The following is a 115,343-nucleotide window of genomic DNA, read 5'->3' as shown; positions in this document are numbered from 1 at the left end:
TACCCCAATTTTATAAATTGTATCGTCAATCATTAAATGATGTTCATCTTTTTGAGGGCATGAAAGAAGTTTTGATAGAAATTGATAAAAGAGGCTATAAAATCCTGATTATTTCCTCTAATTCTAAGGAAAATATTTTAGAATTCCTTAAAATGAACGGTATTCATTGTGTAGCTGATGTTCTTTGCTCCAACCACATTTTTGGTAAGGACAAAGTAATGAAAAAGTTTTTAAAGGAAGCAAATGTTGAGTCATCTGACGTGATATACATTGGAGATGAGCAAAGGGATATTGTTGCGTGTAAGAAAGCGGGTGTACCCATTATTTGGGTGGAATGGGGCTATGATGCCAAAGAGGTCGTACAAAACGAGGAACCTGAATACAGTGTCACTACACCACAGGAAATTTTAGAGATTATTTAATTATGAAGAAGGATAATAGCACTTGTCTATTATCCTTTTTATATGGTTATCCTTTGATGTCACTAATCTGCATGAGCTTTTCTGCTGTACTATTAACCCCTTTATAGGCATCTGTTAATTCGTACATACTCGCAGCAAATTGCTGTGTAAACGCAGCAATTTGATTGGCTGATGCATTGACTTGATCGATGGATTGTTTAATGTTTTCTAGTTGCACAGTTATGCTATCGGCACTTTCTGTACTACTCTGGGACATTTTTTGTATTTCAGAAGCGACCACAGCAAAGCCACGCCCATGCTCACCTGAACGTGCCGCTTCTATCGATGCATTTAGACCAAGAATTCTCGATTTCATAGCTAAATCTTTTACTAAATGGACAATCACATTAATTTGTTGAATATCGCCTGTCATCGATTCTGAGAAATTAGATAGCTCTTCCAATCGATTGGATACATCCTTACTGGCAGTGGCTAACCCTTCATTTGTGGCCGTCATTTCTTCAACAGCACTTGAAAGCTCAGTTGCCAATAGGCGCATACTATCCATTTTTTCATTCGAAATAATGGCACTTAATACGCCAATAACACGTCCTCCTTCAAAAATAGGCTGGGCAGAGGCGATATAGGCCATACCAAATCCTTCAGCGCTACGTTCTTCTTTTATAAATCTTCCCGAGCTTAACGCTATTTCTGTTGCTGTTCCACGATATTTATGTACTGGATCACCAACCCCAACTTTTAAGTCAACCTTTTTCCCTGGTTTGTAGGCAAGCACTCTTTCCGTATCTGCCACGATGACACAAGCATCCTCTGGGTAAGTTACTTGGTATAAATCAATCGAATCGATAGTTGCTTGTAGTTTAGGATGCATTGTTTTTCCTCCCCTAAAAGTTTTCTAATCTGTATCAATTTAACTATATCATGCCATCCAAAAAAAGACACCAACGTCCAGAGGTGTCTTATCACGACATTATGAGTTCTTCAATAATTCTACATATTTTTCTGCCGTTCGAATTTCAATTGTTAGAGAATTCTCTCCATAGCTTGCCTTAATTAAAAATGGTACGTCATTTGCGTTTTGAAACCTAAAATCTAACGTATCATAAGAAACCGTAGCATCTCTACCTTTTGGAACATACCCTACATCTAAGGAATGATGATGTCGCTCCACATATTTGATTGGAATTTGATCTACTGCGTTAAAGAGAGTTGAAGATGTTTGACAGATTCCACCGCCAATACCCATGACTACCTTCTTATTAATAATTTCAGGTGCAGGCTGATAGCCATTTGCTTCGTCTCTCGGTCCCACAATTGTATTAAAAGAAAAATAATCGCCACTGCCTACGATCACATTATTAATGGCTCTTGCAGAAAGCTCTATATTTTTATTTCTTCCTAAATCAGCACGATTGAAATACGTCGTATAGGATGCAACAACTACTTCCTCTAATAAAGGAAGATCCTCAAAATAATAGCCACTTTCTGTTATATAGAGTGGCATTTCTACCTGACCACCAGTCGCTGAAGTTTTTATAATTCGCTCCACTAGTTTACTTTCTTTTAAAATGATTTGCGGCTTCCCCTTGATGACTTGCCCATTTTCATCCAGTCGATCAAGTAGCATACGCTGATCAAAGCCATCTGAAGTATCTGTTCCTCTCGCCCATTCCCTTGCTAATTGTTCTATGTGCTTTTGATAGGCTTGTGGGTCTGTATCGAAGCCAAATTCCTTTGGAAATATTGTTGTAATTACCTTATTCGTAGTTGGATCAACAACCTTTACAATAGGCTCAATCAATTGCTCTTGTTCATATGTAACAGGTTGCTGCACTTCTTCGCGTTGTTGAATTTCTTGTTCTAGCTTGTTATCATTGACCGCTTCTTTATCACATCCTACTAGACCTAGCATCCAGATTATGCCGCTTGTAGCTAACCACTTCTTTTTCAACCATCAACACCACCTCTATCTTCATACTACAGAGACATCTTATTCGTCTATTGCTCATAGTGTGTTGTTTTTTGGTTATTTTTATTTGTTAAGACAGCAAAAACACGCTACGGTGTCAATTGCAAGACATTGTAGCGTGTTTATTTCTTAAAGATGGTGAGGCAACTAACGCTACCATCCTCTATCAGCCCCGCCGCCACCTCCAGAATCATTGTCATTATTATGCCAATAGCTTGTAGAATCCTCAGAACGAGATTTAGCACCTTTTGATTGGTCACCCTTCATAAACAATCCCATAATAAACAGTAAAAGGAAGAATGCTGTAGTAAGTCCAATAGCAGCAAACAGTAAAAATGCCAGCCAGTCAGTCAAGCCCCATTCTGCAAAATTCCAACTTTTTGACTGTGATAGATGCCCTTCTTTCACAGTTTGAATTAATACCTCAAACGTATTGAATATAGCTTGATTAGGCTCTTCTTCTTGTAACGCTGGAATAGTGTAGTCATCAAGAATCTGCCCTGCTAGTTCATCGTAAATAATGCCTGCTAAATCATCACCAACTTCAATACGTGTCTTTCGATCCTCCATTGCTAATACGAATAAAACACCTTCGCCCCCTACACCATATTGTCGGAAAGCCTCTTTCGCAAATTCTGCAATGGTTTGCTCACCTGTTGTTTGTATCGTTAATAGAACAATTTTTGCAGATGTTTCCTCCTCCAATTCCTTAGCCATCTGTATTAATTGCACTTTCTCCTCTATTGTGAGTAATTCCATAAAATCTTGCACATATATATCACCGACAGGAGCTGGAACAGTTGTTGCATAAATACCTTTTTGACTAAACAAGAACATCGTCATGCAAAAGAAGAATATATATATTATCTTTTTATTCATCATGATCACTCCCTCCTATAATGTTCATTTTCTATGTATAGCTACGTCATATTTCTAAAATACACTAGGAGAAACTTATTGACTACTAGTAAAAAGCAATGATAGGTCTATTAACATACGAAAAAAAGGCGATAGTTTAGTAAAATAAAAATTATATTGTAAAATTTTTCTTAAATTAAGGAGAGGGATATGATGCCTTACACATTATTATCTTCTAAAATCACGATACCACATCATTCAGCTACGCTAATAGAACGAACGCAATTACTCGATTTGTTCGATCAACATAAACATGTTAAGGTAACCCTTTTACGTGCACCAGCAGGGTATGGGAAGACAAGTATACTTAGCAGTTGGCTTCAATATAAAGGAAAGGCAATCGCATGGGTTTCACTGGATACAGCCGATAATGACCCTATTCGCTACTGGACATATGTTTTACATGCTATTGCCAAGGCTTATCAAAATCAAATAGATCAAGTGCTAGCACCTCTTTTAAATACACAGGACTTTGCAACACTTGAGTTTTTCATCCATTCTTTAATCGAAGAAATCAACACAACCGAACAGCCTATTTATATTGTACTAGATGATTATCATCTGATTAACAACCCTAGCATTCATCAACTGATGACTCAATTCATAGAGTATCTGCCACATCATGCTCATATTTATGTATTGACTCGTTCAGTTCCTCCCCTTCCCATAGCTAAATGGCGTGTTAAACAATGGGCACACGAATTTCATTCTGAACATTTACGGTTTACGCTTCAGGAGACGAGGCGATTTTTTTCTGCCAAACATTCAGTCTCTTTAACGCATCAGCAATTACAAAATATAGTAGACAAAACTGAGGGTTGGGTTGCTGGCATATTGTTAATGAGCTTGGTCAATGAACAGGAAGTAGAGTCATTGCAACCTACTGCACAACCCTTTATTTCTGAGTTTCTATGGGAGGAAATTATTCATAGCCTTCCATCTCAAACTCAAGAGTTTCTCCTGCGCACCTCCCTATTACGAGAGCTAACTCCAGCTATTTGTAATCAATTGACCAAGCAGACAAATAGTCGTGAGTTATTGGAAAATTTTGAAGCTAAAGGGCTATTTACACTTCGTCTACAAGCTGACAAGCCCATTTTTCGTTACCACCATTTATTAGCTGAAGCTTTACAAATGGAATTAAGTAGACAATTTACCACACAAGAAATCCATGACCTTGTGTTTGACACAGCTCAATTCCTACATGACCAAGGTGACTATGTCTCGGCGATAGAACTAGTCCTACAACATGAACATTATGAGCAGGCAGCATCATGGATCACTGAGCATCTTGTTCAACTCTATTTAACAGGACAAACCGCTACGTTTATGCGTTGGTTACAGCAGCTTCGTCTTGCACAGTACAATGCTACCTATGAAATGCTTGTCATAGGATTCCTGACAGCAGTCTCAGCAATGGAAGTGGAAACAGCCACCTCACTTATGCAAGAACTAGAGATGCGTCAATTAGCAGAACAGTGGATGGAGCAGGAAGAACATGCCGCGATGATTTATATATACGAAAGTGCGAAAGCATTTGCACTTGTGGCTTCAGGTGGAGATTTACAGGTAGTAGCGGACATTATGCGCAAGCAGCTTGCAAAGGGGCCTATTTCTTCGCGTTGGGATCATGTCCCTATTCCTTATAACAGTTTTGAATATAAACTTTTACGCACTAGTATTGGATCAAAAGGACAACTTCAACTATTAGAAGATGGCGCTTTAATCAGTGAGCTTTTTAGAGAAACATCTTTACAAACAGCGAATGTCACAGCATTTAGCTATGGGGTTGCTGCTGAATCCTTATATGAGCGCAACTTACTAGAATGGGCTCAAAGGGAACTAGAAGTTGCTATCAAGCTAGGCCATCAATTGAAAGATCCTGGATTATTTATTCCGATGTATCTATTAAAGGCAAAAATTTATGTCGAGCAAAATCAAATAAGTTCCGCTCTAGCCATGCTAGGACAGCTATATGAGGATATAACGGAAAAACATTGGCGAACACCTATCCAAATTATGCAAGCCTATTGTTATCTTCGCAATGGTGATAGCCAGCAGGCGGATGTCATCTTACAGGCTACTAAAACCAAACAACCATTTTGGCAATTGGTACATGCCCGCCTCTCCTTAGCAAAAGCACTACCAAATGACGCCCTTACAACGGTCATTCAGGTGAAAACAAAAGCACAGCAGGAAGGACAAATTGCTACAATAATTGAAGCAACTGTGCTTGAAGCTATTTGTCATCACAAGCTAGGTAACCAAGCCATTGCCTTAGACATATTACACGAAGCGTTCGAGCTTGCAGTTAAATTCTATTATGTTCGAACATTTTTAGATGAAAAAGACTTATTACCATTGATAGATAGTTATTTGGAACAACTTGATCAAAAATGGGATACCATTCCCACTAAATACTTTAGCTATCTACGGGAAGGCGCCATTGTCAACACAACGCCACTGGCAATACTGACACAACGGGAACAGGAAATGTATGATTTATTAGCAGAGGGTATTACCAATCGTGAAATAGCTAATGAGCTGCATTTATCAGAAGGTACTATTCGTGTTTATTTATCCACGATTTATAGTAAGCTAGGCGTGAACTCCCGTGCTAAAGCCATTGCACTTAAAAATCAGCAGTAGTTCTACGCTTAAACTTTAGACAAAAGGCATCGAGTTTATCGCATCGATGCCTTTTGCCGTTCATGAAATTAACCTTAGGCAATTAAATCAGATTTCTTTAATAATTGCTGGAGCATGATAATCACTTCTGCACGTGTCACGTTTGCCTTCGCTGCAATAGTCGCATGACCTTGGCCCGTGACAATACTTGCTATGATACATGGTGCTACATCATCTCGTGTCCATCTAGCTACACTTCTATCATCCGTAAATTGTTGAAGTGTTACATTGGTATTTTGAATTGGTAACAGTTCCTTCAATCCTGTTAACGTCATCTCCTTGGAAATAATAGCCATCGCCTGTTCGCGTGTCAGCAGCTCCATCGGTTGGAAGCAACCATCTTCAAATCAAGTAATTAATTGGTATTGCTGTGCCGTTCTAACTGCGTCACTATACCAATCCGAAGTTTTCACATCTACGAAATCTACTGCTCCCTGTTGTGGCTTTAAGCCCAATCCACTCTTTACTTGAACATTGCCATAGATGGCTCTCACAGTAAAATCAGTTGGCGGAACAATCAGCACGCTCCATTTCATTGTACCTGGCAAAAAAACATGACAATACTGACGAATGTTAATGACTGAACTATTAACATTTAAAAATCGTTATCGTCTTTAAGCAAGGGGAATACTCACGAAGCTACTGCAAATACCCGCGGTGCTACACCCAATACCCGCGAAGCTACACCCGATACTCGCGAAGCTACACCCGATACTCGCGAAGCTACACCCGATACTCGCGAAGCTACACCCAATACTCGCGAAGCTACACCCGATACCCGCGAAGCTACACCCAATACTCGCGAAGCTACACCCAATACTCGCGAAGCTACACCCAATACTCGCGAAGCTACACCCAATACTCGCGAAGCTACACCCGATACTCGCGAAGCTACACCCGATACTCGCGAAGCTACAACCAATACCCGCAGCATTTACTAAAAAAAGAGCATCAACTAGCTATCTAATTAGCCAGTAGATGCTCTATCATTTTCAACTCTTGTAAGAAAGCTTCAGTACAAAATAATGCGATTCTTTATTTTTGAATAAACATTTGTGTCCAGTAGTTACCGTCCTGTACATACCCTACACCAATATGTGTATAGCTTTTATTGAGGATGTTGGCGCGGTGTCCTTCACTGTTCATCCAGGCCGTTACAACTTCCTGTGCGGAGCGTTGACCTTTCGCAATATTTTCACCAGCAGATTTATACGTAATACCGAAGTTTTTCATCATTGTAAAAGGTGTACCATACGTTGGACTTGTGTGGTCAAAGTAATTTTTATCGTGCATATCTTGCGACTTATATTTAGCTACTCTAGCTAGCTCCCAATCTTCTTGTAATGCTGAAAGACCTGCTTTTGCGCGTTCTGCATTGACAAGTTTAACTACCTCTTGTTCAACCGTTGCCTGTTCTTTTACAGGGATGTTAATTTTTTGCCCTGGGGAAATTTGATTTGGATTGGCAAGTTGTGGGTTGGCATCAATTAATTCTTGTACACCCGTTTCTGTTTTTAATGCTATTTTCCATAGTGTGTCTCCAGATGCCACTGTATAGGATTCGGCTGCCATTGCCGCAACGGGTACTAATAATGAAGTTGCTATTACTGAAGCGAGTGCTGCTTTTTTTATTTTTTTAAACATGTTAATCATCCTTCCTATTTGCTCTACCATTATCGTAAATAGTTTCAGAGCCATAATCATCACAAAATATTTGGAAGGATTTTTACATTTGTATGACAAGCACGCAATATGAATGGTCGAAGCCCTTTATCACGCTATTCTTTGTCATTCGGCTTGTCATCAAGTTGCAATCTATTTGTAATTGGCATACATTACTAATAGATTTGGTGTTCAAAATTTGCACAATATATCCTATTTTGCTAATTGTTTACACTGCAATCGATAAATTAAAAGAATATAGAGCCAATCATAAAAGAGTGTTGCAACAGAAATAATGGTAATCAATGGCGTGCGGAAGTAGAGATAAAAGCCAACTGCAGCAAATAATGTACCTACCATCTTACACACTGCAATCCCCATTGATTGGCCAGCTAAATTCCCTCTTTTCAATAATAAAGCAATAAATAACCCTGACATCATAAGATTTTGGAAGAATGCTACGTACTTTCCTTCGAAATCTTGAAACTCATAGACTATGCCTAAAATGATCAGCATGCTGAAAATTAACGAGATCAAAAAGGAGAAATACAATAGCTTTTTTGATAGCATCTTTCGATATTCATTTGGAGCATAGCGTAAAAATTGCATTAAAATAAAGACATCCAATACGAACCAAATCAGCGTAATATAGCGTTGGAGGTCATTTTGTGGGTAGAAAAAGGCAAAAATAAATTCCCATGAAATATTGGCACAAATAGCTGCCATAGGCATACCATAGGTTTTATCTTGCCATCCTTTATAAATAATAAGTATATATGTAAATATCCAAAAAAGTCCCATGCCTACTTGGCAAATTAATAATATGTCTTGTTCACTCAACATTCACTCTCTCCCCCTCTCTAGCATTCCTTCTACTATATGTGAGGAAATCGATTCGATATGTCTAAAAGTTTGATAGACGGGTAAAAGAGTAGCTACGGCAACCTATACATTCCATAAGCAATCCTATATAGTAAAACGAGGTGATTAAATGAAAATAAAAATGTATGTAGATAATGAGCAATTGATTGCTGGGACTACCTTAAAAGATGTGATGGAAGTAGAGCACAATAATATGGCTTTGCATAGTTGCCAAGATGTTCAAGCTATAATTGACAATCGTCAGCATTTAGCCGCGACTTTGAACTGTGACTTACAAAATTTTATTTGTACAGAGCAAACACATAGTGCAAACTTCCATAAAGTCACATTAGCCGATCAAGGACGTGGGGCAGCGCAAATGGATACAGCGGTGAAGAATACCGATGCGCTTTATACAGTAGAGCCTAACTTACTATTATGTAGCTTTACGGCAGATTGCGTTCCAGTTATTTTTTATAATGCTGTGAATGGACTCGTCGGTGTTATTCATTCAGGATGGCAAGGAACCGTCAAAGAAATAACACCCAAACTGTTTCAGCATCTGATGAAGGAAGAACAATGTCGACCAGAGGATTTTCATGTTCAAATTGGTATGGCGCTGAGTCAGCAAAAATTTGAGGTAGATGCAGATGTTTATGAAAAGTTTCACAGCCTCGGCTATGCCGAAGAATTTATGTATTACAATGCAGAAACGAAAAAATATCATATTGATAATCAACAAACGGTCAAAAAACAATGTGAGCTTGCGGGTATTCCTCCTGAACAAATTCAAATTGATGAAACCTGTACATTCCTTAGCCCAGATGGCTTTTCTTACCGTCAAGACAAACAAGCAGGGAGACATTTAAGCTTTATTATGCGAAAAGCACATTAACAAAACAGGCCAATTCTTGACGAGTTGGCCTGTGCTATTATTTTAATGTACCTGTACTAATAATGGACGTTTCTACACGGACGTTTACGTCTAATTTTCCAATGAGCTCTCTTGTTTTTTTCGTCGTCCATTTTCCATGATGGTACATTCTGAATTCTTCACTTAAGCCAGCGGGGTCTACCTCTGTTTTATTTAATCGCTCTAAAAAACCACCAATATCCTGTTCAAGCTGTTTATTCACATCTTTTTCTAAATCACTAATACTTTCAACCGTGAATAATTGATACTCTCTTTCTCCCTTATATTCGCTTAATGTACCCTTAATTTTTAAGAAAATCGTTAATTCGGGTGATTCCATATTTTTATTACTCTCTTTTTTCACACTGCTCTCGATTAAATCGATCATTACCTTTTCTTCTCCGTGTCCCGCGTTTAAATCCAGATGCAGAGGCGCAAGGTTCTTCCGTCCACTTAATGCTTGGATAACAAGTGCTTCCTCAGGTTTAATTAATTCATGCATATGATTCCCTTTAAATATGGCAACGCCTTTAATTTCTAATTTTTCCCCTCGTTTTTCAACATAAGGTAATACTGTATCAATTACTGGATTGGTAATCGAATACATAAAATCATGAATATTAGTATTTGGATTAAAAGCAGTATTAATACTAGGCTCTAATAGATTATTCAAATAGAAATTAATACTTGGCTTATCAGGATAATCCCCTTTTAAAATCGCTTCCGCATTATCCTTCACCACGGCTATCAATACTTTATTACCTACTTCTGCATTACGATATAAGTGCTGAATGATTTTTCGAACATTCCCTTTCCGTGCAAAATCTTCGTTTACTAAGACCACTCGCAATTGATTGAAGACTATTTTCTTATCGGATTGCTTTTCGATTTCCACGATGCCGCTTGACACTAAGTCTGTTGTAATAGAAAACGTTTGTGTGTCTTTTTCTGCGTCTGGAGAATATTGAGGAATTGCTACTGTGAGCCTCATCTGGTTTTCATCGATATAATCAAAGGCCATCGAATCTACCATCCCAACATCCTCTAGAGGAACTTTTATTTCTTTTTTAGAACAACCTGCCAGTAAAACTAAAATCAAAAAAGAAATGATGCATAGCTGTTTATGTTTCATACTTGCACCTGCTTTTTTCGAATTATATATATCAGAATTAAAAACACGGGCCAAATCACCAGCAAATAGCCCATATAGTTACTTGCCATAAATAATTTTTCTTGAAATTCACGCGAAAAAGGCATTTTTATAATAATAAAAATGATGAAGGCGATGATATATAGCTGATAATTTTGTTTTTTCTTTTTAAGTAAGGTATCCACACCCCTTTTTGCACACCAAACATAGGCTGTGACCGAGGATAGTATAAGAAGAACCCAAAGTGTAATGCCAATGATATCGATTCGCTCAATAAAGGTAAATTCTCCAGCTTTAAACAAGTTTAATACTGAAAACTCTACATTTTTCAATTGCCACTCTGAATAATACATGACGCTAATAGCTGTTGTAATAAAGCATAAAAAAATACTAATCCAAATGCCTATTAAGGAATGACGGAAGGCCTTTTTTTGATCGATGATATAAGGAAAATAAAATAAGATCAATTCGTAACCAAGTATAGAAAAATAACCTTGCTTTAACGCTTCATAAAATTCATTCGGTGTGAAATTAAATAGAGGCAAAAAATGACTAGGATCACCTTTTTCAATCGCCCAGCGCGTAAAATAGATGACGCCAATCGTGATAAAAAAGGTCATCATACAAAATCGTGCAATTGATTTTATGCCCCCACTTACGATGTAAATAAGCAACAGTAAAAAGCAAAGTACAGGCAAGGTAATTGTTTGTTCCTGTAAAGCTGTGCTTTGAATTAAGTGCATATAATTACTAATAATTCCTGCACTAAAGACAATAAATTGAATAATGATGAGTATATTTATAAACTTTCCGAGCCATTTTCCCAATAGTATTTCATTCATCCGAAATAAATCATCATTGGGAAATTTAGAGCAAAGCCATACCATGGCAAATAGCGTCAGGCTGGCAATCACGCCAAAGAGAAGCGGCATAAATGTTTGTGTATAGCCCATAGAACTTAGTTTTTGAGGTAGTGAAAGGATACCGGTACCAATCATAATACTTTGTGCTAAGAAAATGACATGATAGCGATTTAACACCTTTCCATTTGTTGTATTCAAAGTTGACCACCTCATTCTGGTTCTATTTTTTCTGTGCCTTGGAAATCCCTGATTTGTTCCTTAAATATTTTGTTGGAAATCTGATGACACTATCCAATAAATCGGTTGGCTTTCTTGGAATAGCAGGTGTCATATAATGTGTGCCTAAAGATTTTAGACTTAATAAATGATGAATTAACCATGCAAAGGCGAGCATCTGTCCAAACAAGCCAAATAACCCTGCCGATAAAATAAAAATATAACGGATAAATCGGCTAGTATTACTCATTAAAAAAATCGGCGGTAAGAAGGACAGTAGAGCTGAGGTTGCGACTAATACAATGAGTATATTACTGAGTAAACCAGCTTCTACAGCGGCCGTCCCTATTACAATACCTCCTACGATACCAATTGTTTGTCCGACTTTGGCAGGCATTCGGGAGCCCGCTTCTCGCAAGACTTCAATAATCAGCTCGATAAATAACACTTCAATCAGCGGTGGAAATGGCACCTTACTTCTGGATTCCTGAAGATTTAATAATAATTCATATGGCAAAATTTCTGGATGGAAGGTTAAGGCTGATATATACATAGGTGTAATCATGATCGTTAAGAAAAAACCAAAAAAGCGCAACATCCTTAATAAAGATGCCGTTGTCCAACGGTTGTAATAATCTTCAATCGACACGAACATTTCAAAAAAAGAAGTGGGACAGACAATCGCTAATTGACTATTATCCATAAAAACGACAATTCTACCATCTAGAAGATAACGGCAAATACTATCTGGTCGGACTGTCATATAATATTGAGGAAACGGCGATAATGGATTATCCTCAATTAATTGCTTCAACACGGATATATCTGTAAATAACGGATATTCTACCTGGTCGATACGGTTTCTTAGATCATCTAAATTTTCATGACTCACTATATTATCCATATACATAATCGATATTTTAATATTAGCTTCGGACCCAACAATTCGGTTTTCATTTTTTAGCATGGAGCTTTGAATACGTCTTCTCACTAACGAAATATTCGTTTCGAGTGATTCAGTAAATGCATCCTGTGGACCAATTACAGTTGACTCTGTTTCCGTATCCGTAATAGCCCTTGTAGGTGCGCTATATGTATCGACGCTTAAAAGTGCATTGGTTTCGTGAAAGAAAAGAAGGGTTTGCCCAGCATTCAATTTTTTAACGACACCCTGTACATCCTTTGGGTCCACATATTGAGCCATTTGATGAATTTGTTTCAAATTATTGGCCAGTGGAATCGTCACCATGGTTTGTAAGGTCATTTTTTCGATGAGTGAGGAGAAATAAATGACCGTCACATCCCCTTCTTCTGTAGCAATCATTTTCAGTTTTACATCATCGACTTCGTTAATTTCCTGCTTTAATTTAGCGACAATTTGTTCAGGTATCTCGTTCATTTTCGCTCCACCCCTTTCATTCCGATGAATACCAATCCATATCATTCATTTTTAGTAGTTTGGCTTTTTTTCGTTTATTTATGTAAAAATTGTGCTAGCAAAAATAGCCATACAAAAAGGATGCATCCCAGTTAGAGATACATCCTTTTATGCTATTCTATAGAATCTTTGCTGTATCGGTTTTTACCAATACCAAATACGTAGTAGCTCATTGTTACGAGAGCTAAGAAAATAATGCCAACAATTAATGATACGCGTGTATCATCATTGAACCACATGCCAACTAGCACCATGATTAAAAAGATAATCGTTACATAGTTTGTAATGGGTGCAAAAGGCATTTTGAAAGGATGCTTCGCCAGTTGCGCTCCCTTTTCTTTTCTAAAACGAATTTGACTAATTAAAATGATAAACCATGGAATCATCCCTGGTAAAACACTTGCACTATACACATAAACAAATAAATTTTCAGGGGCAATATAGCTTAGGATAACACCAATGACTAACCCAACTAACACGCCCGCTGTTCCAAATAACGGTACGCCATTACTAGAAAGCTTGGCGAAAAATTTTGGTGCTTGACCATTCATAGCAAGTGTATATAACATACGTCCAGCACTATAAATCCCACTGTTACAGCCTGACATTGCTGCTGTGATGACAACAAAATTAATAATACCTGCGGCCGCTGTAATACCTACCTTCGCAAATGTCGCCACGAAAGGACTACCAATTGTCCCAAGCTCATCCCAAGGATACACTGTAACAATGACAAAGATTGCACCGATATAGAAAATTAAAATACGCCAAATAATGCTTTGAATGGCATTGGTAATCGTTTGTTGAGGATTTTTTGCTTCCCCTGCTGTAATCCCAATGAGCTCTACCCCTTGATAAGCAGCAACGACTAAGGATAGGGCAAAGAAGAAGCCTGTCCAGCCACCCGTAAAGAAGCCACCGTGACTCCACAGATTAGATAAGCCAATTGCTATACCATCGTTGCCAAAGCCAAAGAAGATCAATCCAATTCCTGCAATAATCATTAAAATAATCGTCACGATTTTAATCATCGCAAACCAAAATTCAAATTCACCAAATGATTTGACAGAGATGAAGTTCGCCACACCTAAAATCACCATCGCAATAAGACCAGGTATCCATGCTGGTAATTCTGGATACCAATACTGCATATACGTTCCCACTGCTATAATTTCAGACATCCCAACAATGACCCATTGGAACCAGTTACTCCACGCTGTTAAATAACCCGCTAAAGGGTGAATATATTTATAGCCAAACGTGGCAAAAGAGCCTGTACTTGGCTCTGTATAAAGCATCTCACCCATTGCCCTCATAATGAAGAAAATAAAAATACCTGCTATCCCATAGGCAAGGAGTACAGAAGGTCCCGTCCATTGAATAGCACTTGCTGAGCCCATAAATAGCCCTACACCAATCGTACCTCCAAGTGCAATCATTTGAATATGACGTGCTTCTAATCCTCGTTGTAATTCCTTATTGGCCACTCCATAACGCCTCTTTTCCTGATGTAATTTCTACGTTGAACATCCTTTAAAAATCATAAACAATTATTCTAAAAAAGACAAATGTATTTTTAGGAAAAACAAAAAATAATGATAATTTGATAGTTTCAACAAATACCACTCTTTTATTTCAAAAAATTCTTAAAATTCGATAAATTAAACTTTATCTCACAAAAGTAATTGACCTAATTATCAAAAAAGTATAATATCTTTATATATTTTTAAGAAAATGAGGAATTTTTGTGCGTAAAACAGTATTTAGAAGAAAGAAAATAGAGGATTTATTGCAAAATAAAGGGACTATTCAACTAAAGAAAACATTAGGAGCTTTCGATCTTATCCTATTAGGCATCGAATTCAGATATTGGGCTATTTTGATCGCTACCGCTAGTATGAAAAATAAGGAAAAGACACTTTTGCAGGATGGTTGATTGGAGTGGAGCCAGCGTCACTCCTAGGGGAATTAGCGGCTCATCGGACGCCCCCGGGAAAGGTCGCTGGCGGAACGGAAATCAACTCCTCGCCTTGCCAAAAAGTCTTTTTCTGCTATAGACATGATCTTTTACATCCAATCCCTCCATTTAATACAAGGAAAAGAAAAAAACTCTATTCCCATTTTAACGAAAGGAATAGAGTTTACGTCTTTATTGTAGTAATGTTTGTTCTTGTAATTTGGCAGAGAAGTATTTACGTGCATCTGCTGTTAGAATTTGTAGCAATGTCACTTCTTCCTGACGAGCAAATTCAACAAACATTCCACTTAAATTTTCGTAGACATATTTGATTTTAAAGCCACTATCTAAATAATGATCTACTTTTTGGATTTCCTCTGTGCTTTGTTGGAATTCAGACATGCCATCACCTCACCTTCTTTTGAAAATGTCTTGATGTTGTCTCTCTTACTCGGCACCCTTCATTTCGAACAGAGGATCTTGTTGCTCCACCAGTTCATCTTCATCTGGAGCCGCCGTTGGAGCTGCTGGTTGCCCAAATAGTTCATCTAAATTATGTCCAACCGTAATGCCTAAATATTTGGCATCACTTGGATCATCTAGCTCAGCTTGTGGATACTTTTTAAACCACCAATACTTCGCTAATACATAATATACAAACGCTCCTACAGCGAACCCTACTAAAGAGGAATAAGTTGAAAATATATTCGCAACTACTCCGCCAATTACCCAGGCGATTAACCCTGCCATATTAAAGCCCTTATAATATTTAAATTGCCCGTCTAATTCGTAAAGCTCTTTTACATGTACTCGCCGCTTACGAATGAGGTAATAATCAGCAAATAAAATTCCTACAATCGCCGTTAAAATACCCCCAATGATTAATAGGACATTGACCATCACATCAAATAGGCTCCAAGGCTGAGCAAGAATACCGATAATTCCTGCAATGACAACCCCTACCCAGAATGGAACTTTTGGTCCTCCAATATTAGAGAAAATAGTAGCTGCTGGCACGACATTAGCAGAGGTATTTGTCGACCATTGTGCTAACACAATCATCAACAATAAAATTCCTAGAATAAAGCCACTTGCACTTTGCTGTAAGGCATTGATTGGATCAGCCGATGCCACAGCCATATAACACACTGCTCCAATTGTAACAATGAACGTATTCGTAATGGGCATGACAATTAATGAGCCCACAAGCTGTGTTTTATTGCGCTTGAACCAATTACGCTCATATTTAGGTGCTTTAAAGAATCGAGACAGGGACGGCATATCAGCTGCTAGTGTTGACCAAAAGCCCATATTTGCCATGACCACTACCATAAAGGCTGTAAAAGCAGCAAAGCCTGTTGTTGGAGTTTCCACCCACGTCCAAATATTTTTTCCCTGAGATGTTGCATTATCTGCCAATGTGTAATACATCCAACAAGAAATTAAAATAATGACAGGGGCTGCTAAATCAGCAAAGCGCTCAATGGATTTAATGCCCAGTGAAGTATTAAAGAGTTGAAGTGCTGCAAACACAAGGAAACAAATAAACCAATTATCAAAGCCAAACAATAAATTTAAAATACCGTTTATCGCTAATGCACCAAAATACGTATTCAGACCAAACCAACAGGCAGCTGTAACGCCTCTTACAAGAGAAGGTATATGCGTACCGAATGTGCCAAATGGTGCTCGCATGTAAACAGGGAAAGATAGCCCATGCTCTATCCCGATATCACCAATTAACGTCATAAAAACACCGATTAAACAAGAACCTACCAATGTTGCCACTATGACCATTGGTAAGGATAAGTTCATGATGGCTGAACCACCAATGGCAAAAGCCGCTAATACAATCGCCATTCCTATCCAAATCACTGCAAAACCAAATGTTCCAATATTTCTTTGTTGATGTGTCACTGGAAGTAAATCTGGGGATTTTAAATAATTCCCTTCACGTTCCATAATGTTTCTCTCCTTTTTTTCTAATTTCCGTGACAACCTACTTGAAGTGCCTTCCTTCACCAAAAATGCTGAAGGAAGGTGGAATTTCGATTTTAATCTTTATTCAAAATTGAACAACGGTACTTTATTTTGCTAGACTGCTAAGAAGTGATTGGCGTTCATTCCATGTCATTGGCGGAATTGTGGATGTACGTTCTACCATTGAAATGGCCCCATCGACAGGGCAAACAATCGAGCATAAATTACAGCCTACACAGTCTTCCTCACGAACCTTTAACATTGGGCGACCATCCTCCGTATAAAGATCAATACATTGATGGGATGTATCCTCACAAGCGATATGGCATTTATTGCAATTAATACAAACGTCATTATTAATTTCTGCGACAATTTTATAATTTAAATCTAAATCGCCCCAGTTTGAATACCTTTGCACAGAGCGACCGACTAAATCCATGACTGAAGCTAAGCCTTTATCATCTAAGTAGTTATTCAGCCCATCAATCATATCCTCCACAATACTAAAGCCATGATGCATCGCTGCTGTACATACCTGTACACCTGTTGCACCCATTAAAATAAATTCCGCAGCATCTTGCCAATTGGAGATGCCTCCAATGCCCGAAATCGGTACATTGACTAATGGATTACGGGCACACTCTGCGACCATATTCAGTGCAATTGGTTTAACTGCTGGACCACAATAGCCTCCATGAGCTCCTTTGCCTGCCACATGTGGTACTGTATTCCAAGAATCTAAATCAACACCCGCTAAACTGTTAATCGTATTGATCATACTTACCGCATCTGCTCCACCTCGTGTTGCTGCTTCTGCCGTCACGGTAATATCCGTAATATTTGGCGTCAGTTTAACAATGACAGGTGTACGCGCCGCTTCCTTTACCCAGTACGTTTGCTTTTCCACCAATTCAGGGACTTGACCAGAGGCAGAACCCATGCCTCGTTCTGCCATCCCATGTGGACAACCAAAGTTAAGCTCAAGACCATCAACCCCCACATCTTCTACACGTTTCACAATTTCATGCCATTTTTCTTGTTTTGGTTCCACCATTAACGAGGCAATAATTGCGTGATTAGGAAATTTCTTTTTCGTCTCATAAATTTCTTGTAAATTGACTTCTAGTGGTCGGTCCGTAATTAATTCAATATTATTAAAGCCCGCCACACGTTGACCATTATAGCTAACAGCTGCAAAACGGGAAGACACATTTAAAATCGGTTCCCCTAACGTTTTCCATACTGCGCCACCCCAGCCTGCTTCAAATGCACGCTGTACTTGATAGCCTGAATTCGTTGGTGGAGCAGATGCTAGCCAAAATGGATTCGGCGATTTGATGCCCGCTAAATTAATGCGTAAGTCTGCCATGTAAGTTCCCCCTCTATCCCTTACTAACAATCTTTTTTGTACTGAAAGCATAGCGTCAGGTATAGGCTGTAAGACCTCCAAGTTCAGCAGCCTGTAAAAACCCGATTGGTGAAACTAACAATCAGTGGAGGATGAAGAGCCTCCACTGATTGAAGGTTCACTTTATGCAATCTCACTTGGTTTTCTTAAACGTTCATGAATCTTGTATGCTGCATCTTTGCCTTGTTGTACAGCGGTCACTACCATCGCTTCACCCTGTCCATTGCCAAAGACAACATCTCCACATGCAAATACCTTGTCATTGGACGTTTGCATTGTTGTCTCATCAATATCGACGACACCATTTGTATGAGCTAAATCAAAGGCTTCAATTAACGATACGAAACGAGTTTGCCCGATGGCTTTAATAACAGCATCCACTTCAATGATAAAATTGGAGCCCTTTACTTCTTCTGGGCGTTGTCGACCATCAGGACCCGCCTCACCAAGCTTCATTTTCACACATTCAATGCCTGTCACCTTTCCTGCTTCATTGCCGATAATTTTCTTTGGTGCCGTTAACCACTTAAATTCCACGCCATCCTGCTTGGCAAATTCATACTCAAATTTGTATGCCGTCATTTCTTTTTGTGTTCTGCGATAAAGAATTTGTACATTGTCTGCTCCTAAGCGTACCGCACTTGTAGCACCGTCAATAGCCGTATTTCCAGCACCGATTACAGCTACTCGTTTCCCTACAATATCATTTGTAAGCGGTCCCATTTTTGTTTTTCGAATAAACTCAATGGCATCATGTACCCCTTCTAAATCTTCCCCATCAATGCCCAGATTTGGGACAGCACCCATGCCGACAGCTAAAATAACACTGTCATAGTGCGCCAAAATTTCAGCAGCAGAAATATCCACACCTACAGCTGTGTTCGTTTGTATGTCCACACCAAGCTGTTCAATCTGCTCTACTTCCCAATCTACGACATCATTTGGCAATCGGAACGCTACAATTCCATAGCTTCCTAAGCCCCCAGCCTTCGCTTCAGCCTCATAGATCGTTACTTGGTAGCCTAAGCGACTGAGTTCACGCGCTGCCGACAAACCAGCAGGACCTGCCCCAACAATGGCTACTTTCTGACCATTATATGACCCTGGTTTAAATAGCTGAGCATTGGTTTCCATTGCCCAATCCGTTGCATAGCGCTGTAACTCACCAATTTTAATTGGCTTTGTTGAAGAATTTAAGACACACGCCCCTTCACACAGTTCTTCCGTTGGACAAACTCTTGCACAGCTTGCACCAATTGGGTTTGCTTCTAATATAGTCGTAGCTGAACCCTTCATATTACTTGATGCAATTTTTTTTATAAAATTTGGGATTTGAATACTTGTTGGACATGCTTTAATACATGGTGCGTCATAGCAATATAGACAACGATTGGCTTCCTCAATAGCCTCATTCTTTGTCATCTTGCCTTTTAGTTCCACAAAATTACGTCTAAGCTGCATGGTCATCGCATTCTCTTGAATCGGAACCATTTCCACATCCCCCTCATGTGTTCATTTTTTCCGTACTCTAATTACTAGACCGATTGCTTTGCTCTCCAGTCAAAACAATCGGTCCTATCCCTGTAGGAAGCTAAATATTAAGTGCTTCCGCAGCTACTGTTTTTAATGGACGTTTAATGTATCGCCCACTGCCAAGTACGCCTACAAATTCTTTATTTTTAATGACATATTCCCCACGTACGAGTACACTAACAGGCTCACCTGTTACCTCCCAGCCCTCATATGGGTTATAGTCCACATTCATATGATGTGTTTTAGCCGAAATTTGGCGCTGTGCCTCTGGGTCAAAAATGACGATATCCGCATCTGAACCAATTGCAATTGTTCCTTTTTGCGGGAATAAGCCAAATATTTTTGCGGCACTAGTAGAGATCATATCAACAAATTCATTGATGGAAATTCTACCTTTTGCCACGCCCTCTGAATATAAAATACTGAAACGGTCTTCAATAAATGGCCCGCCATTTGGAATTTTCGAGAAGTCATTTAAGCCTAGCTGCTTTTTCCCCTTAAAGCTAAAGGAGCATTGGTCTGAGCCAATCGTCTGTAGTTGTTTTGCCTTTAAGGCATGCCATAAATGTTCTTGATGATATTTAGGACGAAGTGGAGGTGACCAAACATATTTCGCTCCCTCAAATTCTGGCTGTGCTAATGCTGATTGATCGAGTGTTAAATATGGTGGACAAGTTTCACCATAGACATCATAGCCCTTTTCACGGGCAGCAATAATTTCATCTACCGCTTCTTTACATGTCACATGCACCACATAGAGCTTCGCACCAGCTATATGGGCTAATTCGATGGCACGTTTTGTTGCCTCACCTTCCAATTCTGCAGGACGAGTCAGTGCATGATAGATTGGTTCCTTATGTCCTGCACGTCTTGCTTCCTCTACTAGCTCATCAATAACAGAGCCATTTTCACAATGGACCATCACTATCGCACCAAGATCCTTGGCGATTTTAAAGGCTTTAAATAGTGTACGATCTGTCGCTTGGAATTCTTTTGCATAAGCCATGAAGACCTTGACAGAAGTAATACCCTCTTGCTCCAATAGTTGTGGTAATTCGGCTTCGGTTTCAGGTGTTAATTCACCAATCATTAAGTGGAAGCCATAGTCAATAGCTGACTTTCCTTTTGCCTTGTCATGCCATTTTTCTACCGCTGTCGATAATTTTTCTTCCCCTGCTGTTAAACAAAAATCTAAAATAGTCGTTGTCCCACCAAAAGCCGCTGCAATAGTGCCTGATTTCCAATCATCATCTGTCACCGTATTATTGAATGGCATGTCTAAATGCGTATGGGGATCAATGCCACCAGGTAATACGTACTTGCCTGTAGCATCAATAATTTCAGCGCCAGCATCCGTTAAATTTCGGCCAATTTGAACAATTTTACCGTTATCAATTAAAATATCTGCCTCATATACATCAGCAGCCGTTGCTACTCGTCCACCTTTAATGATTTTTTTCATTATGCCTCTCACCCTTCATCGCAAAATTAGAGAATGCTTGCTAGTTAATGCAGTGTATATGTTTCGCCCATACTAAACTTCGTTTGTAGCGTTAACACCGTTTCTAGTAAAATATCTGCGCCCTTTGCACAATCCTCAAAGGCTGTTTGCTCTTCCTCACAATGACTCTTGCCTTGAATACTTGGAACAAAAATCATTGCGGAAGGAACCATACTTGCCATATACTGCGCATCATGTCCAGCGCCGCTAAACATTCGATGCGCTGAATAGCCAAAGCTTTGACAAGCTCTTTCTATTTCATTGCAAATCGCACTTTCAAAATACACGGTATCCCTGCCCCACAACTTGACAGGCTGGATATGGCATCCACCTGCTGTTTCTGGAAGCGCGTTGAGAATATCCTCAACCTGTTGCATGACCTCTGGTTTTTGGTGACGAGAATCAATTGTAAATGTCACCTTATTTGGGATGACGGTATGAATATTCGGGGAAACATTCATACGACCAAAGGTAAAAACAAGTTGTTCATCAATTTTCCCTAATTGTTCATGTAGCTCTGTAATGATGGTCGATGCCACAATCATCGGGTCTTTACGCATTGACATTGGTGTTGTACCTGCATGATTTGATTGTCCTGTAATGGTAATTTCGTAGCAAACCATACCGAGTACACCCTCTACCACACCAATTTCCAGTTGTTTTGCCTCTAGTACTGGCCCTTGTTCAATATGCAATTCAATATAAGCAAGTGCTTCCTTCAGACGATTGGCTTGCTCTCCCTCATAGCCACTTGCTTGTAAAGCTTCTTGAAAACGAATGCCATGTTTATCTGTGGATTGCAGCATTTTTTCTTTGTCGAATTTCGAGGTGATGACCCCAGAACTCATCATGGCTGGATCAAAACGCGCCCCCTCTTCATTCGTGAAATTGACAATCATGAGTGGGATGTCCACTTCAATATCATTTTCCTTTATTGTTCGAATGGCCTCAATCGCTGTTAGTACACCTAACACGCCATCAAATCTTCCACCTTTTTCAACTGAATCTAGATGGGAACCCATGACAATGGGTGGCACATTCTTCTTACCAGGAAGAGTGGCGTACATATTGCCCATATCATCCACCTGAATATCCATTCCTAACGCTTTGCAACATTCACAAAAATAGTTTCTTGCTAGAACATCCTCATTCGAAAGAGACAAACGTGTGACGCCACCATTTTCAGTGGCCCCAAATTGACTAAATTGTTCAATTAACTCTTGCAATCGTCTACTATTACATTTATACATATGCAAGTCCTCTCTTTCACAGTAGTTAATAAACATTCTAAAATAGATAAAATTTGTGAGATATGGATATAACACTAAAAAAATATGTGCAACTGCACATCATATATGGTAAGTTATGTTCATAATTAAGGGGGGAAAGTATGGGGACGATTCGTAAAATTGTAGAGGGAGTTCAATTCCCAATGCTCACATTAGTCGCTGGACATAGTGGTACGTATCACAGAGTTACTGGTATTAATGTTGTGGAAAGCAGTGATTTAATCATGTTTTGTAGACCCAATGAATTGGTCGTCACAACAGGCATTAATTTAGATGCACAGCAAGATTCCTTGGAACAGCTTGTCAAACAGGCATACACAAAAAAAGTAGCTGGCTTTATCATTAATACAGGACCATTCATTCCTAATATTCCAGAAGCCGTCATCTCTTTTGCCAATCAACATGATTTCCCTATTTTTCAAATGCCATGGAATTATCGCATTGCCGATCTATTAAAAACTACCTTTCAATTTATTGCCAACCATCATCAAGAGCTTTCTATCGAAGAAAAGATTCTTTTCAATCTACTATTTCAGTACAAACAAAACGCTAACACAATGAAAGATCAACTAGCACAGCTAGGATTTCCTCAAGGAAGAGAATTAGCGATCATAACATGTACAACCATTGGCACCCAAGCAGCTATTGACCGTTACGAAGTCATGATCCAATTCGCTTTTCAAAATCGCTATCAACGCTTCTTAAAATTAAAGCATAAAAATCACCTCATCTTTTTAATTGATAAAGCACAAATCAATACACCAAATATACCCTTCTCAAAAGTCGTGGAAGAAATCTATGAAAAAATCATCTTAAAAAATGGTTACTTGGATATTATTATCGGTAAAGGCAACTATCATAAAGAGCTAGAAAAAGTTCGCCAAAGCTATGATGAATCCTTAACTGTCATTCATTTAGCACAGCTTCATAACAATCGTTATTTGTATAAATACAAAGAAATCGGTGCCTATAAAATATTGATGGCTGTGCAAAACCAGCCCCTGATGAAGTCCTTCAGTCAGGATATTTTAGGACAGCTCTATCGCTATGATGAATTACACGGCACAGACTATGTACCTTTTTTACGCATATTTGTAGAGGAAAATGGCAGTACAAGCAGGATTAGTGAACGTCAATTTATCCATCGTAACACGGTCCTTTATAAAATTAAGAAAATTGAAATGCTATTGGATATGGACTTAAGCAATCCCTTTACGAAGACTAATTTGTATATTGCTTTTTTAATAGAGGATGTCTTAATGCATCAATAGCATGTCACGCCTTTAAATTAACTGAATTTTCTTTCTCATTAAATACTCCTTCTAAAATACTTGAAGCATACATATAAAGTACAAATGGGGTCGACTGTGCATTTTTGTTGTCCACATCTGACGAAAACATATGCATGCTAATCAACTACCTGTTTAGAAGGAGTGAAGCTTCGTGACAAATGTTACAAGTCCCAATTGGCAAGTAAAAGATGAACAATTTGTATGGCACTCAATGAAGCCATATAATCCAAATGCAACGATGATTGTGCAATCCTCTAAAGGCGCGTGGATTACTGACATTGAAGGCAAACGCTATTTAGATGCGATGGCTGGTTTATGGTGTGTGAATGTTGGCTATGGACGAGAGGATATTGCTAAAGCTGCCTATGAGCAATTACTGGAAAATACGTATACACCATTATCTGTTGGGCATATCCCTGCCATTCAATTAAGTGAAAAAATTAGTGAGCTATTAGGTGATGATTATGTCGTCTTCTTCTCCAATAGTGGCTCTGAGGCAAATGAGGCTGCCTTCAAAATTGCTAGACAATATCATCAACAAAAAGGTCACGTTAATCGCACGAAAATTATTTCGCGTTACCGTGCCTATCATGGTAGTTCCATGGGTGCTCTAGCTGCAACTGGACAAGCCCAACGAAAGTATAAATATGAGCCACTGGCACCAGGATTTTTACATGTCACGCCACCTGACTCGTATCGTGCTAATGAAGACCATATTCAAAGTAAGGATCCTTGTGCATTACCATCCGTCCAAGCAATCGATCATGTCATGACTTGGGAAATGTCTGATTCCATAGCAGCTGTCATTATGGAGCCTATCATTACTGGCGGTGGTGTAATTATGCCCCACGACAACTACCTACAAGGAGTCAAAGCTGTTTGTGAGAAGCATGGCGCACTGCTTATTGTTGATGAAGTCATTTGTGGTTTTGGACGGACAGGCAAAGCTTTTGGATTCCAAAACTACGGCATCCAGCCTGATATTGTGACAATGGCAAAAGGCTTAACCAGTGCTTATATGCCACTGTCTGCCACAGCTGTTCGACGTGAAATTTATGAGGCGTTTGCAGGAACAGAGGAATACGACTTTTTCCGCCATGTCAACACGTTCGGTGGATCGCCAGCAGCATGTGCCGTCGCATTAAAAAATATTGAAATAATGGAGCAGGAAAATTTATTTGCCCACTCTGCTGCACTAGGTGCTACATTACTTACTACCCTACAGGAGCAATTAAAGGAGCACCCGCATGTTGGAGATATTCGTGGGAAAGGCTTATTAATTGGCATAGAACTTGTTCAAGATAAAAACAGCAAAACACCACTCAATATCACGCTTGTAAACAAAGTAATGACACAATGTAAGGAACAAGGGTTAATCATTGGGAAAAATGGTGTAACCGTTGCAGGCTTCAATAATGTGTTAACCTTATCTCCTCCACTGATTATTTCCTCAGATGAGAAGGATTTCATTGTTGAAAAATTTGTGCAAGCCTTACAATCTATTAAACTGTAGGAGGAATAGCTAGATGGTAACGAATACAGACATACAGGAGTTAGGTCATTTTATCAATGGACAAACAGTTCTAGGGAAAAGCGGACAGTTTTCAGATGTTTACAATCCAAGCACTGGCACTGTCATTGCTCGTGTTCCTTTGGCAACAAAACAAGAGGTACAGGAAGCGATCGCTGCTGCCCAAGCGGCTTTTCCTGCTTGGCGCGCCTTATCTGTTGGGAAACGAGCTGAAATTATCCTTAAATTCCGCCAACTCATAACAGAAAATATCGATGAGCTAATTGATTTGATCTGTACAGAGAGTGGCAAAACGATTGAGGATGCCAAGGGCGAAATTACACGGGGTTTAGAATCTGTTGATTTAGCCATCAATGCCCCACATTTACTTAAAGGAGAGTATTCTGTGAATGTTGGTGGTCATATCAATGCCTATTCTGTGAAAGAACCATTAGGCGTCGTAGCAGCTATTTCGCCGTTTAATTTCCCTGTCATGGTACCGCTAGCGATTACAAGTATGGCGGTGGCAGTAGGAAACTGTGTTATGTTGAAGCCGTCAGAGCGAGTTCCTTGCTCCGCTTTATTTTTATCAGAGCTGTGGAAAGAGGCAGGCTTACCAGATGGGGTTTGGACGGTTATTAATGGCGATAAAGACGCCGTTCATGAGCTGTTATGTCACCCAGCCATTGAAGCAATTTCCTTTGTAGGCTCCACGCCAGTGGCAGAAGCCATTTATGCTACAGCCTCTCAACATGGGAAACGTGTCACAGCATTAGGTGGCGGTAAAAATAACATGGTGGTGATGCCAGATGCTGACTTAGAGCATGTCGCTAATGCTTTTTTAGGGGCTGCCTCTCAGCGTTGTATGGCACTTTCAACCATTATTCCTGTTGGTGAGGATACGGCCAATAAATTAGTCGGTATTCTTGCCGGTAAAATTGCCAAATTAAAAGTGGGTCCCTATACAGATGCCGAAGTTGATTTTGGACCAGTCATCACTCAGCAATCAAAGGACGCCATTATTGGCTATATTGATCGTAGCCTAGAGGAAGGCGCAACACTAGTCTGTGATGGGCGAAATCCGGAAATTGCCAAACAATCGAACGGCTTCTATCTCGGTCCTACTTTACTCGATCATGTAAAGCCTGGGATGGAAATTTACGAGCAAGAGGTTTTTGGGCCTGCACGGAATGTCGTGCGCGTGGCAACACTAGAGGAAGCTATCGCCCTCATTAATGCCCATGAATTAGGAAATGGCGTAACCATCTTTACGAACAATGGTGCAGCTGCTCGAAAGTTTACCACTGAAATTGAAGTAGGTATGGTAGGTGTCAATGTACCGATTCCTATTCCAGTAGGCTATCATAACTTTGGTGGCTGGAAACGATCAAGATTTGGTGAAGGGCATATGTTTGGACCTGACCAAGTACGTTTTTTCACCAAAGCGAAAACCATCTCAGAAAAATGGATAGAACAAGGGAATGACGTTACCTCATCCTTTGCCTTTCCAAGTAATCAAGACTAATCATGAAATACAAATATTCGCGTAGTCAGTAGCTACGCGAATATTTAAGCTTGCTATTGAAAAAACTGACGAGCTAACATGGTCACCAGTTTTTACAGTGTAACTACTTGTTCTCTTTTTTCTCTTCCGTCTCTCTTACTTCAGAGAAATCTGCTTCTTCCCCAGCCTCCATACCATAGCTAGGATTTCTATCCATACGAGTGAATGTATCCACATCATCCTCGTCTTCAAATCGCTTTACAAGAATTGGTATCGTAATCAGCCCAGCAAGCCCAACGAGTGCATAAATCCATCGAGATAAGACCGCCGTTTGTCCACCAAATAAATAAGCCACTAAATCAAATCTAAAGAATCCAATGAGTCCCCAGTTGATTGCACCTATAATGACTAATACTAAAGCGATTCTATAAAGCACGCTCATGTGTACACCTCCTTTATCGTCAATACTCCAAGCTATATTTCTTAGCAGGGAGGTGTCATAAGAAGCGATAAAATGACAAAGACTAGTCATTACAACCGCCATTTTGACGGTCTTATTTTTTGCAATAACGTCTTTTTTATACTGTGTACAAATGGCGTAAGGATATACGCCGATGAACGGCATTACTTGGATGGATTTTTATGTGTTTGCTCGTGCTGAAGCAGCCATTCTTTGCGCCACATCCCGCCACCATAACCTGTCAACGTTCCATTGGAGCCGATAATTCGATGACATGGCACAACAATGCTGATATTATTTTTACCATTTGCACTACCGACAGCCCTTACAGCTTTTTCATTGTTAATAGCAATGGCAATATCCTTATATGAAGCCGTTTCACCAAAGCCTACACTCGGTAAGGCATGCCAAACAGCTTGTTGAAAATCTGTACCTTGAAATACATAAGGAAATGAGAACTCCTGACGTTCACCTAGAAAATACTCGTGCAATTGCTTAACACATTCTAATAGAACTTGAGGTGTGTCTTGCTGAGGAATGTTGATCATCTGCTCTCGTTCTGCAAAGTTAATGGCATCAATTGCAGTAGCACTTCCCTCTACTTCAATAATTCCAATGGGTGATTGATAATCTAATTTATATCGTTTCATACAGTGACCTCCATAAATAAAAAGTGGCATAAGCTTGCCAGCCTTGCCAATGTTTCGCATAGTTCTTCATTTCTTCAATCGTTGGTTTTCGTTCTAATGCTAGTTGGATTTTCAAAGCATTATGCAGACCAACATCAGCTATTGGAAATGCAGTCGGTTGTTGTAAACATTTCATAAGCACATAATCTGCTGTCCATGCACCAATTCCTCGAATGTCCATTAAACTTTTTTTCATGGCTTCGTAGTCTTCTTTTTGACGCAACAAATCTTTTGTCAATTGACCATTTGCTATACTCTTGGCAATATCAATAATATATTCTGATTTCCTTAGTGTAAATTGGAGTCTTTGCAAATCATCCGTCTGAATAGCAGCTATTTTTTCTGGGGTTGGAAATAGCCAGTAGCTTTGTCCTTCAAAGTGAACATGCTCTCCAAAATGCTCGACAAATCGCTTTTTTAACGTATAGGCGAATGTTAAATTAATTTGTTGTCCGATAATGGCCCAAACCAAGGCCTCAAATAAATCAGGAATTCCGATTAATCGTAATCCTGCATATTTTTTCGTAAGTGGCTGCAAGATTGGATCTTTTCAGCCATCTGATAATAGCCCTGCAAATCCTTTGTTAAATCAAACCACTCTGTGACATATTGTACGATTGTTGCGTGTTCATGGCTAGACGGCTGATTCATCGGAAATATCACTTTTATATTATTTGCTTGCTCCGTTATTTTACATAAAATTAGCTGCTCATTAATCTTTAGTAATTTATAGAGCACATCATCTTTCATATGATGAAGAACTTCTTGATTTGAACGCTTTAAGAACTGCAAACACTCCGGATAATTGAATTGTTCTGGTGGCTCGATGACTATACAACAATCTTCATTCTTCCATTTCATCTCATGGTTCCTTCCTATAATAGGTTTCGATATTCTGTAGGGGAGCAATTTTTCAGCCGTCGAAAAACTTTATAAAAGTTAGATGGACTTTGAAAGCCTGCTTCATAACAAATTTCTAAATTTGTATAGTCTGTATGTTTTAATAGATATGCAGCCTTATCAATTCGTATTTTCTCTAAATACGTTCGGGGTGTTTCAGCAGTTTCTTGCTTAAATAGACGTTCAAGATGAAATGGACTGATGCCTACATGCTCCGCCATATCCTGCAATGTCACGCTTTGCTTATATTCGTTAATGATAAAAGCTGTCACATTTTTAATCAATTGCGTATGTGGTGAATATTCGATTTCAGGTTGACATCGTTTACATGCCCGATAGCCAGCCGCCTCTACCTCTCGGATATCCTCATAAAATTCAACGTTTATCTTTTTTGGTTTTCTGGATTTACAAGAAGGACGGCAATAAATTTTAGTAGTCTTAACCGCAGTATAAAATAGCCCATCATAGGTTTGATCACAAGCGATGATTTTTTCCCACTTCTCCTCAAAGGATAAATTGATTGCATTGTCCACGAATATATCACCTCATTTTCATCGATTATACATATAAAGAAGAAGTATCTTGTTCTTTTAATAATTGTGCGGCATGCTGAGTTAAATGCGCAATGATTTTATCTGAAAGTGCATTGCCAAAACTAAAACGCTTTACCCCTAATTCTTTTAATAACTTGACATCCGATAAACCAGGTAAAGAAAGGAGATTAATAGGTGCATTTACAGTACGAGTCATCGCCCTGATTTCATTGACATCTGTTAAGCCAGGGATAAATATACCACTTGCTCCACTCTCAATATAAGCTTTTGCTCTTGTTATTGTTTCCTCAAATGGTTGCTCCAACTGAAAATACGTATCTGTTCGGGCATTAATAAAGAAATCTTTATAGCCATGGTTATCTAATTCTTTCCTCATGTTTGTTAACAAATGACCATGTTCAGTTATGCTTCTTAAGCCTGTTTGCTGTTTAAGGGAATCTTCAATGTTAATCCCTGCTACCCCAACATCCGCCGTTCTTAAAACATTGTCGATAATACTCTGTTCATCATGACCATACCCCGCTTCAATATCTGCCGACACGGGTATGTTCACTTGCTCTGTAATCGATTGAATAATGGTTAGATGTCGTTGAAAATCGATCTGTTCACCGTCCGCATAGCCAAGCGAGTTAGCTATACCCCAGCTTGTTGTGCCAATTGCTTGAAAGCCTGCTTTTTCTAATGTTAATGCCGATAACACATCCCAGGCATTCCCTATAAATAATAGCTCTTGTGAAAAATGTAAGTCATTGAATTCCAGAATTTTTGACATAATGAAAGCCTCCATACTGTTTGTTAGACCTCATATTATCAGGAACTATCCGTTTATTTCGTCCTCAATCTTGCTATTATGGTCTATAATAATGTTGTGATAATTTTCTTATAATAGACTATCCATTTGTTTGCATATAATCTAGTAACTGTAGAATAGGAGCAATTGCCCTTTCATGGAAAACAAAATAATCAGAAAAATAAATTTCTTTATTCTTTTTATCCTATTTATGTTAGCCCTGATCCCCCCTGTCAGCGCAATGAGCCCAACGGATGAACTGCTCGATCCTATTATTTTAGGACAACATTATGATATTTTTCGAGACACTTCCAAAAAGGTCTCCATCGAAGATTTATTAAGTGGTGTCCATGACCATTCTTTTGTGGCTAGTAATCATCCATATCCATTCTTCTGGCATACAAAGGATACCATTTGGTTACGGTTATCCATGGATAACATTTTAATAAATAAAGAGGAATCCTATTGGCTAGAGGTAACAGATAAATTAGATCGCATTGATATGTATGTAGTGAAAGCAGATGGCACCTACGATGTGCAAAAAAGAGGAATCGCCAATCTTGGGGAGCAATCGATTCCCTCACGATCTAATTTATTTCAAATCAATGATCCTGCTGTTCGTGAAATTTATATGAAGTTAGACGGGGCTTTACCATTAAGTTTAACATCCTATCTTTATACTGAAATCAGTTTTACCAACAAGATTAGTGAATATAAATTTTTAACAGGGATCTTTTATGGTTTTTTATCCGCCCTCTTAATTTATAATTTATTTTTATATTTTTCATTAAAAGATAAGGCGTATTTCTTCTATGTTTTATATATGCTGAGCTTTATTTTCTATCAAGCTACGTTAAATTCATTAGACATCGAATTATTGGGATCATGGTTGCCTCAAGTGTTCTTTATCAAATCTTTAACAGTCAGTGGAAATCTTTTGCTTGTATTTATGCTTCTATTTTGCATTCAGTTTCTAGAGTTAAAAAAATATTTACCGTTGTTCCATAAAATAGGAAAATTGCTTTTATGGATCACACTCTGCTCTTTAATGGCCTCCTTTATCATTCCTGATGTGTCCATCACCAATAATTTTACAACTAGCTTTGCTGTTGTTGTCTTTATCTTTTTATGGTTGTCAGGCATTTTCGTTTTAATAAAGGGCCAAAAAATGGCTCGTTTTTATTTAATTGGTTGGACGGTTTTACTAGGCTCCATTATCGTTCAAGCATTAGCCTTTTTAAGTGTGATCCCGTTCCATCCACGTATATTTGAGGAGGTTCCGGCCATTGGAGCTATTTTTGAATCGATCTTTTTATCTTTAGCTTTAGGAGATAAAATCAACATTATTAAGAAAGAACATCAAATCATGCAAGAAACGTTAAATGAGCAACTTGAAGAGAAAGTTCAAGAACGCACTCAAGAGCTTGAATTAGCAAAGCTTAAGTTGGAAGCATTAGCTAACACGGATCGTCTGACACAAATTCCAAATCGTGTACGTCTAGATGATGTATTAGAAAAAGAATTGGAACAAGCTAAAAGAAGAAATGGAACACCACTCTCTATTATTCTGTTAGATATTGATTACTTTAAAGCCGTTAATGATGAATATGGGCATCAGGTAGGCGATATCGTATTACAAAATGTAGCAGAGCTATTGAAAAATAATGTACGAGCTGGAGATATCGTTGGTAGATGGGGTGGAAGGCTACTTGACTCCCGTGGGATAGCGAGACAGGCGAAGCCCTGCACGGAGCGGTAGCGGAGGAAGCGATTCGGCGCTCGCCCACAGGAAAGCAAGTAGCCTGCAACGGAAATCCGTTTTCACCTTTCATAAAAATTCTATTGTTAGTTTTGTTTTTCAACACTATGCAGAGGCGTCATTATCGTGACGCCTCTTTGTTTACTTATCGATTTAAGATGCCTATTGTTTACTGTGTAAAGGTTTTATTTCTTTAGGAATTGGATTTTGATATACCTCATTCCCTAAACGCTCTTTTAGCTCTTGCTTAGCTTGCTCCATTAATTGTGGTTGAGCAAGCATGGCAGCAGCAGTAGCAGCCATTACTTTTCCTGCGTGGAGCATCCCTTTATGAGCAATGGACGTTGTGCCCGTAGCAACGGCCTGCCAAGAATGAAGCTGCGTTCCCTGTGCATGACAGGTCGTTGTACACTGTACAGTAGGAACAACCCAGCTTACATCCCCAACATCCGTTGAACCCGGCATCGTAATATTGGTAAATGCCTGATAATAAGGGAATAAAACGGTCGATAATGGTGAATCTATTTCTTTCGCCATTAATTCTTTATAAGCTGGAATAGCAGCTAGTCCTCCCCCCTGTTTCTCTTGTTCTGAAAGTGTCTCCCTAATGGTAGAAGCAAATTCGTAGTCCTCTTCGCTAAACGTCGGGGTACCTAACTGTGTAAACTGTTTAAACATCACCTGTTGCATGGTATGATTCGGAACGAGATTTGAACAGGCTTTATCAAAGATTACTTCCACCTTTGTTCCCGTCATTAATGCCGCTCCTTCGGCAATTTGACAGACACGCTCATAAATTTCATTTACTTGACTTGTTTTTGGTGCACGTACTAAATAGAGAACACTGGCATCAGCCTGCACAATATTTGGCGAAAGTCCACCAGTATTGGTGATAGCATAATGCACTCGTGCTTCAGGAATAATATGCTCTCGAAGATAGTTAACCCCAACGTTCATTAATTCAACGGCATCTAGTGCACTACGTCCTAAATGAGGCGCTTGAGCAGCATGTGCTGAACGTCCTGTAAATTTGAAAGATGCTTGTATATTAGCTAAGGAGCTTGTACACATCATTAAGTTTCGATCGGCTGGATGCCAGCATAAGGCGAAATCTACATCATCGAAAAGCCCTGCACGCACCATCAATGTTTTACCTGAGCCTCCTTCTTCTGCTGGACAACCATAATAACGGATGGTACCTGGAATATTGTGCTTTTTCATATGCTCACGTAAAGCTATTGCTGCCGCAAGTGATCCTGTCCCAAGTAGATTGTGCCCACAACCATGTCCATTTCCACCTTCTTGAATAGCTTTCTTAGTGGCAGTACCTGCTTGTTGACTTAAACCTGACAATGCATCATATTCTCCAAGGAAGGCTATGACGGGCTTTCCGCTCCCATAGCTACCAATAAAGGCTGTTTCAAGTTCAGCTACTCCTTTTTCAACATGAAAGCCCTCACTTTCTAAAGCCTTACATAGTAGCTCAGCCGATTGAAATTCCTCAAAGCGAATTTCAGCAAAATTCCAAATTTGATTGCTAATATCTATCAATTGTTCCCGTTTTTCTTCAATAGTTTTAGAGATTTCCTCTAGAAAAGTAGACATCATCTTTTATCACTCCATTGTTGTATGTTTTCATTATTGAACAGATATATTTGTTAATGCTTCATTTTTTGTATGTAGCGTCATAGCTGTCACGATTGGAATAATAATCATCACCATTAAGAACAAAAATGCTGCTGAGTAAGAGCCATTAAATAAAGTAATCACAAATCCCATGACAGATGGAGAAATGGCTCCTGCCATTTGACCTCCGAAATACATAAAGCCAGTTGCTGTCCCAATAACATCATGAGAAAAATATTTAAGTGGTAATGTTAGAATCGTTGTTGTAGCAAATAGGCATCCTGCAGTAGTGATTGATTGGAATAGCACGACCATGACAATGGAAGAAGCATTTGTCATAAAAAATAAACTAATTCCTGCAATGAAGGCACCGCCCATTATTAAATACTTCTCCTTGCCCACTGCATGTTTATCGATTAACCAACCTGTAAGCACTACAGCTACAAGAGCTGCTAGCGCAGGAATAATCGATACTGCCCCCATCGCTACCATATCCAAATGTTTCGCTTTTACCATATAAGTAGGCATCCATGATGTGAGTCCCCAATTGACAATACTTACGCCAAAATACATCAGCATTAACTGCCACAGCATGGGCATTTTGAGTAATTTCTTTAAAGGGACTTTTGTTTTTACTGTCTGTGTGTTTTCCCTATATTGCGTATTTGGCTTTAATAAAAAATAAAGCGCATTGGTTAAAAAGAAGCCTAGTGTACCAAAAATAAAGAACAAATTTCGCCATCCAATGGACATGATTAAAGCGGCAGCTACAATAGCTGAAATCATACTACCTACTGTTGTAGCGGCAGTAAGTGTTGACTTTGCCCGACCGCGCTCTGCTTTCGGAAAATTGTCTGCAATGGCTAACGAACTCGCTGCAGGAAAACTTCCTTCTCCAATGCCGAATAATAAGCGGATGGCAATAAGAGAAATGAATGACCAAGCAAACCCAGTCATGATTGTAAAAATGGACCATAATACAACTGAAATGAGAATCATACTTCTCGCCCCATATTTATCAGAAAGAAAGCCCCCCACTAATTGCATCACCGCATAACTCATGAAAAAAACACTAATAACTAATCCTGCTTGTGTTTCATTTAAGTGAAATTCCTCCGCAATCGGAATAATCGCCACATTCATAGATAACTTATCTAAATAATTTACGATCCATGTAAAAAACAAAATACCTAGAATTATGTACTTCTGTTTACTTACAGTTGATTTTTCCAAAAAAAGTCCCCCTTTGTGAATGTTCTTTTATTTTTGGACATATTTAAGACTGTCCTTAAATGATTATAGTCGATAGTTATTTAAAAAATCAACAAAATTCAAAAAATTCACTTCAATATTGCTATCAACTGTGACTGTCCAATATACTAGACCTAATAGAAAAACCTAGGAGGAGAATTCATTTTGATTCGAATCGGTGTGATTGTGGCGCATAATTCGCTACAAGATGTTTTACCAGTTAAAGAAAAATTAACAGATCGTTGCGAGCTAACTTTTTTTACATATAAGAAGCTATCTGAAATAAAGCCACTCTATTTAGAAAACTATTTATTTTTCGATGCCATTGTGATGAATGGACTTGCACATTTAGTCCTACAAAATGCAAACGTACATTATCAAATTCCCACTCATTATTACATGGCCAATGAACGAGATTTTTATAAAAAGCTCTTTCATATCAGCAGAAAATATCCTAATCTAGACTTCTCTAAAGTAACGTTTGATTTTAGTGGCTATACAGGTTTAATTAAGCTTGAGGAACTCTACGCTAAAGACGAAGAGGCACATCTGATTCATTTAGATATAACAGACAATTTTTATGAGGAGTTATTAGAGAGGCATATTGAATTAAACCATTCAGGGAAAGCGGAATTATCCATTACAGCTTTTAGTAATATATTGGATAAACTTTCCGAGCAAGGTGTGAAAGCGGAGCTAATTACTGCTTCACCTGAAACGATTTTGGAGATATTTGAAAAGGTTATTCTAGAGGTACGTCATAAACAATTGACTGAAAGTATTATGGTGATTGGTAAATTGACAAGTGATGCATTAATTCCTAAAGAAGAAAATACACATGCGGAACTGAATCAGAGCCTTTTGCAAACTGCCTTATTGGAATATTGTAAAAAAAATCATCTAACAATGATAATCCAAAAGCAAAGTGTTCATTTTGAAATCATTACCTCACAAAAAGAATTACTTTTTATCACTAATAATTTTGCTCAGGATACATTAATCGATACTTTATCCGAGCATTTGTCTTTTAGTCTTCATCTTGGCTGGGGAGTTGCACAAAATATTGATGATGCGCGTAAAAAAGCACACACTGCGAATCATGAGGCACAGCAACAAGACATATCATCCTTGATTATTACAGAAGATGGTCAATTTATTAGTCTAGATACAGAGGAAAAAGTTGTTTTACAGAAAATAGAAGATACACCTGAACTGCAACGACTAAGCGAAAAATTAGATATCTCTATTTTGTTCATTCAAAAAATCCTTGCAGTCATTGAAAAAACAAATACCAATGAACTTTCTTCCGCAGATATTGCCCAGCATTTAGGTATTACAATCAGAAGCTCTAATCGCATCTTGAACGAGTTAGAAAGTAAAGGTATTGCCGAACTAATCTATAAAAAGCATGAGAAACTTCGAGGAAGACCAAAAAAGTTTTATAAAATAAATTTTCACAAAAATAATTCTTGATAGCTTCTGAACGTGAAAAAAGATGACCTCGGCTCAAACCAAGGTCATCTTTTTTCTTATAAGAAGGTATCCCTTTATTTTGGACATACCTTTTGAAACTAAATTAAGTAAGGGCCTGTTCCTTCGCAAGCTTTCGCTGCAAGGCAATTTCTTGCCGCTTTTCTTTCGTTACACGTTGCCAAATGACTACTGTAATGAATCCAATAATAGCTAAGCCTAATAAAATACCGAAGAATACTTTATAGCCCGCTGTGCCACCCCAGTAATCTAAACAAGCGCCTGCAATAATCGGCATAAAGATTTCACCACTATAACCAATTATCATCAGTGGCATCGAAACAGTTCCAGTTGATTCTACAGGATAATCGCCTTCTACTAGAATCGCAAAATGCATAGCTTGCAAAGCATACATAGATGTATAGATAATCCCAATGAACACTAAAAGCATAAGGATTAAAGAAGCTTTGCCTGGCAACAGAATGAGTCCTACTAAACCAAGCGCTAATAAAATATAGCCGATTAACACCATATTCGACACACCAATGCGATCGCCTATGATTCCTGCACTAAAACTACCAATAGGACGACAATATTGTGAGAAGTAGCCCAAAGCTGCAGCAATTAACGTAGAGGCACCAAATGCGGCTGTTGCATAAGGTGTGATGTAATAATAGCTAATAATCATCGCATAGGACGTAAAGATAAGGATCGTTGCAAGCCAAGTAGTTGGCATCTTCAACACTTTCCAAAGAACTGCCCAATCAAACGATTTACTGCTTTCCTTGTCTTCGGAACTGACAGTTGCTTGGTCAGGATCTTTATACAGCATCATTATCATGAAGCCCAACAAAAGACAAATAACAGAATACACCGTAATAACTGCTGAGAGCGCCATTTTATCACTCATATGTTTCGCAAAAAAAGCAAAGATTCCTAAAATCACAGCAGATTGAATGATATTGGTTACGCCACGTCCACCTTCAAAAAATCCAAAAGCTTTTCCTTGTTCATTTTCAGAGCCTAAAGAACGAACTGCTTTTACTAATGCTCCCCAGAATGTCATAATCGACGTGATTCCCCAAGCAGCATGAATCAATAGAAGGACAGGATATGGTGGATACAATAATAATGTAAACCCTAATAATCCTGTGGCTACTAAAGAAATGGTTAATAAATATTTCGTTTTCCAACGATCTGCACAAAATCCTCCAAAAATATAGGAAATTAAACAACAAACACCATACGCACTACCAAGTGTCCCCATTTGTGTATTGGTTAAATGAAACGCATCCAGAAAGACATCATAATAGTAGTTTCTAAAATAAGGCAATGCGTAAATTAATGCACCTGAAACAGCTAAAATAACTAAAGTAGCTGTATTCTTTTTTAACTTAGCCTCCATATGTTTACCCCTTATATGTTATTTACAAGCCATGACGTTTAATTTTTTGATCCCATTCCTTATGGAAGACCTGTTTATCATTTTCTTTAATAGCCATTTCCCCAACAATTTGGAAGTTTTCTTGTTCAGATTTTTTCGTAACGGTTATATCTGCGTCAATCCACCAGCCTTCACGACCAATTTTCATCTTTTGATAGATTGTATACTGTGCTGACAGTGGATCAGCATTCGTTAATGTTAATTCTCGTTTCAAATTATGTTCTACAGTGATATCAATATCATCAAAGCGATAGATACCTTCACCAAATACGCCTCCAACCCCATCTGTAATACATGTCCATGTATCAGTTAAAATATCATAGGATATAGAACGATCGACTCTTCCTTCTTGTAGCGTTGTGATTGGTGTTAACGGTGCACTTTCAGGATTCATATTAGGTCCTACTACTTGCTGACCATGGAAGGTTGGCAATGATAAGGTAGCCGTTTCAAGATTCAATGTCAATGTAGCATCTTCCGGCATTGGCCAAAACATCGGCCAAAACGTTGTCGCTAAGGATAAGCGTAAACGATGCCCTGCTTTAAATTGATGTCCACAGCAATCTAACTGAACAAAGGCCTTCACTTTTTCACCAGGTGTTAACAGGTCAACACGATCATGCCCATTTAAGTGTGTTAAATTCATCACGCCATAGGATACACGTGTGACAGCTCCATTAGGCGCTACATCTGATAGCTGTGCAAACAGCATTGCATGTGGTTTGTCACTCATTAATTCCACTTCAAATTTTGGATAGCCCACAATCTCTAATGCATTCTCTAGCCTATCCGTTTCAAAAACCATTGCCATTCCATCATCTAATCGTTGGTCTGCTGGACTTTCTCCTAATACGCCAGCTCCCATCCATTCACCTGATAAAAGACCATGATTTTGAGGAGTTTTTAAGAGAACTTGCTCTTGTTGATCGCCGCGATTTTCTACTAGTTTGCCATGTGTCAGTTGATATCCCTTTGTTTGTACCGCTTCCGCAGTTGGCCACGATTCTAATCCAACCCAATAGCCTTTGCTGATTGGTTTCTTAACGGATGGCTCCATGCTTTCTTCTACCCAGACATTCACCATTGGTCCATCCATTACATCATTGTCTATTCCTTTTAACCAATGATCCCACCATTTCACAGCTTCTTGCAGAAAGCCCATTGCTGGACCTGGCACGCCATCATGTGGATAAACATGTGCCCATGGGCCAATGATGCCTTTTCTAGGAACAGAAAGCCCTTCCATTAAACTTAAGACTGTGTTTGTATAAGAATCTTCCCAGCCATCTAACGCAAAAACAGGGATTTCTATGTCATTATAATTCTCACAAACCGAACCATGTTTCCAATAGTCGTCTCTTGTTTGATGCTCCATCCATTGTGCCATCCACAAAGGCATATTTTCTAATCGTTCCATCCATTTATCACGCCAGCTATCGCCAACAATATGTGGATCAATCGGACGAAGCTGGTAGGCTAACATAATAGCGCCCCACCAGAAGTTATCGTTTAATAAACAACCGCCCTTATAGTGAATATCATTATTATAACGATCATCTGTAAAGCCTACTGTAATAATCGCCTTTAACGCCTTTGGTCGACGAGCTGCTACTTGTAGAGAATTAAATCCGCCCCACGATTTCCCCATCATCCCGATATTGCCATCACACCAGCTTTGGCTAGCAATCCATTCAATGACTTCAAGAGCATCATCCTGCTCTTGCTTTAGATATTCATCTTTTAATAAACCGTCTGACTCACCTGAACCGCGCATATCTACTCGCACAACAGCATAGCCATGTCCTGCAAAATAACCGTGCATAGGTTCATCTCTCGCTCTTGTCCCATCTGTTTTACGATAAGGAATATACTCTAAAATGGCTGGTACTTTCTCTCCTGATTTCACTGTCGGAAGCCAAATACGACTAGAAAGCTTTGTGCCGTCTGCTAATTCGATCCATGTGTTTTCGATTGTTTCATATGTACACTCAAATTGTGTCACAATTTTTTTACTCATTGCATAATCCTCCCCTTGTGTCTAAGCACATGATTCTTTGTTCCAACATCCTCTTCGTCTAATTATTCCGAATCTTGATTATTTAGTAATCATGATTATAAAATAATTGTGATTAGTATATCACCTGAAAATCTAATGCACAACTCTGAAATTGACAAAAGCTAATGCTATAATGGAAGCAGGAAATTAAAATTGTTTTGCTATAATAAGTTTAAATTAGCTATAATAAGGTAAATATATACATTTAATTAATGATTTTACATTACTTATTTGTTCGTTAGGGGGATATTACTTTGAAAAAAAAGGAAATACAAAGGAGTCGTATGTGGAAATACTTTGTAGACGCCACTGCGGAAATAATCGAAGAAGAAGGACTGGAAAACGTTACGATCCGAAAGGTTGCCGATAAAGCTGGTTATAACAGTGCAACCATCTATAATTATTTTTCAGAAATCTCGCATCTTCTATTTTTTGCATCGATGAGATGTATGCAAGAATATACTAACGAAGTTGCTCACTACATAGAAAAAGGCAAAGATCCCATTGATAAATACCTATTGGCATGGGAATGCTTTTGCCAGTATTCCTTCAAACAACCTCAGATTTTTCACGCGGTCTTTATCATGGACTTAGGGGAAACACCAGAAGCACTATTGGAAAACTATTATAATTTTTACCCCAATGATTTAATCAATATTCCTGAAGATTTAAAGACCATTTTATTTCAACACAGTCTGACAAAACGAGGACGTTCAATGTTAGAGATCGCTTTAAAAGAAGGCTACTTAACCGAGGGTAATGTAGATGCCATCAATGAAATCACATTATTAATTTGGCAAGGCATGTTTACGAACCTATTGAATAATCGTAAAAGTTATGATGCCGAACAAGCAACGGAAATCGTCATGAAATATATTACTGAAATTGTTCGAAACGCCAACCTTTTTGATGAGCAAAATAAAAACAAGCAACGATAATCATGCTAGCAATATAACATTTCCACTCTTTAACTGCTTAGTATGTATGAAAAAAGATGATATCAACGACAGAAAAAGCAACTTTGCAAGGCGAGGGGTTGATTTCCGTTCCGCCAGCGTCCTTTCCAGGGGGCGTCCGAGGAGCCGCTTCACTCACTTACGTTCGCTCCAGGGTCTCCTCTGTGACGCTAAATCCCCTAGGAGTGACGCTGGCTCCACTCCAATCAACCATGCTGCAAAAGTGTCTTTACTTTTTTCATGCTAGTATAGCAATCAAATAACCCATTATTTGTATTCTTAGAGGGGATAAGCTCTTATTTTCAATGTGGAGAAGTGATTCGTTACGACACCCCTCAAAAAATGAGTAGTGAACGCCTTTGCTAAAAAAGTCAGTGGGTTGAAGTGGAAGGCTACTTGACTCCCGTGGGATAGCGAGACAGGCAAAACTCTAAACGGAGCGGTAGCGGAGGAAGCGATTCGGCGCTCGCCCACAGGAAAGCAAGTAGCCTGCAACGGAAATCCATTTCTACCTTTCAATTGACTGTTTTGTTTTTCAACACTAAGAAACCCCTTCTAGCAATGCTAAAAGGGGTTTCTACTATTTTTGCCAATGATTTAGTTCTTTTAACAATTCGGGTAGCTGTAATTTCTTTACATCGATAGGTGGCAATGCTTTAATAAATTCTTTCCCATACGACTTACTAGTAATTCGTCGATCTAGGACAATAAAGGCGCCCTTATCCTGAGAAGAACGAATTAATCGACCAAAGCCCTGTTTAAAGCGCATGATGGCTTCTGGTAAAGAAAGCTCAGTAAAGGAATTGCGCCCTTGAGCAGTTAGATGCTTAGCCCTTGCCTTAAAGACAGGCTCTTCTGGTGAAGAGAATGGTAATCGTACGACAATGACAGAGGCAAGGGCATCCCCTGGAACATCTACACCCTCCCAAAAACTGTTTGTACCAAAAAGAACGGCATGACTAAATTTTTGAAACGATTTTAGAATACGCATACGGCTACCGCCTGTTACACCTTGTGCAAATAGCATGTAATCATCTAAAAGTTCACTATCTTGGATAAGCTCGACTGTTTTTCGTAGCATATCCTGTGCTGTAAAGAGCACAAAGCAACGTCCCTCTGTCATTCGAACAGTCCGCGTAATTGCATGGGCAACAGCCTCAATGTATTCTTCCTGGCTGACATGCTGAATATCTGGCATATCGGTGACAATAAATGCCTTTGCTCCAGCATAGTAGGCTGGCGGAGCTTGCAGTTTCAAGACTTCGACATTATCAGCGATACCTAACTGGCGTGTAACAAAACGCTCATTGCCTGGTACCGTTAATGTGCCGGATGTCCAAACAATACTTGCTTGTTGACGTAATGGTGCTAATACTTGTTCAATTATCGGCGTGACATTGACAGGCTTTTTAAAGACATGGAGACTACCAGGAACACTCCGTACATCAAATTCTAACCAAACAGAATTGCCTTCCTGTGGTGATAGAAAAATATCGTCCCATTCAGCAATTTTTATCTTCACTTCTCGAATCCAATATTGCCATTCTGATAATACATATTGATCGTTTTTATCTAGCTGCTCAATCGCATTTTCGAATGACTGCGTAATGCTAGTAGCGAGATCCAGCCATTGCTGGGTTAGTTTGCTTACTTGTGCAAACGATTCTTTCGCAAGTGAGACATCCTCTAAGAACAAGGTGCATTTACTACCTGCTTGTTTGCCTTTCATTTGCTGTTGCATTTTTTGAACAGCCCTCTGAATGGTTTCATCAAATGTCCGCTGTAAACGTATAAATTGTGCGTCTAGATGCTGCAAATTTTGCATGGCCACTCGCTGTTTTTTCTTCGCTGCTTGGCAAAATTGTTGAAATAGAGCGGTGTCCTCCATCGTGCCAATTTGCCCAAAAATATACTTCCACTGTGTATAGGAGAAGACCACTTCATCCTGCTGCATAGCAGCCTGAATAAATTGATGCGCCTCGTCAATAATCCAGCCATCTATTTCTGTAAAGAGTGGTGTTTGACGCACTAAATCACTTAACACCATGGCATGGTTCGTTACAATACAGTCAGCAACTGCACTGTTCTTTAAAGCTTGCTCATAGAAATCAAAACCCTTTGAAGGCTTGTCATTCGGTATTTTTCGAATTTTTTCTAAAAATAGTTGTCCGCCACCAGAAACATTGAGCTCGCTCAATACACCTGTCTCTGTTTTTGTCAGCCAAACGAGTATTTGTAAAATAGTAAATGTATCATCATAGGATTCATCAGCATGTGCCATACATTGCTCAAAGCGTTCGAGATCAATATAATGCTGCATGCCCTTTAGCACACACAAATTCACTTTTGTTCCAAGGATTTTTTCGATCTTTGGTAACTCCTCTTCTACAAGCTGTTCTTGTAAATAGGAAGTATAAGTGCTGATGGCAATCTTTTTATCGACAGCACGGGCAAATAAGATCGCAGGGAGTAAATAGCCAGCAGTTTTACCAATGCCCGTAGAAGCTTCAATCACGCACTCCTGTTGTTCATGGAATGCCTGCCAAATCGTGTCCATCATGTCAAATTGTGCAGGACGTTCCTCAAAATTCGGCATTGCCTTTGACATTAAAGATATTTTCTCAGCTACTGATTGAGGGTAGGGAATCGTTTCTGTCATATGTTCATGCTTATTTCGGCCATTGCCAATCGCAAAATTACGATAATAATGCACATTCTCACGGCCTGTAATATGCTGGCGTTTAATTTGCAACGCCTCAAAAAAAAGCTGAGAAATATTTGATTTCAAGCGAAATGAACGCTTATGCATCTGTTCAAGCGTTAGCTGTGGCAGACTTAACAGCTCCTTCCAGCAATGCCTGAATAGCTCTGCTGTCGCGCGTGCATCGTCATCCGCTCGATGTGCATTTGCTAGCTCGATATTTAAATCAGCCGCTAAATCCCCTAGCTTAAAACCGAGAGACATAGGAAACAAAATTTTAGCCAGCTCCACCGTATCCATTTTTTTGCCTTGCCATTTCGGAAGTCCGGCACGTTTAAACTCTGCTTGTAAAAAGGATAAGTCAAAATCTGCATTATGTGCGACAAATACACAGTCAGCAAGTAGCTCATATATGTAATCCGCATGCGCTTCAAATGGTAAAGCATCCTTTACATCCTCATTCGTTATATGCGTTAAATCTTGAATGAAAGTTGGAATTGCTTTCCCAGGATTAATGAACTTAGTATAGGTACGCTCAATTTCCCAATCCTTCATAATAACAACGGCAATTTGAATCATCCGGTCCCCATTGGCTGGTGAATGACCAGTTGTCTCCAAATCTACAATTGCATATTTTTGACTTTCCATCATACATCTCAACTCACAGTTCACATTAGATAAGTTGAATTTTATCATATAATTGGCTCCTAGGCATCCTTTCTCCCCTTTGTTAAATCACTGCATCCATACAAAAAAACGCAGCCTTAGAGAAAGCCTCTAAGGTTGCGTAAATGAATAGTACTTGATTGTTTACTTAAAGAATGTCAAGCTTATTGTTTTTTTGCAACATCAACAATACGACCTTCTGATGTTGTTTTCACTTCTTTAAGTGATAGTAATTGCTCTTGAAGGTTTTCCCAATCAGATAAGCCTAAATCTGTAACACGACCTTCTTCATATGCTTTAGCAAACATATCTAGGCCATCTCCACCTTTAGCAGTATAGGCATTTGTAGCTACTGTGTAAGTTTTACCATCTTCAATAGCAACGTATTTACCTGTTGCTTTATCTAAATATTCGATAGATACAACACGTGAGCCTACTTCTTTTGACGAATCATATTGTAATTTCGCTCCAGCAATGTGTAAGAAGCCACCATTTTCTTTAGGTGCATTTTTCAAGGACACTTCAAATGCTGCTTTTAGCTCAGCACCTGTTGCATCCATTAATGCTAAAGTGTTACCGAATGGTAATACTGTAATTACTTGACCAACTGTAATATTCCCAGCTGGAATTGCTTCACGAATACCACCGCCATTTTGTAATGCCATTACAACCGTTTTATCAGTATATTTTTGTGCCTTTGCTAGCATACCGTCTGTAATGATATTACCTAGGGCTGTTTCATTACTACGCACACTTTCAAGACTTGTTTCACTTGCACGTGGGTTAGCTAAAGCTTCTTTTAGTGTTACACCGATTTCTTTGTTGTTCACTTCATCTACTTTTGCTTTATAAGGTGCTAGTAATTTCACTAATGTCTCGTCTTCAGCTACCTTACCAAGGTCGATTAACTCGCCACCATATTCAGTAACTACACCATCTCCATCAAATGTTACATCAAGCGTACCTAAGTATTTTACATACTCATTGGCCTGTACAATTAATGTAGCATCCTTTGCTTCACCTACTGTATTTGTATCAACAACAAATGGCTCGTCTAATTTTGTATGATCATGTGCACCAACAATGACATCAATGCCTGGTACATTTTTAGCTAGTAAAATATCATTATCAACATTCGGATTATCATTGTAGCCAATATGTGTTAAAGCGATAATTTTGTTGACACCCATTCCTTCAAAGGCTGCCACTGCTTTTTTCGCTTCCTCAATATAATTTGTAAATGTTACTTTATCAGGAGAAGCAATATCAACCGTTTCCTCAGTCGTTAAGCCGAAAATACCTACTTTTTCTCCATCAATTTCTTTTACAATACCAGAATAAATTTTACCATTTTCAGGCTCACTTGAAATTAAATCAGTAAATAAACCTGTGAATTTAGCATCTGCTGAGAAATCAGTATTAGCATCTACAAATGGGAATTTAGCCCCTTTAACAAAATCCGCTAATGCTTGATGACCTTCAGGAGAGGCACCTAAATCAAATTCATGGTTACCAAATACCATTGCATCAAAGCCAATTTCATTTAATAGCGCTAGGTCTGCTTGTCCATGGAATTCATTAAAATATAAAGTACCATTGAATGCATCGCCAGCATGTAATGTTAAAACATTTTTCTTTGCTTCTCTTTGTTCTTTTACAGCTGTCGCCAATTTAGGTAATTCATTTGCACGAGCATGTGTATCGTTCACGTGTAAAATCGATAATGAGAATGCATCTTCTGGTGTTTCAGGAGTCTCTGGTGTTTCTGGGTTTGATTTTGTTAGAGCTTCTGCAATGAACGTTGCCAGTTGTCCACGTGTAACTTTTTCACTAGCCTCATGATTTTTTGCACTTTCTAGCTCTGGTAATGTTGGAATAGATGCTAAGATTTTTGCTAAATCACCATGTGTAATAGTTTGGTTTGGACGGAAAGTATTATCTCCATAGCCTGTAATGACATTTAATCCTACAAGCGCTGCAATCGAGCCATAATAAGGATTTGATGCACTAATATCCGTAAATTTTGGATCCTCTACTTCTTTAGTATCCAATTTTAATGCGCCTGCAATCATTTTTGCAGCTTGTCCACGTGTGACATTTGTATCTGGTTTGAATGTACCATCTGGGTAACCACTGATAATCCCTGCTGCATAAAGTGTAGCAATGCCTTCAAAATCTGCATGACTTTCCTTTACATCTGAAAAAGGACTTGCTGCCGATGCTGGTACTACCGCTACCGCTGTTACGGCTAATGCTGCCGCAGTAACTGTTAAAAATTTGTTACGTTTATTTTCCATGACAAATGATACCTCCACTAGTAAAATGATGTACTAACAACTAAATTCTACATAAATATTACACAAAATACTAGAACATTTGTAAAATTATAATTTTAAAAACTAGTTTAATAGTAATGAAAGCAAAATTTTACCAGTTGCTTTTATTACAAATTCAATCGTAAAAAAGGAGGATTGGCTATGATTTGCCATCCTCCTCTCTGGTATTAAATTTATACTATGGCTGAATTCACATCACTGTTGCCTCTGGTTCGTGTGCAATCATTTCCTTAATCGTATTGCCCTCTCCCATGATGGCTACAGTTGGTTGATGATCTTTAGCCTCCTGATTATCTACATACACATAGGAAATAATGATGACAATATCACCACGCTGTACAAGTCTTGCTGCTGCGCCATTGACACAAATCACACCTGAACCTCGTTCACCAGCAATAATATATGTTTCAAAACGAGCGCCATTATTATTATTAACGACATGTACTTTTTCGTTTGCCAGCATACCTACTGCATCTAAAATATCTTCATCAATTGTTATGGAGCCTACGTAGTTTAAATCCGCCTGTGTCACTGTTGCACGGTGGATTTTACTATTCATCATCATACGTAACATTTTATAGTCCCTCTTTCACAGTAAAAATACAATTGTCGATTAAGCGTGTTTTACCTATATAAACAGCTGCTGCCAACAGAACTTGCTGTGTTGTAGCTGTCACTGGTGTTAAATCGGGGTATGCCAATAATTCTATATAATCAATTCGTCCATGTGTTCTTGCATGAATATGAGCTTTTGCTTTTGCAAGTGCGCTATCAGCATCACCATTCGCTAAAAAGCTATCGCGTGCCAATTGTAATGCTTCATTGATCGCTGGAGCCTCTTGTCGCTCTGACGCACTTAAATAGACATTACGTGAAGATTTCGCTAAACCGTCCTGCTCACGCACAATTGGGACAATGCGCATTTCTAAAGGGAAATTAAAATCACGTATCATCGTCGCAATAATCGCAACCTGCTGTGCATCTTTTTGACCGAAATAAGCCCGTGTTGGCAGTGTTAAATGGAATAATTTAGAGACAACCTGTAAAACACCGTCAAAATGACCAGGGCGACTCGCACCACAAAGAATCGTGGCCTGCTCACCTGCATGTAGACGAATGCCTCCATCTTGGGGATACATTTCGTCCACACTTGGCGCGAACACAATATCAACACCGACAGATTCAGCTAATGCCGTATCCCTTGGCAAATCACGAGGATAACTTTCAAAATCTTCATTTGGCCCAAATTGCGTTGGATTGACGAATATACTCATCACAACGACATCATTTTCTACACGAGCTGTTTGTGCTAATGTTAAATGACCTTCATGTAAATAGCCCATCGTTGGAACAAGTCCAATCGTTTTTTGAGCCTGCTTAGCTGCTTGAATTTCTACGGCTAATGCCTGTATAGTCGTGACGACTTTCATCATTTAACGCCTCCATATAGCTGATCTAACGCTTCCTCTTTCATTGTGAAGAAATGCTTTGGAGCTGGGAAAGTACCCGCTTTCACCTCTTCTACGTAACGAATCATACCCGTGCTTGCTTCTTTGCCCATATCAGCAAATTGTTTAACAAATTTCGGTACATGGTGCGAACCGTAGCTTAGCATGTCATGATACACCAGCACTTGTCCATCAGCCTCTACACCTGCGCCTATGCCAATGGTTGGAATAACAAGACTAGCTGAAACAATCTCTGTTAGCTGATGAGGAATACATTCTAACACGACTGCACATGCACCAGCCTCTTCGCATTGTTTTGCTTCTTCGATCAGTGTAGCCGCCTGTTCAGCTGTTTTCCCTTGCACCTTATAACCACCAAGCACTCCCGCTGATTGTGGCAATAAACCTAAATGAGCTACTACTGGAATACCAGCTGACGTTAATTTACGAATGACAGGTAGAACCTCTCCTGCCCCCTCAACCTTTAAAGCATCTGCTCCTGTTTGTTGCATCATCGCAATGGCTGTTTTTAGTGTCTCATTGACATCGCCATGATAAGAACCAAATGGCATATCAACGACCATAAACGTATCCTTTGCCCCTCGTCTTACTGCTTTTGCATGATGAACCATATCCGCTACAGTCACGGGCATTGTAGAATCATAGCCGAGCACAACCATTCCAAGTGAATCTCCGACTAGTATCATCTCAACACCAGCGTCTTCTGCGAATTTAGCAGCTGGATAATCATAGGCCGTCACCATCACGATTTTCTCGCCCGCCGCTTTCATCTTTAAAAAATCTGTCGTCGTTTTCATTTTGTAGTCCTCCTTTTTTCAAGGAAGAAAACAGAAAAACCCTTCTGTGCCGAAAATGGACAGAAGGGTAGTGTGTCGTTCAATGATAAAAAGACCCCATGAAGAGGTAATAGCTTGTAAAATAAAAGCTATATTTGAACGTATCGTTTTCTTCCGTCCCTGTCTGAAAAGATCAAGGCAGATATTTGTTCGTATAGTCTGTTGCGTTTTTGAAGGTGCCGTTCACAATGGATACTGCCCTTCGCACATACTATAACAGATTTTCCTACTAATCTTCAAATATTATTTTCTTACAATATCTTCGTCTAACCACATTGGAAAAAATTATCTTTTAGAATTGACAATCAATGCTATACGTCATATACTATCCACATACTATATGTCATATAATATAAAATGAAGTATAGGTATTACATGTGAGGTGAAAAGATGACATTTCAGCTTGGTTCAGCTTTACTTGATGCTTGTGTACTGGCTATTGTCGACAAAGAGGACGCCTATGGTTATTCTTTAACGCAGCAGGTACAATCAGTCATGGAGATTTCAGAGTCTACACTGTATCCTGTATTACGCCGCTTACAAAAAGCGCATTATTTAACAACATACGATCAGCCTTATCAAGGAAGAAATAGACGCTATTATCAAATTACAGAACAAGGACGTATACGATTATTAGAGCTATTAAAAGAATGGCAAGTGTATAAGGAAAAGGTTGATTGTGTACTTTTAGGAGGGAATTTAGATGGATAGAGCAAGCTATTTGAAACAGCTACGAGGAAAATTACGTCGGCTTCCTGCGCATGAGTTAGATGCTGCGCTTGCCTATTATGAAGAATACTTTGAGGAAGCAGGAGAGGAAAATGAGCATCAGGTCATTTCACAACTTGGCTCTCCTTCACATGTTGCCTCGCAAATATTAGCTGATTTCGCATTAAAGGATTTGGAAACCTCCTCGGCAAAATCAACCAAAAAGAATATGTCTGCTATTTGGCTCATTATTCTAGCTATACTGTCTGCGCCCCTTTCATTGCCATTACTTGCAACAGCCATTGCACTTATCTTTTCATTTGGCGCAGTTATTATCAGCTTAATCTTTGCTATTGTCGCAACAGTTATTAGTATTTTTGTCGGTGGCGTTGCGGCTATGATTTCAGGTTTCTTAATTTTAACAGAGCATTGGCCAACTGCGTTGCTCTTTATGGGTGTCGGGTTAATCGTAACGGGCTTAGGTGTCCTACTTTTCCCAATTGTAGCTCGTGTTATCAAGAAAACCGTTGTTGTCTCTGTTGAAACATTAGGAAGACTATTCCACAAAATGACAAAGAAGCGAAAAAAGGGGGACTTCTAAATGACGTCAAAAAATACCCTTATTGCCATGACAATGATTGCATTAGGCATTCTACTCGCATTGATTGGCTATTTTTCAGGGGGCCGCTGGCTGATTCTAAAAGATTCAGAGGGTCTTTACGTCCCAAGCAATACTAAATTAGTAAGTCAGTCTCATACTTTAGATGCGTTCACAAGTATTAATATCGTAAATGATTATGGAGATGTGGAAATTGTTGCAAGTGATAGTGACTATAAATTAGACACAAAGGTCCTTAAGCAAGAAGATGTAACCTATCATATTGAAAATGGCACTTTAACCATTGAAACAATGGCAAAGAAAAAGAATGATTTTCAATTTGGCTTTGGAAACTTTTCTTCCCCTTCAATCAAACTCTATGTCCCAAAAGATACAAAAATAGAGACAATTGTGATCGACAGTAATTTTGGTGATACAGCCATTCATGGGCTACAGTATCAGCAGCTTAATCTCATCCAAGATTACGGAGATATTACTTTCAACAACACGACTGGTGACAAAACAGAGATTAGGCAGTCCTTTGGTGATTTGACGCTTCAGCAATTTGCTAGTAACGGCTTCACCGTTGAGAGTGAGCATGGAGATATCGATATAGCTGGCACATTAAATGGCCAAACAACGATTACCTCAAGTTTTGGCGATACAACGCTTCACTTACAAAACAAACAAAGTGATTTAGGCTATGACCTCAAAACAAGCTTTGGTGATGTTAGCATTAATGATGAGGAACAAAGTGGCACAGTGACTCAAGTAACCAATGGGGAGCACCAACTGAATGTATCCTTATCACATGGTGATATAGATGTGTCACTAAAATAATGAATAGACTATAAAAGAAGCTGCAAGTACAGGACGGTACTTGCAGCTTCTCATATTGTTAAAAAACAAAACCATCAATAGCATTTTTGTGAAAGGTGAAAATGGTTTCCGTTGCAGGCTACTTGCTTTCCTGTGGGCGAGCGCCGAGCCGCTTCCTCCGCTCACGCTCCGTGCAGGGGCTCGCCTGTCTCGCTATCCCACGGGAGTCAAGTAGCCCTCCACTCCAACCTACAAAATGTTAACTTTTTAGCAAAGGTTTTCAAATAAAGTGAAGGTCTTCACTACCCATTTTATGGAGGGCTTTTGATACTCATCACTTCTTCGCAATGAAAATAAGAGTCTATCCTTTCTCTAATCATACAAATAATGGGCTAATTTGATTACTACGGCTAGCTAGTATGAAAGATAAGGAAAAGCCACTTTTGCAGAATGGGTGATTGGAGTGGAGCCAGCGTCACTCCTAGGGGATTTAGCGTCACAGAGGAGACCCTGGAGCGAACGTAAGTGAGTGAAGCGGCTCCTCGGACGCCCCCTGGAAAGGATGCTGGCGGAACGGAAATCAACCTCTCACCTTGCAAAGTTGCTTTTTCTGCCGTTAACATCATCTTTTTGCAACAACATGAGAAGCTGCAAGTTCAGGATGTTACTTGCAGCTTCTTTTTTATAATATTTTAATATCTCCTGCATAGATCGTGCGAATCGTTCCATCGTCCTGCGTCAGCTGCAGGACACCATCGTCTGTAATGCCACTCGCAACCCCTTCAAACCGTTCACGTATCGTCGTTACCTCGATACGCTGGCCAATTGTACAGGACAATTGCTGCCATAGTGTCTTTAGACTGGCAAAACCTTCTTTGACATAAAGTTCTGTAAATTGTTCTAAATAGTGTAAGATAGAGGCCACAAGTGCCGCACGATTGATTTCTTCTCCTGCTTCTAATTGTAGTGAAGTGGCAATATCGGCAATTTCAGGTGAAAAATCAGCTGCTACTTGGTTTGCATTTATGCCAATTCCAACAAGTAAAGCTTGCACAAGATCAGCCTCTGCCTGCATTTCTGTTAAAATTCCTGTACATTTTTTTCCATTAATCAATAAATCATTGGGCCATTTAATCGCTAGCTCTATATGTTTATATAAGGTTTTAATGGCCATCGTGACAGCTACTGCCACCACAAGTGTATAGGATGAAGCCTGCTGTGGCGTAACATCTGGCCGCACGATAACGGTCATCCAAATACCTGTGCCCTTTGCAGACTCCCAAGGACGCGCCATACGACCACGCCCAGCTGTTTGCTCCTCACCAATAATAATCGTACCGTGTGGGGCACCTTCCTGTGCAAGCTTATGCGCAATGGTTTGTGTAGAATCAACTACATCGTAATAATGGATTTCACGTCCAAAATGCTCTGTCTTTAAAAAAAGCTCAATTTGTGTAGGGCTCAAGCTATTTGGTACACCTGTCAATACATACCCCTTTTTCTTAATTGTTTCAAAAGTATACCCTTCCTCTTGTAATGTTTGCATATGCTTCCAAACAGCGGTCCTTGAGACACCAAGAGAATCTGCTAATTCCTGACCAGAAACTGCTTCTCCGGCAGCAGCCAATATTCTTTTTAAAATTTCGTCCTTCATGGAAATTGTCATCTTCACATCAATCCTTTAGTTAACTATACTCTTGTTATGTAACTTATTTTGTCTTAATCATACTGTAAATTAGCGTAAATGACCACCAACGATGGGGAAATTAATAAAAGCCGTCTCCCGAAAAAAGAGACGGCTTTTGACTATCATGTATTTGGCTTTAAGTAAGATCATGCTGCTCTAGCCAGCTTTTAATCTGTTGTCGATCATTTTGAAGTTCCTGATGAAGAATGGCTGTCAGCATATCCTCCAACGCGGCTTTTACCCACGGTCCACCTTTTTTGCCAGACCATTTCAGTAAATCAGCCCCATTCACCACTAATTCTTGCTTATGTTTTATCGGTAACTTTGCCTGTAATTCTTGAATAGATTGCTGCGGTATCGAGGCGTTCAATTGGCGAAGCTGAGCAAAATATTGTGCAGCCTCTAGTTGTTGCTCTGTGTAGATAAAATAATGACGATTTGTCCATCCATCTTTTAAAGCCTCATAAGCGGTTAAAACGGATTTAACAAACGCCAATTCCTTATTAGATAATCGATATTCACGCACTATCTCTCGCCATGCCGTTCCTTGTAGTAAGGCAAAGTAGGCCCAGCCAAGGAGAGCGTCCTTTGTTTGGAAATCATGCCATTGCTCAGCCTGAAAATCACCTGCTAAATAGGCCGTCAAACCACTATCCTCTAGTTTTTGTAGCCCCCCAAAAACTGTTTGTCCTACCCAAAGCTTATCAAGCTCTGCTTTAATGCGTTCTTTTGCAATAAAGACCAAATCAGCAGCTCTTTGTTGGATGGCTGTGAATGTATTCGCCTCGATCGTAAAACCAAGCTGTGCTGAAAAACGTATAGCTCGTAGCATCCGTAAAGCATCTTCTGCAAACCGTTTTTGTGCCTCTCCTACCGCTCGTATAAGGTGCTTTTCAATGTCTTGACGTCCATCATAATAATCTACAAAAGAGCCATCACGACGCATGGCAATGGCGTTCATCGTAAAATCACGGCGTTGTAAGTCCTCTTTTAGTGATCGAACAAAATGCACATTCTGTGGTCTTCGATGATCTGTATATTCCCCGTCTGTCCGATAGGTTGTCACTTCCACAGGTCCAGTGGGTACGATAACAAGTACCGTCCCATGCTGAATCCCAATATCTACAGTTTTTTGAAATACCGTTTTTACTTCTTCAGGCAAGGCATTTGTAGCAACATCTACATCATGGGCAGGACGATCAAGTAAAGCATCTCTTACCGCTCCACCGACAATAACCGCCTCAAAGCCTGCCTGTTCTAGTTGTTCAATAACTGAATAGGCTGTTTGCCATTCTTTATTGTTTTGCATGATTTCTTTCCGCAACCTTCTCGTACAGATTTTCATATTGTTCCACAATTTTGGACGAGTGGAATTTATCACCTACTGCAAGGATGGCCGCTTCTCGGAAACGCAGTAATTGTTCCTCGTCTTGCAATAAATGAGTTGCATACTCCGCCACTGCATCGGTATCCCCTAATTCCACGATATAGCCATCTACACCATGCTCAATGACTTCTGGAATACCACCTACGTTTGATCCAATACAAGGTACACCACAAGCCATCGCCTCTAATAAAACCAGTCCAAACGATTCCTGCTGTGATAGTAATAGTTTTAGGTCACTAATCGCATACAATTCAGCTAAGTTTTCTTGTTTCCCTAAAAATAAAACATCCTTCATATATGGACTTTCCTTTACTTGGTCCATGACACGATGCTTTTCTGGGCCATCTCCTACTAATAAGAGCTTTGCCTTCATGTTGGCACGAATTTTCATAAAGGCGTCTACAATATGTGGAAGGTTTTTAATTTTACGGAAGTTTGATACATGAATGAGGACTTTTTCATCTTCTTCAATACCAAATTGCTCTTTTAAGTTTCCTGAATTTCGTGGGAAGTATTCGCGTTCGTCCACAAAGTTATAAATCGTTTCAATTGGTTTTACTGTATCAATTAGTTCATAGGTTTGTTCTTTTAATGCTTGCGACACGGTTGTCACAATATCAGATTTATCAATCCCATACTTAATGGCCTGTGAGAGCGTAGAATCCTGCCCAAGCACCGATATATCTGTGCCATGAAGGGTTGTGACGATGCCTATGTCTCGACCGCTCATTTCACGTGCTAGCACCGCACACACTGCATGTGGGATGGCATAATGCACATGCAGCACATCCAACTCTTCATCCTTGATGACGTCTGCCATTTTACTCGCTAATGCAATATCGTATGGAGAATATTGAAACACTGAATAATTACTAACTTCGACTTCATGGAAAAAGACGGTTGGATAAATTTTATTCAATCGAAATGGTACGCTTGAGGTAATGAAATGAATTTCATGTCCTCTTTCTGCAAGCATTTTGCCTAATTCTGTTGCAATGACACCAGAGCCACCAACTGTAGGATAACAGGTAATGCCGATTTTTAGCTTTTTCATTCGATGATCATCCTTTCTGAATCACGTCTTTTGTTAATTGCGTCTTTCTTGTATCAGTCTCCAATCCACAAAGCCTTCTTGTAGGCCTTTTAGTAATATTTCTGCTGTTCCCATATTTGTCGCCAGTGGCACTTGGTAAACATCACAAAGACGGATTAGTGCAGAAACATCTGGCTCATGTGGTTGTGCTGTTAACGGATCACGGAAAAATATCACCATGTCCATATCATTATTGGCAATCATTGCGCCAATTTGTTGATCGCCACCAAGTGGCCCTGAACGAAAACGTGTCACTTCTAAACCAGTAGCTTCGATGACACGTTGTCCTGTTGTGCCGGTAGCATATAGCGTGTGTTCAAGTAAAATATTTTGGTAAGCAATAGCAAACTGTACTAAATTATCTTTTTTACGATCATGTGCAATCAATGCGATTTTCATATAGCTTCCATCCCAATCTTTAGATGATGTTTTCTAAACCATAAACAAGCTGATCCATTTTCATAACCTCTTCTATGCAAAACGCAACACCAGACATAAAAGAATTACGGTTTAATGAATCATGGCGAATCGTTAGTAGCTGTCCATCCCCTCCAAATAATACTTGCTGGTGTGCCACTAAACCAGGTAAACGTACGGAGTGAATACGCATGCCATCAAAGTCTCCACCTCTTGCACCTTTAATGGTTTCTTTCTCTTCTGGATGTCCTTGTGCCTTTGGCGTACGGACCTCTTGTATTAACTGTGCCGTTTTCACCGCTGTACCAGATGGTGCATCAAGCTTCTGATCATGGTGCATTTCTATAATCTCTACATCTGGTAAGTATTTGGCCGCTTCTTTTGCAAACTTCATCATTAGGATAGCACCAATCGCAAAGTTCGGTGCAATAATGCAACCTAACTCTTTCTCCTTGGCCATGGCTGATAATTCCTCTAGTTGTGCATCTGTGAATCCTGTTGTACCAATTACAGGTCGTACATTTAAATTCAGTGCTTCCTTCGTATGATTGTAGACTGCATGTGGATTGGTTAAGTCCACTAGTACATCCGGTGCAGTTGCTTCTACAAGATCATGCATTTCTGTAAAAATAGGCACTGTATAGCTTGCTGGAAACATATCTAAATCAGCTAGTGTTTTTCCTACTTCCTTATAATCTAGTACAGCTACTAATTCCATTTTGTCATGTTTCATGACCGTATGTACAGCCTCAGCCCCCATTTTTCCTCTTGCTCCTGCAATGGCTACACGAATCGACATCATTCTTCATCCTTTCTAGTCCAACGATCCTTATCTCTAGTTTCAAATTTATGTATGACGCGTAATAGTGCTTCATCTAGTTTAATACCTTGTGCATTGGCAAAACAAACTAATACAAAGAAAAAGTCCCCTAGCTCCTCTTCAATACTGTTTGTATCCTCTGTACTCTTTTTCTTTTTTTGTCCATACACATCCTGAACTTCACGTGATAGTTCACCTAATTCTTCTGTTAGACGCGCAAGTAATTCGAATGGTGGAAAATACCCTTCTTTAAATTGTCCTATATAGTCATCGACACGCTGTTGTAATGCTTGCATTGTTAGTTGATCTGCCATAAAAATCACACTCCTATTTACCATCGTATAAAATTTACACCATTGTTGTCAAAACCAATAAAATGTCAGATAATAGATTACACTACTTCATTTGTTTGGAACTACAGGAGGTCAAATGCTAAAACAGATTAAAATTCGTAATATTATCGCAATAATGCTCGGAGCAGCCGTTTTCAGCTTCGGCTTTGTTCACTTCAACATCCAAAATCAGCTGGGTGAAGGTGGACTAAGTGGGATTACACTCATACTATACTTTACATTAGGTTGGGACCCCGCTTTAATGAACCTGTTATTAAATATTCCCATGTTTATCATAGGTTATCGATTACTTGGAAAAAAATCATTTGTCTATACACTTGTCGGCACTTTATCCGTATCTCTTTTTCTGAAAGTTTTCCAAAAGTATCAATTTACCATTCATTTAGAGGATGACATGTTGCTTGTGGCACTGTTTGCTGGTGTCTTCGTCGGACTGGGACTTGGGATTGTCTTTCGTTTTGGCGGCACTACAGGTGGTGTCGATATTTTGGCACGACTAGGGCATAAATATTTTGGCTGGAGTATGGGGAAAACCATGTTTGTCTTCGATGCCATCGTCATCCTCCTGTCTTGGCTAACGTTCTTAGATGCACGGTCGATGATGTATACATTAGTGGCCGTATTTGTTGGTGCCCGTGTCATTGACTTTGTTCAAGAGGGAGCCTATGCTGCTCGTGGTGCGCTTATTATATCTGAAAAGTCTGGTGCAATTGCTGAAACAATCGCTCTACGAATGGAGCGAGGTATCACCATTTTAGAAGGTCATGGTCATTTTACCAAACAACCGAAAGAGGTAATCTATTGTGTGATTGGTCGCAATGAAGTTGTACGGTTAAAATCTATCGTGCATGAAGTAGATCCGCACGCATTTGTTTCCATCATAGAAGTACGGGATGTGGCAGGAGAAGGCTTCACACTAGACGATCAAAAGCAGCCGCTTCATTAAGCATACGAAGATAAAAAACTTGCTATAGTGGTGCTCCACTATAACAAGTTTTTTCTTAGTCGTCGCTACGCATATTTGTAAAAATTAACACTAAACGTAATAACTCAAGTACAGCTACAGCTGCTGCTGCTACATATGTGAGTGCTGCTGCGCTTAACACTTTTCGAGCAGGACGTTCTTCTTCGTTTGAAATAATACCTAGTGAATTCATTTGCACTAAGGCACGTTTCGAAGCATCAAACTCCACTGGCAGTGTCACTAATTGGAAAACAACACCTGCTGCTAATAATATGATACCTAATAGCAAGAAATTCGTACTACTGGCAAAAATACCAATCATCACGAAAAACCAAGACGCATTAGAAGAAATGTTTGCTACTGGAACGAGCTTACTACGTAATGTAAGCATAGAATAAGCTTCTTTATGTTGGATGGCGTGACCTACCTCATGGGCAGCAACCGCAGCACCTGCAACACTCGCTTCATAAAAATTACTTTCTGATAAAGCCACTGTTTTTGTTGCCGGATTATAATGATCAGACAACACACCTTGCGTTGGCACAACTCGTACATCATATAAGCCGTTTGCATCTAAAATCGCACGCGCTACCTCTGCACCAGTTTGCCCCTTCATTGTACGTTGCTTTGCAAATTTATTATACGTACCCTTTACCTTCATTTGAGCATAAAGTGGAAGCAGCATAATAATCGCAAAATATACAATATACATGCTCATTGACAATTTTCTAACCCCTTTCTACCTCGATACTATAATTCTATAATTTATACCCTAATTCGGCAAATATTTGCGCCACCTAATTGAGAAAATTGCAAGTAAAATACATGCAATTGATAACCAAAATGTAAAGTAACCAATATAGCTTGTGTAATTCGCTAAATCTCGATACATAGGCATTTGACCAAATACATAGTCAATGACATCATTATGCAATGTCCAAACAGCTGCTATCACAACATGCCAATAAGTGAAAATATATTTCTTCATGTACAATACAGCTTGCACTGCCATAGCAAAGTGTGAGCCGACTAGCATCCAGCCCTGCCAGCCAATAGATCCTGTTTCAACTAATGTCCAAATATTCATCACATCTGCCCATAAGCCATATTTCACCAATGTAACAAGGGCGAGCACTTCCATCAATGGCCAGCTTTTCCCCATAATCCAAGCGATCAACACAAAGCAAAAGAATAAGCTAGCTGTCGGGCTATCTGGCACAAAAATATAAAAAATAGGCTCTGTGATGGCTAGCTGCCACCCATACCAATAATAGCCATAAATTGTACCTAGTAGATTAATAATAAGCAGCGCTATCAAGAAGGATTTATGGGTCAGAAGGTACCAAATATGTGCTTTTGTGATTTGCATGATGTCAACTCCTTCCGATAAAAACAATCCATGATTATGTATAGTTCTGAAATCCTAGAGCTTTCCCTCTATACTTCAAGTGTACCTCAACATCAATATGTGTTATTTTATTGATTTAATCCGCTTATTTGATTCAAGAAAAAATGTTTTTTCGACATCTTTCGCTAAATTTCATGATACAGGGGAACCTTTTTGCATAGCTTTCAGTCCCAATAGTATAACAAGGTAGAAAAAAAAGAGCCAGTTTCCTGACTCTTTTACTATTACTCTGCTTTTAAGCTTTCGATGAATTCAGCAAGTTTTTGAAGATCTTCATCTGAACCTGTCCATAATCCTGGTGGCATTTTACCACTCTCAGAACCATTATGAGCAATGTCCTTAATTTGATCAACCGTTAAACCTGTGTTCATTAGAGATGGCGCACCAGCCCCACCTTCTAAACCTTCACCGTGACATGTAATACATGCAGAACCAGCGTAGATTTTATAACCTTCTGATTCTTTATCGAACTCAACTGTTTCTACGATGGCACCCATAGCTTTTTGAGCTTCCCAGTCATGGTTAACAACTGACTCCCAAGTTAGGTAGAACATAGCAGCTAAAGTTAATAACATAAACGCTGTTGGTAATGGACGTTTAGATGGACGACGTTCTGGACCCTTGTCTAAAAATGGCATTAATAATAGCGCTCCAAATGCAAGACCTGGAATTACAATAGCTCCGATTACATTGTATGGACCAGAAGCAAATGAGTATTTTAAAAGTTGATACATAAATAAGAAGTACCAGTCCGGTAGTGGTGTATACGCTCTAGTTGGATCTGCCGGCCCTTCAAGTGGTGACGGGTGAGCGACAGTTAGTAATAAGTATCCAATTAAAAATACAGCACCTACCATCCATTCCTTCAGTAAGAAGTTCGGCCAGAAAGCTTCCGTCTTACCTGGATATTCGGAATAATCCTTTGGAACATTCGGCATTCTGTGATTCGCTTTAATACGAGAATCGCCGACAAATTTCATTCCTTTTCCGCGATGCATAGTGTCCCCTCCTTTTAAAGATCATCGAACCGTCAAGACAATTACAACGGTCCTGAAATTCCTTGACGACGAATCATGATAAAGTGCGCTGCAAGTAACCCAAACAATACTGCAGGTAAGAAGAATACATGAATCGCAAAGAATCGAGTTAACGTTTGAGCACCAAGAATCGTAGTGTCACCCGCTAATAATATTTTAATCATCCCACCGATAAACGGTACAGATGCAGCAATTTCGATACCTACTTTAGTAGCGAATAATGCTTTCATATCCCATGGTAATAAGTATCCTGTAAAGCCAAGACCCATCATTACACCAAAAATACCTACACCAACCATCCAGTTTAACTCACGAGGTTTTTTATAAGAACCTGTGAAGAATACACGAAGTGTATGTAAGAACATCATTACGATAACTAATGAAGCTCCCCAGTGGTGCATACCGCGTACGATTTCACCAAATGCTACTTCGTTTTGTAAATAATAAACTGATTTCCAGGCATTCACAACGTCTGGTACATAGTACATTGTTAGGAACATACCAGATAGAATTTGAATTACTGTGATGAAGAATGTTAATCCACCAAAGCAGTAAACGAATGCTGAAAAATGATGTGCAGGGTTAACGTGCTCTGGCACTTCGTGGTCGGCAATATCACGCCAAATCGGTGTAATATCTAGGCGTTCATCGACCCAATCATAAATTTTATTTAGCACAGTTGTCGTACCCCCTTACTTATTTAACTAGAGTATTTGCTTTTGCTGGACCAATCATTAAATAGCCATCTTGTTCTTGTACTTCAAATTCATCCAACGGACCTAGAGGTGGTGTACCTGCAACGTTTTTCCCGTTTTTCTCATAACGACCTGCGTGACATGGGCAGAAGAATTGTTCTGGGTGTCCAGAATCTCCATTCCAGTCAACCATACATCCTAAATGCTTACAAACAGGTGATAGAGCAATGACTTGATCGCCGTTTTTATATACCCACGCTACGTTTGTAACATTCGATTTGTACCATGCGTCAACTTGTTCGAATGAAAAGTCAACTTTTACAGGTTCTTCAGTGAGGTCAGCGACTTTATGCTCTGTTTTGACAAAATCTCCACCATCATGCTTTTGTAACACTGGATCAATTGCGAATCGAAGCATTGGCATTAGCATGCCTGCCGCCATAAATCCACCTACACCAGTAAGTGTATAGCTTAGAAATTGACGACGTGAAACTCGATTATTACTCATTATTTTCCCCCCTCTAACTTAAAGGTCAGTCCAACGGACATACTTTTACAAATAGTAATACTAGGACATATATATGATATATCAAGTCCATAGCTTGGTCAATATAGCATTCTGTGGAAAGCTGGAGAATGTGAACATTTATTGAAACTAATTGTTAAATCTGTGCCCATTTAGTCGAAAGCATTGGAATCACTTGTCGTAATTGATCTTCTAGAATGGATTTTTTCACACTCGCATCCATACTTTCTAACGGAATCGCTGGTAACCAAATCATATTGACTATCTCTCCACTCTTTGTCCAATAATGGTCACAAGTAATGAAGAACACATGCTTAAATCCAGCATTATGTAATTGTGCTTCTAATTGCTGTGGTAAGTCATCGTTTTTTAAAGTTGTCATATAAGAAAATGGTGGCATAACTAGTAGTCGGCCTTTAAACTGCTGCTCTATAAAAGAAGTTAAAGACATGACAAAATCTACCTCGGCACCACTCTGTTTCATTTTTTCAGCAGATAGATCAATGGATACAAGTGGAACAATCGCGGTATCAATAAAATCTCTTTGTGCCATAAACGATGTTACATCGTTTGCATTAAAATACATTCAACAAACCCTCCTTTTATTGCAAAATAAAAATGTCCTTTTCCACTCTTCAATAGGATACCCAATTAAAAGTGAAAACAATCATTCACTAGTAATGTTACCATATTGAAATGGATAAAGGACATTCAATTTTTACCTATAATTAACGTAAATTAGCCGTTTCCTTCAATGCTTGTAACAAATTAGACAATTCATAAAAACGCGCTTCATCTCCCTGGTCGAGGGCTTCATCAATTTGTGCGAGTAATTTCTCCTCTTGGAATACGAGTAAGCTATTGGAAAGCAGCTCTTCTGCCAGTAAACGATCCTTTTCACTGACTAGCAGTGTTTCTGGCATATAAGGGTTTTCTTCAAGAACTGCTAAGTATTGTGCACTTGGTGGTATATTTGGAAAATTCAATTGTATATACATATCTTCTTGTTCATGTAAGCGTAAATCATGGAAAGACTTCTCAGCATCTGCCGTCATTACATTACCTTTATAGAAACGAAAAGGCACACCTGTTGAGTCTACTGTCGACATCACCATCGCCCTAGGACAATAGTGAGCTTCTTCCACAAAACGGATTCTTTTTAACAAGTCATCATTACTTAATAAGTAATTTAAAATCCATACACACTCACGACGTTTCAATTGATAATTTTTTAAAAACCATCGAACAAATGCTTTTTTATCAACAACTGATACAGAAGCAGTCATACCCACTCCCTCCTTTACTCAAATTCTAAGGTTTCTAACTTCTCCTGCCACTCTGGTTCACCCGGTTGAATGTTGATTAATTGTCCAAGAACCTCTCTTGCCTCTGAACGCTTTCCTTCCTCTAATAAGAAGTAAACATATTTTTCTAAAAATGTTGCATCTTCCTTAAAATCATTATATGCCAAACGGTAAAATTCGTATGCACGGTCGTACAATTCTAAATTTTCATATGCCTCTGCTGCAAAAGGATATAAAGTGCTCCATTCAAAATCATTTTGCTGTAATGTCTCAAATAACTCAATTACATCCTCATGACGCTCCTGTTGTCCAAACACAGAAATAAGTGCCAGTACCGCTTCCATATATTCAGGATCGAGCGCTATAGCTTCTCTTAGATATTGCTCAGCTTCTTCTGGCAAACCATTTTTCAACGCCATTTTCCCAGCAAACAAATAAAGTGATTTATCATATTCATCGCGCTTTAACCCCTCTTGAATGGCAGCATAAGCTTTTTGATTATCCTCTGTCATTGCATAGCTTTCCGCAAGCAATAAATAGGCTGAGAAGTAATCAGGATCTAATTCTTTCAATTCCTCTAGTTGTTTAATAGCCATCTCGTATTTTTTTGACTGGAAGGCTGAATAAGCAGCTCCAAATAAAATATCGGGCTTTACTTCCTCTTCAAGGGCTTTGACATAATAATCGAATGCCGTCTCATAGGCTGCCCCTGCACGATACACCTCTGCTAATCGTTCGACAAGTTGAATACCAGCAAATTCATTTTGCTGCTCATATAAGTCCTCATACAATCTTGCTGCCTCTAAAAAACGACCCGTTTCAAATAAAAGCTCTGCTTTGGCAAAATGTAATAATGGCTCGTCTGGTAAAATTGCTAATGCTTCATTTATACGCTTTTCCGCAACCTCAAATAACCCTTGCATTTGATAATAATCAGCTAAAACCAATAAAGCTTGTGGATATTCTGGTGAGGTTTCTTCAATTTCTAATAATAAATCTAATGCATCATCTTCATTACCAAGCTCCATTAGGACATTGGCACGATCTATTTTTAACTGTGCTTCTTCTGGGAATAAAAATTGTAAATGCTCCAGCACACGGTCAGCTTCTTTCATGTACCCATACTGCATAAAAATCTCAGCAAGTGCATAGATCTCCTCGGGTAGCTCCTTCATTAAAAATGATTCTAGTAGCTGATCTATTAATGCTAAATCCCCTTGTTCAAGTGCTTGCATCATTTCAGTCATCGCATTGTTCACAGTCATTCACCTATTCTTTCGTTGATACCTTTATGCTACAAAACATTTACCTCTGAAACAAGAAAAAACTCCCCAAAAGCTTGGAGAGCCTCTCTTTAATTGTTACTTCACTGCCTCAATATGCTCAAAGAACGATGGGTAGGATACAGCAATACATTGTGCATCATCTAGTGTAATAGCACCATCTGTTATTAAAGCTGCGACAGCACCCATCATGCCAATACGATGATCGCCATATGTTTGAAGACTTGCACCTTTTAATGGCGTGGGTCCCTCAATAATCATCCCATCTTCTGTTGCTTCAATTTGGGCGCCAAGCTTTTTCAATTCATTCACAACAGCTGTGATACGGTCAGTCTCCTTGACCTTTAGCTCCTCAGCATCTTTAATGATCGTTTGACCATGTGCTTGCGTAGCGAGTAATGCAAGGATTGGAATCTCATCAATTAAGCGAGGTATAATGTCCCCTTCAATTGTTGTACCGGTTAAAGTAGATGTTGCGATTTGAATTGTTGCTGTAGGTTCAGCTTGATTGTCATCTTTTGGCGTTACCCTCATCGTGGCGCCCATTTTTTGCAGCACCTCAATCATGCCGTCACGTGTTGGATTAATACCTACATTATTTAGTGTCAATTGACTATTTTTGCAAATCGCTCCTGCCACTAAGAAAAATGCAGCGGATGATATATCTCCTGGCACAGAAACATGCGTCCCCTTGAGAGCTTGTCCTCCTTCAATGGATACAATGCCATTATCTACTTCTACATGTGCACCAAATTGACGTAGCATTCGCTCTGTATGATCTCTAGATACATCCATTTCTCTCACAATGGTTGTTCCTTCAGCACGCAAGCCCGCTAGTAAAATAGCAGATTTCACCTGTGCACTTGCTACAGGCATCTTGTAATCAATGGCTTGTAATTTTGTACCTTGAATGGCTAACGGTGTATATTGCCCGTCGGCACGCCCTGTAATTTGTGCCCCCATCTGACGCAGTGGATCTATAACACGTCGCATTGGTCGCTTTCCGATGGATGCATCACCAGTCATGACTGAATGAACATTAGAACCAGCTAAAATGCCTAGCATTAAGCGTGTTGTAGTACCAGAGTTACCCGTATACAACACTTCTGTAGGCTCCAGCCAACCATCGATCCCTGGACTATGAATGGTTACATTTGTTCCTTCCACCTCAATTTGAACGCCAAGTTTCTGGAAGCAATCAATTGTGCTTAAACAATCTTCACCTAATAAAAAGCCCTCTACTGTTGTTGTCCCACTAGCAATGGCCCCAAACATCACGGAGCGATGAGATACAGATTTATCGCCTGGAATGGTTAAAGCGCCCTGTAAAGAAGGTTTGTTGTATTGCAATACTTTTTCACTCATGAACTTTATTCCCTCCAATATGAAGATAGAAAGCGCCGAAATACCGACGCTTTCTTATGCTAAGAAATATACGTTTCGAAATTTGCTCGTTTTTGAATACATGCTGCAGCACGTTCGCGATCATTTTCACTTTGGAAGCTAATGACTAGAATACCGAAAACATCTTCTCGTGATTCGACGATGCGTAGATTCGTAATACTAATCGCTTCATCTGCTAAATAGCCTGTCACTTCTGAAATAACACCTGGATAGTCAGGAACATCAACATATAAGTCGAAGGGTGTATACATAGCCCCTGCACTAATCGGTAATTCATCTCTCAGTTCTTTGGCAACAGCAAAATAGTTTTCAATATCCTGTGAAGAACCATCTGTCAGCAGTTCCTTAATGCGTGTCATTTCTTTTTCCCAGCCATCTAATTGCGTGAGTAGCTCCTCGCGATTTTGCAGCGTAATATCTCGCCATAAAATGGGATTAGAAGAGGCTATTCGTGTCACATCACGGAAACCTCCTGCCGCAAGAGAACGTGTCATTGGGTACTCGCCATTTTCTCCACCTAATTGATGGACAAGTGAGGCAGCAATAACATGTGGGAAATGACTCACCACAGCAGTCATGTGATCATGTTCACCGGCAGATACACTGACTACTTTTGCATGTGTAAATTTTAGCAAACTTTCAAGCTGTGCCATATGAATAATTTCTTCTCCAGCAAGCGGTGTAAGCATGTAATATGCATTTTCAAAAAGATGGGCCTTTGCAGCCAAAACACCACTTTTATGAGAACCCGCCATTGGATGTCCACCAATAAACGTTATGCCAAGTTCACGTAATTCGCCGGCCTTTTGCATAATTAATTTTTTTGTACTCCCTGTATCTGTTACGATGACTTTATTTTTTAAAGGCCATGATTTTAATTGCTCCATCCAATCCAGTGTTGCATTAACGGGCGTCCCAAAGATAATAACATCAACATCAGCCGCAACAGCCTGTGGATCTGTGACAATATCATGCACAATATTTAATGTTTTCGCATGCTCACGTGTTTGAGCATCCATATCGTAGCCAATAATTTTTGTTTCAGGTGCTTTTTGCAAAGCAAGGGCAATGGAGCCACCGATTAATCCTAGCCCTATAACGAGTACTTTGCGTGTCATGCAAATACTCCTTGTTGTTTTAACACTTCGTCAAGTTGGCTAAGTAATGCGGCATTTTGAGCCTCTGTTCCAATTGTGACACGGATAAATCCTGGTAATCCTAGCGCATTACCACTGCGCACAATAAAGCCTCTTTTCATCAGCTCTTGGAATACAACATCACTATCAGCATGGGTATCAAAGAAAATAAAGTTTGTATCAGATGGGAAGTATTTTAGATTATGTTTTTTACAAAATTCTACATATTGTTTTTTGCCTTTTTCGTTGGCTTCACGGCATGCTTCAATATATTCTTGATCACTGAGTGCAATGGCAGCAACAGCTTGACTCAAGATAGTATTATTAAATGGTGCGCGGACAGGATCAAGCTTAGCAATAACATCAGGTTGGCCAATTGCATAGCCAACGCGGAACGATGCTAAACCATATGCTTTAGAGAATGTACGCAATAAAAGAACATTCGGATATTCATCAATGATTGGTAACGTATCCTTGTGGTCTGGATGTGTAACATATTCAATGTAAGCCTCATCTAGCACGACAAGGACATCGCTTGGAACCTTTGCAAGAAAGGCACGCAATGCAGCATCTGGAATGACCACTCCTGTAGGATTATTCGGACTACATACCCAAACAATAGACGTTTGGTCATCAATTGCAGCCAACATTGCCTCTAAATCATGTGCCCCCTCTTGACAAGGCACTTTACGTACTTCAGCACCTTCAATTTCAGCATTGTGCCAGTATTGAGAGAAGGAAGGGTCGGCCATAACCGTGTTTACCCCTGGATACAACAGAGCACGAGTAATAATAGCAATGATGTCATCAGAGCCGTTACCAAAAAGAAGCTGTGTTTCTTTCACACCTAGATGATTTGCCACAGCTGTACGCAAGTTTTGTGCATAACCATCTGGATAAAGTGCATGATTCACTGCATTATTTTGTAAATAAGCTGTTACCTTAGGTGAGCATCCAAATGGATTTTCATTCGATGCCAATTTAATAACTTCCTTTAAGCCATATTCACGTTGTACTTCTTCAATTGGTTTACCTGGCTTATATGCTTGCATACCGTCCAATTGTTGTTTCCACTTCATCTAAAACATCTCCTCTACTTATTTAGCCTGAGCCAAATCTGGTCTTAATTTCACTGCATCATTGAGATACAAGTGCTTTACATCTTTTTGGGCTACCTCTACGTTCGCATGAATTAATATACGAATACATAATGGTAATGCGTCTGGCACATCCATTTCATGTGTACACATAACAGGGACATATTGCCAGCCAGCCATCAAACGTACTGCACGAGCAGGAAATGCTGAGGTAATATCTGGCGTTGTAGAAATAAGGATCGATGCAATATCATCGATCTCCACATTATTTGCTGCCACAACCTCACGCACTAATCTTGCTGTCTCATCCCATACAAGCTCTGGCTTGTCAGATTCAATTGTTACTGCTCCTCTAAGTCCACGAATCATACAAGCACCTCCGCTAATAACTGTCTATATTCAGCATCTATTTCTTTACATTCTTCTATATCAATGGCTTTCACAAAAGGTTTACCAATTTTTTCTAGAAGAACAAATTGTAAAATGCCATATTCCGCTTTTTTATCTTTCATTAAGTAGCTAGTTAATTGTTCAAATGAATAATCATTTACAGCCTCAAAAGGATAGCCATTCTTCACTGCAAACTGTAAGAAAGCTTGAGTGAACGTTCGATCTAGTTCTCCATATCGTTCACTTAAAAGAAGACAGTAGACGAGCCCAATCATAACAGCTTCACCATGTGCCACTTTACCATAACCCGCAGCTGCTTCAATAGCATGTCCATATGTATGGCCTAAGTTTAAAAACTTGCGAACGGATTGCTCTGTTTCGTCCTCGGCTACAATTTGCGCTTTCACTTCAATACCCTTTTTCAGCTGCTTTGCTAGTTCATTTTGATTAAAATGAATTACAGAATCCGCTGTCATTAATTCCTCTAACCAAGCTGAGTCAGAAATCATGGCGTGCTTAATTAACTCCGCTGTTCCTGAACGTACCTCACGCTCTGATAAACTTTCTAAAAGCGCTGTATCATAAATCACACCTTCAGGCTGATAAAATGCGCCAATCATATTTTTTCCTAGTGGATGATTAATAGCTGTTTTTCCACCGACTGCGGAATCATGCGCTAGAATGGTTGTTGGAATTTGAATAAACGGAATCCCCCGCATATAGGTTGCCGCAACAAAGCCAGTTAAATCACCAACTGCTCCTCCTCCAAAGGCAAAAATAAATGATTTTCGTGAGCATTTTTGTTCCAATAAAAATGTTTGAGCAGCATTATATTGCTCAAAGGTTTTGCATGCTTCACCACCAGGCAAAATAAAGACCTCAAAATGATAAGGGAAATTTGCTTTAAAGTACTCTCCCTGTGCAGCCCATACATTGCTATCTGTAAACACAAAGAGCTTATCTGCTTTTTGAAGTTTATCAACAAATGCCTCCACAGCTTCAGTTAGAAATTGATGACCAAGAACAACTTCATATTGATGCGATTTTGTTGCCACTGGTACACGCATAAATCAGAACCCCTTTGCATATTGACGATGCTCGTCAATTTGAGCTTGTAATTGAGGTAGTTGATCACTATGGAATTGCTCCAAAATAGCATTCGCTATTTCCCAGGCAATAACATGCTCTGCAACTACAGATGCTGCAGGTACTGCACAGCTATCAGAGCGCTCTACGCTTGCTTTAAATGGCTCTTTTGTTTCGATATCTACACTTTGTAATGGTTTATATAAAGTAGGAATTGGCTTCATCACACCACGTACTACAATAGGCATACCTGTAGACATACCGCCCTCTAAGCCACCAAGTCGATTGGTTGCACGTGTATAGCCTTCTTCTTCAGACCAAATAATTTCATCATGCACTTCAGAACCTTTACGACGTGCCATTTCAAAGCCAAGTCCAAATTCTACACCTTTAAAAGCATTAATGGATAGCATAGCTGCTGCAAGTTTCGCATCAAGCTTACGATCATAATGTACATAAGAACCTACACCTGCTGGCATGCCTTCTACAATAACCTCTACAACTCCACCAATAGAATCACCAGCTTTTTTCGCTTCATCAATGGCCTCAACCATTTTGGCAGAGGCTACTGGATCTACACAGTAACAAGGATCAGCTTCAACTATGGCACGAATTTCTTCTGTTGTTTTTCCTTCTACTAAAGATGTATCTGCCTTAATTCCCACTATCTCTGTAACATGTGCAACAATGGAAATGCCTAGTTCATTAAGTAAAGCCTTTGCCACTGATCCAACTGCTACACGTACAGTTGTTTCACGTGCAGAGGAACGCTCTAATACATTCCGTAAATCACGGTGACCATATTTCATGCCCCCAACTAAATCGGCATGACCTGGTCGAGGTCGTGAAATTTGACGTTTGATATCTTCAGGATTGATATCATCAGCCAATGGCTCAGCTCCCATAATTTTAGTCCAGTGCTTCCAGTCATCGTTTGTGACAACGAGTGCAACAGGAGAACCAAGTGTCTGACCATGACGAACACCCGCAACAATCTCTACTGTATCTGTTTCGATTTGCATGCGGCGCCCACGTCCATGACCTCCTTGGCGTCGTTTTAAATCGTGGTTAATTTTTTCTGCTGTAATGGGTAAGAGTGACGGTAAACCTTCAATAATTGTCGTTAATTGAGGTCCATGTGACTCACCTGCTGTTAAGTAACGCATAAACACTTTCTCCCTTCAACTCGCTAAAGTATGTATTTTTCACTATAACATATATTCTTTAAAAAAACAGTCCTTTTACAAATGTCTTTTAAGTACCTACCATTTTCATAGATCTAAATGTGAATATTCTGAACGGCAGTTATAAAAAAACACTAGCTAAATTTTATAAAAAATACGCCTTTGCTTATGATAAGCGAAAAGCGTATGAAATATCTATGTTTAATGCTTGGCCAACTTTATGTACATGACTAATTGTGTCATTTGTACAAAGCTTTTCATCCATATTATTAATTATTTTTGCGATAGAAGAATGTGTCTTCTACATCAAACTCATAACGTGCTGGATTAAAGATTTGCTCTGTCGATCCAACAAATAAAACGCCGTCCTTGCGTAGTGCTTTACTAAAATTATTATAAATTTGATCTTTCGCTTCTTCTGTAAAATAAATCATGACATTGCGACAAACAATTAAATCATAATTGCTGTCATAAGAGTCATTCAATAAATTATGTTTCTTAAAGGTTACACAACGCTTAATTTCATCCTTCACACGATAGAAGGAGCCTTCTTGTTCAAAATACTTTGCTTTAATGTCATTTGGCACCTCGGCTAAAGAGCGTTCAGGGTAGACACCTAACTTCGCTTTTTGTATCACATTCTCATCTAAATCAGTGGCAATAATTTGAATTTGAGATAAAGGCACCAATTGAGATAATACCATTACTAAAGAATATGGTTCTTCTCCTGTTGAACAAGCAGCACTCCAAATTTTTAAACGCTTATTTGTTTGTAAGAGCTTCGGAAATATTTTCTTTTGTAATACTTCCCAGCGCTTTCCATTGCGATAAAATTCAGAAACATTGATCGTCATACGATCTAAAAATTCATTCATTAAATCACGATCTTGTTCAAGTGCCTTTAGAAAGTCTACAAAATTACGATAGCCCTTTTTCTCATAAAGAGAGGTTAATCGTCTTTTCATTTGCGCTTCTTTATATAACGCTAAATCTATTCCTGTTTTGCGCTTAATACCTTCTATAAACTGTTCATAATCAGACATATGGTCATCTTCCCCTCTAGCGTCGTATTACCATTATAGCGGAAAAGTCCCAATCCTGAAATAGTCTTTCTCATGTATACTCATCTACTTGCTTGCGTTTTGTTTTTCCTCTAAAAGTAATACTTTCGACTGTTCTAATTCAAGGCGCATTTTTTCTGTTTCGATCGTATAAGTTTCTAACCTAAGCTTTTCTAATTCTACTTCTTTTTCAACAGCCTTCAGTTTTATTTTTTGTTGTCTTGTAAGAGCGTCTGTAAAAATTCCAGCTAGAGAAATAATGACGCCTCCAATTATCGCTACAATGGCAATTGACAATCCGTCCACATCCTTTCGTTACTAAGATTATACGGCAAAATGGAAAAAATAGTTTCATTTTTCAGGAATTTATTCCAATAAAAAATGAAGGTAGTTTTTCACCACCCTCATTCTATCCATTAACGTTAGACTTGTATGCGATACTCTTTTAAATCTTCTCGTAATTTAGCCTTTAAGAATTTACCTACAGACGTTTTTGGTACTTCGTCAATGAAGACAATATCATCAGGAATCCACGTTTTATGGAATTGTTGCTGTAGACTCTCTAGTAACTCTTCTTTAGTAATCGAATCCTTAAATTCTGGCTTTGCTACAACGCAGGCTAATGGTCGCTCCAGCCACTTTTCATGTGGAATGGCAATAACAGCCGCCTCAAAGACCTTTGGATGGGACATCAATGCATTTTCAAGCTCTACTGAAGAAATCCATTCACCGCCACTCTTAATTAAATCCTTTGTACGGTCAGTGATTTTTATATAGCCATCTGTTGTCATCACGGCAATATCACCTGTGTAGAGCCAGCCGTCCTTAAAGGCTTCTTCCGTTCGTTCATCATGATAGTACTCATTGGCAATCCATGGACCTCTGATCGTTAGCTCTCCCATCGTTTTGCCATCCCAAGGCACTTCTCCATTTTCATTGACAATCCGTGTATCAATAAGAGGCATGGTCATGCCTTGTGTAATCCGAACATTCATTTTTTCATCAGCCGTATAGTCCTCCATATGTGTTAAATACGTGGATAGGCTTACAAGCGGTGATGTTTCGGTCATACCGTAGCCTGTCATGTACGGAATATTGAGTTCTTGTTCAAAGCCTCGGACAAGACCAATTGGTGAGGCAGATCCTCCACAAACAATTAATCGCATAGACGATAGGTCACGAGGATTTTGGCGCTGCTCCTGTAGAACGCCCAGCCATATTGTCGGTACGCCTGCTGTCAACGTGACTTTATATACATCAAATAACTCAAGCAATAGCTGTGGTGTAAACATTGGACCCGGTAAAACCTGTGTAGCACCAAATGCGACACCTGCAAATGGTAATCCCCATGCATTCGCATGAAACATTGGTACAACAGGTAACACCACATCTGACTCACAAATCGCAATACTGTCAGCAAGACCAGCTGTTAAACTGTGGAGTACAATACTGCGATGTGTATAGACAACTCCCTTTGGCATACCTGTCGTTGCACTTGTATAGCACATGCCTGCAGGTGTATTTTCATCTAAATCTTCTGGGAATGTGAACTGTTCATCTGCCTCTGCAAGTAGCGCTTCATAGGAAAGAGCATTGGGAATCGGCATCGATTCTACTGCAACAGCATCGCCCATAATGATAAAATGCTTGACCGTTTTCAGCTGTGATACGATTGGTGCAATCAATGGCACTAGATTATCATCTATTAATAAAATTTCATCCTCAGCATGATTGATGACATAGGCAATATGCTCAGGGGCTAATCGAATATTAATCATATGCAGTACTGCTCCTGCACATGGTACAGCAAAATAGGCTTCTAAATGGCGATGGTGGTTCCAAGCAAATGTGCCCACCTTCATTCCTCGCTCCATTCCTAGCTTCGTCAGAGCATCAGCTAATTGGCGAGTCCGTTTGACATATTCTTTATACGTGAACTCATGAATAGTAGTGGCGCTTGTTCGAGAATAAATTTTCTTTGAGTGAAAAAATCGTTCTGCGCGATTCAAAAAACTTGTTAATAATAAGGGTGTATCCATCATATGCATTATACCGCTTCCCTTCATCTACGATTTTTTGAAACGATCAAGACTAAAACTATTTAATCTAGATTTTGCCGTTACCTAGGTTGCATGCGAATGGCACCATCTAGACGAATGACCTCTCCATTTAACAAGCCATTGTGGATAATACTTTCAACCAAAAGGGCATATTCCGAAGGTTTACCAAGTCGCTTAGGAAACGGTGTCATTTGAGCAAGAGCCGCTCTTGCAGGCTCAGGTAACGAAGCAAACATCGGTGTTTCAATTAATCCTGGCGCAATGGTCATCACACGGACACCGATTTCCGCAAGCTCTCTTGCAATCGGCAACGTCATCGCCGCTACCCCACCTTTTGACGCGCTATAAGCAGCTTGTCCAATTTGGCCATCAAATGCAGCCACAGACGCGGTATTAATAATGACGCCACGTTGTCCATCCTCATTTGGCTCATTATGCTGCATTTTATCCGCAACTAGGCGGATGACATTAAACGTACCAACTAAATTAACAGCAATCACTTTTTCAAATAGAGCAAGGGCATGTATACCACGCTTGGAAATAACTTTACTCGCATCTGCAATGCCAGCACAGTTCACTGCAACATTGACCTTACCAAAAGCTGCAACAGCCTGCTCAAGGCCTGCCGCCACGTCCGCTTCCTTTGTGACATCCACTCGTGCATAAAGGACATTTTGACCTAATTCCTCCACTAGAGCTTGTCCACGCTCATCATTGACATCAAAAATAATCGCTTTGCCACCCTGTCCTATCAGTTTACGAACGGTTGCCTCTCCTAAACCTGAGGCACCCCCTGTTATGACGGCCACCACTTCATGTTCTTTCATCAGACATATCCCCTTTTACATTTTTTCAATGATCGTGGCATTGGCCATTCCCATGCCCTCACAAATCGCCAACAAGCCGTAACGAAAATTCTCGCGCTCCATGCGATAAAGCATCGTCGTTAACAATTTCGTACCCGTTGCCCCTAATGGATGTCCCAGTGCAATTGCTCCACCATCAGGATTGAGTTTCTGTGGGTCTCCTCCTATTTCATGCAGCCATACGAGTGGCACAGGTGCAAAGGCTTCATTTACCTCATATGTGTCGATATCCTCTATGTTGAGACCTGACCGTTCTAATGCTTTTCTAGTAGCCTCGATTGGCCCTGTTAGCATTAATGTTGGATCAGAGCCCACGACCACTCTTGTCACAATTTTAGCGAGTGGTTGAATGCCCAATTCTTGTGCTTTATCCAATGCCATCACGACTACAGCTGATGCCCCATCACTCATTTGGCTCGCATTGCCCGCAGTAATCACGCCGCCATTCTCTTGAAAAACAGTTTTTAATCCATTTAAAATGTCAACGGTTGTTTCTTCACGAGGACCCTCATCAACAGCAAATGTTGTCACAGAGCCATCTTCTTGTGTAACTTGAATAGGTAGTATTTCAGCTTGGAAATGACCCGCTTCAATGGCAGAAAGCGCCCGTTGATGGCTTTGATAGGCATAGCTGTTTAACTGTTCTTTCGATAAAGACCATTGGGAGGCGATTTTCTCTGCTGATAATCCTTGATGGATAATATCATAATTTTCCTGTAAGCGTTTACTAGCATGTGCATGTTGCATGTTTGAGCCCATCGGTACTCTTGACATGCTTTCTACACCACCAGCAATGACAATATCCATATCCCCCGCTAAAATGGCCTGTGCTGCGAAGTGTACGGCTTGTTGGCTTGAACCACATTGGCGATCAATGGTTACCCCTGGCACACTATCCGGGAAACCAGCCATTAATAATGAGGTCCGCGCAATATTTGCACCTTGTTCAGCTGTTTGCGTCACACAGCCCAAAATGACATCATCTACTTGTGCCTTCTCAATCCCTGCACGTTTTACAGCCTCCTGTAACACATCCGCTGCTAAATCATCTGCTCGAACTTGACTTAACGCACCCCTACTTCGACCTACAGCAGTTCTCACAGCTGCTACAATTACCACTTCTCTCATGCTCATAACCCCTTTTCCTCGTCATCCTCACAGTGTATTGACGAGTCTACTAAACTATTCCTAACTTAATTATCAGAATATTACATCATTTATTGTACATGAGTAAGAAGTTTTTAACAATTCTATATGTATCTAGGAATAGATTATTTGTCGGAATAATATGCTGCACACTACCCAGCCCACCTTTTTGACAATAAAAAAAGCAATCCCAAAATTGAGATTGCCTAATCTATTCGAAATTAAACTAAATCTTCACCGAAGAATAAGCCGATTTCGCGCTCTGCAGAAGCAAGAGAGTCAGAACCGTGGATGATGTTGTGAGAAACAGTTGTTGCGTAGTCACCACGGATTGTACCTGGGTTAGATTCTTCAGGTTTCGTTGCACCCATCATAGTACGAGCAAGCTTGATTACGTTCTCGCCTTCCCATACCATAGCGAATACAGGACCAGAAGTGATGAAATCAACTAATTCACCAAAGAATGGACGCTCAGCATGCTCAGCATAGTGCTTTTCTGCTAATTCTTTAGGAATTACCATTAATTTAGCACCTTTCATTACAAAACCGCGACGTTCGAAACGATCAACGATGTCTCCGATTACTTGACGTTCAACGCCGTCAGGCTTAACCATTAAAAAAGTTTGTTCAATTGCCATGTTTAAAACACTCCTTAAATTCGTCTAACAGGTTTTACACCTACCGATAAATATTAACAAAAAATGAGCCTTTGTACAACAAAAAGCTAGAATTTGCGCTTACCCATGAACAATGCTACATCACGCAGTTTTTTCTTTACGGGATGTTTTGGTAAAGCATCAATTTCCTGTAAGGCTTTTTTCAAATATTTATCACTCATACGATTAGCTTGCTCAATTGCATGAGATTTACGCACATATTGCAACATATTTTGACGTTCCGGTTCTGTTAATGTGCCTGCAAAAACTTTGACTAAGTAAGGTTGCATCTCCGGATCATCTTTTAACAATAATATCGGTAAAGTAATATTGCCCTGCAATAAATCACTACCTGCTGGCTTCCCTAGTTCTTTATCGGTTGCCATGATATCTAAAACATCATCGATAATTTGGAAGCTCATGCCCACAAAGTAGCCGAAGCGCTTTAAATGTCGCACTGTTTTAGCATCCACTCCTGCCGCCACAGCCCCTAGCTCACAGCTGGAGGAAATCAGTAATGCTGTTTTTCGTTTTATTCTTCTAAAATAATCTTTTAAACCTTGGTCTAATCTAAATTTATCTTCAATTTGAATGACTTCACCGTTACAAATTTCCACCATCGTACGGGCTAAAATTTGATGAACAAGCGGGTTTTCTAACTTCGTAATATATTCCAGTGCACGTGCGAAAATAAAATCGCCTGTGTACATCGCTACCCTGTTATTCCACTGTGATTTGACAGTAGGGCGTCCTCTTCGCATATTGGAGTCATCAATGACATCATCATGTACAAGCGATGCCATATGAATGAGTTCTAAAGGTACTGCTACATCCTTCATCTTCTCAATGTCATAATCACCAAATTTTGCACCTAGTAACACAAAAATTGGTCGTATCCGTTTGCCACCAGCTTGTAATAAATGGAGAGAAGCATCGTTGATCAAATATGAAGATGAGTCCACCGCTTTTTCTAACTCTCGTTCAATGATATCGATATCTGATTTCAAATCGGAATAGAGTAGTTTTAACTTCATCTTTTCCACGTGTGAAAACCTTCCCCCATTAACGTACCTTTTTAAAGCCCATATGCATTGCCGCAGCCCCGCCACTGTATGCTTTGTACGTTACTTTTTCTAATCCTGCTTGCTGAAACAATGCCGCTAACCTCTTCATACCTGGGAAATCATTCGCAGATTCCTGAAGCCAAGAATACTCCTTATAGCTTTTCGCAAATATTTTACCAAATATCGGCATTATATATTTAAAATAAAAACGGAACAGTTGACGATAACCAGGAATTTCAGATTGTGATGTTTCTAAACACACCACCATACCACCTGGTTTAACAACACGATGCATTTCCTTCAACACTTGTAAATAATCAGGTACATTGCGAAGACCAAAGCCAATCGTCACATAATCAAACGTATCATCTGGAAAAGGTAATTCCATCGCATTTCCATGAATTAGTTCAATTTGTGGGTATGGCTCTACCTTTTTTTCGCCAACTTTCAACATGTTTTGACTAAAGTCCAGCCCTTTTACTTCTCCACTTTCTCCAACAGCCTCTGCCAATGCGATTGTCCAGTCTGCCGTGCCACAGCATACATCAAGTGCCTTTGATCCAGGTTTTACAGCCATGTGCTTCATCGTATCGTTACGCCAGCCAACATGCATCTGGAAACTAATTACACCATTCATTTTATCGTAGTTTTCCGAAATACTCTCAAATACTTCGTGAACATGTTCTTCTTTCGTTTTAGCCATTTTGAAAAACCTCTCTTATCCGTTAGTAGAAGCAATGGATGCCTCTACATGTGCATGTAAAGCTTGTTTGATATCACTTTGTAAAAAGGATGCATGATGAATGATCTGTGATAGCTCTGTTTTTAAATGCACAATTTTTCCTTGGATGACGCTATTAAAGGTTGCGCCATTTTGTCTGACACTATCTTCAAGTGCCTTACCCATTAAAGACATTTGCCCACGTTGATAAGCTGTCCATTCTTTTTCTAAACGCAAGATTAATAAGCTTTTTTCTATAAGTGGTATATATTCACTGAAAGAATAAAGATCAAAAAATTGAGCAATTAACCCGGATTCTATCGTACTCATCGACGCATACCACTGTTCGATTGTACGTTGTTCATTTTCATAAACTTTAATCTGGTTTTCACACCGTGCCACAATGCCTTGTGACAAGTTTCGAATCAATGCGACATTCCCTGACATCGCTAATATTTCATAATAACGACCACTATAAAAATCCCCAGCTAAAACGGTAAGTTGCTGTTCTTTTGATGTTGCATCTATTTCTTTTATATGATCGTGAGCCGCTAATGCTGCGTACACTATGCCAACAGTAATTGCAGCCTCTTGTTGCTCTTGTTGCCACTCTTCACCATTCAAAAACGGGATTAACAAATAAAACAATTGATTTTCATCTAGCACAGGTACACCTGTGTATTTTTGCAAAGTTCTATGACGAACATCCATGAAAATCTCTGTTTTTAACTGTGCAATTGAATTTTGAATGTATGTTGCATTCATAGACCTTACTCCATTTCACTTTCAGATACGTTAGCCCTATCCAAGGCTTAACGCTTGCTTACTGAGTCATTATAGCATACGCAACGATGCGGAATAAAAAAAATTTGCTTTCTTCATAGGACAGGCAGTAAAGCTTTCCCATAATTGAATGTAGGGATGCTAACTGCCCAAAAACCTTATACTCAGTTTTTCACATCTAGTGTTTTTATATGTGCTTGTTATATGCTAAACAGCATTAAAAACGATTGTTAGAAACCAGATTTCTTATTTTTTCGCTTCGCTATTGATCACGCCATGTGCTGTATGAATTTGTGCTTTACCACGTATTTTCATGGCAGACGTGTGTTCTGTAAATTGAGCAATCATTACTTCGCCGGCATCTAATTTCTCTGAATGATGGAATTTCGTATCTGTTCCACGTGTTAATCCAATGACATGTACACCATCTTCTTCTGCTTGAATAACAATATAATCTTGTGACATCTTTGTACACTCCTTAAATCCGACAAATTCTTAGTTCATCATAACATAATTAGACACGCAATTTAAGACATTTGAATAAATGACAGCACTTCTCTACGTTTCACTTCATCTTCCTCATAAATACCGCGTGCAACAGATGTTACCGTCTTGGAACCAGGTTTTTTTAAACCACGCATCGTCATACACATATGCTCAGCCTCGATCACAACATAAACACCTTTTGGCGCAAGCATCTCCATAATTGTGTCCGCTACTGAAGAGGTAATACGCTCTTGTAGTTGGGGTCTGCGGGCAATCGTTTCCACAGCACGTCCTAATTTACTAAGCCCAGCAACAACGCCGTCATTTGGTATGTATGCTACATGTGCTTTGCCATAGAAAGGTACTAGATGATGCTCACACATCGAATAAAAAGGAATATCTTTGACAAGCACTAATTCTTCATGATCCTCATGAAATACCGTTTTAAAATAATCTTTAGCATCCTCATGCAAGCCGCTGAACATTTCAGCATACATTTTTGCTACACGCTTCGGCGTATCCAATAAACCTTCACGATTTACATCTTCACCTACTGCTTCTAAAATCATTTTTACTGCTTCTTCTATTTTCAATAAATCAATATTCGACATTCAAAAAACCCTCCTGCATATCAAAACATTACACATTTCCCTATGCATCGTAGCACATCCAAAAGGTAAGCGCAAAATGACTTACTTGATTCATCAGAAATTCGCTTTTAGAGAAGCAAATCCCTGTATATTATTGTTATGTAAATTTCAAATTGAAGTTAAAAAGAGCAGCCTCCATGTTCGTTAACATGAAGACTGCTCTATGTAACTACTAGACGTGTATTATTTTACCGCGTCTTTAAGCGCTTTACCTGGTTTGAAAGCAGGCACCTTGCTAGCAGCGATTTCGATTTCTTTACCAGTTTGTGGGTTACGACCTTTACGAGCCGCACGTTCACGTACTTCAAAGTTACCAAAACCAATTAATTGTACTTTGTCACCCTTTGCAAGAGCATCTTGAATTGTATCAAATACAGCTTCAACTGCTTTAGAAGCGTCTTTTTTAGAAAGACCTGCAGCTTCAGCAACAGAGTTTACTAATTCTGTTTTATTCACACCATTCACCTCCTCTCAAAGGGTCATGAACCAATTCTGTAAAAAGAGTAACACATAGAAAACCGCTACGCAACTGTATTCATACATGATTATAACCAAAAAATCAGTTTTTCACCCAAAAAACAAAAATAAAAGGACTTTTCGCATAAAAACGAAAAGCCCTGCGTATATTTTTTGCATTTTTTCTGAATTTTATCACTATAAAATAAATGTTACTAAACCACGATCACCTTCGTTGACCATACGTTCAATCGTTTGACGCATCCGTTTTTTGGCAGTAGTTGGGACAGCATCCATTTTATATCGTATCCCTTCTTTTAATACTTCATGCAATGGTGTGCCAAAAAGTTGTGTATTCCATAGCGCATCACGATCATGTAAATAAGCATGATTTAAATCTTTTAGAAGTTGCTGACTATGGAATTCTGAGCCAATTAATGGTGCAAATTCTGACTCCATGTCAACTCGAATAATATGGTAAGATGGTGCTTTCGCCTTCATTCGTACGCCAAAGAAATTATTTTGTTTAATTAGCTCTGGGGCTGTTGGCTCAAATTCCTGCATCATCGGCAATGTCACGCCATAACCCGTCGTATCAGCATCTTGAATAGCACTTTTAAAGCGTTTTTGAGCTTCTTTCGCCTCTGACGCCTCTTTGATAAAGAGTAACCAATCTTTTTTCGTTTCAATCGGCTCCTCTAGCCATTCATTACAAACTGATTTAAACAATTCACCTTGTAGGGATACCCGAATCACAGCCGTTCCAATACCTGCATCTACATGAACAACTTCACTTTGGTCAATAAAGTCAATGGCTTTAAAGGCATCTGACGCCTGTTGCACATCTCGAATTTTCATCACAGAAGAAAGTACTTCCTCCATCGAATCAATCAATGCAACATTTAATGGATGAGTGGCATCTAACACATCCAGCCAGTCTGGTTTCTCCACCTCAATTGTACGAATTGGGAACTCAAATAACGCCTCTTGTAAAATATATTGAATATCCGTCTCTCTCATTTGATCGATGGACATCGCAATAACGGGAACATTGTAACGTTCAAACAATTCATTGCGAAGCTGAACTGTTTCTTCTCTCGCGGGCATTTGGCAATTGAGTAAGATGACAAATGGTTTGCCGATATCTTTTAATTGCTCCACAATTTCCTCTTCTGCCTTCTCTGCGGCACGGCGGCTAATTCCGTTAACCGTACCATCAGTCGTTACGACAATACCAATATTCGCATGATCACGAATTACCTTATCAGTGCCAATTTTAGCGGCTTCCTGAAATGGGATAGGCTCTGTATGCCAAGGCGTATGAACAAATTTTGGTCCATTTTCATCCTCATAGCCTTTTGTCCCATCAATAATATAACCAACACAATCTGCTAAACGAATTTGGAATGGCATTTCATCTTCTCCGACCACAATACGGGTTGCTTGGGCAGGCACAAACTTCGGCTCAGCAGTCATAATGACTGGCCCCGGAGAACTTTGTGGCAACTCATCTTGTGCTCGCATTCTTTCCGTTTCATCCACAATATTTGGTAACACGACTGATTCCATTACCTTTTTTACAAATGTTGATTTACCTACACGTACTGGACCGACAACACCAATATAAACATCGCCATTTGTGCGCTCTGCAATTTCTCTAAATACTGCTTCACTCAAGGTTTCTGCCTCCTTTATCTACGCTTTTTCACTATATGCGAGCCTGTAGACAAATATGAAAAAGCCCCTCACAAATGTAAGGAGCTTGTTTGCTATTGTTCTTTTTTCTCGGCGGCTTCGGCCTCTTGTTTTTGTCGCTCTTTCGCCTTTTTGACATCCGCATTATATGTTTCCATATCATAGATTGGTTCTCCATTCTCGTCCACTGTATAGGGAATAGAATAGGCAGGCACCACAGGATATTTGTCGACAAGTAATTGGCGTATATCATCACCAGGCTTTACATTAGGCTTATCGTCTTTTAAAAGCTGTCCTAAATCCACAGCATAGTCAACATGTAATTCACCATCACCTGTCATGAAAAGTGGTAACTCGACGCCAGAATAGGGGCTTTTTACAGTCACATCTGTTTTATAGCCTAAATCTTTATAATTGATTTGATAAACATTTTCCGCTATCGACCCTTTTATTGGTAAATACTGTGTAGATAGTTTACGAATACCTATTTCACGTATACGCTCTGCCGCGTTTAAATCTACTAATTTGACCGATGCATCATTTTCAGGATCCCAAATGATATATTGATATATACCACCTTTTTCATAGGCATTTCCAGGAATTGTCGTCAAATACTTCGGCATAAGTTTTTCAAAATCGATTAAGTATTTGATATAGATATCTGTATCTAGCTCGCTATTTTTAATTGGTACTAGTCCACCGGTTGCTTCACGGTATTCATTCACGGCACGTTGAACTGCAGCTAGTTGGTCGACATCAGGCGTGACCTTTGCCCTTTTTTCGTCTTCTGGGTACGCACATCCTACTAACAGTATGGCGGTTGCAAATACCCACAGCAAAGCACTTAGTTTTTTCATGTTACTGACACCTCATTATTTTTTATGCTGGCCATGTGGCAACTACTAGTACCATTAAAAATGTGCCAAGTCCAAACAGTATGTATGCACATAAATTTACGACTGTTCGTAAAAATACATTTGAAATCTTATTCCGAGCTAAATAAATTAAGCCGACTGATATAATCATAAATGCGATGCAATAAAATGACACCCACATTACATCCAGTGCAGGCATATGAGCTAACGGGCCCATTTCAAATAACCACCTTTCTTTCAATATCCAGACACAATCAAAGTATATTATACTATGTGCTTTTGCTAAAAAGAAATAGTTGTCCCATAACTATCAAGAAATGGACAACTCTTTTACAATGCATTCCCTATTCAACTAGCAGCACACAATAAGGCGTCTCAACAGATTCGTTGAGACACCTTATTTATGTCCGTTTTATGACAAGTTTAATCAAAAAATTAATATTAATGCTTCATATCATCTATTTCTCGTTTTTTCATCCGCATCATTAAGGCATCGACTGCCACTTTCGGTTCAACATCATTAAATAGAACACTATAAAGCTCCGTGGAAATCGGCATAGCCACATTATATTTTTCTGCTAACTGATAGGCTGCCTTCGTAGTACGTACACCCTCTACAACCATGCCCATTTGATCCAGCACTTCTTGTAGCTTCATGCCTTGCCCTAACAGATTTCCCGCACGCCAGTTTCGGGAGTGGACACTTGTACAAGTTACAATTAAATCCCCCATACCCGTAAGCCCTGAGAACGTAAATGGATTCCCACCCATTTTTACGCCTAAACGTGAAATCTCAGCAAGACCTCGCGTAATAAGTGCCGCTTTCGCATTATCGCCATAATTCAAGCCATCTGTAATCCCGGCAGCTAAAGCGATGACGTTTTTCAACGCTCCTCCTATTTCTACACCAATGATATCCTCATTTGTGTAGACGCGGAAAAATTGATTCATAAATAAATCCTGTACCTTTTCAGCAGCATCGATGTTGGCACAAGCTGCAGTAACCGTTGTAGGATGATGTAACACCACTTCCTCTGCATGACTTGGCCCAGAAAGAACAACGATTTCTTCCACATACTCAGCCGGTAAGCTCTCTGCTAAAATTTCAGATATTCGTTTTAAAGAATCAGGCTCAATTCCCTTTGATACATGGACAAACAACACTTTTTTCGTTAATTCAGCCGTTAATTTCTCGCATACTTCGCGAATTGCTTTTGTGGGAACAGCCACAACAATGGTCTCTGCATGAGTAGCTACCTTCGCCATATCACTCGTCGCATGTAAATTTATAGGTAGAATGGTTTCTGGTAAATATTTTTTATTCGTATGCAGTTGATTGATTTCTTCTGCCTGCTCAGCTCTATGTGTCCATACAAGCGTATCATGTCCATTTTCCGCTAGTACCATTGCCAGTGCAGTACCCCATGAGCCTGCCCCTAACACACAAACTTTTTCCATAACAAAATCCTCCCTTTGTTGGGTTGTCTATAATAATTTCTTTTCTTGTAAAAAGACGCCACCCAACAAATATGTCGGGTTGGCGTATTGTATGTGTATAGCTATTACCTTAAGCACGCGCACGTGTAATTAAACGAATTGGCGTCCCTTCAAAGTCAAAGGTTTCACGAATTCGATTTTCTAAGAAACGTTCGTATGAGAAATGCATAAGCTCAGGTTCATTCACAAAAATCACGAATGTTGGTGGCTTAATCGCTACCTGGGTAGCATAGTAAATACGTAAACGACGACCTTTATCTGTCGGCGCAGGATTACGCGCCACGGAGTCCTCAATCACTTCATTTAAAATAGAAGACTGAATACGCATCGCATGATTCTCGCTTACACGTTGGATAATCGGTAAAATTTGATGAACACGCTGTTTTGTATTCGCCGACACAAAAATAATCGGTGCATAATCTAAAAATAGGAAATGCTCACGAATTTGCTGTGTAAAGACATTCATTGTTTTTTCATCTTTTTCAATGGCATCCCATTTATTCACAACGATGATCACAGCTTTTCCAGCTTCATGCGCATAGCCAGCAATTTTTTTATCTTGCTCCTGAATACCCTCTTCTGCATTCAGTACTACTAAAACAACGTCTGAGCGTTCGATGGCACGTAGCGCACGTAACACAGAATATTTCTCCGTTGTTTCATAGATTTTTCCTTTTTTACGCATACCCGCCGTATCAATAATGACATATTCCTGTCCATCATACGCATAAGGCGTATCAATCGCATCACGTGTTGTCCCAGCAATATTACTTACAATAACACGATCCTGCCCTAAGAAAGCATTCACTAAAGAGGATTTTCCAACATTTGGACGACCAATTAAAGAGAATTTAATGACATCATCACCATATTGCTCTTCATCTTCTTTCGGGAAATGTTTCGCACATTCGTCCAATAAATCCCCTAAACCTAAGCCGTGAGAACCTGAGATTGGCCAAGGCTCACCAAAACCAAGCGCATAAAAGTCATAAATCATTTCACGCATATCGGGATTATCGATTTTATTGACTGCTAATACGACTGGTTTTTTTGTTTTGTATAAAATTTTAGCAACTTGCTCATCTGCTGCCGTTACCCCTTCACGACCATTTGTCATAAAAATAATAACGTCTGCTTCTTCAATGGCAATTTCAGCTTGTTGACGAATTTGCTCTAAAAACGGCTCGTCTCCAATTTCAATCCCACCTGTATCAATAATATTAAAATCATGTGTCAACCACTCTGCCGAACTATAAATACGATCACGTGTTACGCCTGGGATATCCTCCACAATTGAAACACGTTCTCCAACGATACGATTAAAAATCGTCGACTTACCTACGTTCGGACGACCTACGATGGCTACTACTGGTTTCGTCATCTGTACTTCATCCTTCCAACTTCTTGTCTTTCGCTATTATACACGAAAAATGCCATTATATCATATCATATCCATAATGTAGAACGCTATGTATGGCTATTATAGGTGTTATCCCTTTTTTTGAGAGTTCTATTAGGTGTTTCGAAGGTTTTATCCGCTATTTTTAGAGTTGTATCCTTCAATTTAAGCGTTCTATCTTTTACTTTAATTTGTATCCTTCACTTTTAGAATCCTATCCGCTACTTTAAAGGTTCTATCCTCTACTTTTAGAGTTGTATCCTTCAATTCAAAGTTTTTATCCGCTTCTTCATTGCTATCCTTCACTTTTAGAATCCTATCCAACACTTTTAAGGTTCTATCCACTACTTTTAGAGTTGTATCCTCCGATTCAAAGTTTTTATCCACTTCTTTATTGCTATCCTTCACTTTTAGAATCCTATCCAACACTTTTAAGGTTCTATCCGCTACTTTTAGAGTTGTATCCTCCGATTCAAAGCTTCTATCCGCTTCTTTATTGTTATCCTTCACTTTTAGAATCCTATCCAACACTTTAAAGGTTCTATCCGCTACTTTTAGAGTTGTATCCTTCAATTCAAAGCTTCTATCCACTTCTTTATTGCTATCCTTCACTTTTAGAATCCTATCCGCCACTTTAAAAGTTCTATCCGCTACTTTTAGAGTTGTATCCTTCAATTCAAAGCTTCTATCCACTTCTTAATTACTACAACCTAACTTTTGAAGTTCTCTCCCCTTCAAACCTTCTATCTACCATTTCAACCATAAAAACAGCGAGGATACATTCATGCATCCTCGCTTTATACATTATTTAAAGTTTTTCAGTTTATCGCCAATGACATCACCGAATGAGAAGCCTGTGTTCTCTTCAGGTAATTCATAATCGATTACTTCTTCTGCTTCTGGATTTTCTAGTAATTCTTTAATACTTAGGGCTAGACGGCCTTCGTCAGCATTGACATCAAGTACCTTCACCTGTACCTCTTGTCCTTCTTTTAATGCTTCATGTGGCGTGTTAATGTGCTTATGCGCGATTTGCGATATATGCACTAAACCTTCAACACCTGGGAATACTTCCACAAATGCGCCGAATGAAGTAAGACGCTTCACTCTACCGTCTAAAATAGTGCCTTTGGCTGCACGGTCTTCAATACTTGACCATGGTCCAGGAATAGTTTCTTTGATCGATAAAGAAATACGTTCATTTTCTGGGTCCACTGACAGAACTTTTACTTTTACATCTTGCCCTTCAGCTAGAACCTCACTCACATCACTCACATGCTCATGCGATACTTGTGAGATGTGTACAAGGCCATCAATACCGCCAAGGTCGATGAATGCACCAAATGATGCTAGACGCTGTACTTTACCATCCAATACTTCGCCAGCTTTAATTTGATTAATAACATTTTTCTTTTGTGAAGCTTTTTCTGCTTCTACCACTGCTCGATGAGATAAAATAAGGCGATTTTTGTCCTTATCAAGCTCAACAATTTTAAAGCTTAATGATTTCCCTTTATAGCCTTCAAAATCATCGACAAAGTAGTCCTCTACAAGCGATGCTGGTACAAAGCCACGTACACCTAAATCTACGACAAGACCACCTTTAACAATATCTTTTACTTCCGCTTCGAAAATTTCTGCAGCGGCAAATTGCTGTTCCAGTGTATCCCATGCTTTTAAAGCATCCACTTTACGTTTTGATAGAACAAAGTTTTCTTCTTCTACCTTTGTGATCATCAACTCTAATTCATCTCCTACAGAGATAACATCAGACGCTTTCTCAATGTGTAAGCTAGATAATTCACTAATCGGAACAATACCATCAAATGGAGCCCCTGGAATTGATACAGATACTGCCTTTTCATCAACTTGCGCGGCAATGCCTTTGACGATATCACCTTCGTTAAACGTTTGTTCTGCATAGTTCATTTCTTCAGACATATGTAACCCTCCTTCGCATCTTCCCTTACTATTTTATTCGATATTGAAGACAAAGACAAAAATAAATCCTTTAAATTCAAAAAATGTCTGAAATTTTAGGATTTATAGCATTTTTTCTTCTGCTAATTTTAAAATAGCTTGTGCTGCATCATCAATGGACAATGCTGTTGTATCTAAAAATAGAGCATCTTCAGCTTTAATAAGTGGCGATGCTTCACGCTCACTATCCTTTTTATCACGTAGCGCAATTTCTTCCTGAAGTTTTTCAAGAGAGGAGTCAATTCCTCTTTTTTGATTATCAATCAAGCGTCGTCTAGCACGTTCCTCTACTGTTGCAGACATAAAAATCTTTAACTCTGCATGCTTTAAGACGTGTGTAGCAATATCACGACCATCCATGACAACCCCACCGTTAGCTGCAAGCTTTTGCTGTTGGGCAACTAATAGCTCACGAACTTTTGCATGGGCAGCTACTTGAGAGACTGATGAAGTGACCTCATTGGAGCGTATCTCCGCTGATACATTGTGACCATCTAAAAAGACAAGCTGTCCCTGTGGGGATGGTTTTAATTCTATAGTGCTTACCTCTAGCATCTCTGCCAATTTTGCTTCATCATCTAAATGTATGTTTTGTTGCATCGCTTTATACGTAACTGCTCGATACATTGCGCCTGTGTCAATGTAAGTAAATCCAAGTGCTTCAGCAACAATTTTCGCGATCGTGCTTTTGCCGGCACCAGCAGGCCCGTCTATCGCAATTTGAATGTTTTTCTTCATAATTCTTCCCCACTTTCTGTCACCTCATATTGTATCATATAACCCCAAAAAAGCCCTCTACCAGGAGAGGGCTTCAACAAAATATTCATGATGAACATTAATCATTAAAAGGATTCATTTCTTTACGGCGATTGACTAATTGGCGTTCAAAGCAAAAACGTACAATATGCTGTTGATCGACGTCATCTGTATCCGTTAGCTGGATTGTCGCAATGCGTTTATCCTCTTTTTCAAAAATACGCACGATCATCGCATCCGTAATGACATATTTGACTTCTCCATTGGCAAAAGGCAATACGATGGTTAATTTTACTTCATCACCCTCATTGAAAGCTACTTGACCTTTCAACATGACTGCTAAGCCTCCTGCACTAATATCCACAGTCACGAGCTGATATTTATAGTCTTTCAACTGAATAGCAACATCTACAGGTGTTTCCACACGAACGTATTCTCGTCGCTGAATTTTTATAAACTCTTCTGGTGTTGGACAATGCAACATAATCATTGGTATATTACCTGCTTTACGGCCAACTACCTCTGTATTAAAAGCAAAGGATTGTTTATCCTCAGTACGGAAGGTTGCTCTAAATTCTGAGCCATCTATTAAAAATGCCGTTTTCTTTGTTGCCATATTAACCGGATAATCAATATATAGAATATTATCTTTCTGCTCTACAACTTTACAGCGGAATTTCTCCAAACGCTCTGTATAAGTTGGTTCAAGTTGTAAATGTGTACCAATTTTTATTTCCATGAGCATCTCCCCGTGCGAAAAATATAGTTTAATTATCTCACGAGAAGTTTATTTTGGCTATATCAATTGGTAGTATTTTCATGTTAAGTTAAGTTAGATATTCCACTTTTAATACGTTATGGTTTTCCGCATCAATGACTATTCTAAATGTCTCTTGTGTATTACCATCACGCAATGCAATAACCTCATAGCAAAGACGTTGTTCAAATTGCCCATTATCTGTGTAAATATTTTTTACCTCTTGTACTTGAATATCGTCCTGGAAGAATGTTTTCCAATCAATTGGCTTAGCTGTTTGCTTCTTAATATTCTCTTCTTGAATATACTCCATTGCATTCGCACCTAACAGCTCGCCTGTGTCTTTCGCTACTTTCAATTGAACACCATCAGCGTAGATTAACGCATTATCTCCTGGATGGACTCGAGCAAATGTCACATGCCATGCTTGATGATTTTCACGTGATTCCACATAGGCTACATCTTTCATGCCTAATTTCTTCACATATTCCTGCGCTTTTTTCATGACTTCCTCTTGTGATAACTTCGCTTCATCAACAGGACGTTCTACTAAATAGGATAATAAATGTCCACCCTTTTCTGTTAAATCAACATAGCCTAGTCGTATTCCTTGATGGAATTGGATATGGTAGAAAGGATATGGTGCTGTATCGCTACTTTTTGTGACTGTAAATGTTGCATCTTTAATGATTGGGAATAAGTATTTCACTTTTTCTAATGCTTCTTTTTCGGTAATAACAGCATCCTGTAATGCCTTTAACTCAATTTTTTTCTGCCAATCAGATTCCGATAAAGTTAACGGGAAATCTTTTTCGCCGTAGCCTTTTAGCGTATCTTTTACAGTATCAAATTGGGTATTTGGATTTTTATTATCTACCTGCTGTAGCCAAACATCCATTTTTCCATCATGCTTATAAAAATCGACGGTTGCTGCTGTCCACTCATCAGAAAGAGATTGTAAATTCGTTGAAACCTTAGGCATTTTTTCACGCCAAGCCTCATAATCACCTGTTTTTGCTGTCCTTTTTGCTTCATCGCCAAGACGCCCTAGATAGTTCATCCATTCACTCGAAAGTTCTTGTCCAATTGGAATATTCGCAATAGAAGAACGAACTTCTGAGCTTAAACGCCAAACCGAATCTAGCTCATTGTGAATCGCCTGCTCGTCTTGAAACAACAGGGATTGTGATACTGAGCGCTGAAGATGGGAAAGTTTCTCAGATGCATCAGTTAACTTATCTGTATACTGCGCTAGCACGGTACGTTGTAAATCTTCTTTATCTCCGTGTAAATCAATACTGTATGCCCCTAACCCAATAACGGCAATCGTTAAGACCACGAGCCAAGTTTTCATCTATGTTCCTCCTTTCTATGAACAGAAAATATGCTCTCCAATTTGTTTAATTTGTGGACGTGACCAAATCCATTTACTCGTTGCTGTTTTTGGATTGAAATAATACAACGCATTTTCAGAAGGGTCCCAGCCGTTCATAGCATCAATAACCGCTTCTTTTGCTCGCTCATTTGGCTCAAGCCAAATTTGTCCATCTGCAACGGCCGTAAATGCCAATGGTTGGAAAATGATACCTGAAATGGTATTCGGGAAATCTGGGCTTTCCAAACGATTCAAAATAACTGCTGCAACTGCTACTTGCCCTTCATAAGGTTCTCCCCTAGCCTCTCCATATACTGCATTCGCGATTAGCTGTAAATCACGTTCTGTATATTTGGGAGGAACTTGTGTCTCTGTGCCATTATTATTGGTACTTCCACTACTGTTGCCACTTCCACCACTCGTATTTTTTTTCACTTGCTGATCAAGTGGCTTACCACCATAATAAGTAAATTGATTCCCTGCATTTAATTGTGCCTTCACCCATTTTTCATCATAATCCGAATAGCCCGCTAACGCTTTTTTTGTCTTCGTGCCAGCAATGCCATCTACTGGTAATCCATAATTCTCTTGGAAATTACGTAAAGCCCAGTATGTGTTATAGCCAAATTTGCCATCAATTTTACTCTTATAAAAACCTAAGTATTGTAGCCTTGCCTGTAATTCAACGACATCATCTCCATAGGCACCACGAGTAATTTGCTGATCGCTAAATGCATTCGCATCGTTTTGAGGAATCGCAATTATACTAATTCCTAATATTAAAGCAAAAAGTATGCTTACTAAACGCACTTTTATCACTCCTTTTTTTTATAGCTTGAAACAAAAGGAGTAATTTATACATGATAAAAAAGAAATAAAGCGTAGAAATCTTTGACGATTTCTACGCTTTATATTTTCTTTTGCATATGCAGATGTTGCACCAGATGATAATGAGCAAGCTTTACTTTGCGCAAGCCAAACCACCATAAAAACAACATAAAAGGAATCATTAAATAAACCCAGTGACCTTTGAATGATAATATTGTATTGTATAGAATGTGAAGTACGACTGGTGCACAAAGCGCCATAGCAATCATTTCTTTTGTCTTAACAAGTTTTGAAAACTTAGCACGTCCATAATAATAGCCCATTACGACCCCGAATAAAGCATGACTTGATACTGGTAATAAGGCTCGCATGAATGCAGTGTCCAAGCCAAATGACAGTAAATAAAGAACATTTTCAATCGTTGCAAAGCCAAGTGAAATGCTGGCACCATACAATATACCATCGTAAGGGTCATCAAATTCTATATGATTGTAGATGGCAATTAATAGTACAAACCATTTAAAAAACTCTTCAATGACACTAGAAAAAAGTACGTCTTGAAGATAAAGATATCGAAAAACCCCTTCCTCTGTTAATACATACTGTAAAAACATGATAGGGAACGTTAAAAATGCGCCGTATAAAAACGTTTGTAGTAAAGTTCTTCTTGGCTCCGTAGCCATCTGATTGCGCAAATAGAAATAACTAAAAAGCGCTAGACCGGGAGCAATGGCAGCAGATAATAAAATGATCATGATGCCGGCTCCTTTCAACAATAGACTGCTATTATTATACCATGTAATGACAAAAAAACTTTTTAAAAGGAGATTTATTTTTTATGAAAAAGACAATTTTATTAATTCATACAGGCGGCACAATCTCCATGGCGATGAGTGATGAAGGAGCGGTCATGCCAAATAAGGAAAATCCTCTTATGAAGGAAAGTAATAAGCTGGCTTCACTAGCAAGTATTATCGAAATAGAAGCTTTTAACCTTCCTTCTCCACATATTACACCGAAAGAAATGCTCTTATTACGTAACTTGATTATGGACCAAATTGACGCACAACCAATTGACGGTGTGGTCATCACACACGGTACGGATACATTGGAAGAAACCGCCTATTTCTTAGAGCTAACAACGAACTTAGCCATTCCGATTGTGCTAACAGGTGCCATGCGTTCATCTAACGAACTAGGAGCAGATGGGATTTATAATTTAGTGGAAGCAGTCCGAGTTGCCGTTGATGAGGAAGCCCGTGATAAAGGTGTGCTTGTTGTGATGAATGATGAGGTTCATCTTGCTGTTAACACAACAAAAACAAGCACTAGTTCAGTAAATACTTTCCAATCTCCACAATACGGACCGATTGGAATTATTACAAAATCACGCATCTTATTCCATCATGCACCAATTCGTCGACAATATGTAGATGTGAACAATTTATCCAAGCGTGTAGCGATGTTAAAAGTGTATGCGGGTATGGAAGAAGATTTATTAGATGTCGTGCTTGCCTGCAAATATGATGGCGTTGTGCTGGAAGGGCTAGGCCAAGGGAATGTCCCACCATCTGTTGTAAAGGGTATTGAAAGCCTTCTACAGCGAGACATCCCAGTAGTACTTGTTTCCCGCTGCTTTAATGGTATTGCAGAAGGTGTTTATGGCTATGTGGGTGGCGGTAAAATGCTCGAAGACTTAGGCGCAATATTTGCCACAGGTATCAATGGTCAAAAGGCACGCTTAAAATTATTAATAGGCCTTAACACAACAGGTACGCCTTTAAACTTAAAGGACTTCTTCCTGTAAAGCTAAAGTATTTCTAATCATACTTCGATCACCTGTTCATAATAGCTCAATATCTCGCTAAGTCGAGCAAAAGCTTCATCAAAATCTGGTTGTATCACAGAAAATTGAATGAAATTCTTTTGTCGTAAATACGGGCTTTCACCATGAACGAATAGTCCGTTCAATGCTAAATCAAGAAGTAGGTTAGCATAAGTATTAGGCAATTGAACCGTTATCAGCATCGGATATTGAATTGTTGGATATTGAAATTGCATGATTGGTAGTTGCAGCAGCGATTGAAAGCGTTGCTGTAGCTGCTCATAGCGTGCTGGATAGGCTTGCAATGCCGTATCCACATTGCCCAGTAATACAGCAGGTAACGTAAATGGTATGGCACCTTGCTGATAATTTGCTAAATCAAGATAAGCAGGTAGTGTAGCAGATGAGGGTGCAAGTGATTGTGAAAACACAAATGCTAGCCCACTTAACGCACCAATGGCCTTGCCACTCACAGCCGTAGCTAAATAGCAGTCTTGTAAGGAAAATGGCATGGCACCGAACGAACTGATACAATCTATACATAACTTTACATTGTATTGTTTAGCTAGTTTATTCAGAAGGCCTAAGTCATTACAAGTTCCTGTGGAAGTCTCCCCATGCACTGCCAGCATCCACTGATAAGACCCCGTTTCAAGTAGTGAAGCCAGTTCTTCGCCATCAAATACTGTACCCCACTCTTTTTCTACCACCTCAAAATGTAATGACCAACGAGCGGCTTGCTTGCGTAAACGCTCACCGAATTCACCATTTGTTAGAATAAGCCCCTTCCCTAATTGCTGTGCCTTTAGTTGAGCAAGCATCACTTCATTTGCCAGCGTTCCTGTCCCAACGATTACACCAACATGATGGGCATTCGATAAATGCAGCAACTTCTTCTGTACTCGTTCATAAAGCGCATTAAAAGGTAGCGAACGATGTGATAACTCGGAATAAGCGATTGCTTCTAATTGCTTCACTGGCCCTGGATAAAATGTAGAGGGTTCCGTCGTTAGTCTATGTTGTAATGATTGCTCAAATTCATTTCTTGTGAGCACCATCGGTAAAAACAAAGCATCCTCTACTCCGACAGCTGGCGCAAACTGTTTAAAACCCATCTGCTTATACAGTTTTTCCTCTCTCGTAGTACCTGAAATCACTGCAGCAGTATAGCCTTTTTCGTAGGCAAATGTAGTTAAGGCTTGTGTAAGTTTCAATAATACTCGACCCGTTCGATAACCTTTCTTCACTGAAAGCAAACGAATTTCACAAAGTTTCGCACAATTTTCCTTTGGTAAATACTGTTCGACCCTACCAATCTTTTCATCAATCGAAAATGGTCGTTGATCTCTAAACGCGACCATGCCAATTAATTCTGTTTCCTTATAAACAACGACATACGTATTTTCCTGGTGAAATCGGTCCACTTTTTTTCTTGTTGGATTTACCTCATGCTGAGGAATTTCTTCCACAAATGTTTCATAATTCAATCGAGCGATCGCCTCAAATTCCTCATTTGTTTGGGCAATTTTACACCAATACATTTTCTTCACGTCCCTCTTTTCAATGACTCCTGAATATTAGACATATGCTTAATAAGCATGCACACGATGGCCACGATTAAAAGTCCATACGACTCTATTTTCCCAGCTTGAATAATTGCACCTAGATAGAAAATAAATCCTCCAACCATGCCAAGCGTCAAACTTCTTGTAAACGCAGATAGAAGTACTGTTCCAATGATCATCCATAAAAATAGGCTCGGTGATAAGGCAAGACCAACACCAATAAAAGTAGCTACACCTTTTCCTCCATTCAATTTCAGCCAGATTGGAAATAGATGTCCTATGATTACCCATGCAGCCCCACCAATAATGACCCATTCATCCAAATGCCACATATAGCCCAACCCGACTACAAGTACACCTTTCAATGAATCACCGAGAAAAGTCCAAAGAAAGGCCCCTTTCCCAATCACACTACCCGCATTACGCGCGCCTAAATTTTTACTACGCTCTTCCTGCAAATTGACACCATATATCTTACCAACGAAATAAGCAGTCAAGATGTTTCCTATTAAATAACTCAAGACCCAATACAAGCCAATCAATGCGTTTCTCCTCTCTAAAAAGGCTGTATAAGCTACATGCCTATACAGCCTTGATCATTATTTTTTTCTCTGTTCAATAATTCGAGCGATACATTCACCATGGAAACGGCCATTTTCAATAAAAATTTCATTGGCATTATTTCCTGCTGCAATCACACCTGCAATGAATAATCCTTCCACATTGGTTTCCATCGTTTCAGGCGTAACATAAGGACGCCCTGTTTCTTCCTCTATCTCCACTCCCATTGCTTTAATAAAGGAATGATCAGGATGATAACCAGTCATAGCAAAAACGAAATCATTTTTTACTACCTTCTCTTGACCATCTACTTCTAAAACAACCTCATGCTCTCGTATTTCTACTACATTTGTATTAAAAAGCATGTCGACTTCTCCAATTTTGACTACCCCTTCAAATTCAGGTAGTACCCACGGCTTGATGCTTGGAGAATATTCACTGCCACGATAGGCAACCGTTACACGAGCGCCCGCTTTATTTAATTCTAGAGCGGCATCTATCGCTGAATTTTTACCACCTATCACAAGAATATCCGTATCAAAGAATTCATGTCCCTCTTTAAAGTAATGGAATACTTTAGGTAACTGTTCACCTTGGATATTTAAATAATTTGGATGATCATAATAACCTGTTGCAATGACAACATATGGCGTTTCATACGTATCCTTATCAGATGTAACAGTAAACATATCCTTATTTTTTACAACACTTTGTACTTTTTCGAAGCGATTAACTTGTATATTTTTTAAACGGACAACCTCTCGATAGTAGACAAGGGCTTGATTGCGTTTCGGCTTACGTCCTTCAATTATAAATGGCACATCACCAATAGCTAACCGTTCACTCGTACTAAAAAATGTTTGATGTGTAGGGTAATGATAGATGGCATTCACGATATTTCCTTTTTCAATCACAATAGGTTGTAATCCAATATTTTGCAAAGCTATTGCTGCTGCTAAACCACATGGGCCTCCTCCAACAATAATTGCATCTGCTTGCTGCATTTCTTGACACTCCAATCGAATTTGAACAGCAAAAATTACTGTTCCATGCTTTCACATTATCATAGAATAGACGATACCTTTTTATTATACGCCTTCTCATAGGATTTGGTTGGTTATTTACTCGAAATATCAATGTCAATAATATGACATTGCGGTTTCGCACCAAGTCGAAAAGGCACTAATGTCGTCCCATAGCCATTACTTACTAAAGTCATAACACCATCACGCTGACGATAGGAACCATTTGGATGGACACCATATGGGCCGAATCGGATTTGCCCTCCGTGTAAATGTCCCCCCATCATTAAATCCGCACGAAACTTTGCACGAACTTTCGCAAAAACCCCTGGATTATGCGCAATGAAAACAACTAAATCCTGTTCTCCTACCTTGGCAAAGGCTTTTTCGAAGCTATATTCTTTTACGGTTGTATCCTCAATTGCACTCAACCAAAAGCGATTTTTCAGCGGAAGTAGTATGGCATCATTGACAATTATTTGAACCTGATATGCCTGTAAAATGTCCTTCAGCCTTTCTTCCCCAATTTCTCTGTCATTATTGCCCCAAATAAAATAGGTTGGTCCCAGGGACGTTAATAATGTTAAATTTTCATGAATACGATCAATTGGTGTACGGCTATCTGCAAAGTCACCGCCAATAATTACTGCATCAAAATGCTGTCCCTGTAACTGTGCAATCATTTTCTTACTTATTTTACGTAAATGAACATCTGAAATAAAAAATAATCGTACCTTTTCCTGTTCACCTTGTAATGAAAGCTGGTGAGACAATACATTATTTTCATATGCCACCTTCCACATATAGAGTAGAAGGGCGATGACTACCAAAAGAAATAGCCCTAAATATAGCATTTTCTCACTTCTCCTTACGACAGCAAAAAGGCGATTCGTTTCTTAAGAAGAATCGCCTTTTTGCTAAATCAGACGTACGTTTTGGTGTGAACGTTTGTCTGTTATTTTATACTAGAAAAACTATATAACCATAAAAAATTCTATTAAGGTAGCTTAATGACTTGCCCAACCATGACGGTATTAGAAGACATACCATTGGCAGCACGAATTTTAGCTAAAGTCGCTTCACTGCCATCGCCATAATGATTTAATGCAATTCGGTATAAGTTCTCATTTGCTTTTACAGTATGTGTACTTGCTTTAGCATTTTGCTTTGCTTCTTGCGCTTTTCTAGCTTCTTCTGCTTTTTTGGCTGCCTCTGCTTGTTGTTGAGCTATTCTCGCTTCCTCAGCTTTTCGAGCTTCTTCTGCTTTTTTTGCTTCCTCTGCCTTTTTAGCCTCTTGTGCTTTTTTCGCCTCTTCAGCAGCTTTTTGTTCAGCTGCTAATTTATCGGCATCTTTTTGAGATTGCTCCTGAGCCTTCTTATCCCCCTGAGCGTCTTGACCCTTATCATTTTTATCTTTATCAGACGCAGATGCCTCTGAAGGATCTAATTCGACAACCTGTTCAGCTGTGTCCTTTTCAGCTTGCTCAATCGTTTTTCCTGGTTCATAAAATTTCCAAAAATAGATAAGGATTGTTAATGGTATCAAGATAAAAATAACAAAAAGAATCGTCATTAACGGTGTTTTACGTTTCGAATTTTTTGGCTTTTTGTTTTTATTACCATTTTTATTCATTCTGGAAACTCTTGATAAGGATTGCTGTTCTTTTTGCTCATCTTCAAATGATTGACGATGCTCTTCTATTTTATCGCGATAATCTTCTTTATTCATTCGCCTTTCCCCCAACCTTACTACGCTTTCTATCATCTCTATTATGACGAATTTTACGAAAAAAGTAAATGACCGTCAGTTTTAGTCTAAATACCCATTAATAGTTGCTGCAATCGACTTTCCCATGATGCCATTTCTACTTTCTTCTTCTCTTTTAAGCGTGTTTTCTTGATTACATCATAATGGATTCCACAATTTTCACAACAGTTTTCCGGTTTTTCCTGCAATTTTTGCCCAAAATACCCGACTAAATGTTCACGAATACAGTCTTTTGTCTGTATGATTTTAAGCATTTCATTCACTGCATGGTATTTCTCTAGGGCTAAATGATTTAGTCGAGCTTTTACTTGTTCCGTAGACTCTCGTTGAACCCAATAGTCTAACACACGGAAAGCCGTCTCACTCAACTCCCCGTTTTTTAGCATTTGGGCTGGCTGTATTTGCTGGGATAGCAGCTCCTGATAGCGATCTACATGGTGTAGTGTTGGTAAATCGCCTGTCACAACAAATTTAGCTAGCTCCTCATCACCATCACTATACAGTAAAATGGCAAGTGCAGATTGACCATCACGCCCTGCACGTCCAATCTCCTGCATATAATTCGCTATATTAGCAGGCATTGATTCATGAATGACCTGCCGTATATCAAGCTTATTGATTCCCATGCCAAAAGCATTCGTTGCGACAATCCAATCCAATTCACCAGCTATAAATTGCTGTTGGATAAATTGACGGTCCTCCGCCCCATAGCCAGCATGATAGGCAGCGACACGAATGCCTGCTTGTAAAAAGGCTTTACTATATTGTTGCGCACGTTTACGTGAGGAAACATATAAAATACCAGGACCCGCCGTTTCTGTAACATGCTGCAAAAGCCATCTAGCTTTATCGGCCTTATCCTCCACTATTACACGACCTAGATGAATATTCGGGCGGTCAACATTATACATAAACTCGAATGGCGCTTTGAGAGATAAAGTTTCTCGTATATCTCGAACAACCTTATTGGTTGCCGTAGCGGATAATGCCAACATGGGTGGACGATTTTCTCTCGATAACCATTCACCTATCCGTAAATAATCAGGTCGAAAATCAAAGCCCCATTGTGATATACAATGCGCCTCGTCTACTACGATTAAACCTAGCTTCATCTGTGCCAGTTTATCCTGTACCTGCTGCTGGAGCAACATCTCCGGTGAAGTAAAAATAAAACGATATTGCTCTAAATAATGTAATACATAGCGTTTCTCTGTTAGAGATAAAAAGGAATTTAAAGCTACCACCCTCTTTTCCCCAAAACGCCGGAGCTCTTCCACTTGATCCTGCATTAAGGAAAGTAATGGTGAAACAATTAACACTGGCTTCTCTAACATATAGGCTGGTAGCTGGTAGCAAAGTGATTTTCCCATCCCTGTTGGCAACAACGCAATGACATCTTGTTCTTGCAGTAAAGCCTCAATGACCTCTTTCTGCCCTGGTCGAAAGGATGAATAACCAAAATGCTTATGCAATAATTGTTCAAGCTCCATTTATACTTCTCCTTTCGCAAGGACAAGCCTTAATTGAAAATAACTCATATCGTTTAAAGCTTCATGTAATATTTTCAATTTTTTTGTTTGATATTGCTTCGATGCCTGCCACACTTTTTGAGCTTCTTCATAGGAGACGAATGGGCCAATAGAAAAGTTCGGTTCGTACATGGCTAATTCCACAAAATGATCCTCAATTGTGCTTTGTTTTAGCTTTCTCATTCGAACAATTTGCTCCATCGAATAACCTTGTTCATATAATTGTGCGGTTTGTTGCGCAGAATCTGTTAGCAATATTTTAACTTTTATTCCTTCTGTCACATGCCCCAGCATTGGATAATCATCCATTTTTTGTTGCACTTCATTTAATAATATATGTAGGGTTTCAATAAAAGCCAATTGACTATCTAGCACGGTTTCCTTCCGTTCATCTGCAAGCTGTTGCCATGTCCATCCTGGTAATTGATAACCACTTAAACGATAAAGAACAAGCTGTTTGCTTGCATCTGAAACAGGGAGAATGTTTAGCACGTGGTTACATTCTGCCAATAATTGCTGCTGCAAATGCCCTTCCTTGTAATGATGATCCTGTAAAAATGATCGCACCCATGCTTGAATCATTGTGTCTCTACTTATCGGTGAAAAGGCACGAACGGCTGCAGCTTGATGTGACAAACTTTGCACAATAAGAGAGAGCCTTGCAAAGAACACATGCTCATTTCCTCGATAGTGCCAACCATCAAAGAAAAAGGTTGGCGTTTGTTGTGCATGTTGTAATCCTAGCTTTTCCATGTAAAAATGACCAGATTCCTGCACTTTTAACCAACTATACTGCATAAATAAGGTTACAGCCTCGTCGAATGTAGGACGAGATAGTTTAGGTAATAGGCCAAAATATTGATGCAGTTGAAAAAGACCAATATCTTGAATTGTCTGGCCTGAACGCTTCCCTCTTAGGACATGATAGGCAGCCGAAATCGTCCGCTCCTTATTGAGTTTTTGAAAGATTTGCAATAAAATTTGATGAAACATTGACGCAAATTCCTCCAATTTAATAGTATTTAAGTTGAAATGTAAGATAAACATCTTTAAAATGAGTATGAAGCTTTGTAGGAACATCGTTAAAGGAGAGAAAAAAATGGCTAAATACACAATAGTTGATAAAGATACATGCATCGCTTGTGGCGCATGTGGAGCCGCAGCGCCAGACATTTATGATTATGATGATGAAGGTATTGCCTTCGTTATTTTAGATGATAACATGGGAACTGCTGAAGTACCAGAAGATCTATTAGAAGATATGCAAGATGCTTTTGAAGGTTGTCCAACAGACTCTATCAAAGTAGCAGACGAAACGTTCGATGGCGATTCATTAAAATTCGAATAGTCTTCAATTGATGTATACCCTAGAAGGCATCCTTCAATGGATGCCTTCTTAATTGATTAAAATACTGGTTAACTTTTGCATCAAGATAATAAGCATATGGTCCATTGCTATACATACCAATCTATTGGAGGAATGTGAATGTTTGAGCAGTTACAAGTTGAGCATAGTTTATTTTATATTGACCAAGACCATATGAATAGATTTAAAAATCTTGCTGCAAAATGGCAATCGATATTTCCAGATGTGTGTGCGAAATGCTTGAATTCAGTAGACGCATGGGCAAACGTGTTAAATAACTGGGTTTTCTTAAAATCACAGCAGACCGATGAGCTCATTCTCAATCCTTCTAAAGCCATCTACTATTCCATCAATACATTCTTACTAGATGAGCTTCAAAAAATTCAAATAATTCAAAAAATAAAAGAATGTGAGAATGATGATTTTCAGTATTTTGCTGCCTTTCAATTAGGCAATGCAATTGATTTATGGGTGTATAATACACTTAAAAAAAGTGCAGAGTCTGATTTGTTAAAATCTCAAAATCGAAAACCTTATTTCCTCGCTTTTTTAGACGATGATTTTCAAACTGACAATGCTTTATTCCATAAAAATCAAACAAGAGCAATCAAAATATTGGCCCAGGTCATTCGGTCACAAAATTGCTTTAGAATCACTGTCAGCAGTGCCATTAATCGAGCAGTAGATATGTATGATCATTATGTAACAAAATAAAATAGCACACTTTTCAATTCGTCTCTACTGTGAAGAGATGAATTTTTTTTGCTCTGTAAACTGCGTCTCTTTTCATCTTGTTATTGCAACGATATTTTATGTATGATAAGATTTTAGTAGTTGGTACTAATAACAGATATTATCTCACAAAGGAGTTCTTTATAATGATGGATAATTTATTACAATTAAAAGATAAGAACATTGTTGTCATGGGCGTAGCAAATGATCGCAGTATTGCTTGGGGCATTGCAAAACGCTTATTTGACGTTGGTGCAAATGTCATCTTCACGTATCGTCAAGAACGCTCATTAAAAAAATTACAAAAACAATTAGAAAATATCGGACAATCTGATTCTCTTGTTGTTCAATGTGATGTGAATAGTGATGACAGCACAAAAGCAGCTTTTGATGAAATCGGCTCAAAGGTTGGCATTATTCATGGGATTGTGCATTCAGTGGCTTTTGCGCATGCAGAAGATTTACACAACCGTTTCCTTGAAACAACTCGAGAAGGCTATGCATTCGCACAAGATACAAGTGCCTATTCACTTATTTCCACAGCAAAAGCAGCTCATCCATATATGACAGAGGGTGGTTCTATCGTTACGATGAGTTACCTAGGAGCAGAACGAGTGCTTGATGGCTACAATGTTATGGGTGTGGCAAAGGCGGCATTAGAGGCTTCTATGCGTTATTTAGCTGCTGATATCGGCCAAGATAATATTCGCGTCAATGCTATTTCAGCTGGTGCGATTCGTACACTTGCTGCAAAAGGTGTTCCTTCCTTTAACACAATTTTACACAAAATCGAAGAAACAGCTCCTTTAAAACGTAATGTTCAACAAGACGAAGTAGCAGATATGACGATTGTGATGCTATCTCACCTATCCCGTGGTGTTACTGGTGAAACAATCTACATCGACGCTGGCTACAATATTATGGGTTAACAATAAAGAAGTATGGAAAATGAATTATCTTTTCCATACTTCTTTTTCTTTTTTATAGCATTGTCCATATCGTTTGGATCAATAAAATGAAACCTGCTGCTATTAAGAGAACATAAATTAATATTCTAAACAGCTTTTGATTTAATCTAGTAAATAACATCTGTCCAAAAATAAGTCCTAAGAAAACAATGGGCAAGGCATACATACTATAAACCCAAACCATTTTACTTGTGCCCTCAAAAATGACTTGAGAAAGTAAGCTAATAAGATAGATAAAAATATAGTAGGCTAGTGAAACTGCTCTAATGGTTTCTTTATTTCTATGTGTGCTCGCAAAATAGAGTAACAGTGGTGGTCCCGCCATCCCAATACTGGTTGTGAATATACCTGATATAAAACCAACGCCATAATCCCTACTCCTTGTTTGTTGAATAGAGAGATTTTTAATCAAGAGAATGGTAAGCCCTATTAGTAGGATGGCAATGAGTAACTTGAATGTCGTCACATCGACTAAGGCAAAGAGTAGGCTACCAAAAGGAGCCCCCACAACACTACCGATCATCACCTTCTTAAGCAACGCTACATCAATATCCTGCCTCACCTTCCATATAAGAGAAAATGAAATAACAAGGGACAGTATTATATTTATTTGCATCGCCTCTTGTGGTGAAAAAAGCAACAGTAAAAAAGGCGTGGCCATAACGGAAAAACCAAATCCCGTACTGGTTTGTAAAATAGAAGCTGCTAGGATAATGAAAAAATATAAAAATAATTCCTGCAAAATGACACCTCACATCATGTTGTGATACGTTGTCTAACAATGAATCTCTTTAATAAGAATGATAGTACACAAGCAATGAATAAAAACAGCGCAATCATCGCTATAACACCTATCCAACCATATTTCATCCAAAAAACGCCACCTATTGTTCCTCCAACACTCGAACCAAAATAATAGAAAAACAAGTAGAGTGAGGATGCTTGTGCTTTATCGTGTGATGCCCGTTTGCTTACCCAACCACTTGCGATTGAATGAGCTGCAAAAAAGCCAAAGGTGAAAATTGTTATCCCTATAATCTTTAAAGTAAGGAGTCCATTGAGTGTCACTAAGGCTCCTGCAAACATAATGGCAATGGCCAGCAAAAGCATTTGTTGTCGTCCATAACGATCAGCTAAACTACCAAACCATGCTGAGCTAAATGTCCCGACTAAGTAAATGACAAATATCCAACCTACAATTGTTGCACTTAAATTATAGGGAGGCGCCATTAATTTAAAGCCAATATAATTATAAAGTGTGACAAAGCTTCCCATTAATAGAAACCCCATCCCATAAAGACACAGCATAGAAGGATCTCTTAAATGTTGCAGTAGGGTTTTGGTCAATGCTTTTAATTGTAAAGGTCGTGCGCTAAAATGTTTGGAGCTTGGTAACATCCAGACAAACAATATACTAACAAAGAGGCTAATTCCTCCAAGCACCATCATGCCTGTATGCCAGTTATAATGGTCCGTTAATGTACCAATAATAACTCGTCCACTTAGCCCCCCTACTGAATTACCGCTAATATATAAGCCCATGGCAACCCCTAAGCTTGATGGTTCCATTTCTTCTCCTAAATAAGCCATGGCGATTGCAGGCAAACCAGCAAAAACGATACCTTGTACAACACGCAAAACTAAAATTGTTTCAAAATTAGGTGAAAATGCAAGTGCCAAGGTCAGAATAGAAGCTGCAAAAATAGAAATCGTCATCAATGATTTTCTTCCCCATGCTTCTGATAACGAACTGACAATGATTAAACTCACTGCTAACGCAAAGGTAGTTACTGAAAGAGATAAACTTGCTACAGCTGGTGAGACGTGAAATACTTCTGAAAATGTCGGTAGTAATGGCTGCGTTACATATAGGTTAGCAAAAGTAATAAAGCCTGCTAAAAATAAGGCCCAATTTGCTTTATGAAACGCCCTCGTACCCTTTTGTATATAGTCCATGAAACGCTCTCCTTCACTTCTTCCACATGCTACTATTATTCTAATACAATATTTCGTAAAACACACGTCTCTCTTGTCAAAAATTAGACAAAAACGTTTTCATTTTTCACTATGAATAGCAAATTATAATTGACAAATAAAAACATCCCAACTTTATTTAATCGTCCTTTAATAAAAAATAAATAGTTATTTTGACTTGGCAAATATTGTGCTACAGTAAATATAATCATCTAGAACCATTGTCACAATGAAGACAGATGACACAACCATTTTCATTGACTAGACTTGGAGGAATTTTTATGAAAATTATTGAAGCTTTAGCCCTTGCAACACCTTATATTCATCTAGCATTAAAGCAAGAAGCCATTGTAGCTGTTGTCGAAAAGGAAAGTGAAACAGTCGTTAAATATTTAGCAGGTAAACGTGTGGATTCAGGCTATCATGATGGACAAAAAGTGAATGCCAATGACCAAAATGTTTTCATCGCCTTTAATGGACAAAATGCAGATGTGGTGATACCAGAGGATGTTTACGGCGTAGCAATCAATGCTTTTTCATTCCCCATTCGTGAAAATGGTCAAGTAGTAGGTGCATTAGCTTTTGGCTTACCAATAGATAATGAACTCAAGCTTGAAGATTATATGGGTACGATGGATAAGATCGTCAACAGTCTACAGGATAAAGTACATACAATTGCTTCCCATTCTGAGGAATTAGCGGCCACTAGTGAGGAAATTAATAAGCAAGCACAACATGCTCTAGAGGATTCTGAAAAAACAAATGCCGTGACAGATTTAATTAAAAGCATTTCTCGTCAAACTAATTTACTAGGTTTAAATGCATCCATCGAGGCTGCTCGCGCTGGACAGCATGGTGCTGGCTTTAATATTGTGGCGCAGGAAGTTCGAAAACTGTCCTTCGAGACATCTAGTGCTACTGAAAATATAGAGTCGTCCTTACGGAATATTAATAGAAATCTAGATAATTTAAAGCAAAATATGGGACAAATCAATGATGCAACGAATGAGCAAGCACAGCTCGTACAGGATTTCAGCGAAATTATTGAAGAGTTAACCGTACTTAGCCGAGAAATGAAAGGCTTTATGCACAATGCATTAAAATAAAAATGAGGTGAACAATATGCAAATAACCATTAACCAAGATTTAGCTTTACGGATGATCACACCTGAGGATGCAGAGAAGGTTTTTGCATTAACGGATGCCTCAAGGGAATACCTGAAAGAATGGCTACCATGGCTAGATTTCACGAGGGAACTGGCGGATACGAAAGCCTATATTGAAGGCTGTATCAAGGGGCATAAAGCGAACAGTAGCCTCTCTCTGGTCATTCTCTTTAATAATGAAATTGTTGGCATTGCAGGCTTTAATACGATTAACCCTAGCAATAAAATCGGCACTATTGGCTATTGGCTGAGTGAAGGAGCACAAGGGCATGGCATCATGACCAAAACGGTAAAAGCTTTATTGCAATATGCCTTTGAAACATTGAAGCTTCATAAAGTAGAAATTCGTGTTGCTGAAGCCAATCACAAAAGCCGTGCAATTCCAGAGCGCCTCGGTTTCATTCAAGAAGGAACCATTCGCGCTGCTGAATGGCTCTACGATCATTATGTAGATCACGTTATTTATGGCTTGCTTGTAAATGAATGGCAGCAACAACAATAAAAAATAGCGACCTGATGAGACGATTCATCAGGTCGCTTTTATTAGGATTGCTCTACCGCTTCTTTCGTTTCTTCAGGTGCTTGCTTTTTTTCAAGCCCTAAAGCAATTTGCTCTAATTCTGGACGCAATGTATGCTTTCCAGCATAGCTTTCGATCAGCTCTTTTACATCAATACCCGAAGTTTCTTTTAATGTTTCTTGTAGTGTAGACATTAAATTGGTTGCATACGACGTCACCTTATTGGCGCCACTGCCTTCCCCACCACCAGTATCGACCACAGTAATCTTATCGATATTGCCAAGTGGGCTTGCAAGCTCTTTTGCATACTCTGGCATCATGCGCACAACCATATCCAGCACAGCTGCTTGACCATAGTATTCAAAGGCTTCGGCAATCTTGCGTTTAGCTTCCGCTTCCGCCAGACCTCGTAGGCGAATAATATCTGCCTCTGTCTCCCCTTGTGCTCGCTCTGCATCTGCTTTAGCAAGACCATCCAAACGAATTTTCTCTGCTTCTGCTTTTGCTAAGGATTCAATACGATATTTCTCCGCATCAGCCTGAGCAAGCTCGCGCATTTTTTCTGCAGCAGCATTTTGCTCCACCGCATAACGATCAGCGTCAGCCTTTTTCTTCACTTCAGAGTCATATTGTTTCTCACGACGTAAAATCTCTTTTTCTTCTAATTCAATTTGCTTTTGACGCTCGATAATGCGAATTTGCATTTCTTGCTCCGTCACTTCTTGCTTTGCACGAGCAGTTTCAAGTTCATAGGCTTGGTCAGCGCGCGCTTTGGCAATATCCTGCTCACGACGGAATTCAGCTACTTTTAATTGGTTTTCTTTTTCCGCTTCCGCAATTTCTGTCGCACGCTCTAGTTCTGCCTTTTGTGCTTCTTTAGACGCTTCTGCACGTTTAATACGTGTTTCTTTTTCTGCATCTGCCGTCGCAATATCAGCATCTCGTTTTACCTGTGCGATTCTCGGTTTCCCTAGTGAGTCTAAATAGCCATTTTTATCTCGTACATCCTTGATCGTGAAGGATACAATGACAAGACCCATCTTCGCTAAATCTTGTGAAGCAACACGTTGAACTTCCTGTGAGAATTTATCACGGTTTTTATAAATTTCTTCAACCGTCATGGAGCCTAAAATCGAACGTAAATGACCTTCTAACACTTCACGTGCTTCCGCTTCACGCTCCGCTTTTTGCTTTCCTAAAAACTGCTCTGCTGCCGTCGCAATTTCAGAAATAGAACCACCAATTTTAATAATGGCCGTACCATCCGCCATAACAGGTACACCTTGCTCTGTATACACCTCAGGCGTTGTCACTTCTAGTTTACTAGAAAGTAAGCTTAACGGTTGTGCTTGCTGGAAAATAGGGAATACAAATGTACCGCCCCCACGAATGATTTTAATGCGATTCCCCGACTCATCCTTATGTACATTTTTAGAGCCGAGATAGCTACCTGTCACAATCAGTGCTTCATCAGGACCCGCAGTACGATATTTTGTCACATATAAGCCTACTAGGGCAATTAATACAAATGCTACAATTCCTAAAACAATTAAAATATCGGTTGACATAGACATATCTCTCCTTTAAACAAATTTTTTCTCATACGTTCTGACAAAAAGTGTTCCGTCCTTCACATCCACCACAAGCACGGTTTCATCATAGTCAATGGCTTCATTATCATAGCCCGTTGCCCGTTTCGAAATCATGCCACTTGTCGTTTCGATGACAACCTCTCCAAAACCATCAACTGGAATTGGCACAATAACTCTTCCTAATTGCCCACCAAGCGATTCCTCTGTGTAAGCTAATGAGACATCAGCGGAACGTAGCGGAACGAGGACAAATAAATAAAAGATGGAACTTAAAATAGCGCCGATAATACATGCAGCAATGATGTTCCAAACGCTAGAGAACCAGGCTAGTTTTTCTAAAATAAATCCTGCTGCTGACATCAACGTAATGAAAGATAGAATGACACTCGGATTAAAAATGGGCAGTCCTTCCCCAATACCTTCGACTGCATCACCAAAAAACATAACCAATACTGTGGCAAGGCCGGCGAAAATTAAAACCACCAAAAAGATCTGCTCGAGTGAATAGCCAAATAGCGTCAAGTTGCTCACCCCTTTTCATCATATTACCTACTATACGGATGTACCTCAGGAAAAGTTTCAAAATTTTTCAAACTCTTCTTTAAAGTATTATTTTTTGCTTTCATTAGAACCATGTTACAATAGAAAAGTATTCTGACAACTAAGGAGATATGGCATGAAGCTTTCAACAGTCTTAAATTTTGTTATTCTAGTATTTTTTACGTTATTATTCGTTAACGATTTCTTCCCTGATACAGCTATTGCTGCGATGCTGACTAAAAAAATAATATTGCTTATATTAGTTGTACTTGTCATCATTCAACTAGCCTTCGACAAGGGTAGATATAAAAAATTATCAAAAAAGGCTTATATCGGATTAACATTGTATACAGTCGGGTTATGGATTGTTTTAACATTACTTGGCGGTCAGTCACAGATTGGCTTATCGTTCACAAGTCCTCTATTCTATATCATTGTTGTACTGCTTGGATTGGATTTACTGCGTCTTTCACGCCAAACTAAACGGGAACAAACAGAGGAGAAAGCGAAGTAAAACACAGCTATCCGTCAATCTTACGGGGCTATCCACCACTTTTGCACTTTTAACCGCTACATCTACTGTACTATCCGTCACTTTTGTCCCTCTATCCGACGCCAACATAAAAAGCATGTCTCTGATCATTTTGACAGAGACATGCTTTTCTTATGATTCTAATACATTTAAAATGGCATCCAGTTCATTGACAGCTAAATCTAGGCGTTCTTTTGCTTCGATATTTTGCTGTTTTAAGTGACTAAACTCTAGTAAATTTTTCTCATGCTTTAATTTGATAGAAGATAAACGTTCGATTCGTGCTTCTACTTTTTCTATTGCTTGCTCACAGACTGTTGTCCAAAGCTTTTCTGATTGTTGCATTTCCGTAGTTGATGGGTTGTGTTGACGCATAATTCTGGCATAGACCATTTCAATTTGTTCAATTAATTCCGAATAAAAATGGCGTTCGACGCGTGTTGTTTGGAATGTTGGGTGCTCTACCTCTTTTGCGTATGGCGTAATTTGACGAAGCAGCTTGCCAGCATTTTCTCCAAAAGCATGGGATAAATTCAAGACATTCATTAATTGCAATAATAAGCGTATTTCTTCTAGATTAATAAGTTGTGAATCGATGCTTTCTTTTAACTTTAATGACTCCATATAGCGTCGATCAAAAAGTTCAATTTCGCCGTTGCGTTGCTCTACTAAATGTACACTTGCATTGTCTTTTAAGCTTTTAATATAGCGTATGGCATGGTTTTTCAGCTCTTCTTTTGACAGCAAGTTAACATCGTCTTGTTGTGGTTTTCCTCGTTGAACATACGCAAATGCATCCATTTTTTTGGGCCATTGTGCTGCTTGGGTTTCTTCTGAGACATTATAGCGTATATAAATTCCGTGCATTTCATATCCTCCAAGTCCATTAAACAAGTATCTCTAAAGACAATAAATCGAATACGGCATTTTTTCAAGTAAAAAACTTATATAATTGAAAATCCTCTTTCTTAACAATAAAACAAAAATCCCGAATAGTCGATACTATTCAGGATTTTACTAGTTTTCATTAATTCGTACTTACCCTTTGACAAGCTTCATTCGCAAGCGATTCGAAACATACTCCACGATTAAAATAAGTAGCACAAGCCCCAATAATATAGATCCTACCTCAGACCATTTATAGGCATTCATCGCAAAAATTAATGGTGCACCGATTCCACCTGCTCCAACTAAGCCGAGTATGGTTGCATCTCGCAAATTCATATCAAAGCGATAGATCACGATGGATAAAAACAACGCTGTTAGCTGTGGCCAAATGCCATAACGTATTTTCTCCATTAATGTACAACCGATTGCTTCCATCGACTCTAATATACTTTTATCTAAATCCTCAATTACATCAACATAGAGCTTGGACAGCATCCCTATGGAGGTTAATGACATGGTTAGGACACCAGCAAATGGCCCCGGACCAGTGACTCTGATGAACATGAGACCATAGACAATGGCAGGGATCGTACGAATGATGATTAACAGCAATCGTACGATAAAAGCAATAGGCTTCGGCACAATATTAGAAGCCGACAAAAAGGCTAAGGGAATGGATAGTAATGCACCAACAATTGTACCAAGAAACGCAATAGCCATTGTTTCGATTAATAAATAAGGGATGCCTGCCGTTGTCCAATTGATGATTAATGACCAATCGGGATTCAGCAGCCCTACGAATATATTTTTAGCAATTTTTGTGCCATTTACCGATACATTCTCAAAATGAATGGTTGTTACAGACCAAATAAATAACAGACATACAATGCCAATTGTCATGATGTATGACATGCGTCGATTTGGTTCTAACTGTAATTGTTTTTCGATAGCATTCATAACATCACCTCTACATTAATTTTTTGCGGAAATATTCACTCGTTGTCTCAATGAGAAAAACGGTACAAACAAGCATCAACAAAATCATGCCCACATTTTCATAGCTTCTCCACCCTAGGCTTTCATTGAGCAGCAAACCTATCCCCCCTGCACCGACATACCCTAAAATGGATGCGTAACGAACGTTCCCTTCAAAGCAAAATAAGGAGGTCGACAAGTAGTTAGGAAGAATTTGTGGCAAGATGGCATAACGAAATGCTTGCATGGTCGTTAATCCCATCGACTGCATGGCCTCATAGGCTTCCATATTAGCGTTTTCTATTTGCTCATATAATAGCTTGCCAACATAGGCAATGGTAAATAAGAAAATGGCTACAGTGCCTGCCATCGTGCCAAGCCCAAAAATAAATGTCGCAATTAGAGCAATAATCAAGGTTGGTAAAGTTCGAAGCAAGCTTAAAATAAACTTGCACATCATCGCCAATCCTTTCTGCTGTGTTATATTGGTCGCAGCAAGTATAGCGATTGGTAAGGCACATAGAGCCCCTGCAATCGAACCAAATAATGACATTTTAATCGTATCAAAGAGGGGCTGCCATAGCTTTGATAAATAGCCCCAATTTGGCGGAATCATCTGTTGTAGGATGACAAAAAACTGTTGTATTCGGTTAACTAAAATATCTAGGCTAAAGCCCGTAATTCGAATAGCAAGTACGGTTAGAATGAATAGAATAAGCCACACGCCCGGTATGAACGAACGTTTCTCCAGTACTTCTTTGCCATTAGGCAATACTATTTTTTTCGGTGATAGCAGCTTCCATTGCATACTTCGTTACGCCTCTCTCTTGATTGGTATTGTGATAGATGAAGGCAAGCGTTTCCTCGTTGATTTCATCTGCTTGCCCATCAAAGACAATTTCACCACTACGCACGCCTATAACACGTGTTGCGTAAGCTAATGCTAGCTCTACATGATGAATGTTAATTAAAATGGTCATGTTTAGCTCTTGATTAATGCGTTTAAAATCCTCCATCACTTGTTTTGCTGTTACGGGGTCAAGGGATGCAACCGGCTCGTCAGCTAAAATAATTTGAGGATTTTGAGCAAGTGTACGCGCTAAGGCAACGCGCTGTTGTTGTCCGCCTGATAACTGATCGACACGAACATAAGCCTTATCCAAAATACCTACCTGATCGAGAGCCATTAACGCTCTACGCTTCTCTTCTTTCGTAAATATACCTAAAATTTTTCGCCAAACAGGCATATTTGGTACAAAGGAAACAAGGACATTTTTCAAGACTGATACACGCGTAACAAGATTAAAAGATTGAAAAATCATGCCGATATTACGGCGTAGCTGGCGAATGCTCTTGCCCTTTAGTTGATGCACGTTCACATGATTGACATGCAAGGTTCCCCCAGTAATATCGTGCATTTTATTAATACAACGTAGCAGTGTTGATTTCCCTGCACCCGATAAGCCGATGATGGCGACAAATTCACCTTGCTCAATTTGAAGATTAATTTGATTTAAGGCAAGTAAGCCATTCGGATAACGTTTTTCTACCCTTTTAAATTCAATCATTGTACCGCTCCATTTCTACAAGAATCTCACAGAATGAAAGAAGAATCTGCTTTCTGCGGGGTATCCGCAAGTCACAGATTCTTCACCACCATAACGGACTATTAGTTCGAACCTAAATTTTGCACTAATTCTTGTGCCTTACGCTCATTGTCATAATCACGATCCTTTGCTGCCTGATAGCCTTCATGACTATAGATTGCAATCACTTCTTTCCCTTTGTCCGTGTTGCCAATATTGATGAATGCCTGTTGAACGGCCTTTTTCAAGTCTTCCGTCATAACCTTCGAGTTTTTACTCACGCTAATCGTATCGTTATAAATGGCTGGCATTACCCCGAGTAAATCTGTCTCCTCCCAAATAGAAGCAGAGCGGCCGAATTCGCCTTGCCAGCTTTCCTCATAATCACGACGTGCGTCTGCATATGTGACCAAAACATCCGTTTGTCTTGCCGCTAAACGTGCAAAGGCACTACCATAGGAATCTGCCTGGACAACCTTCGCTAAATCAGGAATCGTCTTTTCGAAATTCTCGTGTAACCATAGTGTTGGGTAAATATAGCCTGCTGGTGAGGAAGAGGACATCACATTCCAAGTAACATCATTTAAATCTTCAAACGTTAATTTTTCACCGTTATTGACTTTTGCTGCTAATGCCTTGCCTTTCTCAGATGGACCTGCTACTAATATGGCTCTATACGAAGTGGCTTGTGTTGTTGTCGGCGCAGTTGGTTTATTTTGATTCCAATCAACTGGATTATCGGAATCATTATTTAAGCCTGCACGTGTAGCGGTTAAAATGACTTCTGCACCATCATCATAAAGCACATAAGTCCCACCAGGAATTAAGCCAATATCGGTAGTACCTGCGGATAAGGCTTCCCCTACTGCTTCAAAGTTTGTACCTACCGTAATATCGATTTCCTCTACATCAAAACCTAATTTTGCTAGCTCGTCCTTCAGTAACCCCTTTAAAGGCTCCGTTGCTGTAATGATTTCATCTGGATTACGCGAAGGCACGAAGCCAATCGTTAATTTTTCTACGGATTCATTGCCACCTGCATCTGTAGATGTCTCTACCGTTTTATCAGTATTTGATGTACTCGAAGCCTCATTTCCACATGCCATCAAAAATACAGAAAGCATGCATGTTAACGTGAAAAGTAGTAATTTCTTCAAAGTGTTATCCTCCCCATTTTTGAAATGCTTCCTCAGTATAAACAGTAAATATTTTCCTAGTATTAAAAGAGAGTAAATATATGTGTCTAATTCGTAAAATAGTATTTTGATATTGTAAATACACTAATTTTCTAGCTATAACTTTATATACTATGGGTATACTAATGATCGGAGGATCACATATGACAGTAAAAACCTTACAAATACTTGCCACTAGCGATATTCATGGCTATATAATGCCCACTACTTTCCGAAACGACTATCATGAAGCACTGGGCTTAGCAAAGCTCGCAACCATCATTGAAGAAAAAAGACTTGAAATGCCTACCCTTTTAATTGATAATGGTGATTTTATTCAGGGAAGTCCCATGACTTTTTACCATCAGAAATTTCAAGCTCAGGAACTCAATCCATTGATTCAGGTCGCCAATGAGCTTCAATACGATGCCATGGTATTCGGTAATCATGAATTTAATTATGGTCAACAGACATTACAATCCGTTATAAGCCAATCGAATTTCCCATGGCTGGGAGCGAATATTGTTACGGAGGATGGCAAACCTTTTACGAAGCCTTATATAATAAAAGAAATAGAGGACGTTCGACTAGCTATTTTGGGTGTGACAACACATTTTGTGAAAAAATGGGAGGAACCCCTACATATCCAGGGACTTCACTTTGAGGATGCCTTTTCAAGTGCTAGCTACTGGGCAAAATGGATTCGTGCGAATGAACAAATTGACGTGCTTATTCTTTGCTATCATGGGGGCTTTGAACGAAATCTTGAAACGGGAGAATTACTCGAAGCAGAAGATGGTGAAAATCAAGGATACCGCATGTGCGCAGAAATTGAAGAAGTAGACATTATCATTTCTGGTCACCAACATCGAGAGATTAGCACAAAGATCAATGGGAAATCTATTGTTCAGCCTGGTTCTAAAGGGACTTGCATTGCAATGATTGAACTAGAGGTTGTAATGGATGAGCAACATACGATTCAATCCATTGCTCATACACCTGCACTTATTTATAGCTCGGAAAACACGATACCTCAAAAATCCGTTTGCCAGATCATCTCTCCTACATTTGAAAAAACCGAAGCTTGGTTAGATGAAACGATTGGCGTGATTGAAGGAGATTTGCAAATCGAAAATCCTTTTCTGGCGCGTATTCAAGAACATCCTTATATAGAATTTATTAATCGCATTCAAATGGCGGTGTCTGGGGCTTCAATTTCTTGTACGGCTCTTTTTCATAATGAACGAGGTGGCTTAAAGCAAGCTGTCACCATGCGTGATATTGTTACAAACTACATTTATGCCAATACTTTAAAGGTACTTCGATTAACTGGACAGGACATCTTACAGGCCCTTGAACAATCGGCTAGCTATTTTACAGTCGAGGGAGGACAGCTAAAAGTCGCAGAAGCTTTTCTGCATCCTAAGGCACAGCCCTATAATTATGATATGTGGGAGGGAATCGAGTACAGCTTTGACATATCCAAACCTATTGGAGAACGTGTGACGAAACTAT

At 39.2% G+C, this 115,343-nt stretch carries 112 protein-coding genes and 1 pseudogene (2 of these 113 cut by a window edge); 22 read left to right on the top strand and 91 right to left on the bottom strand.

All coding sequences use genetic code 11. The annotated features are described in order from the left end of the window. Window positions 1–422 carry the 3' portion of an HAD-IA family hydrolase gene (locus MHB40_RS07905; protein WP_342534250.1) on the top strand. It extends 196 nt beyond the left edge of the window, so 422 of the gene's 618 nt are visible here — the last part of the coding sequence; the start codon falls outside the window, past its left edge; the stop codon is at window positions 420–422. 46 nt (window positions 423–468) lie between these two features. Here the strand turns inward: MHB40_RS07905 and MHB40_RS07900 are convergent, their stop codons facing one another. The 3 genes from MHB40_RS07900 to MHB40_RS07890 all read right to left on the bottom strand — a co-directional run bounded on the left by MHB40_RS07900 (window position 469) and on the right by MHB40_RS07890 (window position 3,273). Then, window positions 469–1,293, bottom strand: a complete 825-nt coding sequence (locus MHB40_RS07900; RefSeq protein WP_342534249.1) for a methyl-accepting chemotaxis protein — start codon at window positions 1,291–1,293, stop codon at window positions 469–471. Between the two features lie 99 nt (window positions 1,294–1,392). Beyond that, complete coding sequence (locus MHB40_RS07895) at window positions 1,393–2,373, bottom strand: VanW family protein (RefSeq protein WP_342443058.1); 981 nt, start codon at window positions 2,371–2,373, stop codon at window positions 1,393–1,395. Between the two features lie 171 nt (window positions 2,374–2,544). Further along, window positions 2,545–3,273, bottom strand: coding sequence for a TPM domain-containing protein (locus tag MHB40_RS07890; protein WP_342534248.1), 729 nt, complete (start codon window positions 3,271–3,273; stop codon window positions 2,545–2,547). A 186-nt stretch (window positions 3,274–3,459) separates the two neighbouring features. Here MHB40_RS07890 and MHB40_RS07885 point away from each other — a divergent pair, with 186 nt between their 5' ends. Further along, window positions 3,460–5,958, top strand: a complete 2,499-nt coding sequence (locus MHB40_RS07885; protein WP_342534247.1) for a LuxR C-terminal-related transcriptional regulator — start codon at window positions 3,460–3,462, stop codon at window positions 5,956–5,958. A 74-nt stretch (window positions 5,959–6,032) separates the two neighbouring features. Here the strand turns inward: MHB40_RS07885 and MHB40_RS07880 are convergent, their stop codons facing one another. The 4 genes from MHB40_RS07880 to MHB40_RS07865 form a co-directional block, all read right to left on the bottom strand. After that, entirely contained in the window at window positions 6,033–6,320 is a 288-nt protein-coding gene (locus tag MHB40_RS07880; protein ID WP_342534246.1) for a hypothetical protein, read from the bottom strand. A gap of 24 nt (window positions 6,321–6,344) precedes the next feature. Further along, a complete protein-coding gene (locus MHB40_RS07875) occupies window positions 6,345–6,533 on the bottom strand; it encodes a hypothetical protein (protein ID WP_342534245.1) in 189 nt (62 codons plus the stop codon). A gap of 499 nt (window positions 6,534–7,032) precedes the next feature. After that, on the bottom strand, window positions 7,033–7,641 hold the full coding sequence (gene safA, locus MHB40_RS07870) for a SafA/ExsA family spore coat assembly protein (protein ID WP_342534244.1): 609 nt from the start codon (window positions 7,639–7,641) through the stop codon (window positions 7,033–7,035). Window positions 7,642–7,872: 231 nt separating this feature from the next. Further along, window positions 7,873–8,502 carry a hypothetical protein gene (locus MHB40_RS07865; protein ID WP_342534243.1) on the bottom strand — a complete coding sequence of 210 codons (630 nt, stop codon included), beginning with the start codon at window positions 8,500–8,502 and terminating at the stop codon, window positions 7,873–7,875. 148 nt (window positions 8,503–8,650) lie between these two features. On the opposite strand from MHB40_RS07865, the gene pgeF reads away from it, so the two are divergent. Continuing rightward, a complete protein-coding gene (gene pgeF, locus MHB40_RS07860) occupies window positions 8,651–9,415 on the top strand; it encodes a peptidoglycan editing factor PgeF (protein ID WP_342534242.1) in 765 nt (254 codons plus the stop codon). Window positions 9,416–9,452: 37 nt separating this feature from the next. Here the strand turns inward: pgeF and MHB40_RS07855 are convergent, their stop codons facing one another. From MHB40_RS07855 to MHB40_RS07840, 4 genes are all read right to left on the bottom strand, one after another. Then, window positions 9,453–10,565: a Ger(x)C family spore germination protein gene (locus MHB40_RS07855; RefSeq protein WP_342443053.1), complete on the bottom strand. Its 1,113-nt coding sequence runs from the start codon at window positions 10,563–10,565 to the stop codon at window positions 9,453–9,455. Continuing rightward, window positions 10,562–11,644 (bottom strand): GerAB/ArcD/ProY family transporter, encoded by a 1,083-nt coding sequence (locus MHB40_RS07850; protein ID WP_205442412.1) that lies wholly within the window; start codon window positions 11,642–11,644, stop codon window positions 10,562–10,564. Before MHB40_RS07850 ends, MHB40_RS07855 begins: the two co-directional genes overlap by 4 nt. Before the next feature lie 22 nt (window positions 11,645–11,666). After that, window positions 11,667–13,061, bottom strand: coding sequence for a spore germination protein (locus tag MHB40_RS07845; RefSeq protein ID WP_342443052.1), 1,395 nt, complete (start codon window positions 13,059–13,061; stop codon window positions 11,667–11,669). A gap of 152 nt (window positions 13,062–13,213) precedes the next feature. Continuing rightward, window positions 13,214–14,587 carry an amino acid permease gene (locus MHB40_RS07840; RefSeq protein ID WP_342534241.1) on the bottom strand — a complete coding sequence of 458 codons (1,374 nt, stop codon included), beginning with the start codon at window positions 14,585–14,587 and terminating at the stop codon, window positions 13,214–13,216. A 260-nt stretch (window positions 14,588–14,847) separates the two neighbouring features. On the opposite strand from MHB40_RS07840, the gene MHB40_RS07835 reads away from it, so the two are divergent. Further along, a complete protein-coding gene (locus MHB40_RS07835) occupies window positions 14,848–15,036 on the top strand; it encodes a hypothetical protein (protein WP_342443051.1) in 189 nt (62 codons plus the stop codon). A 213-nt stretch (window positions 15,037–15,249) separates the two neighbouring features. Here the strand turns inward: MHB40_RS07835 and MHB40_RS07830 are convergent, their stop codons facing one another. The 6 genes from MHB40_RS07830 to MHB40_RS07805 form a co-directional block, all read right to left on the bottom strand. Beyond that, window positions 15,250–15,459, bottom strand: coding sequence for a hypothetical protein (locus MHB40_RS07830; protein ID WP_016995612.1), 210 nt, complete (start codon window positions 15,457–15,459; stop codon window positions 15,250–15,252). A gap of 45 nt (window positions 15,460–15,504) precedes the next feature. After that, window positions 15,505–17,019: an NCS1 family transporter gene (locus MHB40_RS07825; protein ID WP_342534240.1), complete on the bottom strand. Its 1,515-nt coding sequence runs from the start codon at window positions 17,017–17,019 to the stop codon at window positions 15,505–15,507. Between the two features lie 124 nt (window positions 17,020–17,143). After that, window positions 17,144–18,406, bottom strand: coding sequence for an NAD-dependent dihydropyrimidine dehydrogenase subunit PreA (preA, locus tag MHB40_RS07820; protein ID WP_205442406.1), 1,263 nt, complete (start codon window positions 18,404–18,406; stop codon window positions 17,144–17,146). 162 nt (window positions 18,407–18,568) lie between these two features. Beyond that, window positions 18,569–19,936 carry an NAD(P)-dependent oxidoreductase gene (locus tag MHB40_RS07815; RefSeq protein ID WP_342534239.1) on the bottom strand — a complete coding sequence of 456 codons (1,368 nt, stop codon included), beginning with the start codon at window positions 19,934–19,936 and terminating at the stop codon, window positions 18,569–18,571. 100 nt (window positions 19,937–20,036) lie between these two features. Then, window positions 20,037–21,440, bottom strand: coding sequence for a dihydropyrimidinase (hydA, locus tag MHB40_RS07810; protein ID WP_342534238.1), 1,404 nt, complete (start codon window positions 21,438–21,440; stop codon window positions 20,037–20,039). A gap of 44 nt (window positions 21,441–21,484) precedes the next feature. Then, complete coding sequence (locus MHB40_RS07805) at window positions 21,485–22,729, bottom strand: Zn-dependent hydrolase (RefSeq protein WP_342534237.1); 1,245 nt, start codon at window positions 22,727–22,729, stop codon at window positions 21,485–21,487. A 140-nt stretch (window positions 22,730–22,869) separates the two neighbouring features. On the opposite strand from MHB40_RS07805, the gene MHB40_RS07800 reads away from it, so the two are divergent. The 3 genes from MHB40_RS07800 (at window position 22,870) to MHB40_RS07790 (ending at window position 27,095) form a co-directional block, all read left to right on the top strand. After that, window positions 22,870–24,039 (top strand): PucR family transcriptional regulator ligand-binding domain-containing protein, encoded by a 1,170-nt coding sequence (locus MHB40_RS07800; protein ID WP_342534236.1) that lies wholly within the window; start codon window positions 22,870–22,872, stop codon window positions 24,037–24,039. A gap of 172 nt (window positions 24,040–24,211) precedes the next feature. Continuing rightward, window positions 24,212–25,573, top strand: a complete 1,362-nt coding sequence (locus tag MHB40_RS07795; RefSeq protein WP_342534235.1) for an aspartate aminotransferase family protein — start codon at window positions 24,212–24,214, stop codon at window positions 25,571–25,573. Between the two features lie 13 nt (window positions 25,574–25,586). Next, on the top strand, window positions 25,587–27,095 hold the full coding sequence (locus MHB40_RS07790) for a CoA-acylating methylmalonate-semialdehyde dehydrogenase (RefSeq protein WP_342534234.1): 1,509 nt from the start codon (window positions 25,587–25,589) through the stop codon (window positions 27,093–27,095). A gap of 103 nt (window positions 27,096–27,198) precedes the next feature. On the opposite strand, the gene MHB40_RS07785 is transcribed toward MHB40_RS07790, so the two are convergent. The 5 genes and pseudogenes from MHB40_RS07785 to MHB40_RS07765 all read right to left on the bottom strand — a co-directional run bounded on the left by MHB40_RS07785 (window position 27,199) and on the right by MHB40_RS07765 (window position 30,449). Next, window positions 27,199–27,516, bottom strand: coding sequence for a DUF378 domain-containing protein (locus MHB40_RS07785; RefSeq protein WP_205442399.1), 318 nt, complete (start codon window positions 27,514–27,516; stop codon window positions 27,199–27,201). Between the two features lie 182 nt (window positions 27,517–27,698). Next, window positions 27,699–28,184 carry a methylated-DNA--[protein]-cysteine S-methyltransferase gene (locus tag MHB40_RS07780; protein ID WP_342534233.1) on the bottom strand — a complete coding sequence of 162 codons (486 nt, stop codon included), beginning with the start codon at window positions 28,182–28,184 and terminating at the stop codon, window positions 27,699–27,701. Then, window positions 28,171–29,084, bottom strand: a pseudogene (locus MHB40_RS07775) (DNA-3-methyladenine glycosylase). Before MHB40_RS07775 ends, MHB40_RS07780 begins: the two are co-directional and overlap by 14 nt. 14 nt (window positions 29,085–29,098) lie before the next feature. Beyond that, a complete protein-coding gene (locus tag MHB40_RS07770) occupies window positions 29,099–29,656 on the bottom strand; it encodes an Ada metal-binding domain-containing protein (protein ID WP_342534232.1) in 558 nt (185 codons plus the stop codon). A gap of 25 nt (window positions 29,657–29,681) precedes the next feature. Continuing rightward, window positions 29,682–30,449, bottom strand: coding sequence for an isocitrate lyase/phosphoenolpyruvate mutase family protein (locus MHB40_RS07765; protein WP_342534231.1), 768 nt, complete (start codon window positions 30,447–30,449; stop codon window positions 29,682–29,684). Window positions 30,450–30,708: 259 nt separating this feature from the next. Here MHB40_RS07765 and MHB40_RS07760 point away from each other — a divergent pair, with 259 nt between their 5' ends. Beyond that, a complete protein-coding gene (locus MHB40_RS07760) occupies window positions 30,709–32,226 on the top strand; it encodes a 7TM diverse intracellular signaling domain-containing protein (RefSeq protein ID WP_342534230.1) in 1,518 nt (505 codons plus the stop codon). Window positions 32,227–32,388: 162 nt separating this feature from the next. Here MHB40_RS07760 and MHB40_RS07755 read toward each other — a convergent pair whose 3' ends face one another. Next, entirely contained in the window at window positions 32,389–33,834 is a 1,446-nt protein-coding gene (locus MHB40_RS07755) for a M20 family metallopeptidase (protein WP_342534229.1), read from the bottom strand. Between the two features lie 30 nt (window positions 33,835–33,864). Then, window positions 33,865–35,085 (bottom strand): MFS transporter, encoded by a 1,221-nt coding sequence (locus MHB40_RS07750; protein ID WP_342534228.1) that lies wholly within the window; start codon window positions 35,083–35,085, stop codon window positions 33,865–33,867. Window positions 35,086–35,268: 183 nt separating this feature from the next. On the opposite strand from MHB40_RS07750, the gene MHB40_RS07745 reads away from it, so the two are divergent. Further along, the gene (locus tag MHB40_RS07745; protein WP_342534227.1) at window positions 35,269–36,576 is read left to right on the top strand and encodes a winged helix-turn-helix transcriptional regulator; all 1,308 of its coding nucleotides are present in this window, start codon (window positions 35,269–35,271) and stop codon (window positions 36,574–36,576) included. Between the two features lie 103 nt (window positions 36,577–36,679). On the opposite strand, the gene MHB40_RS07740 is transcribed toward MHB40_RS07745, so the two are convergent. Both MHB40_RS07740 and MHB40_RS07735 read right to left on the bottom strand, forming a co-directional pair. After that, window positions 36,680–37,978 (bottom strand): MFS transporter, encoded by a 1,299-nt coding sequence (locus MHB40_RS07740; RefSeq protein WP_342443035.1) that lies wholly within the window; start codon window positions 37,976–37,978, stop codon window positions 36,680–36,682. A gap of 22 nt (window positions 37,979–38,000) precedes the next feature. Beyond that, on the bottom strand, window positions 38,001–40,034 hold the full coding sequence (locus MHB40_RS07735; RefSeq protein WP_342443034.1) for a CocE/NonD family hydrolase: 2,034 nt from the start codon (window positions 40,032–40,034) through the stop codon (window positions 38,001–38,003). A gap of 293 nt (window positions 40,035–40,327) precedes the next feature. Here MHB40_RS07735 and MHB40_RS07730 point away from each other — a divergent pair, with 293 nt between their 5' ends. Beyond that, complete coding sequence (locus MHB40_RS07730) at window positions 40,328–41,011, top strand: TetR/AcrR family transcriptional regulator (RefSeq protein ID WP_342443033.1); 684 nt, start codon at window positions 40,328–40,330, stop codon at window positions 41,009–41,011. A 598-nt stretch (window positions 41,012–41,609) separates the two neighbouring features. On the opposite strand, the gene dinG is transcribed toward MHB40_RS07730, so the two are convergent. The 5 genes from dinG to panB form a co-directional block, all read right to left on the bottom strand. Continuing rightward, the gene (gene dinG / locus MHB40_RS07725) at window positions 41,610–44,381 is read right to left on the bottom strand and encodes an ATP-dependent DNA helicase DinG (protein ID WP_342443032.1); all 2,772 of its coding nucleotides are present in this window, start codon (window positions 44,379–44,381) and stop codon (window positions 41,610–41,612) included. 179 nt (window positions 44,382–44,560) lie between these two features. Continuing rightward, entirely contained in the window at window positions 44,561–46,693 is a 2,133-nt protein-coding gene (locus MHB40_RS07720; protein ID WP_342443031.1) for a 5'-nucleotidase C-terminal domain-containing protein, read from the bottom strand. A 229-nt stretch (window positions 46,694–46,922) separates the two neighbouring features. Then, window positions 46,923–47,306 carry an aspartate 1-decarboxylase gene (gene panD / locus MHB40_RS07715; protein ID WP_205442390.1) on the bottom strand — a complete coding sequence of 128 codons (384 nt, stop codon included), beginning with the start codon at window positions 47,304–47,306 and terminating at the stop codon, window positions 46,923–46,925. Window position 47,307: 1 nt separating this feature from the next. After that, on the bottom strand, window positions 47,308–48,162 hold the full coding sequence (gene panC, locus MHB40_RS07710; protein WP_342443712.1) for a pantoate--beta-alanine ligase: 855 nt from the start codon (window positions 48,160–48,162) through the stop codon (window positions 47,308–47,310). After that, the gene (gene panB, locus MHB40_RS07705; RefSeq protein ID WP_342443030.1) at window positions 48,162–48,998 is read right to left on the bottom strand and encodes a 3-methyl-2-oxobutanoate hydroxymethyltransferase; all 837 of its coding nucleotides are present in this window, start codon (window positions 48,996–48,998) and stop codon (window positions 48,162–48,164) included. Before panB ends, panC begins: the two co-directional genes overlap by 1 nt. Window positions 48,999–49,427: 429 nt before the next feature. Between panB and MHB40_RS07700 the strand changes: the two genes are divergently transcribed. From MHB40_RS07700 to MHB40_RS07690, 3 genes are read left to right on the top strand one after another with little or no spacing between them, the layout of a single operon-like run. Continuing rightward, window positions 49,428–49,748: a PadR family transcriptional regulator gene (locus MHB40_RS07700; RefSeq protein WP_036124518.1), complete on the top strand. Its 321-nt coding sequence runs from the start codon at window positions 49,428–49,430 to the stop codon at window positions 49,746–49,748. Then, window positions 49,741–50,346 carry a DUF1700 domain-containing protein gene (locus MHB40_RS07695; RefSeq protein ID WP_205442388.1) on the top strand — a complete coding sequence of 202 codons (606 nt, stop codon included), beginning with the start codon at window positions 49,741–49,743 and terminating at the stop codon, window positions 50,344–50,346. Before MHB40_RS07700 ends, MHB40_RS07695 begins: the two co-directional genes overlap by 8 nt. Further along, window positions 50,347–51,183, top strand: a complete 837-nt coding sequence (locus tag MHB40_RS07690; RefSeq protein WP_342443029.1) for a DUF4097 family beta strand repeat-containing protein — start codon at window positions 50,347–50,349, stop codon at window positions 51,181–51,183. A 661-nt stretch (window positions 51,184–51,844) separates the two neighbouring features. Here MHB40_RS07690 and MHB40_RS07685 read toward each other — a convergent pair. The 6 genes from MHB40_RS07685 to MHB40_RS07660 all read right to left on the bottom strand — a co-directional run bounded on the left by MHB40_RS07685 (window position 51,845) and on the right by MHB40_RS07660 (window position 56,880). Continuing rightward, complete coding sequence (locus MHB40_RS07685) at window positions 51,845–52,828, bottom strand: biotin--[acetyl-CoA-carboxylase] ligase (RefSeq protein WP_342443028.1); 984 nt, start codon at window positions 52,826–52,828, stop codon at window positions 51,845–51,847. 157 nt (window positions 52,829–52,985) lie between these two features. Next, window positions 52,986–54,158: a CCA tRNA nucleotidyltransferase gene (locus tag MHB40_RS07680; protein ID WP_342443027.1), complete on the bottom strand. Its 1,173-nt coding sequence runs from the start codon at window positions 54,156–54,158 to the stop codon at window positions 52,986–52,988. Next, on the bottom strand, window positions 54,145–55,290 hold the full coding sequence (bshA, locus tag MHB40_RS07675) for an N-acetyl-alpha-D-glucosaminyl L-malate synthase BshA (RefSeq protein WP_205442383.1): 1,146 nt from the start codon (window positions 55,288–55,290) through the stop codon (window positions 54,145–54,147). Before bshA ends, MHB40_RS07680 begins: the two co-directional genes overlap by 14 nt. A gap of 33 nt (window positions 55,291–55,323) precedes the next feature. Further along, complete coding sequence (mgsA, locus tag MHB40_RS07670) at window positions 55,324–55,728, bottom strand: methylglyoxal synthase (RefSeq protein WP_342443026.1); 405 nt, start codon at window positions 55,726–55,728, stop codon at window positions 55,324–55,326. A 19-nt stretch (window positions 55,729–55,747) separates the two neighbouring features. Next, window positions 55,748–56,545: a 4-hydroxy-tetrahydrodipicolinate reductase gene (gene dapB, locus MHB40_RS07665; protein ID WP_342443711.1), complete on the bottom strand. Its 798-nt coding sequence runs from the start codon at window positions 56,543–56,545 to the stop codon at window positions 55,748–55,750. After that, window positions 56,545–56,880, bottom strand: coding sequence for a nucleotide pyrophosphohydrolase (locus MHB40_RS07660; protein ID WP_036077682.1), 336 nt, complete (start codon window positions 56,878–56,880; stop codon window positions 56,545–56,547). The genes dapB and MHB40_RS07660 overlap by 1 nt, the downstream gene beginning before the upstream one ends. A gap of 115 nt (window positions 56,881–56,995) precedes the next feature. On the opposite strand from MHB40_RS07660, the gene MHB40_RS07655 reads away from it, so the two are divergent. After that, window positions 56,996–57,865, top strand: a complete 870-nt coding sequence (locus MHB40_RS07655) for a YitT family protein (protein ID WP_342443025.1) — start codon at window positions 56,996–56,998, stop codon at window positions 57,863–57,865. Window positions 57,866–57,920: 55 nt separating this feature from the next. Here MHB40_RS07655 and MHB40_RS07650 read toward each other — a convergent pair whose 3' ends face one another. The 38 genes from MHB40_RS07650 to prsW all read right to left on the bottom strand — a co-directional run bounded on the left by MHB40_RS07650 (window position 57,921) and on the right by prsW (window position 92,299). Further along, on the bottom strand, window positions 57,921–58,601 hold the full coding sequence (locus MHB40_RS07650) for a zinc metallopeptidase (RefSeq protein WP_342443710.1): 681 nt from the start codon (window positions 58,599–58,601) through the stop codon (window positions 57,921–57,923). A 54-nt stretch (window positions 58,602–58,655) separates the two neighbouring features. Next, window positions 58,656–59,252: a DUF1405 domain-containing protein gene (locus tag MHB40_RS07645; RefSeq protein WP_342443024.1), complete on the bottom strand. Its 597-nt coding sequence runs from the start codon at window positions 59,250–59,252 to the stop codon at window positions 58,656–58,658. Between the two features lie 263 nt (window positions 59,253–59,515). Beyond that, entirely contained in the window at window positions 59,516–60,289 is a 774-nt protein-coding gene (locus MHB40_RS07640) for a menaquinol-cytochrome c reductase cytochrome b/c subunit (RefSeq protein WP_205442378.1), read from the bottom strand. 41 nt (window positions 60,290–60,330) lie between these two features. Further along, window positions 60,331–61,005, bottom strand: a complete 675-nt coding sequence (locus MHB40_RS07635) for a cytochrome b6 (protein ID WP_036123184.1) — start codon at window positions 61,003–61,005, stop codon at window positions 60,331–60,333. Window positions 61,006–61,024: 19 nt separating this feature from the next. Then, window positions 61,025–61,531 carry a ubiquinol-cytochrome c reductase iron-sulfur subunit gene (locus MHB40_RS07630; protein ID WP_205442376.1) on the bottom strand — a complete coding sequence of 169 codons (507 nt, stop codon included), beginning with the start codon at window positions 61,529–61,531 and terminating at the stop codon, window positions 61,025–61,027. Between the two features lie 154 nt (window positions 61,532–61,685). Continuing rightward, on the bottom strand, window positions 61,686–62,135 hold the full coding sequence (locus tag MHB40_RS07625) for a DUF2487 family protein (RefSeq protein WP_342443023.1): 450 nt from the start codon (window positions 62,133–62,135) through the stop codon (window positions 61,686–61,688). A 142-nt stretch (window positions 62,136–62,277) separates the two neighbouring features. Continuing rightward, window positions 62,278–62,835 (bottom strand): ReoY family proteolytic degradation factor, encoded by a 558-nt coding sequence (locus tag MHB40_RS07620; RefSeq protein ID WP_205442374.1) that lies wholly within the window; start codon window positions 62,833–62,835, stop codon window positions 62,278–62,280. A 14-nt stretch (window positions 62,836–62,849) separates the two neighbouring features. Continuing rightward, complete coding sequence (locus MHB40_RS07615; RefSeq protein ID WP_205442373.1) at window positions 62,850–64,118, bottom strand: tetratricopeptide repeat protein; 1,269 nt, start codon at window positions 64,116–64,118, stop codon at window positions 62,850–62,852. 96 nt (window positions 64,119–64,214) lie between these two features. After that, window positions 64,215–65,501 carry a 3-phosphoshikimate 1-carboxyvinyltransferase gene (aroA, locus tag MHB40_RS07610; RefSeq protein WP_342443022.1) on the bottom strand — a complete coding sequence of 429 codons (1,287 nt, stop codon included), beginning with the start codon at window positions 65,499–65,501 and terminating at the stop codon, window positions 64,215–64,217. 59 nt (window positions 65,502–65,560) lie between these two features. Beyond that, window positions 65,561–66,658: a prephenate dehydrogenase gene (locus MHB40_RS07605; RefSeq protein WP_342443021.1), complete on the bottom strand. Its 1,098-nt coding sequence runs from the start codon at window positions 66,656–66,658 to the stop codon at window positions 65,561–65,563. Further along, window positions 66,655–67,755 (bottom strand): histidinol-phosphate transaminase, encoded by a 1,101-nt coding sequence (gene hisC, locus MHB40_RS07600; RefSeq protein ID WP_342443020.1) that lies wholly within the window; start codon window positions 67,753–67,755, stop codon window positions 66,655–66,657. The genes MHB40_RS07605 and hisC overlap by 4 nt, the downstream gene beginning before the upstream one ends. Before the next feature lie 18 nt (window positions 67,756–67,773). Continuing rightward, entirely contained in the window at window positions 67,774–68,142 is a 369-nt protein-coding gene (aroH, locus tag MHB40_RS07595; RefSeq protein ID WP_342443019.1) for a chorismate mutase, read from the bottom strand. Beyond that, window positions 68,139–69,230 (bottom strand): 3-dehydroquinate synthase, encoded by a 1,092-nt coding sequence (aroB, locus tag MHB40_RS07590; RefSeq protein ID WP_342443018.1) that lies wholly within the window; start codon window positions 69,228–69,230, stop codon window positions 68,139–68,141. The genes aroH and aroB overlap by 4 nt, the downstream gene beginning before the upstream one ends. A 3-nt stretch (window positions 69,231–69,233) precedes the next feature. Continuing rightward, window positions 69,234–70,415, bottom strand: a complete 1,182-nt coding sequence (gene aroC / locus MHB40_RS07585) for a chorismate synthase (RefSeq protein WP_342443017.1) — start codon at window positions 70,413–70,415, stop codon at window positions 69,234–69,236. A 287-nt stretch (window positions 70,416–70,702) separates the two neighbouring features. Next, the gene (locus tag MHB40_RS07580) at window positions 70,703–71,476 is read right to left on the bottom strand and encodes a protein-glutamate O-methyltransferase CheR (RefSeq protein WP_205442364.1); all 774 of its coding nucleotides are present in this window, start codon (window positions 71,474–71,476) and stop codon (window positions 70,703–70,705) included. Window positions 71,477–71,560: 84 nt separating this feature from the next. Beyond that, window positions 71,561–71,791: a hypothetical protein gene (locus MHB40_RS07575; RefSeq protein ID WP_205442363.1), complete on the bottom strand. Its 231-nt coding sequence runs from the start codon at window positions 71,789–71,791 to the stop codon at window positions 71,561–71,563. Between the two features lie 125 nt (window positions 71,792–71,916). Then, complete coding sequence (locus MHB40_RS07570; RefSeq protein WP_342443016.1) at window positions 71,917–73,542, bottom strand: long-chain fatty acid--CoA ligase; 1,626 nt, start codon at window positions 73,540–73,542, stop codon at window positions 71,917–71,919. Window positions 73,543–73,613: 71 nt separating this feature from the next. Next, window positions 73,614–74,381: a 3-hydroxyacyl-CoA dehydrogenase gene (locus MHB40_RS07565; protein WP_342443015.1), complete on the bottom strand. Its 768-nt coding sequence runs from the start codon at window positions 74,379–74,381 to the stop codon at window positions 73,614–73,616. Window positions 74,382–74,396: 15 nt separating this feature from the next. Next, a complete protein-coding gene (locus tag MHB40_RS07560; protein WP_342443014.1) occupies window positions 74,397–75,548 on the bottom strand; it encodes a thiolase family protein in 1,152 nt (383 codons plus the stop codon). A 239-nt stretch (window positions 75,549–75,787) separates the two neighbouring features. Further along, window positions 75,788–76,204 carry a nucleoside-diphosphate kinase gene (gene ndk / locus MHB40_RS07555; RefSeq protein ID WP_004232627.1) on the bottom strand — a complete coding sequence of 139 codons (417 nt, stop codon included), beginning with the start codon at window positions 76,202–76,204 and terminating at the stop codon, window positions 75,788–75,790. A gap of 86 nt (window positions 76,205–76,290) precedes the next feature. Then, entirely contained in the window at window positions 76,291–77,265 is a 975-nt protein-coding gene (hepT, locus tag MHB40_RS07550) for a heptaprenyl diphosphate synthase component II (protein WP_205442358.1), read from the bottom strand. Window positions 77,266–77,284: 19 nt separating this feature from the next. Further along, window positions 77,285–77,989 (bottom strand): demethylmenaquinone methyltransferase, encoded by a 705-nt coding sequence (locus MHB40_RS07545; protein WP_342443013.1) that lies wholly within the window; start codon window positions 77,987–77,989, stop codon window positions 77,285–77,287. Window positions 77,990–78,004: 15 nt separating this feature from the next. Continuing rightward, window positions 78,005–78,772 carry a heptaprenyl diphosphate synthase component 1 gene (locus MHB40_RS07540; protein ID WP_342443012.1) on the bottom strand — a complete coding sequence of 256 codons (768 nt, stop codon included), beginning with the start codon at window positions 78,770–78,772 and terminating at the stop codon, window positions 78,005–78,007. 264 nt (window positions 78,773–79,036) lie between these two features. Then, on the bottom strand, window positions 79,037–79,255 hold the full coding sequence (gene mtrB, locus MHB40_RS07535) for a trp RNA-binding attenuation protein MtrB (protein WP_004232621.1): 219 nt from the start codon (window positions 79,253–79,255) through the stop codon (window positions 79,037–79,039). A gap of 62 nt (window positions 79,256–79,317) precedes the next feature. After that, window positions 79,318–79,887: a GTP cyclohydrolase I FolE gene (folE, locus tag MHB40_RS07530; protein WP_205442354.1), complete on the bottom strand. Its 570-nt coding sequence runs from the start codon at window positions 79,885–79,887 to the stop codon at window positions 79,318–79,320. Between the two features lie 222 nt (window positions 79,888–80,109). Next, window positions 80,110–80,382, bottom strand: coding sequence for an HU family DNA-binding protein (locus tag MHB40_RS07525; protein ID WP_004232618.1), 273 nt, complete (start codon window positions 80,380–80,382; stop codon window positions 80,110–80,112). Between the two features lie 198 nt (window positions 80,383–80,580). After that, window positions 80,581–82,059, bottom strand: a complete 1,479-nt coding sequence (spoIVA, locus tag MHB40_RS07520) for a stage IV sporulation protein A (protein WP_342443010.1) — start codon at window positions 82,057–82,059, stop codon at window positions 80,581–80,583. Between the two features lie 92 nt (window positions 82,060–82,151). Next, window positions 82,152–82,934, bottom strand: coding sequence for a hypothetical protein (locus MHB40_RS07515; protein ID WP_342443009.1), 783 nt, complete (start codon window positions 82,932–82,934; stop codon window positions 82,152–82,154). A 22-nt stretch (window positions 82,935–82,956) separates the two neighbouring features. Beyond that, window positions 82,957–83,169 (bottom strand): DUF2768 domain-containing protein, encoded by a 213-nt coding sequence (locus MHB40_RS07510; protein ID WP_004232605.1) that lies wholly within the window; start codon window positions 83,167–83,169, stop codon window positions 82,957–82,959. Window positions 83,170–83,393: 224 nt separating this feature from the next. Further along, the gene (locus tag MHB40_RS07505; RefSeq protein ID WP_342443008.1) at window positions 83,394–84,410 is read right to left on the bottom strand and encodes an NAD(P)H-dependent glycerol-3-phosphate dehydrogenase; all 1,017 of its coding nucleotides are present in this window, start codon (window positions 84,408–84,410) and stop codon (window positions 83,394–83,396) included. Between the two features lie 109 nt (window positions 84,411–84,519). Then, window positions 84,520–85,830 (bottom strand): ribosome biogenesis GTPase Der, encoded by a 1,311-nt coding sequence (gene der, locus MHB40_RS07500; protein WP_205442348.1) that lies wholly within the window; start codon window positions 85,828–85,830, stop codon window positions 84,520–84,522. 204 nt (window positions 85,831–86,034) lie between these two features. After that, window positions 86,035–86,541: a hypothetical protein gene (locus MHB40_RS07495; protein WP_342534226.1), complete on the bottom strand. Its 507-nt coding sequence runs from the start codon at window positions 86,539–86,541 to the stop codon at window positions 86,035–86,037. A gap of 111 nt (window positions 86,542–86,652) precedes the next feature. Then, a complete protein-coding gene (gene rpsA, locus MHB40_RS07490) occupies window positions 86,653–87,789 on the bottom strand; it encodes a 30S ribosomal protein S1 (protein ID WP_205442347.1) in 1,137 nt (378 codons plus the stop codon). Window positions 87,790–87,891: 102 nt separating this feature from the next. Further along, complete coding sequence (cmk, locus tag MHB40_RS07485) at window positions 87,892–88,566, bottom strand: (d)CMP kinase (protein WP_342443006.1); 675 nt, start codon at window positions 88,564–88,566, stop codon at window positions 87,892–87,894. A 97-nt stretch (window positions 88,567–88,663) separates the two neighbouring features. After that, the gene (locus MHB40_RS07480) at window positions 88,664–89,323 is read right to left on the bottom strand and encodes a flagellar brake domain-containing protein (protein ID WP_342443005.1); all 660 of its coding nucleotides are present in this window, start codon (window positions 89,321–89,323) and stop codon (window positions 88,664–88,666) included. A gap of 88 nt (window positions 89,324–89,411) precedes the next feature. Continuing rightward, on the bottom strand, window positions 89,412–90,695 hold the full coding sequence (locus tag MHB40_RS07475; RefSeq protein ID WP_205442343.1) for a PepSY1/2 domain-containing protein: 1,284 nt from the start codon (window positions 90,693–90,695) through the stop codon (window positions 89,412–89,414). A 15-nt stretch (window positions 90,696–90,710) separates the two neighbouring features. Then, entirely contained in the window at window positions 90,711–91,526 is an 816-nt protein-coding gene (gene sleB / locus MHB40_RS07470; RefSeq protein ID WP_205442341.1) for a spore cortex-lytic enzyme, read from the bottom strand. Window positions 91,527–91,624: 98 nt separating this feature from the next. After that, complete coding sequence (gene prsW / locus MHB40_RS07465) at window positions 91,625–92,299, bottom strand: glutamic-type intramembrane protease PrsW (RefSeq protein ID WP_004232588.1); 675 nt, start codon at window positions 92,297–92,299, stop codon at window positions 91,625–91,627. A gap of 83 nt (window positions 92,300–92,382) precedes the next feature. Here prsW and MHB40_RS07460 point away from each other — a divergent pair, with 83 nt between their 5' ends. Continuing rightward, window positions 92,383–93,351, top strand: coding sequence for an asparaginase (locus MHB40_RS07460; RefSeq protein WP_342443004.1), 969 nt, complete (start codon window positions 92,383–92,385; stop codon window positions 93,349–93,351). 17 nt (window positions 93,352–93,368) lie between these two features. Here the strand turns inward: MHB40_RS07460 and MHB40_RS07455 are convergent, their stop codons facing one another. The 7 genes from MHB40_RS07455 to MHB40_RS07425 all read right to left on the bottom strand — a co-directional run bounded on the left by MHB40_RS07455 (window position 93,369) and on the right by MHB40_RS07425 (window position 100,807). Then, window positions 93,369–94,910: an aminotransferase class V-fold PLP-dependent enzyme gene (locus MHB40_RS07455; RefSeq protein WP_342443003.1), complete on the bottom strand. Its 1,542-nt coding sequence runs from the start codon at window positions 94,908–94,910 to the stop codon at window positions 93,369–93,371. 5 nt (window positions 94,911–94,915) lie between these two features. Continuing rightward, entirely contained in the window at window positions 94,916–95,476 is a 561-nt protein-coding gene (locus MHB40_RS07450) for a glycerol-3-phosphate acyltransferase (protein WP_342443002.1), read from the bottom strand. 57 nt (window positions 95,477–95,533) lie between these two features. Beyond that, entirely contained in the window at window positions 95,534–96,499 is a 966-nt protein-coding gene (locus MHB40_RS07445) for a YpdA family putative bacillithiol disulfide reductase (protein ID WP_342443001.1), read from the bottom strand. A gap of 113 nt (window positions 96,500–96,612) precedes the next feature. Next, a complete protein-coding gene (locus tag MHB40_RS07440; protein ID WP_342443000.1) occupies window positions 96,613–97,371 on the bottom strand; it encodes a metallophosphoesterase in 759 nt (252 codons plus the stop codon). Between the two features lie 143 nt (window positions 97,372–97,514). Further along, window positions 97,515–98,246 carry a LysM peptidoglycan-binding domain-containing protein gene (locus tag MHB40_RS07435; RefSeq protein WP_205442334.1) on the bottom strand — a complete coding sequence of 244 codons (732 nt, stop codon included), beginning with the start codon at window positions 98,244–98,246 and terminating at the stop codon, window positions 97,515–97,517. Window positions 98,247–98,332: 86 nt separating this feature from the next. Next, window positions 98,333–99,775: an ATP-dependent DNA helicase RecQ gene (locus MHB40_RS07430; protein ID WP_342442999.1), complete on the bottom strand. Its 1,443-nt coding sequence runs from the start codon at window positions 99,773–99,775 to the stop codon at window positions 98,333–98,335. Then, complete coding sequence (locus tag MHB40_RS07425) at window positions 99,776–100,807, bottom strand: helix-turn-helix domain-containing protein (RefSeq protein ID WP_342442998.1); 1,032 nt, start codon at window positions 100,805–100,807, stop codon at window positions 99,776–99,778. 106 nt (window positions 100,808–100,913) lie between these two features. Here MHB40_RS07425 and MHB40_RS07420 point away from each other — a divergent pair, with 106 nt between their 5' ends. The 3 genes from MHB40_RS07420 (at window position 100,914) to MHB40_RS07410 (ending at window position 102,841) form a co-directional block, all read left to right on the top strand. Then, window positions 100,914–101,162 (top strand): ferredoxin, encoded by a 249-nt coding sequence (locus MHB40_RS07420; protein ID WP_004232564.1) that lies wholly within the window; start codon window positions 100,914–100,916, stop codon window positions 101,160–101,162. A 138-nt stretch (window positions 101,163–101,300) separates the two neighbouring features. Further along, window positions 101,301–101,894 carry a hypothetical protein gene (locus tag MHB40_RS07415; protein WP_342442997.1) on the top strand — a complete coding sequence of 198 codons (594 nt, stop codon included), beginning with the start codon at window positions 101,301–101,303 and terminating at the stop codon, window positions 101,892–101,894. A 164-nt stretch (window positions 101,895–102,058) separates the two neighbouring features. Next, window positions 102,059–102,841: an SDR family oxidoreductase gene (locus MHB40_RS07410; protein WP_342442996.1), complete on the top strand. Its 783-nt coding sequence runs from the start codon at window positions 102,059–102,061 to the stop codon at window positions 102,839–102,841. A 52-nt stretch (window positions 102,842–102,893) separates the two neighbouring features. On the opposite strand, the gene MHB40_RS07405 is transcribed toward MHB40_RS07410, so the two are convergent. After that, entirely contained in the window at window positions 102,894–103,622 is a 729-nt protein-coding gene (locus MHB40_RS07405) for a sulfite exporter TauE/SafE family protein (RefSeq protein WP_342442995.1), read from the bottom strand. A 14-nt stretch (window positions 103,623–103,636) separates the two neighbouring features. Continuing rightward, entirely contained in the window at window positions 103,637–104,836 is a 1,200-nt protein-coding gene (locus MHB40_RS07400) for an MFS transporter (protein WP_205442328.1), read from the bottom strand. Window positions 104,837–105,135: 299 nt separating this feature from the next. Between MHB40_RS07400 and MHB40_RS07395 the strand changes: the two genes are divergently transcribed. Both MHB40_RS07395 and MHB40_RS07390 read left to right on the top strand, forming a co-directional pair. Further along, window positions 105,136–105,960 (top strand): methyl-accepting chemotaxis protein, encoded by an 825-nt coding sequence (locus tag MHB40_RS07395; protein ID WP_205442327.1) that lies wholly within the window; start codon window positions 105,136–105,138, stop codon window positions 105,958–105,960. 16 nt (window positions 105,961–105,976) lie between these two features. Next, window positions 105,977–106,522, top strand: coding sequence for a GNAT family protein (locus MHB40_RS07390; protein ID WP_342442994.1), 546 nt, complete (start codon window positions 105,977–105,979; stop codon window positions 106,520–106,522). Between the two features lie 41 nt (window positions 106,523–106,563). Here the strand turns inward: MHB40_RS07390 and MHB40_RS07385 are convergent, their stop codons facing one another. After that, complete coding sequence (locus tag MHB40_RS07385; protein ID WP_205442325.1) at window positions 106,564–108,108, bottom strand: flotillin family protein; 1,545 nt, start codon at window positions 108,106–108,108, stop codon at window positions 106,564–106,566. Between the two features lie 15 nt (window positions 108,109–108,123). Then, window positions 108,124–108,654: a hypothetical protein gene (locus MHB40_RS07380; RefSeq protein ID WP_004232545.1), complete on the bottom strand. Its 531-nt coding sequence runs from the start codon at window positions 108,652–108,654 to the stop codon at window positions 108,124–108,126. Between the two features lie 154 nt (window positions 108,655–108,808). Between MHB40_RS07380 and MHB40_RS07375 the strand changes: the two genes are divergently transcribed. Next, window positions 108,809–109,186 carry a hypothetical protein gene (locus MHB40_RS07375; RefSeq protein ID WP_342442993.1) on the top strand — a complete coding sequence of 126 codons (378 nt, stop codon included), beginning with the start codon at window positions 108,809–108,811 and terminating at the stop codon, window positions 109,184–109,186. Window positions 109,187–109,336: 150 nt separating this feature from the next. Here MHB40_RS07375 and MHB40_RS07370 read toward each other — a convergent pair whose 3' ends face one another. From MHB40_RS07370 to MHB40_RS07350, 5 genes are all read right to left on the bottom strand, one after another. Then, window positions 109,337–110,071, bottom strand: a complete 735-nt coding sequence (locus MHB40_RS07370) for a hypothetical protein (protein ID WP_342442992.1) — start codon at window positions 110,069–110,071, stop codon at window positions 109,337–109,339. A 171-nt stretch (window positions 110,072–110,242) separates the two neighbouring features. Beyond that, entirely contained in the window at window positions 110,243–111,049 is an 807-nt protein-coding gene (phnE, locus tag MHB40_RS07365) for a phosphonate ABC transporter, permease protein PhnE (RefSeq protein ID WP_342442991.1), read from the bottom strand. Between the two features lie 10 nt (window positions 111,050–111,059). Continuing rightward, window positions 111,060–111,875, bottom strand: coding sequence for a phosphonate ABC transporter, permease protein PhnE (phnE, locus tag MHB40_RS07360; protein ID WP_342442990.1), 816 nt, complete (start codon window positions 111,873–111,875; stop codon window positions 111,060–111,062). Then, the gene (gene phnC / locus MHB40_RS07355) at window positions 111,832–112,635 is read right to left on the bottom strand and encodes a phosphonate ABC transporter ATP-binding protein (RefSeq protein WP_342442989.1); all 804 of its coding nucleotides are present in this window, start codon (window positions 112,633–112,635) and stop codon (window positions 111,832–111,834) included. The genes phnE (MHB40_RS07360) and phnC overlap by 44 nt, the downstream gene beginning before the upstream one ends. A 101-nt stretch (window positions 112,636–112,736) precedes the next feature. Then, on the bottom strand, window positions 112,737–113,777 hold the full coding sequence (locus MHB40_RS07350) for a PhnD/SsuA/transferrin family substrate-binding protein (RefSeq protein WP_342443709.1): 1,041 nt from the start codon (window positions 113,775–113,777) through the stop codon (window positions 112,737–112,739). 215 nt (window positions 113,778–113,992) lie between these two features. Here MHB40_RS07350 and MHB40_RS07345 point away from each other — a divergent pair, with 215 nt between their 5' ends. Beyond that, a protein-coding gene (locus tag MHB40_RS07345) for a bifunctional UDP-sugar hydrolase/5'-nucleotidase (RefSeq protein WP_342442988.1) crosses the window boundary here: on the top strand, window positions 113,993–115,343 show its 5' portion. It continues 212 nt past the right edge of the window; only the first 1,351 of its 1,563 coding nucleotides appear in the window; the start codon lies at window positions 113,993–113,995; the stop codon falls past the right edge of the window.

Source organism: Lysinibacillus sp. FSL K6-0057 (genome assembly GCF_038630885.1).
GTDB lineage: Bacteria > Bacillota > Bacilli > Bacillales_A > Planococcaceae > Lysinibacillus > Lysinibacillus fusiformis_F.
Note: the sequence above shows the minus strand (reverse complement) of the source record. Positions and strands in the feature narration are given on the sequence as shown.

Coding starts and splice junctions, on each gene's coding strand:
- MHB40_RS07430 (WP_342442999.1), bottom strand. CDS start 99,775: ATGGAGCTTGAACAATTATTGCATAAGCATTTTGGTTATTCATCCTTT.
- preA (WP_205442406.1), bottom strand. CDS start 18,406: ATGGCAGACTTACGCATTAATTTAGCGGGCATCAAATCGCCGAATCCA.
- MHB40_RS07655 (WP_342443025.1), top strand. CDS start 56,996: ATGCTAAAACAGATTAAAATTCGTAATATTATCGCAATAATGCTCGGA.
- MHB40_RS07845 (WP_342443052.1), bottom strand. CDS start 13,061: ATGAACGAGATACCTGAACAAATTGTCGCTAAATTAAAGCAGGAAATT.
- MHB40_RS07460 (WP_342443004.1), top strand. CDS start 92,383: ATGAAAAAGACAATTTTATTAATTCATACAGGCGGCACAATCTCCATG.
- MHB40_RS07645 (WP_342443024.1), bottom strand. CDS start 59,252: ATGCAAATCACAAAAGCACATATTTGGTACCTTCTGACCCATAAATCC.
- panC (WP_342443712.1), bottom strand. CDS start 48,162: ATGAAAGTCGTCACGACTATACAGGCATTAGCCGTAGAAATTCAAGCA.
- dinG (WP_342443032.1), bottom strand. CDS start 44,381: ATGATGGAAAGTCAAAAATATGCAATTGTAGATTTGGAGACAACTGGT.
- MHB40_RS07720 (WP_342443031.1), bottom strand. CDS start 46,693: ATGGAAAATAAACGTAACAAATTTTTAACAGTTACTGCGGCAGCATTA.
- MHB40_RS07800 (WP_342534236.1), top strand. CDS start 22,870: ATGGGGACGATTCGTAAAATTGTAGAGGGAGTTCAATTCCCAATGCTC.
- MHB40_RS07825 (WP_342534240.1), bottom strand. CDS start 17,019: ATGGAACGTGAAGGGAATTATTTAAAATCCCCAGATTTACTTCCAGTG.
- MHB40_RS07790 (WP_342534234.1), top strand. CDS start 25,587: ATGGTAACGAATACAGACATACAGGAGTTAGGTCATTTTATCAATGGA.
- MHB40_RS07415 (WP_342442997.1), top strand. CDS start 101,301: ATGTTTGAGCAGTTACAAGTTGAGCATAGTTTATTTTATATTGACCAA.
- MHB40_RS07565 (WP_342443015.1), bottom strand. CDS start 74,381: ATGAAAGAACATGAAGTGGTGGCCGTCATAACAGGGGGTGCCTCAGGT.
- phnC (WP_342442989.1), bottom strand. CDS start 112,635: ATGATTGAATTTAAAAGGGTAGAAAAACGTTATCCGAATGGCTTACTT.
- safA (WP_342534244.1), bottom strand. CDS start 7,641: ATGTTTAAAAAAATAAAAAAAGCAGCACTCGCTTCAGTAATAGCAACT.
- MHB40_RS07760 (WP_342534230.1), top strand. CDS start 30,709: ATGAGCCCAACGGATGAACTGCTCGATCCTATTATTTTAGGACAACAT.
- MHB40_RS07695 (WP_205442388.1), top strand. CDS start 49,741: ATGGATAGAGCAAGCTATTTGAAACAGCTACGAGGAAAATTACGTCGG.
- MHB40_RS07445 (WP_342443001.1), bottom strand. CDS start 96,499: ATGCAGCAAGCAGATGCAATTATTGTTGGAGGAGGCCCATGTGGTTTA.
- MHB40_RS07880 (WP_342534246.1), bottom strand. CDS start 6,320: ATGGAGCTGCTGACACGCGAACAGGCGATGGCTATTATTTCCAAGGAG.
- phnE (WP_342442990.1), bottom strand. CDS start 111,875: ATGCAATGGAAGCTGCTATCACCGAAAAAAATAGTATTGCCTAATGGC.
- dapB (WP_342443711.1), bottom strand. CDS start 56,545: ATGTCGATTCGTGTAGCCATTGCAGGAGCAAGAGGAAAAATGGGGGCT.
- mtrB (WP_004232621.1), bottom strand. CDS start 79,255: ATGTCACAAGATTATATTGTTATTCAAGCAGAAGAAGATGGTGTACAT.
- aroB (WP_342443018.1), bottom strand. CDS start 69,230: ATGCGTGTACCAGTGGCAACAAAATCGCATCAATATGAAGTTGTTCTT.
- MHB40_RS07680 (WP_342443027.1), bottom strand. CDS start 54,158: ATGCAAAACAATAAAGAATGGCAAACAGCCTATTCAGTTATTGAACAA.
- aroH (WP_342443019.1), bottom strand. CDS start 68,142: ATGATTCGTGGACTTAGAGGAGCAGTAACAATTGAATCTGACAAGCCA.
- mgsA (WP_342443026.1), bottom strand. CDS start 55,728: ATGAAAATCGCATTGATTGCACATGATCGTAAAAAAGATAATTTAGTA.
- der (WP_205442348.1), bottom strand. CDS start 85,830: ATGACGAAACCAGTAGTAGCCATCGTAGGTCGTCCGAACGTAGGTAAG.
- MHB40_RS07685 (WP_342443028.1), bottom strand. CDS start 52,828: ATGACAATTTCCATGAAGGACGAAATTTTAAAAAGAATATTGGCTGCT.
- MHB40_RS07890 (WP_342534248.1), bottom strand. CDS start 3,273: ATGATGAATAAAAAGATAATATATATATTCTTCTTTTGCATGACGATG.
- MHB40_RS07385 (WP_205442325.1), bottom strand. CDS start 108,108: ATGTCAACCGATATTTTAATTGTTTTAGGAATTGTAGCATTTGTATTA.
- MHB40_RS07780 (WP_342534233.1), bottom strand. CDS start 28,184: ATGAAACGATATAAATTAGATTATCAATCACCCATTGGAATTATTGAA.
- MHB40_RS07560 (WP_342443014.1), bottom strand. CDS start 75,548: ATGAGAGAAGTGGTAATTGTAGCAGCTGTGAGAACTGCTGTAGGTCGA.
- MHB40_RS07735 (WP_342443034.1), bottom strand. CDS start 40,034: ATGAGTAAAAAAATTGTGACACAATTTGAGTGTACATATGAAACAATC.
- MHB40_RS07455 (WP_342443003.1), bottom strand. CDS start 94,910: ATGTATTGGTGTAAAATTGCCCAAACAAATGAGGAATTTGAGGCGATC.
- MHB40_RS07640 (WP_205442378.1), bottom strand. CDS start 60,289: ATGCATCGCGGAAAAGGAATGAAATTTGTCGGCGATTCTCGTATTAAA.
- MHB40_RS07625 (WP_342443023.1), bottom strand. CDS start 62,135: ATGTATTTTAATGCAAACGATGTAACATCGTTTATGGCACAAAGAGAT.
- MHB40_RS07865 (WP_342534243.1), bottom strand. CDS start 8,502: ATGTTGAGTGAACAAGACATATTATTAATTTGCCAAGTAGGCATGGGA.
- MHB40_RS07875 (WP_342534245.1), bottom strand. CDS start 6,533: ATGAAATGGAGCGTGCTGATTGTTCCGCCAACTGATTTTACTGTGAGA.
- prsW (WP_004232588.1), bottom strand. CDS start 92,299: ATGATCATTTTATTATCTGCTGCCATTGCTCCCGGTCTAGCGCTTTTT.
- folE (WP_205442354.1), bottom strand. CDS start 79,887: ATGTCGAATATTGATTTATTGAAAATAGAAGAAGCAGTAAAAATGATT.
- hisC (WP_342443020.1), bottom strand. CDS start 67,755: ATGAAGTGGAAACAACAATTGGACGGTATGCAAGCATATAAGCCAGGT.
- MHB40_RS07855 (WP_342443053.1), bottom strand. CDS start 10,565: ATGAAACATAAACAGCTATGCATCATTTCTTTTTTGATTTTAGTTTTA.
- MHB40_RS07540 (WP_342443012.1), bottom strand. CDS start 78,772: ATGAATGCAACATACATTCAAAATTCAATTGCACAGTTAAAAACAGAG.
- MHB40_RS07395 (WP_205442327.1), top strand. CDS start 105,136: ATGAAAATTATTGAAGCTTTAGCCCTTGCAACACCTTATATTCATCTA.
- aroC (WP_342443017.1), bottom strand. CDS start 70,415: ATGCGTTACTTAACAGCAGGTGAGTCACATGGACCTCAATTAACGACA.
- MHB40_RS07350 (WP_342443709.1), bottom strand. CDS start 113,777: ATGCTTTCTGTATTTTTGATGGCATGTGGAAATGAGGCTTCGAGTACA.
- MHB40_RS07660 (WP_036077682.1), bottom strand. CDS start 56,880: ATGGCAGATCAACTAACAATGCAAGCATTACAACAGCGTGTCGATGAC.
- aroA (WP_342443022.1), bottom strand. CDS start 65,501: ATGAGTGAAAAAGTATTGCAATACAACAAACCTTCTTTACAGGGCGCT.
- MHB40_RS07615 (WP_205442373.1), bottom strand. CDS start 64,118: ATGACTGTGAACAATGCGATGACTGAAATGATGCAAGCACTTGAACAA.
- MHB40_RS07480 (WP_342443005.1), bottom strand. CDS start 89,323: ATGGAAATAAAAATTGGTACACATTTACAACTTGAACCAACTTATACA.
- ndk (WP_004232627.1), bottom strand. CDS start 76,204: ATGGCAATTGAACAAACTTTTTTAATGGTTAAGCCTGACGGCGTTGAA.
- panB (WP_342443030.1), bottom strand. CDS start 48,998: ATGAAAACGACGACAGATTTTTTAAAGATGAAAGCGGCGGGCGAGAAA.
- bshA (WP_205442383.1), bottom strand. CDS start 55,290: ATGAAAAAGCTAAAAATCGGCATTACCTGTTATCCTACAGTTGGTGGC.
- MHB40_RS07410 (WP_342442996.1), top strand. CDS start 102,059: ATGATGGATAATTTATTACAATTAAAAGATAAGAACATTGTTGTCATG.
- rpsA (WP_205442347.1), bottom strand. CDS start 87,789: ATGTCTGAAGAAATGAACTATGCAGAACAAACGTTTAACGAAGGTGAT.
- MHB40_RS07815 (WP_342534239.1), bottom strand. CDS start 19,936: ATGGTTCCGATTCAAGAGAATGCGATGACCATGCAGCTTAGACGTAAT.
- MHB40_RS07475 (WP_205442343.1), bottom strand. CDS start 90,695: ATGAAAACTTGGCTCGTGGTCTTAACGATTGCCGTTATTGGGTTAGGG.
- MHB40_RS07690 (WP_342443029.1), top strand. CDS start 50,347: ATGACGTCAAAAAATACCCTTATTGCCATGACAATGATTGCATTAGGC.
- MHB40_RS07755 (WP_342534229.1), bottom strand. CDS start 33,834: ATGATGTCTACTTTTCTAGAGGAAATCTCTAAAACTATTGAAGAAAAA.
- MHB40_RS07510 (WP_004232605.1), bottom strand. CDS start 83,169: ATGGGCCCGTTAGCTCATATGCCTGCACTGGATGTAATGTGGGTGTCA.
- MHB40_RS07515 (WP_342443009.1), bottom strand. CDS start 82,934: ATGAAAAAACTAAGTGCTTTGCTGTGGGTATTTGCAACCGCCATACTG.
- MHB40_RS07400 (WP_205442328.1), bottom strand. CDS start 104,836: ATGGACTATATACAAAAGGGTACGAGGGCGTTTCATAAAGCAAATTGG.
- phnE (WP_342442991.1), bottom strand. CDS start 111,049: ATGAATGCTATCGAAAAACAATTACAGTTAGAACCAAATCGACGCATG.
- MHB40_RS07650 (WP_342443710.1), bottom strand. CDS start 58,601: ATGAGCATGTATATTGTATATTTTGCGATTATTATGCTGCTTCCACTT.
- MHB40_RS07765 (WP_342534231.1), bottom strand. CDS start 30,449: ATGTCAAAAATTCTGGAATTCAATGACTTACATTTTTCACAAGAGCTA.
- panD (WP_205442390.1), bottom strand. CDS start 47,306: ATGTTACGTATGATGATGAATAGTAAAATCCACCGTGCAACAGTGACA.
- MHB40_RS07390 (WP_342442994.1), top strand. CDS start 105,977: ATGCAAATAACCATTAACCAAGATTTAGCTTTACGGATGATCACACCT.
- MHB40_RS07900 (WP_342534249.1), bottom strand. CDS start 1,293: ATGCATCCTAAACTACAAGCAACTATCGATTCGATTGATTTATACCAA.
- MHB40_RS07740 (WP_342443035.1), bottom strand. CDS start 37,978: ATGGAGGCTAAGTTAAAAAAGAATACAGCTACTTTAGTTATTTTAGCT.
- MHB40_RS07580 (WP_205442364.1), bottom strand. CDS start 71,476: ATGTCTGATTATGAACAGTTTATAGAAGGTATTAAGCGCAAAACAGGA.
- MHB40_RS07545 (WP_342443013.1), bottom strand. CDS start 77,989: ATGGCTAAAACGAAAGAAGAACATGTTCACGAAGTATTTGAGAGTATT.
- MHB40_RS07375 (WP_342442993.1), top strand. CDS start 108,809: ATGAAGCTTTCAACAGTCTTAAATTTTGTTATTCTAGTATTTTTTACG.
- cmk (WP_342443006.1), bottom strand. CDS start 88,566: ATGAAGAAAAACATTCAAATTGCGATAGACGGGCCTGCTGGTGCCGGC.
- MHB40_RS07785 (WP_205442399.1), bottom strand. CDS start 27,516: ATGAGCGTGCTTTATAGAATCGCTTTAGTATTAGTCATTATAGGTGCA.
- pgeF (WP_342534242.1), top strand. CDS start 8,651: ATGAAAATAAAAATGTATGTAGATAATGAGCAATTGATTGCTGGGACT.
- MHB40_RS07440 (WP_342443000.1), bottom strand. CDS start 97,371: ATGCTATATTTAGGGCTATTTCTTTTGGTAGTCATCGCCCTTCTACTC.
- MHB40_RS07370 (WP_342442992.1), bottom strand. CDS start 110,071: ATGCACGGAATTTATATACGCTATAATGTCTCAGAAGAAACCCAAGCA.
- MHB40_RS07570 (WP_342443016.1), bottom strand. CDS start 73,542: ATGCATATGATGGATACACCCTTATTATTAACAAGTTTTTTGAATCGC.
- MHB40_RS07435 (WP_205442334.1), bottom strand. CDS start 98,246: ATGAATAAAGAAGATTATCGCGATAAAATAGAAGAGCATCGTCAATCA.
- MHB40_RS07805 (WP_342534237.1), bottom strand. CDS start 22,729: ATGTATAAATGTAATAGTAGACGATTGCAAGAGTTAATTGAACAATTT.
- MHB40_RS07700 (WP_036124518.1), top strand. CDS start 49,428: ATGACATTTCAGCTTGGTTCAGCTTTACTTGATGCTTGTGTACTGGCT.
- MHB40_RS07605 (WP_342443021.1), bottom strand. CDS start 66,658: ATGACACGCAAAGTACTCGTTATAGGGCTAGGATTAATCGGTGGCTCC.
- MHB40_RS07830 (WP_016995612.1), bottom strand. CDS start 15,459: ATGTCTGAATTCCAACAAAGCACAGAGGAAATCCAAAAAGTAGATCAT.
- MHB40_RS07885 (WP_342534247.1), top strand. CDS start 3,460: ATGATGCCTTACACATTATTATCTTCTAAAATCACGATACCACATCAT.
- MHB40_RS07505 (WP_342443008.1), bottom strand. CDS start 84,410: ATGGAAAAAGTTTGTGTGTTAGGGGCAGGCTCATGGGGTACTGCACTG.
- hydA (WP_342534238.1), bottom strand. CDS start 21,440: ATGAAAAAAATCATTAAAGGTGGACGAGTAGCAACGGCTGCTGATGTA.
- MHB40_RS07420 (WP_004232564.1), top strand. CDS start 100,914: ATGGCTAAATACACAATAGTTGATAAAGATACATGCATCGCTTGTGGC.
- MHB40_RS07425 (WP_342442998.1), bottom strand. CDS start 100,807: ATGTTTCATCAAATTTTATTGCAAATCTTTCAAAAACTCAATAAGGAG.
- MHB40_RS07620 (WP_205442374.1), bottom strand. CDS start 62,835: ATGACTGCTTCTGTATCAGTTGTTGATAAAAAAGCATTTGTTCGATGG.
- MHB40_RS07630 (WP_205442376.1), bottom strand. CDS start 61,531: ATGAGTAATAATCGAGTTTCACGTCGTCAATTTCTAAGCTATACACTT.